Raw genomic sequence first — 115343 nt, 5'->3', positions numbered from 1 at the left:
CACCAAGATCAATGCCCTCGCGGATGCCCTGCGGGCCCGTGACCCCGAGTCGCACCTCCTTGAGGAGGTCGATCGGATGCTCGGCTGGATGGGCACCAAGCCAGACACGGCGACGACCCACGTGCCCTGCGGCGACTTCTTCGAGGTTCGCGATGCCGCCCTGCGCGCCCATGCGAGCCAGGTGCCGCCCGACAGCTCGTTCTTCTTCTGGACGCTCGAGCTCCAGATGGAGGCATGGCCCTTCGAAGACTACGAGCTCGTGCAGTCACGCGTGCCGACCACGACCCCGGAGGACGACCTGTTCGCCGGCATCAGCGACACTGGCGAACCCGCCAGCAGTGAGGAGGCGAGCGCATGAGTGCACTCGTTATCGAGTCCACCACCATGCTCTTCGCGATCCTGCGGGCTGCCGAGGATGCGGAGTTCGACCCCAACACGGTCACGCCGGGTGTCATCGGCTTCATCGCGACGTTCCTGGTGGCCGCCGCGGTCGTGTTCATTGCGATCGACATGAACCGGCGGGTGCGCCGCACCCGCTACCGCACCGAGATCCGCGAGAAGCTCGCCGCCGAGCAGGCCGAGCAGGCCGAGCAGGCCGAGCAGGCCGAGCAGGCCGAGCAGAAGCCCGACCCCTCCGCCTGAGCTGGCCAGCCGCTAGGCGAACGGCGGGTTGATTGCGACGAGCAGGATGCCCGTCCAGTGGCAGAGGAACGCGATGAGCGTCAAGGTGTGGAAGATCTCGTGGAAGCCGAAGACCCCGGGCACGGGGTTCGGCTTCTTCATGCCGTAGACGACCGCGCCCACCGTATAGCAGAGCCCGCCCACGATGATGAGGGTCATCATGGCGGGATCAGCGCGGAAGAAATCGCCCATGAACATCACGGCGGCCCAGCCGAGCAGCAGGTACAGAGGCACGTAGAGCCACCGCGGGGCGTTGAGCCAGAACATTCTGAAGCCGATGCCCAGGATGGCACCGCCCCACACGAGCGAGAGCAGCAGCCACGCCTTCTCCTCCGGCAGCGCGAGCACCGTGATGGGCGTGTAGGAACCGGCGATGAGCAGGAAGATGTTGGCGTGGTCGAGTCGCTTGAGGATGCGCTTGGCGCGGTCGCTCCAGTTGAAGCGGTGGTAGAGCGCCGAGATGCCGAAGAGCAGCATCGAAGAGGCGATGAAGACCGCCGACGACACCTTCGCGGCAGTACCGTGTGCCACGACGATGAGCACGGCCCCGAGCACGATCGTGAGCGGGAAGGTCCCCGCGTGGATCCATCCCCGCCAGGTCGGCTTGGCCTCGACCTCCGCACCGTGCCGTTCCCGCTCGTCGTCGAGGAGGGGGACGTTGGGCAGGTCGGTACCGGGTTCATTGGCGGTGCTCGACCCGGTTCCGCGAGAGTCGGGGCTGGTCATGACCGGATTCTATGGGTTGGCTGGGAGAACGATCCTGAAAGGAAACCGAGTCTCATCGGCGCGGTGGGCTAGCGTATACCCGTGCGAAAACGGGAAGTCCCCCTGGGACGCGGCATCCTCTATGGGCTGTACCAGAACCGCATCCGGCGCTGGCTCGCCACGCAGGAGCTGCCGAAGCATGTGGCAATGATCCTTGACGGCAACCGCCGCTGGGCGCGGCAGCGCTCGCTTGGGGCCGTGGCGCACGGGCATCGGGCGGGCGCGGCGAAGTTTCGCGAGTTCCTCGTGTGGTGTGACGACCTCGGCATCAAGCACGCGACGCTCTACCTGCTGTCGACCGACAACCTCGTCGGTCGCAAGGAGGAGGAGTTGCACGGGCTGTTCGAGATCATCGCTGACCTCGCAGAAGACCTCTCGCACTATCGTGACTGGCGGGTGCAGCACGTCGGTTCACCCGAAGGCCTTCCCGAGCCGCTCGTGCACGCGCTGAAGGCGGCTGAGGCGCGCACGGAGGGCAAGAAGGGCCTCCACATCAACCTGGCCGTCGGCTACGGCGGCCGTCGCGAGATCGCCGACGCCATGCGCAGCATCGTGCAGGAACACGACAGCAAGGGCGGCACGCTCGACGCCCTGGCAGACATCCTCACGCCGGAGCTCATCGGCAACCACCTGTACACGGGCGGGCAGCCCGACCCAGACCTCGTCATCCGCACCTCGGGCGAGCAACGGCTCAGCGACTTCATGCTGTGGCAGAGCGCCCACAGCGAGTTCTATTTCGTCGAGGCGCTGGGGCCAGACCTCCGAGAGGTCGACTTCCTGCGCGCCCTGCGCGATTACGCGACGCGCAACCGGAGGTTCGGGTCGTGATCCGTCGCCGCACGCCCCCCGCCGCTCCGCTCGCCGAATACGTCACCGACTTCGCGGAGGATCCCGGCTACCTCAACTTCGCCTACCTCGGGCCCGCGGGCGAGCCCGTCATCGCCGAGGAACGCATGGTCGCCGAGCTCACGAGCCGGGCCCGGTTCGGCACCCTCGACTCGGCCGAGCAGCATGACGAGCGAATGCGCGACGCCGTCGCGATGGCCACGGGCTTCGAGAGCGACCAGGTGGTGTTCCAGCCCGACACGAGCACGGGGCTCATGCACACCATGTTCGGGCTGGAGGGCATCGTCGCACTCTCTCCCGCCGAATACCCGAGCACCCTCTTCGCGATCGCAAGAGCCCAGCGCGCCCTCGGTCGACTGCAGCCGCTCTGGGTCGAGCCCGAGTATGGCCGAGTGACCCCTGGTACCTTCCGCGAGCTACCGGAGGAGGTCACAGCCGTCCTCGTGAGCGCGGTCGACTTCCGCACCGGCTATCGCATCGACCTCGAGGGCATCCGCCAGGTCATCGGCGACCGCCTTCTCATTGTCGACGCGGTGCAGGCCTTCGGCGCTGTCGATGCGCCATGGGAAGTTGCGGATGTCATTGTGTCCGGTGGGCAGAAGTGGCTGCGTGCCGGTCGCGGCACGGGCTTCCTCGTCATGAGCGACCGGGCCCTCGAACGGATCGAGCCCGTGCTCTCCGGCTGGCTCGGCGAGCCGGCCGACTTCCTCGAAACGGGTGGGACGGGAGGGGAGACGGATGTCCCAGAGGCTCCGCGTGCGGCGTCGTCGTTCGCGCTCTCTCGCCCTCGGCCCGCCGCCCAGGCGCGTCTCGCGACCGCACTCGAGCGGCTCGATGTCGTCGGCATCGACCAGGCTGAGGCTGGGCTCCGTGAACGGGTCGACCAGGTGCTCGCCGTCATCGACGAGTACGGCCTGCCCGTTATCTCGCCCCGCGCGGCGGACGAGCGCGCCGGCATCGTCGTCGTGGAACCCGATGCGGCACACGTCACCCCGCTCGCGGCGGCCCTGCACAACCATGCCGTCTCCGCGACGGTGCGCAGCAGCAGCATCCGATTCAGCCCGCACGTGTCGACGAGCGACGAGACCCTGTCGCTGCTTCGGATGGCGTTCGCCGAGTTCGCAGCGGGCGTTTCCGCCTGATGCGGCTGTTCACGCGTCCGTAACCTTCGGCCGCGTGTCGCTCACCCCGCAGCGCCTGCGCGGACGTAGCGTCAGAGTCATCAGGTATGGCGCCTGATCGAGACGGCCACGCAAGTTCGTTTCGAGTTCGCCCGACCAGAGCGGGCACGGCCGTTTCGTTGAGAAACCGAGCGCCTAGCGCTCGGGAATGGAGCGAATGTGGCCCAGTCAAAGGCAGAGCAGTCGAATCCGATCCAGGCGCCGGCGGCCTCGCCGTCTGTCACCGTGCAGCAGGCGGAGCGCACCTACGTGCTCGATACCTCGGTGCTGCTCTCGGATCCCCGCGCGGTCTTCCGCTTCGCGGAGCACGCTGTCGTCCTCCCCGTCGTGGTCATCTCGGAGCTCGAGGCCAAGCGTCACGACCCCGAGATCGGGTACTTCGCGCGCCAGGCGCTTCGTAACCTCGACGAGCTGCGCGTCAAGCACGAGCGACTCGACTTTCCCATCGCGGTCGGCAATGGGGGCTCGCTCCGTGTCGAGCTCAATCACTCGAGCATGGAGGCACTGCCCTCCGGCTTGAAACTGGGCGACAACGACTCGCGCATCCTCGCCGTCGCCATGAACCTCGCGGCGGAGGGCCTCGCCGTCACGGTCGTGTCGAAGGACCTCCCGATGCGCGTCAAGGCGGCCTCCATCGGCCTCGCTGCCGAGGAGTACCGCGCCGAGATGGCGGTGGACTCCGGATGGTCGGGCATGGCCGAGCTCGACCTCTCAAGCGAGCAAATGGCGACACTCTACGACCAGGAACAGCTCTCGACCCGTGCCGCGGGCGACCTCGCGATCAACACGGGGCTCGTCATCCACTCCGACCGGGGCTCCGCCCTCGGGCGTGTGACCGCACGCGGTGAGGTGCGTCTCGTGCGGGGTGACCGCGAGGTGTTCGGCCTCCACGGCCGCTCGGCTGAACAGCGGTTCGCGATCGACCTGCTGCTCGACCCCGAGGTCGGCATCGTCTCGCTTGGAGGCAGCGCGGGCACGGGCAAGTCGGCGCTCGCCCTGTGCGCCGGCCTCGAGGCCGTGCTCGAGAAGCAGCAGCACCGCAAGATCATGGTGTTCCGCCCGCTCTACGCGGTCGGCGGCCAGGAACTCGGCTACCTGCCGGGCGACGCGGCCGAGAAGATGAACCCCTGGGCGCAGGCGGTCTTCGACACGCTCGGTTCCGTCGTCTCGCAGAATGTGCTTGACGAGGTCATCGACCGGGGCTTGCTGGAGGTGCTGCCGCTCACGCACATCCGGGGCCGCTCGCTCCACGACGCCTTCGTGATCGTCGACGAGGCGCAGTCGCTCGAGCGCAACGTGCTCCTCACGGTCCTCAGCCGCATCGGGCAGAACTCGCGCGTCGTGCTCACGCATGATGTCGCCCAGCGCGACAATCTGCGCGTCGGTCGGCACGACGGGGTGGCATCCGTCATCGAGGCGCTCAAGGGGCACGCCCTCTTCGGGCACATCACCCTCACGCGGTCGGAGCGCAGCGCAATCGCGGCCCTCGTCACCGACATGCTGGAGTCCAACGAGCTCTCCTGATCGACGGATGGCCGGGGTGGCCGAGCCGACGCCGCCCCGGCACGACGTAGAGTCGTCATGTGAGTTTTCTGGTCTTCGCGGCGGCGCTCCTCGCGGTCTTCTTCCTGTGGGGACTCATCTCACCGCGCACCCAGTGGCGCGTGCTCGGGTCATGGCTCCGCAGGAACCCAGACGCGAGCGAGCCGGGCGCGACCGCCTACGCGTTCCACCGCATCCTCTCCGGCCTCGGCGTCGGCACGTTCCTGACTATCGCCGTCGTCGCGGTCATGAGCTTCATCGACTCGCTGCCCGCCCCCGAACCGCCCAAGACGGCCCTACAGCAGATGTGGGGCACCGCGCCGTCGCCCGTCGTCGTCGACCGCGTCGTGCAGTCGGCGGATGTCGCGAACCCGAGTTTCGCCTCGCAACCGATCCTCGGCTACCAGCCCTTCGACAACACGAGGCACCAGCCCCGCTACCTCGTCTATCTCGACACCTACGACGTCCCCGGCGCGAGCGAGGCCCTGATCGGGCGCGAGCCGACGGGCGATTTCGCGGCGCTCGACAGCGCCGAACTCGTGCTCAATGTGCGGGTCAAGCCGCAGTGTGCCCCCGTCGAGGCCGTCGTCATCGAGACGGCGGAGGTCGTGCAGGTCTCGATCTCCTCGGCCATCGCGTCGCCCGTCGGTGGGGATGCTGTCAGCCACGATTTCTGCGCCGGCGGTTCCACGGTCGGGCCGTCGCTGCTGATTCCGATCGACCTCACCGAGCCGCTCGGCGAGCGGGTGGTACAGACGCTCGACGGCACTGAGGTGCGTCGCGTGCCCGTCATCGAACCTCGCTGACGCGCGCGGTTCGAGGCACGCGCCTTCGGGGTGCTGCCGGGCACACTGCCCCTGACGAGACAACGCGGGCCGGCCAGTGGCCGACCCGCGTTGATCGCGTGCTGGGTGTTGCGACTATGCCGTCGGCGGCACCGTCATCGCGAGCACGTCGAGCGCCTTGTCGAGCTGCTCCTCCGTGAGTTCCCCGCGCTCGAGGTAGCCGAGCTCAACGACGGCCTCGCGCACCGTGATGCCCTTGGCAACGGAGTGCTTCGCGATCTTCGCGGCGTTCTCGTAGCCGATGAACTTGTTGAGCGGGGTGACGATCGAGGGCGACATGCCCGCGAGCGCCGAGGTGCGCTCGAGGTTCGCCTCAAGGCCCTTGATGGTCTTGTCCGCGAGCACGCGTGATGCATTCGCGAGCAGGCGCACCGACTCGAGCAGCGCCGTGCCCATGACCGGGATGGCGACGTTGAGCTCGAAGGACCCGGATGCTCCCGCCCACGCAACAGTCGCGTCGTTGCCGATGACGCGCGCGGCGACCATGAGCACGGCCTCCGGCACGACAGGGTTGACCTTGCCGGGCATGATCGAGGAGCCGGGCTGCAGGTCGGGGATGTGCAGCTCGCCGAGGCCCGTGTTGGGGCCAGAGCCCATCCAGCGCAGGTCGTTGTTGATCTTGGTCAGCGAGACCGCGATCGTGCGGAGGGCACCGGATGCCTCGACGAGGCCGTCGCGGTTGGCCTGCGCCTCGAAGTGGTCCTTCGCCTCGACGATCGGCAGGCCCGTCTCGGCTGCGAGGAGCGCGATGACCTTCTGGGGGAAGCCGGCGGGCGTGTTGATGCCCGTGCCGACAGCCGTGCCACCGAGCGGCACCTCTGCAACGCGGGGAAGCGCGGCCTGGACGCGCTCGATGCCGAGGCGGATCTGGCGCGCGTAGCCGCCGAACTCCTGGCCGAGCGTCACGGGCGTGGCATCCATGAGGTGCGTGCGGCCGGCCTTGACGGCGGTCTTCCACAGCTCGGCCTTCTCCTCGAGCGCGACCGCGAGGTAGTCGAGCGCGGGCACCAGGTCCTCGATGAGGGCCTGCGTCACGGCGACGTGCACCGAGGTCGGGAAGACGTCGTTCGACGACTGCGAGGCATTGACGTGGTCGTTGGGGTGCACGTCGGCGCCGAGGTGGCGCGTTGCGAGGGTCGCGAGCACCTCGTTCATGTTCATGTTCGACGAGGTACCGGAGCCGGTCTGGTAGGTGTCGACGGGGAAGTGCTCGTCGTGCTGGCCAGTGATGACCTCGTCGGCTGCGGCGACGATCGCGTCTGCGATGCCGGCGTCGAGCACGCCGAGCTCCTTGTTGGCGACGGCCGCGGACTTCTTGATGCGCGCGAGGGCGGCGATCTGCGCCGACTCGAGGCCCTTGCCCGAGATCGGAAAGTTCTCGACGGCGCGCTGGGTCTGGGCGCGGTAGAGGGCGTTGACGGGCACGCGCACCTCGCCCATCGTGTCGTGCTCGATGCGGAACTCAGGCTCTGATGTCACGGCGCTGTCATCTCTTTCTGTTCAGGTGGTGGGAGTGCGGCGGAGCTGCCGCGGAGGCATGGCTGAGGAACTCAGACCTGACCGACCATGACGTCGGGCACGGCAGTTCCCTCGGCGAGGCGGTAGTTCGCGCCCACGACAGCCAGCGTACCGGCGGCGACAGCGTCACTGATGAGCTCCGATGATTCGAGCAACTGTCGCACGGTGTCGCGCAGGTGTTCGCGGCCGACCTCGGTCGCATCGGGGCGCGTGCCGGCTTCGACGCTGCGGCGCACCCGCAGCACGGCGGGGGTGATGCGCTCGACGAGGTGGTGAATGTGGGGCGGCAGCATGGGTGCGCGCGTCTCCTGCGAGTCGATCGCAGCGCGGACGGCACCGCACTCGTCGTGGCCAAGCACGACGATGAGCGGAACGTGCAGCATTGCGACGGCGTACTCGAGCGTGCCGATCACGGAGTCGGAGATGATCTGGCCCGCGTTGCGCACGACGAAGAGGTCGCCGAGTCCCTTGTCGAAGATGATCTCGGCGGCGAGGCGCGAGTCACTGCATCCGAAGAGCGCGACGCTCGGCTTCTGTGCCCCCACGAGCTCGTGCCTTCGGTCGACATCCTGGCGCGGATGCCGCGGCGTGCCGGCGACGAAGCGTTCGTTGCCGCGCACCATCTCCTGCCAGGCTTCAGCGGGAGTCTTGAGTGGCGCATCCGTCATTGGGTCTCCTCTGTGCTGTCGGACGAAGTCGTGCTGTCGGACGAAGTCGTGCTGTCGGACGAAATCGTGCTGTCGGATGTCATGGACGCGGTGACGGCCGCGGCCAGTTCCGCGAACTCCTCGTCGCTCGCCGTGCCGTGGAGCACGATCGTGCTCGTGCCGACGACGGTCGCCATGGCGTAGGCGAAGTTGCCGATGTCATCGCCGTCTCGCCGGTCGTAGATGTCCCAGTCCTGTCCGGCGATCGTCGCGGTTCCCGTCGCGAAGCCGCCCTCAAGCGTCGCGGCGAGCCAGGTTGGGTTCGCATCGATGCCCTGCGTGACGGCCGCGAAATCCGCCTCGGGAGTCACGAAGCCGATGTACCAGCGGGAGATGCCGTCAGCGCCCTTCGAGACACGAGCGGCATTGGCGACCCAGTCGCTGCCCAGCTCGGGGTTGGCGACGACCTCACCGAGGTCTGCCTGCACTTGGGACGCGATCTCGGAGTAGTCGACGGGATCGGCGGGAGGCGGGGCGGGACGCACGACGATCATGACGGTGACGAGCACGAGGGCGAGCGATGCGAAGAGGGCGACGAGCAGGTTGATGCTCGTCTTGCTCTCCCGATATCGCTGTGACGATGCGGCCTTGCGAGCCGCCGTCTCCTCGGGAGTCTCTGGGCGGCCCAACTCGGCAACGATGGGCGCCTGCGGGCCGGAGGACTCGCCGCCGCTGTTGCGTGCCACGGGCTATTCCGCCGTCGCGCGGGCGGCGTCCAGCCGGGCGCGTGCGCCGATGAGCCATTCCTCGCACCGTGCCGCGAGCGCTTCGCCACGCTCCCAGAGGGCGAGCGACTGCTCGAGGGTCGAGGACCCCTGCTCCAGTTCGGCGACGACACGCACGAGTTCGTCGCGCGCCTGCTCATAGCTGAGCTCGGAGACGTCGGGGGAGGGGTTCTCTGTCACGACACAATCCTACCGTTCGGCACCTGTTGCCCCGGCCTGCGTGGTTTCGGCCGTGAGCGACCCCGAGGAGAGGGTGAGGAGGAGGGAGGTTCCGGGGGGAGCATCCGCGGCATCCCGAAGCACCGCGCCGTCGGGCAGTTGCGCGATCGCGTAGCCGCGCTCGAGCGTGGCCTTGGGGGAGAGCGCGCGCAGCTGCGAGCGGAGCTCGCCGACCGAGGCGCGGGAGCGCTCGATGCGCAGTTCGAGGAGCTCATGCGCCCGACCCGTCCAACGCGAGAGCTCGTCGGCCCTCGTGTCGACGATCCAAGAGGGGGAGGCGAGCACGGGCCGGCTGCGGAACTGCTCGAGGCGATCCGCCTCGGTCGACAGGAGAGAGGTGAGTCGCATCCCGATGCGCGCTCGGGCCTGCTGCACGCGACTGATCTCCTCCGCGACATCCGGCACCACTCGCTTGGCGGCATCCGTCGGCGTCGATGCCCGGAGGTCGGCGACATCATCAAGCAGGGGCCTGTCGTTCTCGTGGCCGATCGCGCTCACGATGGGGGTCGTCGCGGCCGCCGCGGTGCGCACGAGTTGCTCGTCGCTGAAGACGAGGAGGTTCTGGAAGTCGCCGCCGCCGCGGGCGACGATGATGACGTCGACCTCCGGGTCGGCGTCGAGTCGACGGATGGCGGCGATCACCTCGTTCACGGCCCGCTCGCCCTGCACGGCTGCGTGCGCGACGCGGAACTCCACGGCCGGCCACCGCAGCTGGGCATTGCGCAGCACGTCCTTCTCGGCATCCGAATCCTTGCCCGTGACGAGGCCGACCGTGCCGGGGAGGAACGGCAGGGGCTTCTTGCGTGCCGGGTCGAAGAGTCCTTCGGCGCGGAGTGCCTGCCGGAGTCGTTCCAGGCGCTCGAGGAGGTCGCCGAGGCCCACGTGACGCATGTCGAGCACCTGCATCGTGAGGGTGCCGCCTTTGACCCAGTAGTTGGGCTTGACCAGCGCGACGACGTGGTCGCCCTGCTTGAGGTCGGCCGGGATCTTCGCCTTCACGGATGACCACACGGCGAAGCTCACGGTCGCGTCGGCCTCGAGGTCCTTGAGCTTGCCGTACACATTGCCGCCGGAGATGCCCCACTGCGTGATCTCGCCCTCGACCCACACGGCGCCGAGCCGCTCGATCCAGCCGCGGATCTTGCTCGAGAGCACGCTCACGGGCCACGGGGAGTCCACGGTCGGGAGGGCGTCGCTCGTCATGCCATCAGGCTACGGGACACCCCCGACCTCACGGGTCGCGCTGCCCAGCGTTCGGGCAGGCAGCCCGGCCTAGACTGGGCGTGTGAGCACGATCAGCAACGGAAGCCTGGCGAGTCTCGCGGCCCCTGTCATCCCCGAGCGCCGCGAGCGTCTGCGCGATGAGCCCGTCGTCGGCCAGAAGAGGGTCATCCTCGCCGCGCCGCGCGGCTACTGTGCCGGGGTCGACCGAGCCGTCGTGGCGGTCGAGAAGGCGCTCGAGAACTTCGGTGCTCCCGTCTACGTGCGCAAGCAGATCGTCCACAACGTGCACGTCGTCTCGACCCTCGAGAAGCAGGGTGCGATCTTCGTCGACGAGGTCGACCAGGTGCCCACCGGCTCACACCTCGTCTTCAGCGCCCACGGCGTCTCACCCGCCGTTGTCAAGGGCGCCGCTGACCGCGGCCTGCAGGCGATCGATGCCACCTGCCCGCTCGTCACCAAGGTGCATCGCGAGGCGACCCGCTTCTCCCGCGATGACTTCCACATCCTCCTCATCGGCCACGCGGGCCACGAGGAGGTCGAGGGCACGATGGGTCACGCTCCCGAGCGCACGACCCTCGTCAACAGCCCCGCCGAGGTCGCGACGGTGGAGGTGCCAGACACTGACAAGCTCGTGTGGCTCTCGCAGACCACGCTGAGCGTCGACGAGACGATGGAGACCGTGCGCCTCCTCCGCGAGCGCTTCCCCCACCTGCAGGACCCGCCGAGCGACGACATCTGTTACGCCACGCAGAACCGTCAGGTCGCGGTGCGCAAGGTCGCTGCGGATGCTGACCTCGTCATCGTCGTCGGCTCGGCCAACAGCTCCAACAGTGTGCGCCTCGTCGAGGTCGCGCTCGAGTACGGCGCCAAGGCCGCCTACCGCGTGGACTACGCGAGCGAGATCCGCCAGGAATGGCTCGACGGCGTCGAGACGGTCGGCGTGACCTCCGGGGCATCCGTGCCCGAGGTGCTCGTGCAGCAGGTGCTGATCGACCTCGCCGACGCCGGCTACCGCGAGGTCGAGCAGGTCGTCACCGCCGAGGAGGACCTCATGTTCTCCCTTCCCAAGGAACTCCGCCGCGACGCCAGCGGCCAACCCGACTCCCGCGGCCTTGGCGGCCGCCGCAAGCTCGACTGGCAGATGCAGTGACGGCAGCGGCAGATCGCCCGCGCCCCGAGTACGGCGAGTACGCGACGCCGGAGCAGGTCGCGAAGGCCCGGGGCATGACGCTCGAGGAGTACGAGCGCCACCTTGCCTCCCTGACGCGCCCGCGCGTGGAAGAACAGGCGACGGATGCCACGGCTCCCGCCGCAACAGCGCCCGCAGTCGAGCGCCCGGCAGCGCCAGCACCCGCAGCCTCCGACAAGGGCGCCGGCAACCGCATGGCGACCACCATGCTCCTCGTGTTCGGACTCGCCTGCACGCTCCTGAGCATCCCGAGCCTGCTCGGCCTCGGCGATGGGCTGGCGACGGCATTCGGGGCCCAGGGGCTCGACGCATACACCTCGTTCACTGCTGCCCGCGCTTTCGGCATCATCGCGATCATCGCCCAGTTGCTGCTGTGGGTGCTCACCCTGTGGCTCTCGGTCGCGGCGGTGCGCCGCGGCAGGGCATCGTGGTGGATCCCGCTCGTCGCTGGCGTGCTTGCGGTGCTTCTCGTCAGCGCGCTCTGGCTCGCCGCCATCATCGTAGACCCCGCATTCATGCGTTACGTCGAGAGCGTGTCGCTGCAGGCGTGACGCGCGTGGCCCTGCGTGCGCAGGGAGCTTCGCCCCGCGTTTAGGGACGTTGCCGGTCATCGAATGGGCGCATAGCCTCACCTCATGCCCCTCCGTGTACCGCCGCGTTCCATCGCGGCGGGCATCCGTCTGCAGGCAGCCACACGCGCGAGCTGGGTGCTCGCGGCGGTCGTGCTCGTCGAGCACGGGGTCGTGACGGCCGAGTACTTCCTGCGGGAGGGCAGCCCCGAGCTCATGCTCACGCCCTTCCTCGCCATCGTCTGCGCGGGCGCCATGCTCGCGGTGCTCGCGCTGTGGCCGGGGTGGCTGACGGCTACGGCCTACCTCGCGGTCGGCTCGGCCGCGATCGTCGGCTACGTGCTCGAGATGGAGCGGCTCGAGATCGATCCCAGCCGGATCGTGCTCGTGGGCACGATAGGCACGGCGATCGCCCTCACGGGAGCGGCAGCGGGCGGCGCGCTCGGCGGCGCCGTGTGGAGTCTCGCGGGAACACTCCTCGCCCAGGTCGCAGTCATCGGCGCCCAGCTGCGTGTCGGCATGCCCATCGAGCCCGACACATACGCGCTTCTGATCGGTCTCCTGTACTTCTCCACCTACCTCCTCATGTGGTTCAGCGATCGCACGCAGCAGCAGCTCGTCGACACCGAACCGATCGCCGCCGAGGTGGAGCGCGAGGAATATGAACGGCAGCGCGAGCGCCGCGCCGCCGTCGTCGTGCACGAGACCGTGCTGCGTGACCTCGCGCTGATCGCGCACGGGCCGCTCTCCCTCACGGACTACGACCGGGCGCGGCTGCGACGCGACCTCGACGAGATCCGCGCCTGGCGCTCGCCCATCGATGCGGATGCCCCCGAGCAGCTGCCAGAGAGCGACTTCTACGGGATCATCCGCGAGTTCCAGTGGAGTGGGCTCTCGGTCGACGTGGGCGGGAACAGCTACATGATCGATTCCCTCGCGCCCGACGACCGCGAAGCGCTCCTCGGCGCCATGCGGGCCGCGCTCGACAACGCGCTCCAGCACTCCGGTCGCGCGACGGCGGAGGTGTTCATCGACCACGGCACCGACCGCCTCACGGTCATGGTCGTCGACGACGGCCACGGCTTCGACCCGGAGTTGATCGCAGACGATCGCCTGGGCATCCGCATGGCGATCGTCAGGCGAATCGAGGACCAGGGCGGCAGCGTCACGCTGTGGTCGTCTCCCGGCGCCGGCACCTCGGTCGTGATCTCACTGCCGGTGACCGAGACGATGGGGGCATTCTCGTGACCTTCACCTCCACGCTCAGGACGTCGCCGCAGAAGGCAGACCCCCTCACCTGGATCCTCGCCTTCAACCTTCCGCTCATCGCCGTGCTGGCGACGGCCGCTGGCGGCTTCCTGGTCGCGATCATGATCGCGCCGCAGGGCGTCTCGCCGTTCGCGACCCTCCTCGCGACAACCCTGTCGGTGCTTGGATGTCTCGTGGTGCAGCGGGCCGCGCAGCCGCACCGCCCTCTCGTGCGCCCCGGGCAGGCGGCCCTGCCCATGGCGCTCGGCGTGGCGAGCATGCTGGTCTCGGCGTTCGGCCACCGCGGTAGCAGCGTTCCGCTCGGCGAGTGGACCGGCCCGCTCGGCCTCGCGACCGTCATGTTGGCGCTCGTGCCCTACCTGCCCGGTCTCGTGGTCGGCGGCCTCGGGCTCATCGGCGCGGTCATCGCGGGGCTCGCGTCGCGCTGGGCCTTCGACACGTCTGAGATTGGGGAGTGGAGCGCCTTCATCGCGGGGTCGAGCCTGCCCTTCCACGTCGGCGTCGCCGGTGCCGCCTTCTCCGGGCTCGTCGTCGCGGCCGTCACCCGGTGGCGCGCACTTCCCTACGACCGTGAAGAGACCGCAGAGCGGCCCTCGTCCTTCGTGAGTCGCCTGCAGCAGCACGGCACCCCCGTCGCGATCGGTGACGACGTGCTCGCCCTCCTGCAACGGGTCGCCGACGGCGCCCGCGTCAGCGCCAAGGAACGAGCGGATGCCGCATCCCTCGCCGCCGGCATCCGTGCCGACCTCGTCGAGGTCGTGAACCGAAGCTGGCTCGAGACGATCCCCCAGCACGAGCGCCTCTCGGTCGAGGACCCGGATGGCGCGGCGAACCGCATGACGCGCTCGCAACGCTCCGCCATCCACACCCTCATCTCGGCGGCGCTCGAGTCGCCCGTGCTCGCGGGCGAGGCGCTCAGGATCGAGCTGCGCTCACTCGACGACGGCACGACCGCGGTCGCGTTCAGCATGAACATCACGCTGCCCGAGGGGCGCCGGGTCATGATGCTTGCGCCCTATTTCATCTCGCTCAAGGCATCCGTCGACGACCTCGAATGGGCCGTGGGGGAGCAGTTGCGAATGCGATTCAAGCTACCCCCGGCCGACGAGTACGGAGACTGAGAGGGCCCCGCAGATCGCTCCGCGGGGCCCATGCTCAGGGGTTCGGCGCTGAAGAAGCGAGCGCCGCCGAACCTCAGGACTGCGACTTGCCGGCCGAGCCCAGCTGCGTGGCACCCTCGACGACGCGGGCGGCCATGGCCGACTCGGCCTTCTTGCCCCACGAGCGCGGGTCGTAGACCTTCTTGTTGCCCACCTCGCCGTCGACCTTCAGAAAGCCGTCGTAGTTCTTCAGCACCGTGTCGGCGACCGAGCGGCTGAAGGCATACTGCGTGTCGGTGTCGATGTTCATCTTGATGACGCCGTTCGCCACCGCCGTCGCGATCTCCTGCTCCGTCGAACCCGAGCCGCCGTGGAAGACGAGGTCGAGCGGGAGAGCGTCCTTGCCGTACTTCGCGCTCAGGCCATCCTGGATCTCGCGCAGCAGTTCCGGCTTGAGCTTGACGTTGCCGGGCTTGTAGACGCCATGCACGTTGCCAAAGGTGAGGGCGGCCATGTAGCGGCCCTGCTCGCCGAAGCCGAGCGCCTCGACCGTCGCGATCGCGTCGTCGAGCGTCGTGTAGAGGTGCTCGTTGATGTCGTGGCTGACACCGTCTTCCTCGCCGCCGACGACACCAATCTCGACCTCGAGGATCGAGTTGATGTTCTTCATGCGGGGGAGCAGCTGCTTCGCGATCTCCAGGTTCTCATCGAGCGGAACGGCCGAGCCATCCCACATGTGCGACTGGAAGATCGGCTCGCCGCCACCCTTGACCGACTCCTCGCTCGCCTCGATGAGCGGCATGACGAAGCCGTCGAGTGCATCCTTCGGGCAGTGGTCGGTGTGGAGAGCGACCGTGATGGGGTAGTTCTTGGCGACCTCGCGCGTGAAGGCCGCGAAAGCGAGCGCTCCGGATGCCCGTGCCTTGACGCTCTGGCCGGCCCAGTAGTCAGCGCCACCCGTCGACACCTGGATGATGCCATCCGAGCCCGCCTCGGTGAGGCCCTGCAGCACGGCGTTGACCGTCTGCGACGACGAGACGTTGAAGGCCGGGTAGGCGAAGCCGCCCTTCTTGGCCCGGTCGAGCATCTCGGCGTACTGGTCGGGGGTGGCGATGGGCATAGCTTCTCCTTCACGACAACGGGATGTCTCGGCCTGCGTTCTCGCAAGGACTGGCCGAACCGCTCAAAGTCTAGCCAGCATCCCCCTCCCGGGGGAGTGCGCCGTTGCACGAGGTGCGACGCTGCTGCTCGCGGTCGGGAGGGCGGAGAGTGCTCGGTAGGATGACTCTGGCCTTTCAGCCCCTCCATTGGAGCCCGCCGAGCGAAGGATCACCGGTGACCACCGACTCTGACAGCATGATCGCCCACCCCGACCGCAACCTGGCCATGGAGTTGGTGCGGGCCACAGAGGCGGCAGCCATCCGGGCCTACCCCTGGATCGGCCGCGGCGACAAGCTTGGCGCCGACGGCGCGGCGGTCGACGCGATGCGCAAGTTCCTCGGCACGGTCGACTTCGAGGGCACCGTCGTGATCGGTGAGGGCGAGAAGGACGAGGCGCCCATGCTCTTCAACGGCGAGGTCGTCGGCAACGGCAACGGCCCCGCGTGCGACATCGCGGTCGACCCGATCGATGGCACCTCGCTGACCGCTGCCGGGCGCCAGAACGCGATCTCGATGATCGCCGTCTCCGACCGGGGCACGATGCTGGACGCCTCATCCGTCTTCTACATGGAGAAGATCGTCACGGGTGCCGCAGGCATCGGAGTTGTGGACATCCGCAAGCCCATGGGCGAGAACGTGCGGGCGCTCGCGAAGGCGCTCGGCAAAGACGTGGGATCCCTTCGCGTCGCGGTGCTCGACCGGCCGCGCCACGCTGAACTGATCGACGAGATCCGGGCCGCTGGCGCCGGCACCCGCCTCATGCTGGATGGGGATGTCGCTGGCGGCATCAACGCGGCCCGCTACGAGAGCCGCATCGACATGTGTGTGGGCATTGGTGGCAGCCCCGAGGGTGTCGCAACCGCGGCCGCCATCAAGGCGCTGGGCGGCTTCATCCAGGGCCGACTTGCTCCCACCACCGATGAGGAACGCCAGCGGGGCATCGACGCTGGCCTCAAGTTCGACTACGTCTATGAGGCCGACGAGCTTGTCCGCGGCGACAACACCTTCTTCGTCGCGACAGGTGTCACGAATGGTGAACTGGTGTCGGGCGTGCAGCGCAAGGGCCCGATCATCCGCACGGAGAGTGTCGTGCTGCGTGCCCGCTCCGGCACGATTCGCCGCGTGGTGGCGGACCACCTCGTCTCGAAGTGGCTCGACGACTGAGCTGACGCGGTGGCGGCGCGCGCTGCGCCCGCTGTGTGCGATTGGCCCGCTGCGCCTGGTGTGCCTGCTGCGCCTGCTGCGACGGGTGTCCTCCGCGCCAGCTGTGCCTGGTCTCTCGGGGCGCTACAGTTTTCGCCTCGCGCTACAGCTTTTTCTGTAGCGCTGAGCCAAACGGTGTAGCGCTCGCGGATTTCGTCTGATGGGCGGTCGGAGACCTCGGCGAACGCTCGTGACACTGTCGGTCCCGAGCGCGCCGCGGTTCCTGCACAGGTCGCCCGCACCGAGCTGTCCACGGCTGGCGGGCACGTCGTCTTGTTGCTTGGTGCACTCAGCGACCATCACTGGGTGAACGCTTGCACACCGGACTTCGTGCGCCGCAGTACTGTCATCGATCTCGGTTCCACGGATCGTCGGCTGCGCCGCGCAGTGTCTGATGGTGATCTCGTCCGGGTTGTGCCTGGGATATTCGTTTCGCGAGGCGTCTGGGCCCAGGTCGACGGTATGGGGCAGCACCGTCTGCGAGTGCTGGCGACCGCGGAACGAATCGGCGCGGACGCTGTCTTCTCGCATCGGGCTGCTGCCGCGGTCTGGGGCATCCGGATGCTGTCGCTGTGGCCCCACACGGTCGACGTGACAATCGAACGCTCGACGGGTGGGCGCTCTTCGGGAAGGATTCGGCGACACGGCCGCAATGTCGCGGATGTCGAGGTCGTGGAGCATCAGGGGATGCTCCTCACCTCGTCCGCGCAGACGGTGGTGGATCTTGCTCGGCAACTCAGGTTCGCGGATGCGGTGGCGTGCATCGACTCGGCATTGCACCGGAGGCGCGAGCACGGCCGCCTCACGACCAAAGACGAGGTGCAGGAGAGGGTGGCCGTAACCGAAGGGTCGAGGGGCTGGCGGAGGGCGTTCGCTGCCGCGGAGTTCGCGACGGATCGTTCTGATTCTGTTGAGGAGTCACATAGCCGCGTACAGATCACGCGCTTGGGTTCCCGGAGCCGGTGCTTCAGCAGTCGTTCTGGGACCATGAGGGCCAGATCGGGAAGTGGACTTCGCGTGGCCGGAGTTCTCCCGTGTGGGCGAATTCGATGGTGCGAGCAAGTACTTGGATCCGGCTCTGCGAAATGGTCGGACGGAGGCGCAGGTGGTGCTGGATGAGAAGCGGCGCGAGAACAGGATCCGTCGACAGGTTCGAGCGTTCAGCCGCTGGGAGGCGCGTGACCTGTATCCACCGACGGGGTTGCACCGCATCCTGTCGGAGGCGGGTCTACCGTCGGGGCGACCACGTCGCCTTGGCTAACTCACCCAGCGCTGTGCGCCCGGTCAGATGCGGCGGTCAGCCGGCTCCGGGGTCTCGAACTCGCTGTCGAATTCGCTCAGATCGAGCCTCCCGTCGCTGTGTCCGTTGTCGGCCGCGGCGTCGACCGCACCCCGGACATCGATTTCGTTCGTCGTGAGTTCGTTTGCGGAGTGGCCTTCGGCAGGCGCGTCGAGTTCGCCGGCCGTGAGCTTCTGTGGCGCGCTGTGGATGGCCTGCGGTTCGGCGACGAGGTCGAGCTTGGTCTCGTCGATACCGGGGAACTGGCGCGCGGTGACGAGCACCCGGGTTTCGAGCGAGCTCGCGAACTTGTTGTAGCTGTCGACGGTTCGCTCGATCGCCTTGCGCATTGATTCGGCGTGCCCTGCGAGGGTGCCGAGACGCTGATAGAGGGTGTTGCCGAGGTCGAACAGCTTCTTGGCCTCATCGGAGACGGCCTGCTGCTGCCAGGTGAAGGCGACCGTCTTGAGTACCGCCCACAGGTTGACGGGGGAGGCGAGGGCGACGCGCTTGCCGAAGGCGTACTCCAGCAGGGCCGGGTCGGCCTCGAGTGCGGAGGAGAGCAGCGATTCGCTCGGGATGAAGGCGATCACGAACTCGGGGCTCGCGTCGAGGCCCTCCCAGTAGGTCTTCTTGGCGAGCGCGTCGACGTGTGAGCGCACCGCCTTGACGTGCTGCTCGATGAGCTTCGTGCGGCGGGCAGCCTCTTCGCCGATGGCGGAGAGAGGGATCTGGCTCGCCTCGATGTAGTGCTCGAGGGGCACCTTGGAGTCGATCGCGATGGACTTGTTGCCTGGCAGGCGCACGACCATGTCGGGACGCCCGGCACCGGCATCCGTCGACACACTGTGCTGCGTGGTGAAGTCGACGTACTGGGTCAGCCCGGCCGATTCGACGATGCGCTGCAGCTGAGTCTCGCCCCACACGCCACGCGTGCTGTTGGAGCGGAGCGCGGATGCCAGCTGTTCGGTCGTGACGCGGAGTTGCTCATCAGACATCTGGGCCTGCTTGAGCTGCTCTGCGATCGAGCCGTACTGCGTGCTGCGTTCGCGTTCGAGCTCCGTGACCTTGGCCTGCATCGTGCGAAGGCTCTCCTGCACGGGGGTCAGCGCCTGCAGGACCTTGCTCTCGGCGCGCTCGCGCTCCGCCTGTGCCTGTGCCTCGCTGCGCTGGCGCTCGATCATCTCGCGGTGCTGTGATTGCAGCGTGGACACCTGTTCGGCGTGCTGCGCCCGCATCGTGGCCATCTGCTCGCGCAGCGCATCCGCTGTCGCCTGCACGCCCGCGAGTTGGCTCGAGAGTCGCGCCTGCACGGCCTGCTCCTGCGCGCGCAGTTCACCCAGGGCGAGCTGGTGTCGTGCCTCCATGACCTTCGGGTCTTCGCCGGACGTCTGCCCGGCGCCGCGCCCGCGCATGACCAGCACGCCGACCACCGCGCCGAGGGCGACGCCGACGATGAGGCCGATGAGCAGTGCGAGAGGGTCCATGAAAAAAGTCTGTCAGGGGCCTCCGACATTGCTGGGACGAACCGCCCGTAGCCGTGCCACCATTGTGGTCATGAGCATCTTCTCCGACGACGTGGTGCAGGCAATCACGAGCTACATGAACTCGAGCCAGCCCGATACGACGCTGCTCATCGCGCAGGTGCACGGCAACTCGCCCACCGCGGAGTCGGCCATCATGGCCACCTTCGATGAGCACCGCGCCGTGTTCACGGTGACAACGCCCGACGGTGTCGACGATGTCGAGGTGCCGTGGTCGCGACCCCTGAAGTTCCGCGACGAGGTGAGGGCGGAGTTGTTCCGCCTGTTCGAGACAGCGGTGACGGGGGAGTAGTTCCTAGTCGAGCACTAGCCCTAGCCGAGCACCATGGGGGCGTGGTCGTCGACGACCACCCCGAAGCTCTTAATGCGGGTGCCGGCGATCGTGGCGAGGTGGCTGACATCGGATGCCTCGTGCCGCTCGGCCGCGTGGATCATGATGGCCGCGCACGCCTCGGCATCCGCGAGTGCGTCGTGGTGGCGGAAGTCCTCGAAGCCCGCCGCCATCGCCGCGACCGGCAGTCGGTAGGAGTCGAGGTGGTAGGTCTTGCGGGCGACCTGGAGGCTGCACAGGTAGTCAAAGGTCGGGGTCGTGACGAAGGTCGCCTCGCACGCGGCCTTGATGACGCCCATGTCGAAGCCGGCGTTGTGGGCGACGAGGTGGTCGCCGTCGGCGAACTCGACGAGGTCGGGGAGCTGTTCGGCCCATCCCAGCGCTTCGGCGCAGTCTGAGGCGACGATGCCGTGGATGCGGGTGTTCCATTCGAGGAAGGCGTCGTATCCGAGCGGTGGCTTGATGTACCAGGAGGCCTTGTCGACGACGCGGCCGTCGCGCACCTTCACGAGTCCGACAGAGCAGGCGCTCGCGCTCGATGAGTTGGCGGTCTCGAAGTCGATGGCGGTGAAATCCAGTGGCACGTTCCGATCGTCTCACGGGCCTCCGACGCTGGCGTTCACGGCAGGCCGCGCACTAGGGTTGCGAGAAATCGTCAGGGGAGGTCGTATGCGACGAGGCATCACTGCTGCGCTGCTTGCGCTCGCGGCATCCGGAGTGCTCGTCGGCTGCTCGACCGGGCCCGCGCTCTTCGAAGAGGCCCGCGACGCGAGCGACACGCTCCCAACGAATGTCGAAGCGGAGGGATACGACCTCGACACAGTGCGGCTGCTGGGGGAGCGGGACGGCGTCTCGTACTTTGCGGCCCGCTCGACCGCGAACTCGCGCGAGGTCTGCATCATCGCGCACAGTGTCGAAGAGTGGGTTGGTGGCTGCATGCAGGAGGACGGCCTCGGTGAGCTCTACAGTGCAGGCCTAGGCGGCATGAGGTTCGTGCCCGATGGTGCGCCTGAGCGCGAGGGCTGGGATCGGCTCCACCCGAATCTCGACGTGCGGCCCTGACAGCCGCCCACGGTAGCCTTGACTCCCGTGGCTCTCACTATCGCAATCGTCGGACTCCCCAACGTGGGCAAGTCGACCCTCTTCAATGCCCTGACCAAGAACTCGGTGCTCGCCGCGAACTACCCCTTCGCAACGATCGAGCCGAACGAGGGCATCGTGCAGCTGCCCGACGACCGCCTCGCGAAGCTCGCCGAGGTGTTTGGCAGCGAGCGCATCCTGCCCGCACCAGTGACCTTTGTCGACATCGCCGGCATCGTCAAGGGTGCCAGCGAGGGCGAGGGGCTCGGCAACAAGTTCCTCGCGAACATCCGTGAGGCGGATGCCATAGCCCAGGTCGTGCGCGCCTTCAGCGACTCCGACGTGGTGCACGTCGATGGTGCGGTGAACCCGGCGAGCGACATGGAGACCATCAACACCGAGCTGATCCTCGCGGACATGCAGACGCTCGAGAAGGCGATCGAGCGCTACACGAAAGAGGTCAAGACCAAGCGCACCGAGCCCATCGTGCTCGAGACGGCGCAGGCTGCGCTCGCGTGGCTGAACGAGGGCAAGCCGCTCTCGTCGAATGAGAAGCTCGACCTCACGCCGATCCGCGAACTGGGGCTGCTGACATCCAAGCCCTTCATCTACGTGTTCAATGTCGACGAGGGCATCCTGGGTGACAAGGCGAAGCTCGACGAGTTGGCTGCGCTGGTGGCGCCCGCGAAGGCGGTCTTCCTCGACGCCAAGCTCGAGTCCGAGCTCATCGAGCTGGACGAAGCGGATGCCGCAGAACTCCTCGCCAGCACGGGCCAGGAGGAGTCCGGCCTCGACCAGCTGGCCCGCATCGGCTTCGACACGCTCGGACTCCAGACCTACCTCACGGCTGGTCCGAAGGAGACCCGCGCCTGGACAATTCCCAAGGGCGCCAAGGCACCCCAGGCGGCCGGTGTCATCCACTCGGACTTCGAGAAGGGCTTCATCAAGGCGGAGGTCATCTCCTTCGACGACCTCATGGAGTGCGGCTCCGTCGCCGAGGCTCGCGCGAAGGGCAAGGCGCGCATGGAGGGCAAGGACTACGTCATGCAGGACGGCGACGTGGTGGAGTTCCGCTTCAACGTGTAGCTCACGGCGCTGCGGTCTCAACTGCGACGGCTGTTGCGTCGAGGGAGGGGGCTACGCTGCGAGGTCGCAGGCCCACCGCGATGAGGTAGATCGCGAACCAGATCTCGAACGCAAAGATGGGCACAGCGCACAGTCCGGCGAGCGTTCCGCCCTGCGGGATCAGGTCGAACAGCTGTGCTGAGTTGCTCGCCAGCACCAGTGCGCCGCCAGCGATGCCGAGCGCGGCGAGCGCGCGGGGAACGACACGGGCCTCGAGCAGCAGCCACCCCAGCACGACCGTGTTCACGCTGATGACGAGGCCCTGACCGACGAGGAACGCGGCGGTGTGGAGTGCCGCGAAGGACGTCGCGATGGGTGCGGGTGCGGTCATCCAGAGCAGCGCGAGCATCGGAAGGGTGCCCGCGGCGATGACGGATGCTTCCAGCGCGCGCAGTCCGGCGAAGGTTGCCGCGCGCGCCGGCCCGACGGAGCGCAGCAGCAGCCAGAGGAGGATGCCGGTGCCGAGGCAACCGCTGGCGAGCACCAGCTCGAGGGCGACCCCCAGCGCAAGTTCATTTGCGGCGAACGCTGCGACTGCCGCGATCGAGGTGACGTGCGTGACGAGATACAGGATGCCAGCGGTGCGAGCGTAGGTGCGGAAGCGGCGGGTCATGGAGATCCTCAGGTCGATGGTATACGCCGTAAACCGACGCGTTCACACCATAGGTATACGCTGTAGACGTGTCAAGTCCCGGGATCCGTCGACCGCTCGATCGTGAGCGGGTGCTGCATGCCGCGGCCGCGCTGGCGGACGAGGTCGGTCTCGAGGCCACCAGCATGCGGCGGGTGGCGGACGCGCTCGGGGTCACCGCGATGGCGCTGTACAAGCACGTCGCGAACCGCGAGGAGCTTATCGACGGGATGCTCGACAGGCTCGTGGCGAGCATCGCCGTCCCCGCTGACGGACTTCCCTGGCAGCAAGCGCTGCGTGCTCGCATCCGCTCGGCCCGTGCGGTCATGGATGCGCATCCGTGGGCGCAAGCCGCGATCGAGACGCGGGCGGCGGCGAGTCCCACAGTGCTGGCCTACATGGACTCCCTCATGGCGATCATGTTCGACGGCGGCCTGTCGGCAGACCTCGTGCATCACGCGATGCACGCGCTGAGCACACGGATGTGGGGAATCACTCGGGACGTGCTGCCCACCCCTGCCATCCCGGCGGATCCGGATCTGCGCGCGCGGGCCATGACGGAGTTCGCGGCTGCCTATCCGGCGATCGTGAGGATGGCGACGAGCACCCCACACGCGGGTGCGGGGTGCGACGACGACGCCGAGTTCGCCTTCGCGCTGGATCTTCTGATCGACGGGTTCGCGAGATTGCATGAAGAGGGATGGAGCTCCGTCCGCTGACGACGGTCTGCGAAGGGGTTATCTCGGCATCGCTCGGTCGGGATAATGGCCGAGCTACCGCGCCGCGCAGCGGACCTCCGGGGAGTTCAAGCGTCTGAGCTGGCAGGGTCAGTGAGCGCGGCGGCATAGTTGCGCATCGAGCGCTGGTAGCGGGGCAACGTGTCGATCTGCGCTTCGATGGCGACCCGGAGAGCTTCGTCCTTGCGGCCGACGCTGTGGAGGGCCAAGGCCAACACGACCCGCGGAGCGGACCCCGTCGACTCATGCGTGGGGGCCGCACTCAGGATGGCGATCGCCTCGTCGAGGCGTCCGAGGTTCCGCAGCGTCGATCCGTACTGCACCGCAAGTTGGGCGTGCCGAGCTTCGTCGAGACCGAGTTCGAGCGCTCGCTCGTACTCCGCGCCGGCTTCTGCTTCAAATCCCATCGAGTCGTACATGCCCGCGAGTTCGAACGCCGCGCGGCCATCAGCCGCCGGGCATGCGTCGGTCAACTCCCGCATGGCCGCGACCCCGTCCTCGCTGTCGAGCGAGTCGAACCGGTTCCAGAGTTCTGCCACGGATGCTTCCCACCGGTCGATCTCTGAGGTCATGCGACCCAGTGTGTCAGGCAGCGATCCTGATCGTTGGAGCGGACGGCCGGGACGAAGCATCCGGACACCAGGGTGCGCTCCGGCCATACGCCGGTTAAACTGCCTGCGGTGGCACGCCACCGAAGCGCTTCCACGTGACGGATCACGTGAATCATCGCGGAGAGGCCTGAGCAACTCAGGACATGTCCGGATGGGGTGCGGCGCACACGCGCCGACTTCATTGCACCGATGCCTGGCATCGGCCCGCGAAAGGACAAGACATGTCATCGAAGGATGAGAAGAACCTCGCGCAGGTGCTCGACAAGATCGCGAGTATGGACGAGCCGAGGCGTTCGGTCGTGCAACGGGTGCACGACATCATCGTGGCCGCGGCCCCCGAGCTCAAGCCGCGGATCTGGTACGGGATGCCCGCGTACGCCGCGTCCGCGAGCACGCCCGCACTCGTGACGTTGCGCAACGACGAACGCCTGAATCTCGCGCTGACCGAGAAGGCGCCGTTCCGGGCGGCAGGCGGAGCCGAGGGCGGCTTGATGCCGGCGGCGTGGTACTTCGAGGCCGTTGACGAGGCGACCGAGAAGCGCATAGCGGAGATCATCCGCTCCGTGCTCGACTAGACGACGGCGGGTTCAGCGCTGTGCGGAGCGCCGCTCGAGGAGCTCTGACACCGTGACGAAGCGGTAGCCCTCAGCCAGGAGGCGGTCGATGACCTCACCGATCGCCTCCTGCGAGGCGGTCCGACCGAACCACGGGTGCAGCAGGATGATCGAACCCGGCCTGGTCGTCGCGACGATGCCGTCCACGATGTCCGCGCTGCTTTGTTCGGCTCCCGAAAAGTCCTCGGTCGAGACATCCCAGGTGACGGTGAGTCGGTCATGCCGGGCCAGGTAAAGGGGCAGGGTCAGCAGCTTGTTGCCGAAGGGCGGGCGGAAGGTGACGGGGCCCTTGTAGCCGGCGGCGCGGATCGCGCTGTCTGTGGACTCGACCTCGTCTGCCACGGTGTCGAACGTCACGAACGTCATCGAGCGGTGACTCCAGGTGTGGTTGCCGATCTCGTGACCGTCCGCGATGATCCGTTGCACGGCATCCGGATTCGCTACGATCTCCCGGCCGTTGAGGTAGAAGGTGGCGAGCACGCCGCGTTCCGCGAGTGCGTCGAGCACGGCAGCGGCATCCGCCTCAGTGGGCCCGTCGTCGAAGGTCAGCGCCACGACTCGGTCGTTGGTATCCACGCGGTGCACGAGTTCGCCAGCGAGCTGCGTCGTGCGAGACGGGATGAGGCGGTACGTCGCGTAGCCGACGCCGAGCACCGCTACGACGAGTGTCGAGAACGTCACGGCGAGTATTCGCCATTTCCGTCGGGACATGCTCATGGTCGTATGAGGGCTGCGGGGATACTGGAGGCCACTCCGGCATTCTGGCTGTTCATCGCCGTGATGCGATAGCTCTTTCCGCGATCCGACCGAACTGGACTCGAGAAGTCGGGCCGAGGCATCCGGTATCGACGAGGGTGGAGGGCGAAGGGAGCGACCATGATCGGAATCCTCAACCGGATCGTCGACGAGATCGAGCAGCACCTCGGCGACGAACTCGACGTCGACGCGCTCGCCGTATCGATGGGCACGACGGGCTACCACGCGCGCCGCATGTTCTCGTCGCTGGCGGGGCTGCCGGTGTCGGAGTATGTGCGGCGTCGGCGCATGACCGTCGCGGCCGCTGACGTGCTCGGCGACGAGGATCTGCTCACGATCGCCGTGCGCTACGGGTACGGCTCCGTCGAGGCATTCGGCCGGGCGTTCCGTGCCGTGCACGGCGTGAGCCACGGTGATGTCCGGCGCGCCGGCGGTCCCCTTCGCAGCCAACCGCAACTCAGGTTCCGCCTGACCGTCGAAGGGAACAGCCCAATGGATGCCCGCATCGCCGAGCGACCAAACTTCCGCCTGATCGGCCACGCCGTGCGTGTGCCGCTGATCTACGAGGGTGTCAACCCGCACATCCAGGAGCACATCGCGTCGCTGCCGGCATCCGAACATGAACGACTCAAGCAGCTGAGCGGTACCGAGCCGTCCGGACTGCTGCAGGTCAGCGCCGACATCGACCCCGACTACGCCGAGGGCAGCGAACTGACGTACCTGCACGGCGTCGCGATCGATGCTGATGCTCACGTTCCCGAGGGCCTCGATGTGATCGAGGCGGATGCCGGCATGTGGGTCGTGTTCCGCACCGCAGGTCCGCATCCCGCGGCGCTTCAGGAGGCCTATGCGGCGTCGGCGACCGAGTGGTTCCCGTCGAACCCGTGGAGGCTGCGCCCCGGTCCGTCGATCGTCTCGGTGCTCGATCGTGCCCCGGATTTCAGCACTGCGACGTGCGAACTGTGGTTCCCCATCGAGCGCGAAGCGTCGCCGTTGGTGTGAGCCTCGCGGCACGGATGACTGGATTCCGGGCAGATGACTGTGCCGCGGCGCGATCATTTGCCCGAAGAGCAGTCATTCGAGGGGATCCTGGGTCTGCGACTCCCCACCAGTCTCCTCACGAAGCCGTGGCTCGACGCGGTGCTCCGGCCGCACGCCAGCCTTGTCGGCGTAGAACGCGCGGATGCGGTCCATGTCGTTCGAGACACTCCCCGTCAACTCGATGGTCGGTCCAAGGCCCGACGTCTTCGTGGTGCGGTCGACGAAGCCGAGCGTGACGGGCATCTCGGCCTCGCGCGCGATGCGGTAGAAGCCCGACTTCCAGTGGGTGTGGCCCGTGCGGGTGCCGTCGGGGGTGACGACGAGCCCGAAGACCTCCCCGGCCCGGATGCGCTCCACGACCTCGGAGACGACGGCGCTGGGTGCATCCCGGTCGACCGGAATGCCGCCGAGGCCCCGCATGATTGGCCCGGCCAATCCGCGGAAGAGACTCTTCTTGCCCAACCAGCGGAAGTGCATGTCGAGACGCCACGCGATCGCGAGCATGAAGACGAAGTCCCAGTTGGAGGTGTGGGGTGCGCCGATCAGCACGGTGGGGCGCTCGGGTGCGGGTTCGGACGCGAGGCGCCACCCGCTGACCGCCCAGAATGCACGCGCGGCGAGGCGACGGAGGAACATGGATTCAGATTATTGGAGCGCAAGGTCCCGCTGGACGCCGGGAACGCGCGCCCCTAGCGTGAGCACATGGCCGCAGCACAAAAGAAGTCAGAGTTCATCGACGGGTACCTGATCAAGTACCACGCCAACGGGATCACGCGCTGGTCGAAGGGCAAGGTCGAAGACGGCAAGCCCGTCGGGTACTGGGAGTGGTACCGCCTGGACGGCACCCTCAAGCGCTCCGGCCATTTCGACGCGGGCGAGGCGGTCGGCGAGTGGATCACCTACGACCAGGAGGGCAAGCCCTACAAGGTGACCGCCCGGGGTGGCGCCTAGTTCATCATCGCGAAGATGACGATGGGTGCGATCACCCACACGATGAAGACCGCGGGAAGGCCGAGCAACGCGATACGCCACGCCCGGCGGCGCTTGATGAGCCGCACGACCGTCCAGGCGATCGTCGCGATCGCGACGACGAACGGCGACACGAGCGACCAGAGCCAGAAGAACTCGAACAGCCAGATGGCGCAGCCGGTGCTGCATCCGTCGGCCGACATCGCGAGGAAGAGCCCCGCGAAGCTCAACGGGACGGCGAGGCCCACCGCCAACACGAGAAGCAGGATGCTGCCGAGCACGTCGGCAAGGCGCGATGCGTTTCCCGGCGGGGTGGCCTGGGCGTCGTCATTGACAGTCATGTGGTGCTCCTTGGATGGGCGGGCGGTCGATGTCAGAAGACGAGCACGAAGCGTTCGATGGCATCCCGGAGCACGCCGGCGAAGCCGGTCTCCGCCTCCATCCGGTCGCGGTCGGCCATGACCTCGAGGGGGTGGTCGGTGATGATGCCGTCGACCCCGTCGCGAAGCTGGGCGCGCGCGACGTCGAGCTTGTTGACGGTCCAGGTGAAGACACCGAGCCCCTGGGTGCGGGCATCGGCAATCAGTTCGGGTGACAGTGTCGCGCTCTCGACGACGATGAAGTCAGCGGATGTCTGCGGGGCCCGCGCCGTCGCGAATGCGATCGTGAGGCCGACCGTGAGTGTCGGTCGCAGCCGCTTGAGGGTCTCGACGCTGGCGGGGTCGAGCGAGTGGTACAGGTGGTCTCCGAGCACTCCCAGGTGTTCTAACTCCGCCACGAGCCGTTCAACGTGATCGGGCGTCTCGGCACCGCTCAGCTTGATCTCGACGAGCAGCTTCTGGCCCAGTTCGTCGGCGCGCGTGACGTATTCCTCGAGCGAGGGGATGCGGTCGGTTCGGCCCTTGATGTCGTGCACCTCGATCGCGGTCGCTTCGTCGAAGGTGAGGTCCTTCACCGCGACGTCCATGTCTGCCAGTCGGCCGAGGGTGCTGTCGTGCATGACGATGAACCCTCCGTCCTTCGTCTGCATGACATCCATCTCGATCGCCTCGATGCCGACGGCGTGCGCCGCATCCAATGACGAGATGGTGTTCTCGACGCCCCCGGGGGTGAAGCCGCGGTGCGCGAGCACGAAAGCCGACGGTGCCCGGTCGACGGCCTGCAGCACCGGCACGTTGACGGCCGAGAGTGCCGCAACGACAACGACAGCAGCTGCCGCGACGCCGAGCTGCGCTCCACGTCGACGAGGGCGCGCGCGTCGCTCGACGTAGGGGCGCAGTGGTGGTGCCTCGAGCCGCGCGGAGTCGAGCAGCTCGCACATCGCGCCGATGACGACGACCCCCATGGCGCTCACGACCACGATGCCGACGAGCTCGGCGATGGCGAGGCTGATGCCGGCGACCACCGGTGAGGCGGGCGGCCACACGGCATCCGCGATGGCGGTCGGCGCGAGGACGATCGCGGATGTCGCGAGCAGGATGGCCAGGCCGCTCACGGCGACGAGGGTTGCGAGCGCCCATACGGAGGCTCGCCGCCCGCGGGTGAGGCGCCAGCTCCAGCGCATCGCGCCGGCACCGGTGACCTCGGCGGCCGTGAAGAGGGGAATGGTCAACGCGAACCGGGTCGCGAGGAACACCATCGCCAGCACGAAGGCGGCGTACCCTGCGAGGCCCGCCGGCGACTTGACGATCTCGTCGGTGATGAACGAGGGGATCGCGACCCCTTGGCTGAGTGCCGACAGGAAGCCGCCCCCGGCGAGGGGTGCGAACACGAAGAAGTAGAAGAAGAGGGGCAGGGAGCTCAGCCGGAAGAGCCGGCGCAGTGTCGAGAGCGTCTCGGTGAGGAGTGCTGCGGGCGCCACGCCGCTCCCGGCCCGCACCTGGCGCACCGCGACCGTGATGACGATGACCTGCAGCGCGATGCCGAGCCATGCGATCGCGAGCGTGGCGAGGATGCCCCACAGCGACAGGGGAGTACCGAGGAGCGCCGCGATCCCATCCGCGCTGAGGACGGTGACGCCCGCCGCGGCGATCGCCTCCTGGAACACCCAGCCCACGAGCGGCGCGACGAGGAGGGCGACGAGGAGTTGACTTCCCGCGTAAACGGCGAGCAGGGCAGCGCCGCCGGCACCCAGGGTGGCGAATCCGGCGAGCAGCAACCGGCGCGCTTGGCCGATGAACCCCTGCCGTCCGAACTCAGTGCGCGCGGGCGCGGTGGCGTTCAAGGGTGTGGCCTCCGGGGGGTGTGGTCCAGGCGTGCGTTCGCGCACTCGAACCAGAATATGGACTGGAGTCCAACTTTGCTCGCGGTATCGCCGCCCCACTTAGGGTGTATGCCGGGTTAGCGGGGCATGCGCCCCAGGAACTGCCATGAGTCGAGGGCGGGCCGCTTCGACTCCAGCATGCGGGCCTTGAACGATTCCTCGATGCTGCCGACGTAGAGCCAGCCCATGAGCAGCTCGTCATCGCTGAGTCCGTGGGCGGCTCGCACCTCGGGCGCGTTGGCCAGCATCCCGGTGCGCCACATGACGCCCCAACCGGCGCTCCACAGGGCGAGTTCGAGCAGGTGGGCGGCCCCGGCGGCGGTCGCATGCTGCTCCCAGACGGGAACGGCCGGATGCTCCTTGGGGCTCGCGACGACGGCGATCAGCAACTCAGCTCGGAACGGCTTGCTGTTGATCTCGCCCGGCGCGCGCGTCTCGCCCGCTGCGGCATCCAGCGCCTCAGCCAATCGCATCCGGTCGTCACCGCGGAGTGTGATGAGTCGCCACGGCCGCAGTGCCTTATGGTCGGCCACGGGCGTCACCGCCGTGAGGAGTTCCGCGAGTTCGGCGTCCGTTGGGGTCTCGGGCCCCACCTTGGAGATCGAGCGGCGTGCCGCCATGACCGAGAGCACCGGGTCTGAGTGAGACGTCATATGGGCCATTCTCTCCTCCTAAGGTGAGGCGATGCTCACTGGCGAGGCATCCTGCCCGCGCATACCGTGCAGGGGTGAGCAAGATCGAGGGCCTCTACTCCGCGCTCCTGCGGCGCAATCAGGAGGCCGAGGCGGAACTCCCCGCCGAGGTGCGCCGCAATGTCGCCCCCAACGGGCTCCGACTCGTGCTGGCGAACGCGCTGCAGTCCTCCGGCGACCAGGTCGTCAACGCCTCGACCGTGCTGCCCTGGCTGTTCTCGGCGCTGGGCGTGCCGAGCGCCCTGGTCGGTGTGCTCGTGCCGATCCGCGAGTCCGGGTCGATGCTGCCGCAGGCCTTCCTCACCCCCATTGTGCTGCGCGCGCGCCGGCGCAAGTGGGTCTTCGTGGCGGGGGCGCTCGTGCAGGCGCTCTCGGTCGCGGCGATCGCCTTGACCGCGGCGCTGGGAGAGGGGCTCGGGGCCGGCATCGCAATCATCGTGGCGCTCGCCGTGTTTTCGCTCGGGCGCTGCCTGTGCTCAATCTCGTCCAAGGATGTGCAGGGGCGCACCGTGCCCAAGGGGGAGCGCGGCCAGATCAACGGGGTCGCGACCGCCGCCGCGGGGCTCGTCGCGATCACCCTGGGCGTTGCCATCCGAGTGATCGGCGGGGAGGAGCTCGCTCCCGGGCAGCTCGCCTGGCTGCTCGCGGGCGGGGCGGCACTGTGGGTGCTCGTTGCGGTCGTCTATGCGGGCATCCGGGAACCAGCGGATGATCCACAGCAGACGAGCGAGAAGCGGCGTCAGGATGCGCACTGGTTCGGCCAGATGGTGCGACTCCTTCGCGATGACCGGCCGTTCCGCAGCTTCGTGCTCGTGCGGAGCCTCCTGCTGGTCTCGGCCCTGAGCCCGCCGTTCATCGTGTCGCTCTCGATCGAGTCGGGGTCGAACACCCTCGCGGGGCTTGGCGGCTTCATCATCGCCTCAGGCCTCGCGGCGCTGCTCGGCGGGCGCCTGTTCGGGCGTCTCGCCGACCGCTCGAGCAAGCGCCTCATGAGCGTGGGGGCGGGGATCGCGTCGGCCGTGATCGTGCTGACCGTCGTCGTCGCAGCCCTGCCGGGCTTCACAGGCGAGGGCTGGCTCGGCACGCTCGTCTTCATCGGCAGCTATTTCGTGCTCACGATGATGCATACGGGCGTGCGGGTCGGGCGCAAGACCTACATCGTCGACATGGCTGAGGGCGACAAGCGCACGGCCTACGTCGCCGTCTCCAACACGGCGATGGGCGTCATCCTCCTCGCCGTGGGTGGCATCAGTTCGCTCCTGGCGGCGGCGCACATCTTCTGGGCACTCCTCTTCCTCGCGGCGATGGGACTCGTCGGGGTCTTCGCGGGGGCACGCTTGCCGGAGGTGTCGAGGCGCAGCGCCGGATGACGCGGACTCAGTCCTCGAAGGGGGCCCCGCGTCGCAGCATCCCGCCGATCCCCACTCCCGTGACGAGCAGCCCTGTGCCCACCAGGATCAACCCGGGAAGGGTCGACGGCATCATCGGCACGAACACGCTGTCGCTGGTGGGTATGTAGGCGAACCAGCCGAACGAGGCAGGCGGTTGCTGTGCGAGGCCGATCGCCGCGCCCGTGACGAGCGCGAGCAATCCGAGGAGGAACGTCCACTGGGTGTGTCGATGCCGAAAGAGCAGGGAGGCGACGACGAGCACCGCGAGCGCGCCGACGACGGCGAGCACGATCCCCGCATCGAATCCCGAGCTGTCGGAACAGGCGAAGTCGCCCGCGCAGGACAGCGGCAGTGAGCTGGGCAGCAGTCGAGTGGACACGCGTCATAGTACGCATGCCCCGATGCGCGGGGTCAAGGCAGTCGCTGCCCAGCCAGGATTGCTACTCTGGCCGCTGGGTGCCCAACCGCGCCCCCGGACGAGGGATCAGTACCCGGAACGCGACAAGACTGGCCACGGGAGAAAACGTGTACTGGTTGGTTCTCATCATCTCCGGCATGCTCGAAGCGGTCTGGGCGACTGCACTCGGCCGCTCGGAGGGCTTCACGAAGCTCTGGCCGAGCATCATCTTCGGGGTCACGCTCATCCTCAGCATGGGTGGCCTCGCCTTCGCGCTGCGCGAGATCCCGGTCGGCACGGGCTACGCCGTGTGGGTGGGCATCGGCGCATCACTGACGGTCGTGTGGGCGATGCTCTCGGGGACCGAACCCGTGTCACTCCTCAAGGTGCTTCTCATCATGGGGCTCGTCGGGTGCATCGTGGGCCTGAAGCTCGTGAGCGACGTCGAGGTGCACTGAGCCGAGGTGCACTGAGCCGAGGTGCGCTGACTGCACTGAGCCGAGGCCCGATCGCTCAGAGCGCTCGCCGCATGACGATCCGCGGGAACCCGCCGGCGACCGCCTCTGTGTCGGCGACCTTCGTGAAGCCAGCCTGCTCGAACCACCGCCGCGTGCCTACGAACGCCATGGTCGCATCCATTCGCTTCTCGCCGTTCTCGGCCGGGTAAGCCTCGACGGCGGGCGCCCCGGACGCCCGGGCGTAGTCGACTGCGCCCTCGATGAGTGTCTGCGTGACCCCCTGCTTGCGATAGCCGGGACGCACGCGGATGCACCAGAGGGTCCATACCGGCAGGTCGTCAACATGGGGGATCTTGCGCGAGTTGGCGAAGGGATGCAGCTCGGAGCGCGGTGCGATGCCCGCCCACCCTGCGACCTCCCCGTCGCGGTAGGCGAGCACCCCGGGCGCCTGGTCGCGGGAACAGAGCTCTCGCACCTTCTCGGCGCGCTCAGGCCCGACGAGCGAGCGGTTCTCCTTGGAACTGAGCCGCCACGAGAGGCACCAGCAGACGGATGCGTCGGGCCGCTTCGGCCCGAGCACGAGCGCGACGTCGTCGAAGTCATGGGCGGGCCTGACGACAATGCTCATCAGAGCCCCGCGGTCAGGGCAGCTCGCAGTGAAGGGCTCATCTCGGGCACGTCGTCGACCTCGACCGCGAGTGCTTGGATCGCTCGACTGTAGTAGTTGCGCGCTGCGGCAGCGAGCGCGATGTCGACGATCTCCCGGTCGGTGAAGCCCAGCTCGCGCAACCGCAGGCTGTCGGCATCCGTCATGCTCGACGCGTCTCGACTGACCTTCTCCGCGAACTCCATCATTGCCACTTCGGCGTCGCTCAGGTCGGCGTCGCGGTAGTCGGTTGCGATGCGTTCGAGTTGCTCCTCGCCGAAGACCCCGAGCGATTTCCGACCATGGGCGAGGCGGCAGTGCTGTGACCTCGCGCCGTACGCTGCGGCGAGTGTGACGAGTTCGTAGCGGCGGAAGCCCATCGGCTTGGCTATCGCCGTGATGAGCTGCTCCCAGGCAGCATATGCCTCGGGATTCATTGCCATGACACGGGTGTGGGATGCCACGAAGCCTTGGTGCGCGATGTCGGCGGCATAAAGCTCAGCGGTGTAGCCGGCCGCCTGGTCGTCGGTAGGCGTCTCAATGATCGACATTCTCGTCTCCTGGGTGGGGTGCGCTTAATGCTGTCACTCGGGCGTCCGCCTGGGAAGGCCAGGCCTCAGCAAGCGGTGCTACCGTCCGCCGCATGACTCTCGTGCGCATCCTCACCTCGAAGGCACGTCCCACTTCGCTTCCGCGCACGATCGCGCGCATCGCGCTGGGTGCCGCGCTCGCCTTTGCCGGCACGACGCACCTCACGGTCGCGCGCGAGGAGTTCCAGGCCCAGGTGCCCGAGTGGGTTCCCCTGGATGACGACCTGGTCGTGCTGGGCTCCGGCGTCGTGGAGATCGGGCTGGGTGCCGCGCTCATCGCGCTTCCGCGTCGGCGAGTACCCGTCGGCCTCGCGGTGGCCGCCTTCTTCATCGCGATCTTCCCGGGCAACATCTCGCAGTATGTGACGGGAACGGATGCCTTCGGCCTCGACACAGACAGGGCCCGCTTCGTGCGCCTCTTCTTCCAGCCGGTGCTCGTGGCATGGGCGTTGTGGTCGACGGGCGCGCTGAAGGGCCTGCGTCAGCACCGGCGCTCCAAAGTGTCTTGATGGGCTGATGTCCGCAGGATCGAGGCGAGCAGCACGAGCTCGAATGCGGGCGCGACGGCACGCGTCTCAGGCCCGCAGACAACGAGGCGTGACATCGGGCGGGGTAGGCTCGATCTGCCCAGGTCGCCCGCTGCTGAGAGTCCTCCCACACTGTGAAATGGTTCCGTCGCCGTAGCCGCCGTTCGCGTGCGCGAGCGGCGCCCTTCGACGCTTCCATGCTGACTCCGCGCGAGCCGCTCACTTTCCAAGCGGCGGTGGCGGAAGGCATCATGCTGGCCGAATACGCCGCGCGCCTGAGGCTCCGAAACGCCATCATCATCGGCGCGGTGGGGGAGTCAGCGGACTACGAGCCACGGCGCTACCTCGCTGAGGCGAGGGCCGTCATCGGCTCCCTCGCCGCTGAGTCGGATGCCGCCGCAGACCGGCTGGCAAGGGAGGTCGAGGAGGCGGAGTCGCTCGCGGGCAGGGCCGGGCACGCCCACGACTACCGCGCGGGCGACGTCAAGAACCTCACGCGCCGGGAGGCGGTCTCGCGCGCCCTGGCGAAGCGGCTGCGCGAGTTCCGGGAGGACGACGAATACATGCTCGCGTTGATCGAGCGCTCCCGCGACGAGGCGTGGCGAGACGTCTCCCGGGCGCTCGAGGATGCCCTCGTGCAACCGGAGGTCGACGACGACCCGGCCTACGAAGCGGAGAAGGAGCAGCGGATGCGCGAACTCATCGACGTCGACCTCGCCCGCCTGATCAAGGAACGTGAGACGGCGCAGCTCCGCTCGGAGCTCGCCGACGACTGGGGCTTCTAGGCGGTCTCTACCACAGCACCCGGTGGCTGAGGAGGCGGCTCGCTGAACTTTTCTTCACTTTTGGCGCCGCCTCCCCTACACTCTTGCCTACGTGCCCCTAATGGGGGCCTCTCGGCTCGGCTCCAGCGTTACCCGAAGGCGCCGCTCCCATCAGCAATGGAGTTGTTGTGAACACCCGTGACCCGTACGATGGCGCGCGCCGTCGACACCGCGCACCTGCCCCCCGCACCCCCCGCAACCTGCTCAGCCCGATCGCGGCCGCCGCAGCCGTGCTCATCCTTGTGACGGGTGCGGGCGTCGCGATCTCGCAGGGCGGGCTCGCGAGCATCTTCGCGGCCAATGCCTCTGGAGGACTCGGCTGCACTGATCCGGTCGAACTCGTGGTCGTCACCGACACCTCAATCCACGGGGCGATGACGAACGTCGCGAAGGACTTCGACGCCAACTCCGAGGTGTGCGTCTCGACCGAGGTGCGCGCCCAGAGTTCGGGCGACACCGCGGCGCTCCTCGCCTCCAACGCCCTGGCCGATGCGGATGCCTGGGTGCCGGATTCCTCGCTATGGATTGCCCGGATGAACTCAACTGCCGAAGCGCTCGGTCGCACCAAGCCCGTCGTCGAGCCCCGGGCATCCGTCGCCAGCTCGCCCGTCGTGCTCGCGGCGCCTGCCGCCCGTTCTGCCGAGTTCGCTGCAGACCAGGTCGGCTGGAGCACGCTCCTCGCGGGCCTCGTGGGAGGGGTCGTGCCCGACCCCGAGTCGTCGTCTGCGAGCCTCGCTGCCCTCGCCTCCATGACTGCGGTGGCGCCCGCCGATGACCCGCGACGTCTGCCCTCGACCATGATCGAGCTGGGCAAGACGATCCCCAACTCCAAGGAGGAGGCCGTGGCATCTGCGCTCGAGGCGCCCGCGCCGACGGTCGTCGTCATGTCGGAGCGCGACGTCGTTGCGCACAATGAGGCGAATGCGGATGCCCCCGTCATCGCCCTCTATCCCAACGACGGAACCTCCGCGCTCGACTACCCCTTCGTTGATCTCACGGGCAACAAGCCGGCGTCGAACGAGCGCGACTCGCTTCTCGCCGCGTTCGAGGAGGCGGCGCGACTCGGCGGGGCCTTCTACATGGCGGAGGGGTTCCGGGATCACGCTGGTGCAGGCGAGCTCAAGGCGACCGGCGTGCTGCCGATCTCGACCTCCGTCCCTCCCGCTGCTGTCGCGGAGCAGCAGGTCGCCGCACTCACGCAGTGGAGTTCGCTGACGCGGCGTTCACGGATGCTCGTGGCGGTTGACGTGTCGGGCTCGATGCTCGAACCGGCTGGCAACGGACTGCGCCGTATCGACGTCTACCAGCGGGCTGCCGGAGGCTCGCTCGGCCGCTATGGCGGTGAGGCGCACATGGGCGTGTGGGTCTTCTCGACGAACCGGGCCGGCGATCAGGACTGGGAGGAGCTTGTGCCCGTCGGGGCGCTGGGCAATGCCGACCACAGGGCCCAGATCGCCAACGTGACGGCGACTCTTCCGCAGTACATCCGTGGCGATACGGGGCTCTACGACACGATCCTCGCCGGCGTGAAGCATATGAAGGAGGGCTTCGTGCCGGGCATGGTGAACTCGATGGTCATCATCACCGATGGTCGCAACGATGACAGCAACTCGATCACGCTCGAGGCACTCCTGGCGGAACTCACCGCGATGCATGACCCGCTCAAGCCGGTGCCGGTCATCCTGATCGGCTTCGGTCCCGACACCGAGATAGAGCCCATGCAGCAGATCGCGGCGGTCACGGGTGGCGGGGCGTTCTCGGCATACGAGCCGAACGACCTCGACAAGGTGTTCGTCGATGCCTTTACGCAGAGGACTTGCCGTCCGACCTGCTAGCGAGGGCCCCGCGGCAGGCCTTGCATTGCTATGCTGGCCCGCACAACCGAATACTGCCGCTCAGGCGATGCGGGAGAGCTCCGAACCACAGGGTTTGGGCACCGAAGGAGCAATCCTCTCCGAAATCTCTCAGGTATGCGTACCGCATCGAACAGGCAACTCTGAAAAGTGAATCGCGGAGCGATTCAGGTTGAGTAGGCGCGAAGCGCCGTATCGACACCAACTCCGCAATTCCACCCAAGGTGAAAGCCGACCGACCGGTCGACGAAGCTCTCAGGTCCCATGACAGAGGGAGAGTTCCCAGCGTCGTCGACGCCTAGCCATTGGAGAACTCGTATGGGCCTGCCCAGCAGTGACAGCAGTATTCCGAACGACCGTGCTGCGGATGCGTCCGCGCGGCCCGGACGCCTGAGCCCCCTCCACGACGTCCACGTTGCCGCCGGTGCGAGCTTCACCGACTTTGCTGGCTGGCAGATGCCCGTGCGCTACGCGAGCGAGCTCGAGGAGCACCGCGCGGTGCGCGAGGCGGCTGGGCTCTTCGACCTCTCCCACATGGCGGAGATCCTCGTGACGGGGCCCCAGGCGGGGGCCGCCCTCGACTTCGCGCTGTCGAATGTTGTCTCCACGATCGAGGTCGGCCAGGCGCGCTACAGCCTGCTGCTCAATTCGGAGGGTGGCGTCGTCGATGACGTCATCGTCTACCGAACGCACGAGGATCGCTACGGCGTCGTTGCCAATGCGGGCAACCGCTTCGAAGCTGCTGGCGCCCTCTCGGTGCGCGCGGCCGGGTACGATGCGACCGTCGTCGACGAGAGCGACGCCCTCGCGCTCATCGCGGTGCAGGGCCCAGCATCCGAGGCGATCATGCTCGCGCTTGAGAGCCTCGAGCTGCCCGTGCCGGTCGAGATGATGGGCAACTACCGTTGCGCGACCGGATCGTGGCGCGGCGAGGAGGTCATGGTCGCCCGCACGGGCTACACGGGTGAGGACGGCTTCGAGATCTATATCCTCGCTCCCTTCGCGACGGATCTCTGGAATGCGCTGATCGACGCTGGTGCACCGCACAGACTCGTGCCGGCCGGCCTCGCCAGCCGCGACACCCTCCGGCTCGAGGCAGGCATGCCGCTCTACGGCCATGAACTTGGTCTCGGTATCCGACCGGCGCAGGTTGGACTCGGTCGCACGGTCCGGCTTGAGGGCAAGGGCGACTTCGTCGGCCGTTCGGCGTCCGAGGAGGCGCTCGCAGCGGATGCCCGACTGCTCGTCGGCCTCGTCTCCGAGGGGCGGCGCGCCGGCCGGGCGGGCTACGCCGTCTTCGCGTCCGAGGAGGGCGGGGAGCCGGTCGGCGAGGTCACGAGCGGTGCGCTGAGCCCCACCCTCGGGCGCCCAATCGCAATGGCCTTCGTCGCCCCGCACCTCACCGAGCCGGGCACCGAACTCTTCATCGACGTGCGGGGCCGCCGCATGCCGGCATCCGTCACCCCTCTTCCCTTCTACAAGCGCACCACCCAGAGAAAGGTCGCCTCATGAGCGAGCAGGCAGCACTCAAGTACACGCCGGAGCACGAGTGGGTGCGCATCGACGGTGACCAGCTGACGGTGGGAATCACCGCCTTCGCTGCCGACAAGCTTGGCGAGGTCGTTTTCGTTGACGTGCCGGAGGCTGGCACCGAGGTCGAGAAGGGCCGCGTCGTCGCCGAGGTCGAGTCGACCAAGTCGGTCGGCGAGGTGTACGCGCCCGTCGACGGCACGATCGTCCAGGCGAACACGGCGGTTGCCGACAGCCCTGAGCTCATCAACGACGCCCCCGAGGGCGACGGCTGGCTGTTCACCATGCGGGTCGCCTCGCCAGAGGCGCTCGAGGCGGCCGGCTTCATCGACGCCGAGGCCTACGCGGCACTCACGCAGGCGTAGCCCGTGAGCGACAGCTTCGGCGCGTTCAGCGCGCGGCACATCGGCACAGGCACGGCGGAACAGGAGCGGATGCTCGGCGCCGTCGGCTACGACACGCTCGACGCGCTCGTCACGGCGGCGGTGCCAGCCGGCATCCGCGTGGGTGACACCGGTCGCTCGACCATCCCGCCTGCCGCGACGGAGGCCGAGGCGCTCTCTGAGCTGCGCACGATCGCGAGGCACAATCGTGTGCGGCGTTCGATGATCGGGCTCGGGTACTACGACACCTTCACGCCAGCCGTCATCAAGCGCAACGTGCTCGAGAACCCCAGTTGGTACACGGCCTACACGCCGTACCAGCCCGAGATCTCGCAGGGCCGGCTCGAGGCGCTCATCAACTTCCAGACGATGGTCTGTGACCTGACGGGCATGGAGACGGCGAACGCGTCGATGCTCGACGAGGGCACGGCGGTCGTTGAGGCGATGCTGCTCGCGCGGCGCGCCTCGAAGTCGACGTCGAACGTGTTCCTGGTCGATTCGGATGCGCTTCCGCAGACGAAGGCGCTGCTCGTGAACCGCGCGGAGGCTGTCGGCATCGAGCTGGTGTTCCGCGGGTTGAGTAGCGCGGTTCGCTCGGAGGCGATCGCGCCGACCGAGCCTGCGAGGGAGGTGGACCTACCCCCCGACTACTTCGGCGTCTTCGTGCAGTACCCGGGCGCCTCCGGCCGCGTGTGGAACCCCTCCACGATCTTCGCTGAGGCCAAGGCGAAGGGCGCGATCGCGGTCGCCGCCGCCGACCTGCTCGCCCTCGCACTCCTCGAGAGCCCCGGTCAGTTGGGTGCCGACGTCACGGTCGGCACGACACAGCGCTTCGGCGTCCCCATGGGCTTCGGCGGACCGCACGCCGGCTACATGGCCGTGCGCAAGGGGCTCGAACGGCAGCTGCCCGGCAGGCTCGTCGGTGTCTCGAAGGATGCGGACGGGCATCCGGCCTACCGCCTCACCCTGCAGGCTCGCGAGCAGCATATCCGCCGTGAGAAGGCCACGTCGAACATCTGCACAGCGCAGGTGCTGCTCGCCGTCATGGCGTCGATGTACGCCGTGTACCACGGACCCGACGGACTCCGCAGTATCGCCCGACGGGTCGCCGCCCACGCCTCCGTGCTCGCAGACGCCCTCCACGCGCTCGGCACAGAGCTCGTGCATGACCGCTTCTTCGACACCCTCCAGCTCCGGGTGCCGGGCGGCGCCGCAGCGACGGTCAAGGCGGCACGCGAGAGCGATGTGCTGCTCTGGCAGGTCGACGACGACACGGTGCAGCTCTCGGTCGACGAGACCACCACGATGCGCGACGTCGACGCTGTCGTTCGCGCATTCGGCGGCTCGGGCCGCATCGACCTCGACTGGTCGAAGCACCGTTCCCGCCTCTCGGGGGAGTGCCTGCGGCAGTCGACGTTCATGACGCATCCGGTCTTCAACACGCACCGCTCTGAGACGAGCATGATGCGGTACCTCAAGTACCTGGCCGACAAGGACTACGCGCTCGACCGCGGCATGATCCCGCTCGGTTCCTGCACCATGAAGCTCAATGCGGCGACCGAGATGGAGCCCATCACCTGGCCGCAGTTCGCGGGTCTCCACCCCTTCGCGCCGCTCGACGACGTCAAGGGGTACCTCGTGCTGACGGGGCACCTCGAGTCGTGGCTCGCCGAGGTGACGGGGTACGACACCGTCTCGCTACAGCCGAACGCGGGCAGCCAGGGCGAGCTGGCCGGCCTCCTGGCGATCCGCGGCTACCACCGCGCCAACGGTGACCTCGAGCGCACCGTCTGCCTCATCCCGTCGAGCGCGCATGGCACGAACGCCGCGAGCGCGGTGCTCGCGGGCATGAGGGTGGTCGTCGTCGCGTGCGACGAGCTCGGCAACGTCGACCTCGACGACCTGCACGCGAAGGTCGAGGAGCACCGCGAGCAGTTGGCGGCGCTCATGGTCACCTACCCTTCGACGCACGGGGTCTACGAGCACGAGATCCGGGCAATCACGGATGCCGTGCACGAGGCGGGAGGTCAGGTCTACGTCGACGGCGCCAACCTCAACGCGCTGCTCGGCTACGCGCGCTTCGGCGACTTCGGCGGCGATGTCTCGCACCTGAACCTGCACAAGACCTTCTGCATCCCGCACGGCGGGGGCGGGCCCGGCGTCGGACCCGTGGCGGCCAAGGCGCACCTCGCACCGTTCCTGCCCGGGCATCCGATGGCGCAGTCGGCGCACCATCCGGCCTACGACCTCGCGACCGACCTCGTCGGTGAGTACGTGCACGGCGGCGGGCCAATCAGCGCGGCGCCCTACGGAAGCCCGAGCATCCTGCCCATCAGCTGGGCCTACGTGCGGATGATGGGTATGGAGGGCCTCACGCGGGCGACCGGCGCGGCCGTGCTCGCGGCCAACTATGTGGCCGCGCGGCTGCGGGAGCATTTCCCCGTGCTCTACGCGGGCGACAACGGGCTCGTCGCCCACGAGTGCATCCTCGACCTGCGCCCGCTCACGGCCGCGACTGGGGTGACGGTCGACGACGTCGCGAAGCGTCTCATCGACTACGGCTTCCACGCGCCCACCATGAGCTTTCCCGTGCCGGGAACGCTCATGGTCGAGCCGACCGAGAGCGAAGACCTCGCCGAGATCGACCGCTTCATCGATGCCATGATCGCGATCAAGGCCGAAGCGGATGCCGTCGGTCGCGGCGAGTGGCCGGTCGACGACAACCCGCTCCGGGGAGCGCCACACTCGGCAGAGTCGGCGCTCGTAGGGGAGTGGACGCACCCGTATTCTCGCGAGCAGGCTGTCTACCCCGCCGCATCCGCCCTCTCGGGCGCGGACCGCGTGCGGGCCATCCACGGCAAGTACTGGCCCCCCGTGCGGCGCATCGATAACGCCTTCGGTGACCGCAATCTCGTCTGCGCGTGCCCGCCCCCGGAAGCCTTCGCCTAGAACCCACTCCTCGGTGAGATCGGGCGAATGCACCTTCCGGGCGCCCGGGAGTATGCATCCGCCCGATCTCACGGCCGTACGGCGCTGTGAGATCGGGCAGATGCAGCCTTCGTGCGCTAGTGCGAGGTCGCCTTCTCGGCCCCGTGGCCCGTGAGCGAGCGCACCTCCATCTCGGCGGCGACCGCGGGGTCTTCCCGGCGGCTGCTCGTGACGGTGCCGAGCCAGCCAAGGATGAACCCGAGCGGGATTGAGATGATGCCGGGGTTGTTCAGCGGGAACCAGGAGAAGTCCACGCCGGGGATCATCGACGTCTCGCTGCCGGAGACGACACCGGAGAACGCGATGAGGATGACCGCCGACCCGAGACCGCCGTACATGCTCCACAGCGCGCCCCGGGTGCTGAACTTGCGCCAGAAAAGCGAGTAGATGATGGTCGGGAGGTTTGCCGACGCCGCAACGGCGAAGGCCAGGGCCACGAGGAAGGCGATGTTCTGACCCTGCACGCCGATGCCGCCGACGATCGCGAGGATGCCGATCGCGACGACCGTGATGCGCGCGACCTTGACCTCCGTGCCCGGGCCGGGCTTGCCCTTCTTGATGACGCTTGCGTAGACGTCGTGGGAGAACGATGCGGCGGCAGTGATGGTCAGTCCTGCGACGACTGCCAGGATCGTAGCGAACGCAACGGCCGAGATGAAGCCCAGCAGCAGCGGGCCGCCGAGCTCGAACGCCAGGAGCGGCGCAGCGGAATTCACCCCGCCGGGGGCCTCGAGGATGCGCTCGCCGCCGATGAGTGCTCCGGCTCCATAGCCGAGCACGAGCGTGAAGAGGTAGAACGCGCCGATGAGCCAGATGGCCCACACGACCGACCGGCGGGCCTCTCGTGCCGTCGGCACGGTGTAGAAGCGCATGAGCACGTGGGGCAGGCCCGCAGTTCCGAGCACGAGCGCGAGCGCGAGTGACACGAAGTCGAGGCGGGTGAGGTCGCTGATGCCGTACTGCTTTCCGGGGCTCAATACGTCTTCGCCGCCGACGGATGCCGCAGCGCCCAGGAGCTCGGAGAGGTTGAAGCCGTACAGCGCGAGCACCCACACCGTCATGACGAAGGCGCCAGCGATGAGCAGCACCGCCTTGATGATCTGCACCCACGTGGTGCCCTTCATACCCCCGACGAGCACGTAGAGGATCATGAGCGCACCCACGACGGCGACGACGACGGACTGGCCGAGCTTGTCGTCGATGCCGAGGAGCAGCGAGACGAGCCCGCCTGCACCGGCCATCTGCGCGAGCAGGTAGAAGAAGCACACCGCGAGTGTCGTGGTGGCCGCCGCGAGGCGCACGGGCCGCTGCTTGAGCCGGAACGAGAGCACGTCGGCCATCGTGAACTTGCCCGTGTTGCGCATGAGCTCGGCGACGAGCAGAAGCGCGACGAGCCAGGCAACGAGGAACCCGATCGAGTAGAGGAAGCCGTCGTAGCCGTTGACGGCGATGGCCCCACAGATGCCGAGGAAGGATGCCGCGGAGAGGTAGTCGCCCGCGATCGCGGTGCCGTTCTGGGGTCCGGTGAAGGAACGCCCCGCCGCGTAGTAATCGGCTGCGGTCTTGTTGTTGCGACTGGCCCTCAGCACGATCACGAGGGTGACCAGCACGAAGGCGCCGAAGATAGAGATGTTGAGGATGGGGTCGCCGATCTCGGTCGACTCCAAGGCGGCGCGAATGATGTCGGTGCGGTTCATGGTGCAACTCCTTCACGGGCTTCGAGGTCGGCACGGATCTCTGCCGCGAGAGGGTCGAGCTGCCGGTTCGCGAATGACACGTACCAGGTCGTGATGGCGAAGGTGGAGACGAACTGGCCGAGGCCGAGGAGGAGACCGATGTTGATGTTGCCCCACACCTTGGTCGACATGAAGTCGGGCGCGTAGGAGGCGAGAAGGACGTAAGCGAAGTACCAGACGAGGAAGGCGATGGTGAGTGGCCACACGAAGGAGCGGTGACGCTTCTTCAGTCGTGTGAACGGTTCCGAGGCCTCGACCTCTGCGAAATCGGTTGGCGGTGCACTGCGAGCGTCATTACTCATGCGATTCCCTTGCCTTGTCGAGGCGTGATACGCCGGACGGGAAGCACGCGGCATTGCGTGCTGCGGGGACACTCAAACATGGCCCGCAAACGAGTGTCAAGAGACTGGTGAGATGGGTCTACCCGTGGTATGTCGCCTTCGCCAACATATCCACCGGCGTTTCTACGAGCCCGCGCGAGCGGATGTCACGGGGCCAGCAGGGCGGGGAATGTCGCCGCCGCCCAGGGGTACCCGACGAAGACGGCCGCGTCGATGAGGAAGTGCGCAATCACGAGGGGGAGCAGTCGGCCGGTGCGGTGATAGAGCCATGCGAAGAGCACGCCCATTGCCAGGTTGCCCACGAAGGCGCCGAAGCCCTGGTACAGGTGGTAACAGGCGCGCAGGAGGGCGCTCGCGACGATGAAGGCCCATGGCCCCCATCCGATCCGTTTGAGCCGGTCGCGCAGGTAGCCGACCGCGATGACCTCCTCCACGATGCCGGCGCGCGCGGCGGAGAGCAGCAGCACGGGCACGGTCCACCAGTGCTCGTCGAGGGCGGTCGGCACGACCGTCACGGTGATGCCGAGTTCGCGGCCAAGGAGGTAGAGCCCGAGCCCCGGGATGCCGATGACGAGTGCGAGCGCGACGGCGTGGAGCGTGTCGCGGGCGGGGTGCTGGAGGTCGAGACCCAGCGCGCCGAGGTGCGGGCGTGCCGCGTTCCACAGCAGGTAGCAGACGAGGGCCACGGGCATGAGGTCGAAGAAGACCCCCATGACCTGATAGATGAGGTCGAACACGGGCCGCGAACTCAGCGAGGTGTTGAGCGTGGCGGTCTGTTGCGAGAGTGTCTCCTCCCGCGTCAGCCGGTTGATGATGGCGACGATGGAGTAGAGGGCGGATGCCCCGAGCGACAGCCCGAGCACGATCGCGACCTCGACGGCGAGTCGTCGGGGAGACAGCTGCTCATTCGCGCGCCCATTGGTGGGTGTCGACAATCGCTTGCTCCTTCTCAAGGTGGTTACTTGGGGCCCAACCTGCGCGCGGAAAGCGCTGCGGTTCGGCCGTGAGCGCTCTTATCGAGCGGATAGCGCCTCACGCGCAAGAAAAGTGCGCACGATGAGGATTTCCCGCGTAACCATTGCGGTTGTGTAAATTATCTGGATCCTCAGCGGCTTTTCATGCTCAGGGCACCTATCGTGGCAAACTACACCGTCTGCCCCCTTAAACGTGGGCAGGTGAAAGTGGCTCTAATCCACACGCACCGCTTGCGGTTTCGCCGTCCGGCGAAGCCGCGGCATCCGGGGCCCGAGTCCGTTCTGGATCGGGCGTCGACTCACTTGCACAGGAGGAAAATTGAAGATGCGACGCATTGGCCTTGGGGCCGCAGCGATCGTCGCCGCGAGCGCCCTGGTGCTCACCGGCTGCGCCGGAGGTGATGGGGGCAACGAAGGCAACAACGCCGGCGGTGTCATCACCACGAACGGCAGCGAACCGCAGAACCCGCTGGTCCCGACCAACACCAACGAGACTGGTGGCGGCAAGATCCTTGACGCGATCTTCGCGGGACTCGTGTACTACGACGGCGAGGGTGCAGCGCACAACGACGTCGCGGAGTCGATCGAGACCGAGGACTCGCAGACCTACACGATCACGATTCGCGAGGGCCTCGAGTTCACCAATGGTGAGCCCGTCAACGCAGACTCGTTCATCGACGCGTGGAACTATGGCGCACTGCTCAGCAACGAGCAGCTCTCCAGCTACTTCTTCGAGGACATCGAGGGCTTCAGCTGGGACGAGGACAGCGAGCTCACCGGCCTCGAGAAGGTCAGCGAGACGGAGTTCACCGTCACGCTGAAGCAGCCCCTCTCGGACTTCCCGCTGCGACTCGGCTACTCGGCCTACTACCCGCTTCCCGCCTCGGCCTTCGAGGACATGGACGCGTTCGGCGAGAACCCCGTCGGCAACGGCCCTTACATGCTCGACGGCGAGGGTGCCTGGAAGCACGACGAGCGCATCACGCTCGCCGTGAACCCCGACTACGACGGCCCGCGCGAGCCGCAGAACGACGGTCTTGAGATCGTCTTCTACGCTTCGCAGGATGCTGCTTACGCAGACCTCCAGGGTGGCAACCTCGACGTGCTCGACGCGATCCCGGACGCTGCCTTCGGCACGTACCAGGACGACCTCGGCGACCGCTGGGTCAACCAGCCCGCCGCGATCTTCCAGTCCTTCACGATCCCGGAGCGCCTCGCGCACTGGAGTGGCGAAGAGGGCAACCTCCGTCGCCAGGCTCTCTCGATGGCAATCAACCGCGACGAGATCACCGAGGTGATCTTCCAGGGCACCCGTACCCCTGCCTCCGACTTCACCTCCCCGGTGATCGACGGCTGGACCGAGGAGCTCGAGGGCGCAGAGGTGCTCGAGTACAACCCCGAGGAGGCACAGCGTCTCTGGGCTGAGGCCGACGCCATCAGCCCCTTCACGGGTTCCTTCCAGATCGCGTACAACGCGGATGGTGGACACCAGTCGTGGGTTGACGCGGTTGCGAACAGCGTCAAGAACACGCTGGGCATCGACGCCTCCGGGCAGCCGTACCCCACGTTCGCTGAGGCTCGCACGCTCATCACCGAGCGTCAGATCCAGACGGCGTTCCGCACCGGCTGGCAGGCCGACTACCCGGGTCTGTACAACTTCCTCGGGCCGCTCTACGCGACCAACGCTGGCTCGAACGACGGCGACTACACGAACCCCGAGTTCGACGCGCTGCTCGCAGAGGGCGCCACGTCGACCGAGATCGAGGAGGGCACCGCGCTCTTCCAGCAGGCCCAGGAGATTCTTCTCCAGGACCTTCCGGTCATCCCGCTGTGGTACTCGAACGTGACCGGCGGCTGGGGCGAGGACGTTGAGAACGTCACCTTCGGCTGGAACTCGGTTCCGCTCTACCACGAGATCACCAAGGGCTGATCTCGGTTTCGGACGGGGGCGGCGACACGGTCGCCGCCCCCGTCTCCCCGTGTGAATCACTATGGCTCGTTATCTTCTCTGGCGCGTGCTTCAGGCCATTCCGGTCCTGATTGGCACGACCTTCCTCATCTACTTCATGGTGTTCGCCATGCCCGGCGACCCGATCCTCGCCCTGTTCGGCGACAAGACGCCGAACCCTGCGCTGCTGGCCCGCCTGCGCGCTGAGTACCACCTCGATGAGCCGTTCATCGTGCAGTACTGGTACTACTTCACTGGCATCTTCCAGGGCGATTTCGGCACGTCGTTCACCGGCGAACCCACGACCGAGATCCTCGCCCGAACGTTCCCCGTCACGGTTCGCCTGGCAGTGCTGGCGATGCTGTTCCAGAGCATCGCGGGCATTCTCGTCGGCCTCATCTCGGGCCTGCGCAAGGGCAAGCTCTTCGATGCAAGCGCCCTGGCGGTGAGTCTCGTGCTCATCTCGCTGCCGATCTTCGTCGTCGCCTTCGTGGCCCAGTACGTGTTCGGCATCCAGCTCGGATGGGCCCGCACAACGGTGGGCGCCGGTGCGCCCTGGGCCGATCTCGTGCTTCCCGCACTCGTGCTCGCGAGCGTGAGCTTCGCCCAAATTGTGCGACTCACGCGCGCCTCGGTGATCGAGACGCAGGGGCTCGACTTCGTGCGCACGGCCTATGCCAAAGGCCTGAGTCGTCGCCGCGTCATTCCGGTGCACATCCTCCGCAACTCGCTCATCCCCGTCGTCACCTATCTCGGCACCGACTTCGGCGTGCTGCTCGTGGGCGCGACCGTGACGGAGGGCATCTTCAACGTGCCCGGCGTCGGTCGCACGCTCTACCAGGCAATCCTGCGAGGCGAGGGCCCGACGGTCGTCTCCTTCGTGACCGTCATGGTGCTCATCTATCTCGTCGTCAACCTGGTGATCGACCTGCTCTACGCCGTTCTCGATCCGAGGATCCGCTATGTCAAGTAACACTCCGGGCGGCAAGCCCAACCACTACGTCGCTCCCCTGGAGGAGACGCCACTCGTCGAAATCGACAGTGTCAAGGTTCGCGCCGACGAGAAGCCCAGCAACCTGTGGCGAGACGCGTGGCGTGACCTTCGTGGTCGCCCCCTGTTCTGGCTCTCCAGCGCGCTGATCCTGTTGGTCGCGATCGTCGCCCTCTTCCCGGGCCTCTTCACGCAGGTGGACCCCAACAGCGGGTGCCTGCTGGCCAATAGCAACGGCGGTCCGACCGCGGGACACCCCCTTGGCTTCACGAAGCAGGGCTGCGACATTTACTCGCGGATCATCCACGGCACGTCGACCTCGGTGGCTGTCGGCTTCATCGTCATCGTGATCACAACGGTGCTGGGGCTTGTGGCCGGCGCCGTCAGCGGGTTCTACGGCGGCTGGCTTGACGCCGTCATTTCCCGCGTGGGCGACATCTTCTTCTCGATCCCCTACATCCTCGCGGCCGTCGTCGTCATGTCGGTGTTGAGCGCCTACCGCAGCGTGTGGGTCATTTCGCTTGCGATCGGATTGTTCGCGTGGCCGGTTGTTGCGCGTGTGCTCAGATCGGAGATCCTGCGCGTCAAGGCTTCGGACTTCGTCATGGCGGCCGAGGCGCTCGGGGTCTCGAGGCTCAAGATCCTCGTGCGACACGTGCTGCCGAACTCGATCGCGCCCGTCATCGTGATCACAACGATCTCGCTCGCAGCAGCGATCGTCGCGGAGGCGACGCTCTCATTCCTCGGCGTTGGCCTGCCCACCACGACCATGTCCTGGGGCAACGACATCAGCGCCGCGCAGGTGGACCTGCGCACGGCACCGCAGACGTTGATTCTCCCGTCCATCGCCCTCTCGATCACCGTCTTCGCCTTCATCACGCTTGGTGAGGTCCTCCGTGACGCACTTGACCCGAAGGCGAGGGCCCAGCGTTGACGAATACAGCAATGAATGCGACGCAGATGAACCGTATGTCGAATGCCACCGGCCCGCTGCTCGATATCCGCGACCTGCACGTCGGATTCCAGACGCAGGACGGGCTCGTGCCCGCCGTGCGTGGTGTCAACTTCACGATCAACCACGGCGAGACTGTCGCGATCGTGGGCGAGTCCGGTTCGGGCAAGTCCACGACAGCGCACGCCATCATCAACCTTCTTCCTGGTTCCGGCCGGGTGACGCAGGGCGAGGTGCTCTTCGACGGTCGTGACCTCACGAAGTTCAAGCGCGCCGAGATGGAGGACGTGCGCGGCAAGCTCATCGGCCTCGTGCCGCAGGACCCAATGTCGAACCTCAACCCTGTGTGGTCGATCGGCTTCCAGGTCGAGGAGGCCATCAGGGCCAACGGCATTGCGAGGGGCCGCAAGGAGGTCAAGGAGCACGCCATCCGGGTGCTCAAGGAGGCGGGACTCGACGACGCGGAAACGCGGCTCAAGCAGTTCCCGCACCAGTTCTCCGGCGGCATGCGCCAGCGTGTGCTCATCGGAATCGGCCTCTCGTCGACGCCCAAGCTCCTGATCGCCGACGAGCCGACATCCGCTCTCGACGTCACGGTGCAGAAGCGCATCCTCGACCACCTCGCGACGCTCACGCGCGACTCAGGCACGGCCATGCTCTTCATCACGCACGATCTCGGCCTCGCCGCCGACCGTGCCGAGAAGCTCATCGTCATGTACAAGGGTCGCATCGTGGAATCTGGCCCCTCGCGGGAGATCCTGCAGGACCCGCAGCACCCCTACACCCAGCGCCTCGTCGCGGCGGCTCCCAGCCTTGCTTCACGGCGAATCCAGATCTCTGGCGGTCACCTCGAATCGATCCAGCACGAGGTGCCGAAGGGGTCGGAGGAGATCGACCTCATCGCCGCAGGCGAGGCTCGCACGCACAGCGTTGCCACCACGGCGGAGCCGGCCATCGTGGTCGACCAGCTGACGAAGGTCTTCAAGATCCGCGGCGGCAAGGCCGGTTCGCGCGAGATCACCGCCGTCGACAACGTCTCCTTCTCGATCCCCCGCGGCACGACCATGGCGCTCGTGGGGGAGTCAGGCTCTGGCAAGTCGACGGTCGCCCGCATGCTGCTGAAGCTCGAGACCGTGACATCCGGCTCGATTCGCATCGGCGGCACCGACATCGCGAAGCTCAACCGTCGCGAGCTCTTCTCCCTGCGCGGCAAGATGCAGCCGGTCTTCCAGGACCCCTACGGTTCGCTCGACCCGCTGCGCAGCATCGCGGCGACGATCGCCGAGCCGCTCGTGACCCACGATGTCGGCACGGCGGCAGAGCGCAAGGCTCGGGTGCGCGAGCTGCTCGAGCAGGTCTCGCTGCCGGAGACGCTCATGGGGCGCTATCCCAACGAGCTCTCGGGAGGCCAACGGCAGCGGGTCGCGATCGCGCGGGCGCTCGCGCTCAAGCCCGAGATCGTCATCCTTGATGAGGCGGTCTCGGCGCTCGACGTGCTCGTGCAGGCGCAGATCCTCAACCTGCTCGCCGAACTGCAGTCCGAGCTCGGGCTCACCTACCTCTTCATCACGCACGACCTCGCGGTTGTGCGTGTGATCGCCGATACGGTCGCGGTCATGTCGAAGGGGCGCATCGTCGAGTCCGCGACGACCGATGAGGTCTTCGGCAACCCGCGCGAGGCCTACACTCGCGAGCTGCTCAACGCGATCCCCGGCGCAGACCTCACGCTCGGCGCCTGACGCGACCATCGCGCCCTGGCGGCTCCCACTGGGCCGTCAGGGTGCGATCGGTAGCATTGTCGACGGTCTGAAGGGGGTCTGGTGCTCAATCGTTCCGTCGCGGCATCCGGCGCTGTCGTGGTTTCGGCCCTCCTCGTGGTCGGTCTCTCCGCGTGCACGAGCGACTCCCGCGTCGCCGAGGGCACGAGCGTGACGGTTGCGCTTGACGCGCCCTTCACGTCGTACAACCCCAACACGGGGCACGGCAGCGCCAACGGCAGCAATGCGAGCGTGGTCGCGGCGACCAACTCCGCTTTCGCGTCGTGGGATGCCGCGGGGCGGCTCATCTTCGACGAGTCATTCGGCACGGTCGAGAGGGTCGCTGACGACCCGCTTGAGGTGCGCTACACGATCGCCGATGGCGTGGAATGGTCGGATGGCGCCGAGGTCGACGCAGCCGACCTGCTGCTCTCCTGGGCGGCGAACTCGCGCGCGCTCAATGACGACGACCTCGACCCAGACAAGTACGTCGATCCCGAGACGGGGCTCTTCACCGAGGACTTCCCCGACGACGCCGTGTACTTCGATGGCTTCACGGCCAACGGGCTGCACCTGGCGACGCGACTCCCGGAGGTCGGAGACGATGATCGCTCCATCACGCTCCGTTTCGATGAGCCCGTCGCCGACTGGGCCGCGATCTTCACGGTCGGCCTGCCCGCCCACGTCGTGGGGAGGCTCGCACTCGACCTCGATGACGAGGCATCCGACGAGGATGCCAAGGCTGCGGTGGTGGACGCCATCGCCACGCGGGACTCGGCGGCACTCGCCGCCCTCTCCCGCGCCTGGAACAGCGGCTTCGCGGTCGAGGCCGGCGACGTCGACCCGGCGCTGCTCGTGGGCACGGGGCCGTACATGATCACGGCACTCGCTGCCGAAGTGCTGACACTGACGGCGAACCCGCGCTATCGGGGCGAGCACCGCCCTCGGTTCGAGACGATCCAGGTGCGCCACATCTCCGATCCGCTCGAGGCGCTCAGCGCGTTCGAGGCCGGCGAGGTCGACGTGCTCTCACCCCAGGTGTCGGCCGACGTCATGGCGGCGCTCGACGACCTCGAGGTCGAGCCGAAGGTCACGCGGGCCGGCGTCTGGGACGTGCTCCAGCTGCGCTTCGACGACAGCGCCAACGCCGCCATCGAGAACTCCGAGGTCAGGCGCGCCCTCCTCGCGAGCGTTCCCCGTGACGAGCTCATCGAAGCCGCCGGGGCGACAGGGGCGGATGCCGCGGCACGCGATTCCTTCACGATGATGCCGGGGGCGCACGGCTACGACGACTCGGTTGAGGCAAGCGAGGGCGAACGCATCGAAGAGAATGCGCGCTCGGCGAAGCGGGCCCTCGCATCCGCCATCGCTGACGGTGACGTGAAGGCCGATGCGACCGTCTGCGTGCTCTTCGACCCGGCGAACCCGCGTCGTGTGGCCCAGTTCTCTGAAATCCGGGATGCCGCGGCATCCGTCGGCATCACCGTCACCGACTGCTCGAGTCCCGACTGGCGCAACCTGCTCGGCACGCCGGGCGCATGGGATGCGGCGCTCTACGGACTGCGCGACCGCACGCTCTCGACGCAGTCGGCGACCGCCATGTTCGGCAGTGATTCTCCGCTCAACCACGGCCGTTTTGCGAGCGACGAGGTCGACGAGCTGCTCACTGACCTCGAGCGCGAGGACGACGAGGATGCGCGGGCCGCCCTGCGCGCAGCGCTGGACGCCGTCCTGTGGCAGGAGGGGTGGGGCCTGCCGATCGCGCAGCTCCCCGTCGTCACGGTCGTCGCGCACGAGGTCGCGGGCGTCTCGCCATCGCCGTATGCCCCGACGGTGTTGCACGACGCCTGGCGCTGGCGCCCCGCAGACGACGCTGCACAGGGCTAGTTGCGCGGGGGAGTACACTTGCCGTGTAGGGCAGCGGTGACTCCACCCCCCTTCTTTCTTTCCCACATTCTTTGAGGACACTACTTCTATGGCAATTGCCACCCGTTCTGACCTGCGCAACGTGGCGATCGTCGCCCACGTCGACCACGGCAAGACCACCCTCGTCGACGCGATGCTTCGCCAGACCAACTCCTTCGACGCGCACGCCGACGTCGAGGAGCGCGCAATGGACTCGAACGAGCTGGAGCGTGAGAAGGGCATCACGATCCTCGCCAAGAACACGGCGATCAGCTACAACGGCGAGCACGCGGGCGGCACCCCCATCACGATCAACGTGATCGACACCCCCGGCCACGCCGACTTCGGCGGCGAGGTCGAGCGCGGCCTCAGCATGGTCGACGGCGTTGTGCTGCTCGTCGACTCCAGTGAGGGTCCCCTCCCGCAGACCCGCTTCGTGCTCCGCAAGGCGCTCGAGGCCAAGCTTCCGGTCATCCTGCTCGTCAACAAGACCGACCGCCCGGATGCGCGCATCGACGAGGTCGTCGGCGAGAGCCAGGACCTCCTGCTCGGCCTTGCGAGCGACATTGCGGAGGACCAGCCCGACCTCGACCTCGACGCGATCCTCGACGTGCCCGTCGTCTACGCCTCTGGCCGTGCCGGCGCCGCGAGCCGCAACAAGCCGGAGAACGGCTCCCTGCCCGACAACGACAACCTCGAGCCGCTTTTCGCGGCGATCCTCGAGCACATTCCCGCGCCGAGCTACGACGACGAGCACCCGCTGCAGGCCTGGGTCACGAACCTCGACTCCTCACCGTTCCTCGGTCGTCTCGCCCTGCTCCGCGTCTTCAACGGCACCCTCAAGAAGGGCCAGACGGTCGCCTGGGCCCGCCACGACGGCACCGTCACGAGCGCCCGCATCACGGAGCTGCTCAAGACGCGCGCGCTCGACCGTTACCCCGCTGAGAGCGCGGGTCCCGGCGACATCGTCGCGGTCGCGGGCTTCGACGACATCACGATCGGTGAGACGCTCGCCGACCCCGATGATGTGCGCCCCCTGCCGACCATCACGGTCGACGACCCCGCCATCTCGATGACGATCGGCACCAACACCTCGCCCCTCATTGGCAAGGTCAAGGGCCACAAGCTCACGGCTCGCATGGTCAAGGACCGGCTTGACAAGGAGCTCATCGGCAACGTCTCGATCAAGGTGCTCGACATCGGTCGCCCCGACGCCTGGGAGGTGCAGGGCCGCGGCGAGCTCGCCCTGTCGATCCTCGTAGAGCAGATGCGCCGTGAGGGCTTCGAGCTCACCGTGGGGAAGCCGCAGGTGGTCACCAAGAAGATCGACGGCAAGCTGCACGAGCCTTTTGAGCACCTGACGATCGATGTGCCCGAGGAGTACCTCGGCGCCATCACGCAGCTGCTCGCGTCCCGCAAGGGGCGCATGGAGAACATGACGAACCACGGCACCGGTTGGGTGCGCATGGAGTTCATCGTGCCGTCGCGAGGCCTCATCGGCTTCCGCTCCGAGTTCATGACGACGACCCGTGGCACGGGCATCGCCAACGCGATCGCCCACGGCTACGGCGAGTGGGCCGGCTCGATCGTGACGCGCAACAACGGCTCGATCGTTGCCGACCGTGCGGGCGTCGCGACCCCGTTCGCCATGATCAACCTGCAGGAGCGCATGACCTTCTTCGTGCAGCCCACGCAGGAGGTCTACGAGGGCATGATCGTGGGCGAGAACTCCCGCAATGAAGACATGGATGTCAACATCACGAAGGAGAAGAAGCTCACCAACATGCGGCAGTCGACAGCCGACAACTTCGAGTCGATGACGCCTCCGCGCCAGCTGACGCTCGAGGAGAGCCTCGAGTTCTGCCGTGAGGACGAGTGCGTCGAGGTCACCCCCGAGGTCATCCGCATCCGCAAGGTCGAGCTCGACTCGATCGCGCGTGGCCGCGCCACGGCCCGTGCCAAGAAGCAGGACGCCTAAGCGGCACCCCCAGTTCGGGGAAAAGGCGCGCCTGGTATACCGGGCGCGCCTTTCTGCATCTAGTGTGGCGATGCGGGGGAACCATCGACTCGGTCGCCTCACGGTGTCCGCAATCTGCTTCCTCGGCGATTCCGATGACCCGAAGAGGAAGCACAGCTCTATGAACACTCTGCACAACAAACTAGGCCGGGCAGCAGCCGTGGCCCTGAGCGCGGCGGTCGTCGGTATTGTCGGCCTCGTCGGCGTAGCGCCAGCATCCGCGGCTCCCGAAGACCGGTATGCGCTGAGCGGTTCGGTGGTCACTGTGGACGCCGAGGAGCAGGTTGTGCCACTCGAGGGTGTCAGGGCCTCGGTGAGGTTCACCGAGCCGGGCGAGACTCCCAGCCACTATTCCGTCACCACTGGCGTCGACGGCGCATTCGTCTTCGCACGCGATGAGGCGCTGTCCTTCCCTGTCGGTGACTACGAGGTAGTCTTCGCCCTTGAGGGTTATGAGACCGTGACCGTCCCGTTCAGCATTGTCGACTCCGACGTGACGTTGCCCGCCGTCACCATGGCTGCGGCGCCCCAGGTTCCTGCCCCGCCGACGCTTGAGCCCGTTCCGCTCGGCACGGTCACGATTTCCGGCACGCCGGTGGTCGGAAACGTGCTGACCGCAGAGACCTCCGGCTGGCCTGCGGGCACACAGCTCAGCTACCAGTGGGGGTTCAACGCTGGAGAGCGCGGCGGCGACATTCCGGGTGCGAACTCATCCACCTACACCGTGACGAACGCGGTCATCAACTTCCAGGTCGTTGTCATCGTCACGGCCAAGCTCACCGGCTACGACGACAACTGGACCAATGCGTTCCTTGAGACGCCCGTGAGCGCCCCCAAGAAGGCTCCGGCCCCCGCGCCCTCCGACCTGGCGGCATACCTCGCGGCCAACGGCTCGACACCGCAGCCCGCCGCATCCGTTGGCCTGCCAGCGGCCGGCCTCAACGCGGGCGCGACCCACACCGCGAACGTCGTGTGGAACGCGCAGGACTCGTGGGTCGACGTCTACGCCTTCTCGAGCCCGCTCTTCGTCGGCACCTTCCCGGTTGTCAACGGCGTGGTGCAGGTGACCCTCACCCCGTCGCTCCTGGCGCAGCTCGCGGTGGGGAGCCACACTCTCGTGATGACCGGACAGAACTCCGGCACGGTCGCAAGCGTCGCGTTCGTCGTGGGGCTGCCCGTCACGGGTGCCGAGACGGCGGCACCCCTCGCGGCCGGCTCTGTGCTCCTGCTGCTCGGTGCCGCCCTCATGGTCGTGCGGCGTCGGATGCTTGCCAGCGCGTGACTGACAGCTCCGCCGCGCGGGAGACCGCGCGGCGGAGCCTAGTCTGTAGGGGTGAAGTCCTCAGGCCTGCCGCACGAGGGCGTGCTGTTCGTGCACGCCCACCCCGACGACGAGACGATCTCGACGGGCGGGTCAATAGCGACGCTCGCGCAGCAGGGTGTGGAAGTCTCGGTCCTGACCTGCACGCGAGGCGAGCGGGGCGAGGTCATCCCGCCGGAACTCGTGCACCTCGAGGGTGACGGGCCGGCCCTCGCCGCCCACCGTGAGGGCGAGCTTGCCGACGCCCTGCGCGCGCTCGGCGTTCCGCGCCACCTCTACCTCGGCGCCGCGGGCGCGCGGGCGGAAGGCCTTCCCGAGCGCCGCTACGAGGACTCCGGCATGGTCGAGGGCCCCGATGGCCTGCCCCACCTGGTGCCCGATGCGAGCCCCGGATGCCTCTGCCTCGCCGACTTCGAAGAGGTCGTCGCCGACATGGTCGCCGCGATCAACTCCACGGGGGCCACCTCTGTCGTGAGCTATGACGAGCGCGGCGGCTACGGGCATCCGGATCACGTGCTCGCGCACCGTGCCACCCGTGAGGCCGCGGGCAGGGCCGGGGTCGGGTTCCTCGAGGTGGTCGAAGACAGCGCGCAGCTCGAACGCTGGGTGAGCGACCCCGAAGCGCACGATGCCCCCGACGATGTCATGCTCCTCGACGTGACGCCCGTGCTCGATGCGAAGGTCGATGCACTCCGGGCGCACGCCACGCAGGTGACCGTGATCGAGCGCGAGGGTGAGCCGGTGAGCTTCGCGCTCTCGAACGGCCGCGTTCGGCCCGTCGCGACCATGGAGGGCCTCCGGTTGGTCGACGCCGCGGCAGGCGCGCCCGAGTCCGGCGACCCCGAACCGGAGACCCGCACGAGCCGCGTCGCCTCCTCGCTCGTCTCCCTCATCATCGGCCTGCTCATCGGGGTGCTGCTCACGATTAACCACCAGCACCGCGTGACGCTGGGCGAGGTCACGATCCCGATCGGCCTCATCGTCAGCCTCCTCGTCGTTGGTGCGCTGCTCGTCGGCATGCGGCTCGTCTTCGAGAGCCGGCTCATCGCCCTCAGCACGGCGGTCGGCGTCGCGGGCGCAACGGCCCTGCTCTCGCAGCAGGGACCGGGCGGCTCGGTGCTTGTGCCCGGCAACGTGGAGGGCTTCGTCTGGGCCTACGCGCCCCTGCTGATCTCCGTCGTCGTACTCGCGTGGCCGAAGCTTCCCACGCGGGGCGGGGATAGGATGGGAGTTCAGCCCAGACAGGAGGGATCGTCGCTGTGACGTATGTCATCGCTCTACCGTGCGTCGATGTCAAGGACCGCGCGTGCGTCGACGAATGCCCCGTCGACTGCATCTACGAGGGCGACCGGATGCTCTACATCCACCCCGACGAGTGCGTCGACTGCGGTGCCTGCGAGCCCGTGTGCCCTGTCGAGGCGATCTACTACGAAGACGACACCCCCGAGCAGTGGGCGGACTACTACAAGGCCAACGTCGAGTTCTTCGACGACATCGGCTCCCCGGGCGGCGCGGCGAAGGTCGGCGTGATCCAGAAGGACCACCCGATCGTGGCGGCACTGCCCCCGCAGTCGCCGGCCTGAGCCCAGCGAAGACACGCACCCCGAGATCCGGATGCTTTGGAGAATCTCCCCAAGCATCCGGATTTTCCTTTAGACAGTTCAACGGTGCCTCGAAGTGCACTCTAGGCTGTAGGTGTGAACGACGCTGCCATCACCAACGCCGAGAAGGCCACGCTCCACTATCCCGGAGGCTCCGCCGAATTCCCCATCCTCGCCAGTGTCGAGGGTGCTCACAGCATCGATATCTCGACGCTGACCAAGCAGACGGGATACACGACCCTTGATCAAGGCTTCGTGAACACTGCCTCCACGAAGAGCGCCATCACCTACATCGATGGCGATGCGGGCATCCTGCGCTACCGGGGCTACGCGATCGAGGATGTTGCGAAGAACTCCACCTACCTCGAGGTCGCATGGTTGCTCATGTACGGCAACCTCCCGACCGCTTCTGAAATCGAGGAGTTCGAAGAGAAGGTTCGTCGCCACACGCTCCTCCACGAAGACCTCAAGCGCTTCTTTGATGCCCTCCCGCACAACGCGCACCCCATGTCGGTGCTCTCCTCGGCCGTTTCCGCGCTGTCGACGTACTACGAGGACTCGCTCGACGTGCACGACCCGGAGCAGGTCGAGATCTCGACCATCCGCCTCCTCGCCAAGCTGCCGACGATCGCTGCCTACGCGCACAAGAAGGCGATCGGGCAGGCATTCCTGTATCCCGACAACTCCCTGAGCTTCGTCGAGAACTTCCTCAAGATGAACTTCGGCAACATGGCCGAGGACTACGAGGTCAACCCCGTGCTTGCGACGGCGCTCGAGCGCCTCCTGATCCTGCACGAGGACCACGAGCAGAACGCCTCGACGTCGACCGTGCGTCTCGTCGGTTCCACCGAGGCGAATCTCTTCGCCTCCGTCTCCGCCGGCATCAACGCGCTCTACGGCCCCCTCCATGGCGGTGCCAACGAGGCCGTGCTCACGATGCTCAACCAGATCAAGGACTCCGGCCAGAGCGTCGAGAAGTTCGTCGAGCGGGTCAAGAACAAAGAAGACGGCATCCGTCTCATGGGCTTCGGCCACCGCGTCTACAAGAACTTCGACCCGCGGGCGCGCCTCGTCAAGGAGAGCGCCCACGAGGTGCTGGAAGCCCTCGGCATCAAGGATGACCTGCTCGACATCGCGATGGAGCTCGAGGGCGTCGCGCTCGCCGATGACTACTTCATCGAGCGCAAGCTCTACCCCAACGTCGACTTCTACACGGGCGTCATCTACAAGGCCATGGGCTTCCCCACGCGGATGTTCACGGTGCTGTTCGCGATCGGCCGCCTGCCTGGCTGGATCGCCCACTGGCGCGAGGCGAACAACGACCCCAAGACCAAGATCGGTCGCCCGCAGCAGCTCTACGTGGGCGAGCCGGCCCGCGAGTGGCCGACCGAGCGCTGAGTTCGCACCACGAAGAAACGCCCCGACATCGTCGGGGCGTTTCTTCGTGGTTCTCGGCTAGGCGTGCAGCGCCGCGTTGAGCTCGATGCCCTTGCCGGTGCGTGCGAGCACCTCGACGGCGCCCGAGACGGAGTTGCGGCGGAAGAGCAGGTTCGGCACGCCGCTGAGCTCGGCCGCCTTCGCCGTGCGCTCGCCCGAGTCGTCGATGACGGTCACCTTGGTGCCTGCCGTGACGTAGAGCCCGGCCTCGACGACGCAGTCGTCGCCGATGGAGATGCCGATGCCCGAGTTCGCGCCCAGAAGGGCCCGCTGGCCGACCGTGATGCGTTCCGTGCCGCCGCCACTCAGCGTGCCCATGATGGAGGCGCCACCGCCGATGTCGGTACCGTCGCCGACGATGACGCCCTGCGAGATGCGTCCCTCGACCATGGAGGCGCCGAGCGTGCCGGCGTTGAAGTTGACGAAACCCTCGTGCATGACGGTCGTGCCGGGGGAGAGGTGGGCTCCGAGGCGCACCCGGTCGGCATCCGCGATGCGCACGCCGGCGGGCGTGACGTAGTCGACGAGGCGCGGGAACTTGTCGATGCTGTGCGCGACGATGCCGTGGCGCTGCAGGGAGGGACGCAGGCGGGTGAAGTCATTGAGCTGCACGGGCCCCGCGTTGGTCCATGCGACGTTGGGCAGCTTGCCGAAGATGCCGTCGAGGTTGACGCTGTTGGGCGCGACCAACAGGTGGCTCAGCAGGTGCAGGCGGAGGTAGGCGTCGGGCGTCGACGTGGGCGCCTCGTCGAGGTCAATCTCGACCGTCACGAACTCGAGGCGCACGTTGCGACGCTCATCGGCACGCGCGAGCTCCTCGAACTCGGTGGGCGCGATGTGGGGGTCGACATGAGCGGGACGGATGCCGAGTTCGGGGGTGGGAAACCACGTGTCGAGCACGGTGCCGTCGGCCGAGATGGTGGCGAGGCCGTAGCCCCAGGCAGGTGAAGTCATGCCCTCCAGAGTATCGGCGATTAGGCTGGGGCCATGTCGACCAGCAGCCTGACCACTCCCGCGCTCGACCTCTCCGCGACCTCGGTCGAGATCACCAGGAGGCTCTGCGACATCCCCTCGGTGTCGGGTGACGAGGCCGCCGTCGCCGATGCCATCGTCGCCGCCCTGGCCCCCTGCACGCACCTTGAGGTCATCCGCGATGGCGATGCCGTCATCGCGCGCACGCAGCTGGGTCGCGACCGCCGGGTCGTGATCGCCGGGCACATCGACACCGTGCCGATCAACAACAACGTGCCGACACGTTTCGAGACGATCGATGGCGTCGAGTACCTGTGGGGCCGTGGCACGGTCGACATGAAGGCGGGGGTCGCGGTGCAGCTCAAGCTCGCCGCCGAGCTCACCGAGCCGCCTGTCGACATCACGTGGATCTGGTATGACCACGAAGAGGTCTCCGACGACATGAACGGCCTGAACCGCCTCGCCCGCACGCGTCCGGAACTCCTCAAGGGCGACTTCGCGATCCTCGGCGAGCCGACCCGTTCCGAGGTCGAGGGCGGATGCAACGGCAACATGCGCGTCGAGGTGCGCACTTTCGGGCTCCGCGCCCATTCGGCCCGGCCCTGGGTCGGAGACAACGCCATCCACGCGGCGACCCCCATCCTCCAGCGCCTCGTGGAGTACAAGGCGCGCGAGATCGAGGTCGAGGGACTCGTCTATCGCGAGGGCCTGAGCGCCGTCGGCATCTCGGGCGGCATCGCGGGCAACGTCATCCCCGACGAGTGCATGGTGCACGTCAACTACCGCTTCGCCCCGAGCCGTTCGGCAGACGAGGCAGAGGCGCACCTGCGCGAGGTGTTCCACGGCTTCGACGTCACCGTCGTGGACCGCGCCGAGGGGGCGCGCCCCGGGCTCGACTCGCCCCTGTCGCGCGAGTTCCTGGCGGCAGTGGGCGCCACGGCGCATCCGAAGTACGGCTGGACGGATGTCGCGCGCTTCTCCGCGCTTGGTGTACCTGCCGTGAACTACGGGCCGGGCGACCCCCTCAAGGCGCACGCCGATGATGAGCGGGTTCCCGTGCAGCAGATCGTCGACTGTGAGGCCGGGCTGCGCCGCTGGTTGTCGGGCGAGTAGGGCTCCCCTCGCCCCGCCGTTTTCACTTATGACGCCCCCGTACGGAATAATGGAGAGACATCCACGAAAGGGGACCCAATGGCGGCCATGAAACCGAGGACCGGAGACGGACCAATGGAGGCTGTTAAGGAGGGTCGTCTCATCATCGTGCGCGTGCCCCTCGAGGGCGGCGGGCGCCTCGTCGTCTCGGTCAACGACGCGGAAGCAAAAGAACTCCACGACGCCCTCGCCGGCGTCGTCAGCGCCTAACGGCACCGCGCCAACACTGCACCTCGCGCCGAGAGGCGACGACCCCGAGCGTCAGTCTCGCAATCGGGTCAGCTGCAGCAGTCCGTCTCCCGCTGGAGACAGGGCACTCAGCACTGCCGTCGAGTCGGCCGTCTCCATGATGAGGGCGCGGAAACCGGCCGTCGTGTCGTCCCGCTTGGTCGGGTCGGCAACCTTGTCGCGCCAGAGGGCGTGAGGCACGAGGACGGTGCCGCCCGGGCGCACGAGCCGCAGGCCGTGCTCGACGTACTCGATAACGGATGCGGCATCCGCATCGACCAGCACGACGTCGTAGGACTGTTCGTTCATGCGGGGAAGCACGTCGCGGGCGCGGCCTGTGATTAGGCGCGCGCGGCTGCTCGGCGTGCCCGCCGCGACAAAGGCCTTGCGGGCGGCCTGCTGGTAGTCCGATTCGATGTCGATGGAGGTGAGGGTCGCATCCGGGGCGCCGCGCAGCAGCCAGAGGCCGCTCACCCCGAGTCCCGTGCCGATCTCGATCATGTTCCTGGCACCGGATGCTGCCGCGATGAGGGACACCTGCGCGCCCACCGCCGGTGCGATTGGTTCGACACCCAGCTCGAGGGAATGCTGGCGGGCCTGCGCGATCTCGTTGGGCTCAGTAATGAGTTCCTCGACGAAACGCCAGTTGGAATCTTTGTCAGACACGTGGGGGCTCCCTGCCCCGGGTTGCGAAGTGGGGCTCCTCCAAGGATACGGCTCCGCCTCGGCCGATCACGTTAGTCTGAACGAGTGTTTGGGCTCACGTTCGAGAAGCTGCTCCTCATCGGGCTGATCGCCGTGTTCGTGCTCGGCCCCGAGCGCCTGCCCGAGTACTCCGCCAAGCTTGCGCGCCTCGTGCGTTCCCTGCGCGACATGGCGAACGGCGCCAAGGACCGCCTGCGCGAGGAGATGGGGCCCGAGTTCGACGACGTGGACTGGCAGAAACTCGATCCGCGGCAGTATGACCCGCGCCGCATCATCCGTGAGGCCCTCATCGAGGAGCCCGAGCCGGTCGTCAAGCCGCCGACGCGCGCGCGCCCGGTCGAGTCCGCCGCCGCTCGGCGCGCCCAGCTCGCGGAATCAGGCGAAGCCGTCCCCTTCGACTCCGAGGCCACCTAGCGCTTTCCGTATTCAGGAGTGTCTGTTCGGGCCGGTCGGCAGGGTCAGCGACTCCTGAGTTGGGAAAGCGCCCTTTCCGTATTCAGGAGTGTCTGTTCGGGCCGGTCGGCAGGGTCAGCGACTCCTGAGTTGGGAGAGCTGGAGTCAGCGGAGGCGGAGCGTGCGCAGTGCCACGAGAAGCGTCACCATGACGCCAACGAGCGGCGTGAACTCCTCAGCCGTGCGCGGCAGCGACATGATGCCCGTGTTGGCCGATACCGTGCGCTGCTCGACGAAACGAAGCAGCCCCTCCGGCCCGTTGCGGCGGCCCAGCCCCGACTCCTTTGCGCCGCCCATGGGCGCGTCGATCGCGGAGAAGGCCGCGCGGTAGCCCTCGTTGATGTTGACGCTGCCGCTCTCGAGTGCGCTGGCCACGCGACGGGCACGACGGATGCTTCCACTCAGGATCGACGCATTGAGGCCGTAGCTCGTGTCATTCGCCGCGACGATCGCCTCCTCCTCGCTGTCGACGATGCTGATGCTCACGAGGGGACCGAAGGTCTCGTTGCTGTGGCACTCCATCTCGGGCGTGACATCCGTCAGCACGGTCGGGGCGTAGAAGAGCGGGCCGAGGTGCGGCAGGGCCCGCCCGCCGGTGAGGAGGGTCGCGCCCTTCGCGAGTGCGTCGTCGACGTGGCGCTGCACGGTCTCGAGCTGTGACGGCAACGTCAGGGAACCGGCATCCGTCGTGTAGTCGTAGGCGGGCCCGATGCTGAGGGCCTCGACGCGGCGCACGAAGGCGTCGATGAAGTCGTCGGCGATGGCACTGTGCACGATGATGCGCTCGATCGAGACACACAGCTGCCCCATCGACGAGAAGCAGGCATACGCGGCGTCTGCAGCGGCCTTCTCGGGGTTGATGTCATCGAGCACGAGGAGCGGGTTCTTGCCGCCCAACTCGAGTGAGACGCCCACGAGCCGTTCGGCGGCGCGCTTCGCGACCGTGCGCCCCGTCGCGGTCGACCCCGTGAAGCACACGTAGTCTGCGACATCCGTCACGGCCGTGCCGATCTCGGCACCCGGGCCCGTGACGACCTGCCAGAGTTCGGCTGGCACACCCGCGTCGATGAAGGCGCGGCGCGAGGCGAGCACGCTGAGGGCACCCTGGTTGTCGGCCTTCTGCACGACGCCGTTGCCTGCGGCAAGGGCGGGGATGACGTCCATGATCGAGAGGCTGAGCGGGAAGTTCCACGGCGTGATGACGCCCACGACACCCTTCGGCCGCACGTCGACGCGCGTCGTGATGACGACGGGAATGGCCGAACGACGCGACTCCGGTCGCAGCACACGCTGCGCCGTCAGGGCGTAGTAGCGCGTGACGTTGGCGGCCTGGAAGACCTCCTCGAAGGCCTGGCCGCGGGTCTTGCCCGTCTCGCTCTGCACCGCGTCGAGGAGGAGCTGGCGCCGCTCGAGCAGCAGGTCGTGCGCCTTCAGGAGCACCCGTCGGCGGTGCGCGAAGCCCGCGTGTTGCCAGGCGAGCTGCGCGAGCCGGGCCCGCTCGGCCGCGTCGCGCACGTCGTCGACCGTGCTGAGGGGAAGCGCGTGCAGCACCTCCCCTGTGAAGGGCGCCATGACGTCGGCGGTGCCGCCCGATGTTGCCGTGAGGTCGGGGACGAGGTCGGCGATGACCTCCGGGGTGAGCTGTGAGCCTGCCATTCCGCCATCCTAGGCGGGGGTGGGTTGAGTGGGCCCGCCAGGCCGTATCGAAACCCTGGGGGACGGTGTCGATACGCGCACTTCTCACCCCGCTGGCGAGACCCCGAGGCTTCGGCCGGCGAGCCCGCGACCGCGGCGGGCGAGCTGCTCGGCCAGGTGCGAGATGGCGGATGCCGCGGCATCCGTCGGCATCGACAGCACGACCGGGCGGCCCTCATCGCCGCCCTCACGCAGGGGAACACTCAGCGGGATGCGGGCGAGCACGGGCACCTCGAGGCGTCGGGACAGCTCGTCGCCGCCGCCAGAGCCGAAGAGCTCGAGGATGCTGCCGTCGGGCTGCACGAGGCCCGCCATGTTCTCGACGATGCCGATGACGTGTTGGCCCGTCTGCCGGGCGGCGATGCCGCTGCGCTCCGCGACCTCCGCGGCGGCCGCCTGGGGAGTCGTGACGACGAGCACCTCGGCGTGGGGAAGGAGCTGGCCGACCGAGATCGCGACGTCGCCCGTGCCCGGCGGCAGGTCGAGCAGGAGCACGTCGAGGTCGCCGAAGTAGACGTCGGTCAGGAACTGCTGGATGGTGCGGTGCAGCATGGGCCCCCGCCACGAGACGGCTGCCTGCCCCTCGACGAACATGCCGATGGAGATGACCTTCACGCCGTGCGAAACGGGGGGCAGGATCATCTCGCCCACGCGGGTCGGTTTCGCGTCGGGGATGCCGAGGATCGCGGGAATGGAGAAGCCGAATACGTCAGCGTCGACGAGTCCCACGCTCAGGCCGCGCGCCGCGAGGGCGACCGCGAGGTTCGCCGTGACGGTCGACTTGCCCACGCCACCCTTGCCGCTCGTGACCGCGATGACGCGCGTGAGGCTCTCGCGCGTGAACGGCATCGTGCGGGTGCGGCCACCCTGCAGGCGCTCGGTGAGGGCACGGCGCTCCTCGGGGGTCATGACCGTGATCGTGAGGTCGAGCTCGTCGATGCCCGCCGTCGCGACCGCCTCGCGTACGTCGCGTTCGATGCGGTCGGCCGCGGGGCATCCGACGATCGTCAGCTTGATGGTGACGGATGCCCTGGCGTCGTCGACGTGCACGTCGCCCACCATGTCGAGCTCCGTGATGGGGCGCCGGATCTCTGGGTCGATCACCCGGGCGAGGGCGGCGCGGACGGCCGCCTCAGTCATTCCGGGGTTCGCTCTTCTCGCGGTCGAGCTCGTCGAGCATGGAGCGCAGTTCGGCGCGGATGAAGTCCTTGGTCGCGACATCCTTCATCGCAAGGCGAAGGGCCACGACCTCGCGTGCGAGGTACTCGGTGTCGTTGAGGTTGCGCTCGGCGCGCTGGCGGTCCTGCTCGATCTGCACGCGGTCGCGGTCGTCCTGACGATTCTGTGCAAGCAGGATCATGGGCGCCGCGTAGCTCGCCTGCAGCGACAGGATGAGCGTGAGCAGCGTGTAGTTGAGCGCGCGGGGGTCGAACTGCAGTTCCTCGGGCGCGAGCGTGTTGTAGGTGATCCAGACGGCGCAGAACACCGTCATGCCGACGAGGAACCAGGGGGTTCCCATCGAACGGGCGAACGCCTCGGAGAAGCGCCCCATGCGGTCCTGGCCGCGCCCGAAGCGGGGCAGCCGGGACTGCTTCAGGTTCTTCGGCTCATGGAGGTCGCCGTCATCGTGCCTTGCCATTCGGGCGCCTCCTTCCTGGGGGAGCGGCGGTCGTGATCACGGGCTGGGGTCGGGTGTCGAGGGTGGGCGGCGAGAAATCGTCGTCCTCATCGTGACTTCGCCAGTCATCGGGCAGCAGGTAGTCGAGCACGTCGTCGATCGTGACGATGCCGACGAGCCGGTGGGTGTCGTCGACGATGGGCACCGAGACGAGGTCATAGCTCGCGAGGATGCGCGCGACCTCCGCCGCGGAGGCGTCGACGTGCACGGGCTCGAGCTTCTGGTCGATGAGCGTGCCGAGGCGCTCGCCGGGTGGGTAGCGGAGCATCCGCTGGAAATGCACCATGCCGAGGAAGCGCCCCGTTGGGGTCTCGTAGGGCGGCAGGGTCACGCAGATCGCGGCGCCGAGTGCTGGCGCGAGTTCGTGACGGCGGATGAGGGCGAGGCCCTCTGCGACAGTCGCTTCAGACGAGACGATGATGGGGTCGGTTGTCATGAGACCACCGGCCGTGTCGGGCTCGTAGTTGAGCAGCATGCGCACATCGTCGGCGCCATCGGGCTGCATGAGGTCGAGCAGCACTTCACTGCGCTCCTCGCTGAGTTGCGCGATGAGGTCGGCCGCGTCATCTGGCTGCATCTGGTCGAGCACGTCGGCAGCGCGGCGATCCTCGAGCTTGTCGAGGATCTCGACCTGGCGCTCCTCGGGCATCTCCTCGAGCACGTCGGCCAGGCGGTCGTCGCTCAGCTCACCCGCGACCTCCAGCATCCGCTGTTCTGGCAGGTCGAGCAGGGCACTCGCAAGGTCGGCGGGGAGCATGTCCTCGTAGGTTGCGAGCAGATGCGTCGCCGACTGCGCCTCGCCGTCGTCGGTGTTCTCGCGCACCTCGTCCCACGATGCGAAGTGCGTGGGGCCCTTGGCGAAGGGCGAGGCGCTCGTCTTGGGCAGGCGCAGGAAGAGTTCGCTGACCTGCCACTCGCCGGGCCCGGTCTCCTCGATCGCGACATCCTCGATCGTGGCCGTGCCGCGGCCGTTCACGAGGGTGACGCGGCGGCCCAGCATCTCGGCGATGACCCGCACCTCGCCACCACGCTGCTCGAAGCGGCGCAGGTTGATCAGCCCGGTCGTGATGATCTGCCCCGAGCTGATGCTGGTGATGCGACCGACCGAGAGAAACACTCGTCGGCGTCCGGGAACTTCTACGATGAAACCGACGACGCGGGGGGACTGGGTGGCCCGGTAGACGACGAGCACATCGCGCACGCGGCCGACCTTGTCACCCGCGGGGTCGAAGACTGAGCACCCGGTCAGGCGCGCAACGAAGACTCGTGTGGGGCTCACGGCTTAACCCTAGCCGCCGCGTGGAAGAATGAGCCTGTGACCAGCCCATCCCCGTTCTCGCGTCGCGACGCCCTGACGCCGAGTCTTCCCCGTGGCGAGATCCTCGGCACCTACGAGACCTACCCGGAGGCGCAGGGGGTTGTCGATCGGCTCGCAAAACGCGAGTTCCCGGTTAAGCAGCTCGCGATCGTGGGCAACGACCTCAAGACCGTCGAGCGGGTCACCGGCAAGCTGACCTACGGCCGCGCCGCGGGTGCCGGAGCGGCGAGCGGCGCATGGTTTGGCCTCTTCTTCGGCCTCATCATGTTCCTCTTCTCCGACAACCCCGGAGCGATCGCCTTCGTGGGCGCGGCGCTCCTCATCGGTGCCGGCTTCGGCATGATCTTCGGCATCGTCTCCTACGCCATGAACCGCAGCCGACGCGACTTCACCTCGACGCACCAGGTCCTCGCGTCGAACTACCAGATCGTGGTCGACCCCTCGCTCGCCCTCCGCGCGCAGGAACTGCTCGCGCAGCCCGAACCGCAGGAGTAGCTCGGGGAGCCCGCGATCAGTCGGCCGCGCGACGCATCCACTGCTCGACGTCGTCTGCCGTGCGCGGGATGCCGACGCTGAGGTTCTCAGCTCCATCCGCCGTCACGAGGATGTCGTCTTCGATGCGCACGCCGATGCCGCGGTATTCCTCTGGCACTGTGAGGTCGTCGGGCTGGAAGTAGAGCCCGGGCTCGATCGTGAAGACCATGCCCTCCTCAAGCACACCGTCGAGGTAGAGCTCGCGACGGGCTTTCGCGCAGTCGTGCACGTCCATCCCCAGGTGATGGCTCGTGCCGTGCACCATGTAGCGGCGGTGGTACTGCTTGTCGGCCTCGAGTGACTCCTTGGCGCTGACGGGGAGCAGGCCCCACTCGGCCGTCTTCTCCGCGATGACGCGCATGGCCTCAGCGTGAATCTCCCTGAACCGGATGCCAGGGCGCACGATCGCGAAGGCGGCATCCGCTGCTTCGAGCACGGCGTCGTAGACGCGACGCTGCACGGGCGTGAAGGTGCCGCTGACGGGCAGCGTGCGGGTGATATCTGCCGTGTAGTAACTCTCGAGTTCGATGCCAGCGTCGAGGAGGATGAGGTCACCCTCGCGCACGGCACCATCGTTGCGCGTCCAGTGCAGGATGCAGGCGTGCGGGCCGCTCGCGGCGATCGTGTCGTAGCCGACCGTGTTGCCGTCGGCGCGGGCGCGCCGGTTGAAGGTGCCCTCGACGAGGCGCTCGCCCCGGGGATGGGCGACGATCTCGCCGCGGTCGGCGATGACGTCGTCGAAGCCGCGGGCGGTCGCGGCGACGGCGAGGCGCATTTGCTGCACCTCCCAGGCATCCTTCACGAGCCGCAGTTCTGAGAGGTCGCGCGCGAGGGCGTCATCCGCCTCTCGCCACGACTCGTCCTCGGGGGAGAGGGTCGTGCGGGTCTCGTCGACGCGACGCGTGACGGCGCCGTCGGCATCCCGAACGACGAGGGTGGATGCGTCACTCGTCGCGACGACGGCGTCGAACTCGGCGAGGTGCTCCGTCGCAATCGCGAGGTCAGCGGAGACCTGACGCAGCGAGGGGCGCGGCCCGATCCAGAACTCGCCGATCTCGGGGTTCGCGTAGAACTCGTCGGAGTCACGCCCCGCGCGCTCACGGAAATAGAGGGTTGCCTCGTGGGTCTCGCCCGTCGGTTCGAGCACGAGCACGGCGCCGGGCTCGCTGTCGGCGCCCCAGCCGGTGAGGTGCGCGAAGGCGGAGTGGGCGCGGTAGGGGTAGTCGGTGTCGTTGGAGCGCACCTTGGCTGCGCCGGCCGGAATGATGAGTCGCCGTCCTTGGTGCAGCGTCGAGATCGCTGCCCGGCGGCGGGCCGCGTGCTCGGCGACCTCGCGGGCACTGGGCGTGGTCCCCTCGCGCTCCGCCCACTGCGACGTGACGTAGTCGGTGAAGGTGGAGGAACTCGGCGTCGTCGAACGGTTGGCCGTTGCTCGCGGCGCTGTGCCCTCGGGGGTCACGTCGGGCGTTGCGGTGCTCGTCGTCTCGGTGCCGGTTGTGTCGGTCGTCTCAGTGGCGTGCGCGTCCATCCAGCCATTCTCCCACTGGGGGAGGGAAAGCGGGCTGGGAGATGCGGCCCAGAGGCCAGCCTGCTTAGGCGACGGCGCGGTAGGTCTTCCGAGTGCGCGCGGGCTGGCGGTGCGCGTTGCGCGGAACGAGGGGCCCGAATAGTGAGGAGATCGGAGCCATCGCGAGCGAGACGTGGTCTTCGGACTCGACGGGGTAGGGCGCGACGGCGGTCTGGCGCTGCGGGAGAACTGCTGGGGTGACGATCGTGTCGTGCATGCCTGTTCCTTCGCTGGTTGGCATCAGGCTGGCGTGCCCGACGGTGTATTTGGGATGCGTGTGGACGAGAGAGTCCATTCTGCAGAACGCCCATTCTGTAGAACGGGTACTCTGTAGAACGCATTCTCTATATAAATACAGAACGCTCCCTCTCGCAAGTCGGATATCAAATCGTGACCTCGAGAACGGACGCGGATGCCGTCGCTCAGGCGGCAGGGCTGAGCACGGCGACGACCGGCCTGTGGTCGCTGCCCGTGGCATCCCGGTCGTCGATCACCCTGAAGCCATCGACGTGCCATGCGTCAGTCGCCATGACGTGGTCGATGGGCGCGCCGAGCGGCGCGGGAACCGAGGTCGGCCAGGTGCCGACCGCTCCGGCACCGGCCAGCGCTGCGGCATCCGTGCAGTCGCCGAGCCGTGCCCCAGCGGCGCGGGGGTCGGCCTGTGCGCCGGGTTCCCGAGAGCCGAGCCCGGAGAAGTGGTCGATCGTCGAGTTGAAGTCACCGGCCATGATGACGTCGTCACCAGAGCACAGTTCCGCCAGGAGTTCGAGGTCGCTGCGCCAGTTGTCCATCTGGCCCTGGACGGGGGCGACCGCGTGCACCGCGACGAGGGTCGGGCCCTCGCCGTCGACGGGCGTCGCCACGAGCGTCGGGAGGACGGAGGTCGTGCGGGCATCCGCTTCGAAGCGGTACTCGCCCAGGCTGACGCTCACGAGCATCGAGGTCGAACGGGCGGGGGAGATTCGGTCGTAGGCGCTCGTGAGCACCCACATCGGCTGGCCCGCCTCGCGCATGAGCAGGGCGGCCTCGATCGCCTCCTCCTCCCGCGTCTCGGGCAGCACGACGACATCAGCCTCGACCTCGAGGGCGAGGGATGCGACATTCGCTGCCTCCGTCGCGGGCCCGAGAGTGTTCCAAGCCATGACGGTCACGGCGTCGGCGGCGCGCTGCGCGGGGTCGATCGAGTCGCCGGGCCCGAAGCCGCGAGTACCGAGCACGGCTCCGCTGACGGCGGAAAATGCGAGGAGGAGCACCGTGAGCGACGCTGCCAGCGGGCGGAAGCCGCGGATGAAGAGTGCGAGCAGGAGCAGCACGACGACGAGCGCGAGGGCGACGGCGATCGCGAGCCCCCGCAACGACACGAGCTGCACGACCCCGCCGAGACGCTGCGCCCCGAACAGTTGTGGCCAAGCCATGACCAGCAGGAGTACGGCCGTCCCTCCGATCACGAGGGCGGCGATGAGTCGACGGAACATGGCCATGCAACACTACTTGGCCCACGCGAATAGAGTGGCGGCATGGCCCGCGTCATCGACCTGCACACGCACAGCAGCGTCTCGGACGGCACAGACACCCCAACGATGCTCGTCGAGGCGGCGATCGAGGCAGGCCTCGACGCGATCGCCATCACCGACCACGACTCCACCGCCGGGTGGGAGGAGGCGCGGCTGGCGGCAGCCGGCACCTCGCTCACCGTCATCCCCGGCATGGAACTCAGCACGCGCCTCGAATGGCGCTCAGTGCACGTGCTCGCCTACCTCTTCGACCCGACGGATGCCGCGATCGTCGCGGAGACGGCTCGCATCCGCGCGTCCCGGCTCACCCGCGCCGAGAGCATCGTGCACAGACTCTCGGTCGACTACAGCCTCAGCTGGGACGACGTGCTCGAGCACACGCAGCAGGGCGCGACCGTCGGACGGCCCCACATCGCCGATGCTCTCGTCGCGAAGGGGCATGCGGCGACCCGCAGCGAAGCATTCGAGTCGATCCTGCACCCACGGCACGGCTACACGAGGCCGCACTACGCGCCCGACCCTGTCACGGCCGTGCGGCTCATCCGGGCTGCAGGGGGTGTGCCAGTGCTCGCCCACCCGGCAACCGAAGGTCGGGATGCCGTCGTCGACGAGGACACCCTCGCACGCCTGGTCGAGGCGGGCCTGCTCGGGCTCGAGGTGGGGCACCGCGAGAACACCGAGTCAGGAAAGCGGATGCTGCGGCGCCTCGCCGAACGCTACGAGCTCGTCATGACCGGCTCGAGTGACTACCACGGCTTTGGCAAGCCGAACCGCCTCGCAGAGTTCACGACCCAGGAGGCCGTGCTCGAGCGGATCATTGCGCAAGGCACCGGCTCGGCGCCGTTCCTCCCCTAGCGGCTCAGGCGGTGGGCGGCGTGCTGCCCGCGCCCGTGCTGGGGCGGCGGGTGCGGCGACGCCGACGACGCGGCTCGCCGCCATCGTGCGTGCCCGCGCCCTCGGGCTTCGCGGCACCCTCGGCCTCGCTGCGGCCTTGTTGGCGACGGCGACCGTCTGCGGCGCCACGCTCGCGCACAGGCCGTCCGGAGCCACTGCGGCTGGAGCCTGAGGCGCCCGAGGCACCGGTGCGCGGTTCGCGCGCCCGCACGGGACCAGCGCTCGCGAGACGACCCTTGGTGCCCTCGGGGATGTCGAGGTCGCTGAAGAGGTGCGGCGAGGAGGAGTAGGTCTCGACGGGCTCATCGATGCCCATCTCGAGCGCGCGGTTGATGAGCGCCCACTTGTGCAGGTCGTCCCAGTCCACGAAGGTGACCGCGATACCGGTCTTGCCTGCGCGGCCCGTGCGGCCCGCACGGTGCAGGTAAGTGTCGTGGTCGTCGGGCACCGTGTGGTTGATGACGTGCGTGACGTCATTGACGTCGATGCCGCGTGCCGCGACATCCGTTGCGATCAGGATGTCCTTCTTGCCGGCCTTGAACGCGGCCATGGCGCGCTCACGCTGGTCCTGGTTGAGGTCGCCATGCACGGCGGCGGCGTTGAAGCCGCGCTCGTTGAGCTCCTCGACGAGCTTCGCGGCGGCACGCTTGGTGCGCGTGAAGATGACGGTCTTGCCGCGGCCCTCCGCCTGCAGGATGCGCGCGATCACTTCGTCCTTGTCGAGGCTGTGGGCGCGGTAGACGACGTGCTTGATATTCGCCTGCGTGAGACCCTCGTCAGGGTCGGTCGCGCGGATGTGGATCGGCTTGTTCATGAAGCGACGCGCGAGGGCCACGATGGGGCCGGGCATCGTCGCGGAGAAAAGCATCGTGTGACGTGTGGGGTTGGTCTGCGAGAACAGCTTCTCGATGTCGGAGAGGAAGCCGAGGTCGAGCATCTTGTCGGCCTCGTCGAGCACCATGACCTTGACGTCCTTGAGCGAGAGCATGCGCTGGCTCGCGAGGTCGAGCAGGCGACCGGGGGTGCCCACGACGACCTGTGCGCCCGCCTTCAGCTGCTCGATCTGGCCCTCGTAGGCCTTGCCGCCGTAGATCGCGGCAACCTGCGTGGAGCGGTTGGATGCGGCAAGCGTCAGGTCTTCCGCGACCTGCACGCAGAGCTCGCGGGTTGGCACGACGACGAGCGCCTTGACGCCGGGCTCGGGATTGGTGCCGAGCGACTGCAGGAGGGGGAGGCCGAAGCCGAGGGTCTTGCCCGTGCCTGTCTTCGCCTGGCCGATGATGTCCTGGCCGCCGAGACCCATGGGAATCGTCTGGGTCTGGATGGGGAAGGGCGAAGTGATGCCCTTCGACGCGAGCGCGTCGACCATGTCCTGCTCGATGCCGAGGTCAGCGAAGGTCTGCTCTGCGACGGGAGCCGCCGTTGCGTCGATCTCGATTGAATCCGTGTCGGGGTTGATCTGTTCTGAAGTCACGATGAGTGTGCCCTGTTCCGAAGCGTGCGTACGCCCGCTCTTGACCTGGGGCGTAAGGAGCCTCCACCAGAAGCGGGAGGCATTGCCACCCAGTTTAGGGGATGCGCGTCTGATAAGCCCCTCGACGCTAGTCTTTATGCGTGATGTCCCTCTTCGGCCGCCGACCCCGCCCGGTTCACGCGCCCAAGCTCAGGCAGCGGCGCTCGTCGTCTGACCAGGCCGTCAACAGGGTCAGTCTTGCCGAGCTCACCCCCGACCTGCCGCGGTATCTGGGCCAGGCGGCGTCGCTGCAGCTGTCGAACTTCGAGGTCGTTTCCGGCGCCATCGCGCACTCGCCCACGACGCGCGACAAGGTCGCGCTCACGCGGGTCGCCCGCGTGTCGCTCTCGAAGCTTGAGGGTCTCCTCGCGGAGATCGAACGAGGCGGAGACCGTCCGGAAGAGCTCATGGAGTACTTCGCCGCCCCTGTCGAATCATTCCGTGAGCGCACGCGCAGCAGCGACTGGCACGAGACCGTCGTGACGAGCTACATCACCGCCAGCATGCTGACCGACTTCTTCCTGGCGCTCGCCGACGGCCTGCCTCCCGCTCCTCGCGAGCGCATCCAGGCGGTGCTCTCCAACGACCCCAGCCAGATCATCGTCGAGCAGCTGCGCAACGCGATCGACGCTGAGCCCGTGCTCGCGTCGCGCCTGGCGCTGTGGGGCCGGCGTCTTGTTGGCGATACCCTGCTCGTCGCGCGGTCATCCCTCGCCGTGCCCGGCCGGGTTGCGCCAGACGAGGCACGGCTCGAGCCCGTCTTCACGGAACTCATCGCGGCACACACGCGCCGCATGGACGCGCTCGGGCTCACTGCCTGAGCCTTCGCGCCCTACCCGGCGCACGCCTCCCGGGGCAGACTGGGGGAATGACCACCCCCACGATCACTCTGAACGACGGGCGCGACATCCCCGCCCTCGGCCTCGGCACCTACAAGCTCACGGGCGACGATGGCATCGCCGCCATGACCGCCGCCGTCGCATCGGGCTACCGGATGCTCGACACGGCGCTCAATTACGGCAACGAGCGCGAGGTGGGCGAGGCGGTGCGTGCGGCCGCAGGGCTCGAGCAGCCCGTCTCGCGGGACGAGCTCTTCGTCACGACCAAGCTGCCCGGGCGTCACCACGGCTTCGACGAGGCGATCGCGAGCCTCGAGGAGTCGCTCGGCAACCTCGGGCTCGACTATGTCGACCTCTACCTGATCCACTGGCCGCTGCCGAAGGTGGATCGCTACGTCGATGCATGGCGCGGCTTCATCGAGCTTCGCGAGCGCGGCCTCGCTCGTTCGATCGGGGTGAGTAACTTCACGCCGCAGCACCTCACGCGACTCATCGAGGAGACCGGGGTGACGCCCGCCGTCAACCAGGTGGAGTTGCATCCGCGCTTCTCGCAGGAACCACTTCGCCACTTCCACAGGGAGCATGGCATCGTCACGCAGAGCTGGAGTCCGCTCGGCTCCCGGCACGCGGACTTCGCGACCGAGCCCGCCATCGTGGAGATTGCTGAGGCGCTCGGCGTGACCCCGACGCAGGTTGTGCTGCGCTGGCACGTGCAACTCGGTGCCATCCCACTGCCGAAGTCGGGGGATGCCGAGCGACAGCGCGAGAATCTCGACGTCTTCGGCTTCGAACTCGACGACGAGCAGGTCGCCGCGATCAGCGCCCTGGAGGCCGGCCGACTCTGGGATGGCGACCCTGACACACACGAGGAGTTCTAGGGGCAGGCTCAGCCTCCTCCCGGCGCGTGGGCGGCGCGCTCACAGACGTCGTCCACCATGATTGACGGATGCTGCGGCGCCATCCAATCCTGAGCCTCGCGACCTTCGGCTACCTCGCCGTCGTCGCGTGGATCACGCTGGGGCCGCAACCGCTCGACGACGAAGGGCGCGGCCTGCTGCTGCGCGTCATCCGGTGGCTGCAGCGGCATGAGGCGACCGACTGGGTCTCCTACAGCGGCGTCGAATTCACGGCGAACGTGCTCATGTTCGTGCCCCTCGGGCTCATGTTCGTGTTGCTGCTCGGTCGGCGGCTCTGGTGGGTCGCCATCGTCCTCGCCGTCGCGCTCACGGTCGGCATCGAGGCGATCCAGGTCACGCTTCCCGAGCGGGTCGCCGACCCGCGCGACCTGGCCTCCAACTCCCTCGGCGCCGTCATCGGCGTCTTCTTCGCGCTCGTAATCACGTGGCCGAAAGCCGTCGCCATCCGAAGGAATGCTCGCGCGCTCCACGCGTGAACGCTCCGCGTCCGCCGCTGCTCGAGCGTTCAGTTGGCAAGGACGGCAACGGATGCCTCGCGCACGCCCGTGATATTCGTCACGGTTGCGTAGCCCGCTCGCAGGAGTGCCGCATCGGAGCCCTCCTCCTGGTCGGCCGGAGTGTCGGAGACCTCGAGGCGCACGTCGTCGTCGCCCCCGACCGCGGTGAGCGTCTGCACGATACCGAAGGCGGCGAGGGGGCCCTCCCGCAGCTCGGTCTTCGTGTCGACATTCGGCACATTGAGGTTGAAGACCGTGCCCGGTTGCTGCGCGAGCAGGAGCGGCACGAGGTGGGAGACGTGGGGCGCGGCAGCATCCCACAGGCAGGCATCCGGATCCATGCCGACGTCAAGCGAAACGGCAAGGCCTCGCGCGCCGTTAACCCCCGCCGTGAGGGCCGCGCCCACCGTGCCGGAGTGGAGGATCGCGTGCCCGACGTTTGCGCCGCGATTGACGCCCGAGAAGACGATGTCGGGCACGAAGCCGAAGGCGCCGTGGGCGGCGATGAGTGAGATGAGAGCAGGCGCGGCGTCGACAGCGAAGACGGGGATGTCGAAGCCCTCCAGCTCGTGCCGGGAGTACGGCACGCGCCCGTCGGCATTCGCGCCCAGGATCGACGCGCTGCTGCCGCTCGACTGCTCGGAGGGGCCCGCGATGACGACGTCGAGCCCCGACTCGATCGCCATGCGGGCAAGCCTGTGCAGGCCGGGGGAATCGATTCCGTCGTCGTTCGTGATGAGTGCCGTTGTCATTGCGGTCTTCACTCCTCCTTGGCCCGTGCGGCCAGGTCTCCCGGTGTCGTGGTGGTCGCGGTATCCGTCGTCGGCTCCTGGGTGGCCCGTACCTCAGCGAGGGTGCGCAGCTTCTCGATCGCCTCGGCGTCTCCCGTGCCCAGCCCGTGGCGGGTCACGTTGAGGGCCCCCGCCGCGGCGCCGAGGCGCACGGCATCAAGGAGCGACTCGCCACGCGCGATGGCCGCCGTCACGCCGGCCGTGAGGGAATCGCCCGCGCCGCGCGTATCGGCCGCCTCGAACTCGGGCATGTGCACCTCGTGGAATGTGCCGTCCTGGAGCACGAGGATCGGCTCGGGGGAGCGGCTGACGATGACGGAGCGGGCACCCCCCTGCGCCATGGCGCGCATTCCCGCCATGATGCTGTCGTCGTCGGCCTTGCTCGCGCGCCCATCAGCGACCAATTCCTCATCGCTCACCTTGACGACCTCGACACCCCCCTCCAGGGCCGCCGAGAGTCGCTCGCCGGCGAGGTCGACGATGACCGTGCAGCCGGCGGCACCGAGGTCTGCGGCCAGCCGCCGGTAGACCTCTGCGGGGAGCGTCTCATCGCCGGCCGGGCCGCTCAGGATGACGGCGTCAGCGCCGAGCGCCTCGCGGAGCGTGAGGGTGTACAGCTCGTCGAGGGTGTGCCTGTCGAGGGGGGAGCCGTCGATCTCGACGACCGATTCGCGCTCGCCGCCACGCCGGTCGTGCACATAGCCGCCCCCATTGCCGTCGACCTCGACGGCCTCGACCGTGAATCCCTCATCCGATAGGAGAGGGCCGAGCACGGTGCCGCTCTCGCCGATGAGGGCGCAGCACATGGTGACATCGACGCCCATGCGCCGCAGCATCCGCCCCTGCCAGACGCCCTGGCCGCCCGCGTGCAGGTGCAACTCGTCGCCAGCGCCATGGTTCTCGACCGTGACAGTGAGGAGAGGGGATGGGGCAAAGATCACCACGCGGCTCATGGCCGCGACGCTAGGACCGCTCCCTTGAAGGTGGCTGGATGCGCAGCGAGGGCTTCGAGAGTGGTGGCGCGCCTAGCCCTTGGCGAGCTCTTGGAAGAGCTGCTCGTCGGCCGCGATGCGGCGCTTCGGGAGCACAAGGCCGACGATGAGCGCGGCGATGGGCCCCGCCGCAATCGAGGCGACCCAGATCCAGCCGCCGTCGAATGGCCAGCCGAGCCACGTCAGTGCGCTCCAGACGACTGCCGATACCGCTGTGCCGACCGCACCGAGGAGTGCGGCGCCGCGAAGCTCGCGGCGTGGCAGGGCGAAGTGCACCGCGAGCGACAGGATGAGTCCGCCGAGAACGGCGAACAGCATCTCCATGTTCACGCTACGAAACCCACCCGGCGGGGGTTCTCGGCACCGATCTCGAGGTAACCGAGCGAAGCGACCGGCACGACGTAGAGGCTGTCCTTGTCGTCCTTCAGGCTGAAGTACTTCGCGTCGGTGTCGAGGGCCTGCGCCACGACTGCCTGGATGTCCGCCGCGGACTGGCTCGACTCGAAGCTGATCTCGCGGGCGCTGTTGATGATGCCGATTCGAATTTCCACGTGCCCAGAGTACGACATGGCGCCCCGCGACGAGTCGGCGTTCGTCCACGGCGCAATGGGGTCGTCGTGTCGGTGGCCGCCGCTAGCGTTGAGGCATGCGAGATGAGGTGCGCGACGGGGTCGACGACGCTGCGCCCACCCCACCCGACGTCCCGACGCTGGACGACGCGCAGCGAGCCGTCCTCGCGCTGCCGCCCGGCGTCTCCGCCGCAGTCGTCGGTGCACCGGGCACGGGCAAGACCACGGCCATGGTCGAACTGGCTGCCCACCGCATCCTCGACCTCGGCTGGGACCCGGCCGAGGTGCTCGTGCTGACCTCGAGCCGAGTGTCGGCGACCCGCCTGCGCGACCGGCTGGCGCTGCGCATCGCGCGTCCCACGACGGGGCCGCTTGCCCGCACCGTGAACTCCCTCGCCTTCGACATCGTGGGGGCGGCAGCGCGCGCCGATGGCAGGCCGCGACCCACACTCATCACCGGTGGTGAGCAGGATGCCGACCTCGCCGGGTTGCTTGAGGGCCATATCGAGGATGGCGGAGGCCCTCGCTGGCCGGAGCAGCTCAGCCCCGACGTCCGTCGCACTCGTGGGTTTCGCACGGAGCTTCGCGAACTGCTCATGAGGAGCACGGAACACGGCGTCTCGCCAGCCCAATTGAGAACCCTTGGCCTCGAGCGAGACCGCCCAGAGTGGGTCGCTGCCGGCGAGCTCATGGCCGAATACCATGACGTGCTCGGCCTGCAGCGGCCTCACCAGCTCGACTCGACGGAGCTCGTTGAGCGCGCCGTGAGCGAGCTGCGGCGCGGCCGGCCGGGCGACATCGCGGCGCCCCTTCGCCTCGTGCTCGTCGACGATGCGCAGGAGGCGACCCGTTCTACCTTGAGCGTGCTCGCCGCACTCGCTGAGCGAGGCGCAGCGGTCATCGCGTTCGGCAATCCAGACACGGCCGCCAACGCGTTCCGAGGGGGCGAGGCGGATGCCCTCGGCCGGCTCTCCCAGGTGCTGGGCGTCGAGACGCGGCTGCTCGAACTCGGCACGGTGCATCGGCAGGGTGCGCTCCTCACCCGCTTCGTGTCGTCCATCACGGCCCACATTGGCACCGCTGGCCTCACTGCCCAGCGCGGGGCCGTGACCGCCGAGCCCTACGAGGGTTCGATAGCGCTCGTGGAGGCCCCCACACCATCGCGCGAGCGCTCCGCGATCGCGCGGAGGTTGCGCGAGCGGCACCTCATGCACGGCGTCGCCTGGTCTGACATGGCCGTCATCGTGCGCAGTGGTGCCCAGGTGCCGGCGATTGCCCGGGCGCTTTCGCTCGCGGAGGTACCCACGCGCACGACGCTCGCCGCGCGCCCGCTCCGCAATGATGGCGCGGCGCGAAGTCTCCTGGGCGTCGTCGACATCGGCATGGGAAGGACGCCGCTCACGGCGGCGGCCGCAGCAGACCTGCTACTCGGACCGTTCGGGCAGCTCGACCGCCTCGACCTTCGTCGGCTCCGGCTCGCGCTGCGCGCGGAGGAGATCACGGGCGGCGGCGACCGCGGCGCGGATGCACTGGTCGTGGAGGCACTCGAGGGACCGGGGCGGTTCGCCACGATCGATCACCGTTCGGCCCGCCGGGCCGAGCGTTTGGCAGCGACTCTGGCCGCCGTGCGGCAGGCGCACGACGACGACGCCTCGATCGAGGAACTGCTGTGGCTCGCCTGGGAGCGCAGCGGCCTGCACCGGCGCTGGTACGACGACGCGATGGGGAGCGGCATCGTCGCCGACGAGGCGCACCGCAACCTTGACGGCATCGTGGCTCTGTTCTCGGCCGCCAAGCGTTTCGTCGAGCGGGACCCCGGCGCGCCCGCGCGGGTGTTCCTCGACGACGTGCTCGACGCCGACGTTCCCGAAGACACGCTCTCACCGCAGGCACGGGGTGAAGCAGTGCTCGTCACCACACCCTCGGGAGTCGTGGGGCTTGAATTCGACACGGTGGCCCTCGCGGGCGTGCAGGAGGGCGTGTGGCCGAACCTTCGCATCCGTGGCACGCTGCTCGGGGCCCAGGACCTCGCGCGAGCGGCAGCCGGCGACACCGCGACGCTCGATGAACGCCGCCTCGTGCGCGATGATGAACTCCGCATGTTCGCGCTCGCCGCGTCCCGCTGCCGTCGCGAGATCATCGTGAGTTCCGTCGCGAACGACGACGAGGCACCGAGCGTGTTCTTCTCCCTCGTGCCGGATGACGCCGCGAGACTCGACGCCACCTCGCCAATCCCGCTGTCGCTCCGCGGGCTCACGGGCCGCCTGCGGCACGAGCTGTCGCGCAGGGACGGCTCTGTCACCTCGCGCGACGCAGCCGCCGCGGCCCTCGCGCACCTCGCCGACGAGTCGGTCCCCGGCGCGGACCCCGGAGACTGGCACGGTCTTCTCGCGGCGTCGACGACCGAGCCCGTCTTCGATGACGACGAGCAGGTTCCCGTCTCGCCCTCGCGTCTCAGCGCATTTGAGGAATCTCCACTCGACTGGTTCATCGACTCGCTCTCCGGCTCCGCTCCCAGCACCGCCATGAGCATCGGCACGATCGTGCACTGGGCAATGGAGACGAGCGAAGACACGAGCGTCGAAGGGGTGTGGCAGGCGATCGAGTCGAGGTGGAGCGAACTTGTCTTCGAGGCACCGTGGCTCGCAGAGAAGGAGCGCGCGGCCACCCGAGCGCTCGCGGCGGGGGTCGCCGAGTACCTCGGTGACTTCACGCGAGAGCGCAAGGAACTGATCGGCGCAGAGAGCCGCTTCGAGCTCGATGTCGACCGCGCCCGCGTGCGCGGCTCGATCGACCGGGTCGAACGCTCACCCGACGGAAGCGTCGTCATCGTCGACCTCAAGACAGGCAGGCCCGAGACGAAACAGAGCGTGCTTGACGCGCATCCGCAGCTCGCCGCCTACCAGCTCGCGTACGCGGAGGGACTCCTCGACGAGGTGCTCGCCCCGCACGGCGAGCACGCGCCCGGGGGAGCGAAGCTCCTCTTCGTGAAGGAGGGTGTCGGAGGCAAGTCCTACCGTGAGGGAATGCAGGCACCGCTCACGCCGGAGCACCTCCAGGAGTTCCGCGAGCGCATCGCGATCGCCGCTCGCGGCATGGCGGCAGCCGCGTTCCAGGGCAGCCGCGAGATCGATGACCGCCGACCGGGTGCCGCCGCGCGACGCCTGCACCGAGTGAGGGCGGTGACGAGTGACTGACTTGCTCATCGGCGATCGCGAAGCCCAGGATGCTGCTCGGCCGGTCGCGACCATCAGCGCCGACACGATCGCCGACACGCTCGGCCACCATCGGCCGACGCCTCAGCAACGCGCCGTGATCGAATCGCCACTCGGCCCGGCGCTCGTCGTCGCGGGAGCCGGCAGCGGCAAGACCGAGACCATGGCCGCACGCGTGCTCTGGCTCGTCGCGAACGGCCACGTCGCACCCGGGCAGATCCTCGGCCTCACGTTCACGCGCAAGGCAGCGGGAGAGCTCGGGGAGCGCATCCGCCAGCGCCTCGACGAACTCGACAGGCAGGGTCTCGTGCCGGGTGAGCGCGATCCCTTCGACTCCCCGAGCGTCGCGACCTACAATTCCTTCGCGAACACGATCTATCGCGACAACGCCCTGCTGCTCGGGCGGGAACCAGACGGAGACGTGCTCGGCGAGGCATCCGCGTGGCAGCTCGCGCGCAGGATCGTGACCCAGAGCAGCGACGAACGGCTCGGCAGGCTCGGCAAGGGCGTCGATGTCATCACGAAGGCGGTGCTCGAGGTCAGCCACGGTCTCGTCGAGAACATCGCTGAGCCCGATGCCGTCGCGGCTATGGCCAAGGAGTTCGCGGCACTCGAAGAGCTTCCGCTCGGCGGCCGAGGCGAGTTCCGTGATGTCATGAACCAGGTCGGAGCCGTCGGCGCACTCCCAGTGCTGATCGAGCTCGCGCAGCAGTTCCAGGCTGCGAAGGCGGCCCGGGGTTTCGTCGAGTACTCAGACCAGGTTGCCCTCGCGCTCGAGCTTGTGCGGGGTGTGCCCCGGATTCGCGAGGAACTCCGTGACCGTTACCGGGTCGTGCTGCTCGACGAATACCAAGACACGAGCGTCGTGCAGACCTGGCTGCTTGCCGAGCTCTTCGGCGACCACGCGGTCATGGCGGTCGGCGACCCGCACCAGTCGATCTACGGATGGCGCGGCGCGAGTTCGGCGAACCTCGAGGACTATGCGCGGCAGTTCGCCGGCCAGGAGGGTGGAGTCCAGCAGTACTCGCTCAGCACGAGCTGGCGCAACGGCACGCGAATCCTGGATGCCGCGAACGTCCTTGTCGATCCGCTCACCGCCGCGACGCGCGTGCAGGTCGAGCGACTCGCGCCCTCACCGGCCGCCTCCCACCACGCGGTCGAATCCGCCTTCGAGGAAGACCTCGCGGGCGAGGCCGACACCGTCGCCCGCTGGCTCGCGCAGCGCCTCAGGGAACCGGTCATGGAGGGCGGCACGTTCCGACAGGCGACCGCCGCCATGCTCTTCCGCACCCGTCGCACGCAGCGCGCCTTCGTCGAGGCGCTTCGCCAGCACGGCGTTCCCTTCCATGTGCTCGGCGTCGGCGGACTGATGGAGGAGCCCGAGGTGGCCGACCTCGTCTGCGCGCTCACCGTGCTGTCGGATCCATCCGCCGGGTCAGAACTCGTGCGACTGCTCGCCGGCCCTCGCTGGCGCATCGGCGCCCGCGACCTCCACGGGCTGCGACGCATCGCATCCGTGCTCAGCCGGCGCGACTTCGCCCAGCGCAGGCTCGACGACGACGTCGTGCAGCGGCTGAGGGACTCCGTCGCCGACGACGAGGGTGCATCGCTCGTCGAGGCGCTCGACTTCCTTGCGACGGCGAAGCCAGACCATTCGCTCATCACGGGCCTCAGCGAGGTCGGCGTCGAGCGGATGCGCGAGGCCGGAACCCTGCTCGCACGCCTGCGCAGCCGCGCCGCACTGGACCTCCTCGACCTCGTGACGATGTGCGAGCAGGAACTCATGATCGATGTCGAGGTCGCATCCAATCCCGACCGGGTGCTCGGCCGGGCCCCACTCGACGCCTTCTACGACGCGCTGGCCAACTATCTCGCCGTCGACGATGCACCGAGCCTCCGCAGCTTCCTCGCGTGGTTGCGCGAGGCCGAATGGCGCGACAACCTGGCTCCCCGCCCCGAGGAACCCGAGCCGGGTGTCGTGCAGCTCATGACCATCCACGGCTCGAAGGGACTCGAACGCGACATCATCGTCGTGCCCCGCATGGTTGAGGGCGAACTCCCGGCCACTCCTCTCGAGGGCACAGGTGCGTGGCTCGGCTTCGGCAGGCTTCCGTGGGAGTTCCGCGGCGATGCTGCCGAACTCCCCGCCTTGGAGTGGCGCGCGGCGACGACGCGCAAGGAGCTCGTCGAGACGATCAAGATCTTCAAATCCACCGTCGGCGAGCACCAGGAACGTGAGGAGAGACGCCTCGCCTACGTGGCCGTCACCCGCGCACGGCACCGGCTCCTGCTGACCGGATCATTCTGGTCTGGCCAGACGAAGGCTCGGCGCCCCAGCCGATACCTTCTCTCCCTCGCGGAAGCGGGCATCGTGGCGCCGCCGCCAGAGGTACCGCAGAACGACAGCGACCCCGGTACGACGGACCACCTCGTCTTCACCTGGCCGGAGGACCCCCTCGGAGGGCGCCGACGGATCGTCGAGGACGCCGCTGAGCGCGTACGCTCCGCGCGTGTCCAGCGCGCCGCAGGCGCAATCCTCGACGAGGGCAGGTGGCAGGTCGACCTCGAGCTGCTGCTTGAGGAGCGGCGCGCCCGCGGGCGCCGGGATGCCCGGGGCGAAACGCCCGTGCGCGTGCCAGCGTCGCGATTCAAGGATTACGTCACGGCTCCTGATGAGACCGCAGCCGAACTGCGGCGTCCCATGCCCGAGCGCCCCTACCGCGCCACGCGACTCGGCACCCTATTCCACGAATGGGTCGAGCACCGCTACGGCGTGCACGGGGCGCTCGAGGAGATCGATGCCTTCCCGAGCGAACTCGATATGGAGGAGGGCGCGGACGAGGTCACTCAGGGGGCACAGCTCGAGGTGCTCAAACGCACCTTCGAAGCATCCCGCTGGGCGGGCGTGATCCCCCTCGAGGTCGAACGGGAGATCCACCTCCCCCTCGCGGGCCGCATCGTCGTCTGCAAGATCGACGCGGTCTACGAGGCCGAGCCGAGTGCCGATGGCCAGGCACGCTACGAGGTCGTCGACTGGAAGACCGGAAAGGCGCCCCGCGACGACGGGGAGCTCGAAGACCGGCAACTGCAGCTCGCGCTCTACCGCCAGGCCTACGCCGAATGGAAAGGCATCGAGGCATCCCGCATCGACGCGGTGTTCTACTACGTCGCCGACGACGCGATCATCAGCCCGCGACGCATCTTCGAGAAGGCGGAACTCGAGCGACTCTGGCTGGAATCACAGGAGCGAGGCGAGGGCGATTGAGCGCCCGCCCGCTACGGCACGAGGCCGTACTACGACTGGGAGTCGCCGCGTCGCTCCCGCTCGTCGAGCATTGCTTCGACCTCGTCCACGGCCAGTACCGGCATGGTCTCGTGCGTGATCGTGGTGTCCATGTCGGTCTCGACACGATCCATGAGCGCGTGAAGCAATGCGACCGCGTCGTCGATGATCGCGGTGCTGCGTTCCTGCCTGCCGTGTAATAGCCACTTCGCCAGCTCGAGCTCCGAATACAGGCGAGCGCGCTGCGCGATCTGTCGATCGCTCGAGCCGCGCGCCACCTGATAGGCATCGAGCGCCGACTCCGCGACGGCAGGGTCGCGAGCGGCGAGCAGCCAGGCGAGATCGCGCGCCGGGTCGTCGACGGAGAGCGCGTGCCATCCGTTGACCCCAGACACCTCGTTGCCCGAGCGCAGGAACGAGTCTGCAGTCATGGCGCCATTGATGACGGTGGGCATGAACTGCCACAGCGCGGAATCCTCCGTGGCACGTTCCCACCGGCGCAGGAGGGCGACGGGAACGAGGTTGGTCGCGGCAGCCCGGTCCAGCACGCCGACGAGCGAGCGCAGGCACTCCTGGGGCGAGCGCACGGGGAGCCCGGAGTCGCCCACGAAACTGGTGGGGAGGGTGTGGATCGCGGCGATGGCCCGGCCGATCGACGTCGCGAGGCCCTCGCCAGCGGGGATCGCGTCGAGGCGCACCCGGTCGCCGTAGACGAACTCCGTCACGACCGCGCGTGTGGTGCCGACGGGGGTCTGGCCCGCGACGCGCGTCACCTCGAAGGGCAGGCGACCGCGCACTCCGACGCTCAGGGCGCGCAGGGCCGTGATGTCGGCCTGCTGCTCGAGCTCGGCTCGTTCGGAACGCGGAACGCGCACGATCCAGTGCCGTCCGTCGGTGCCGGTGACGACGGCAGAGTCGAAGTCGCTCTCCTCGCCCGCGTCGTAGCCGCCCACCTCCCTCGCGTCCAATCCTTCGACGGCGGCGGTGGCCAAGGCGGCTAAAGTGAGATGCGATCTGGCCATACAGACAGGCTAGGTCGATTCGGGCCGCCCCGGGCAGAACGCCACGCGAAAGGCGGATGCCCAACCGCGCCATTCAACGAGATTGGTTCCGCATGCCACAGCCGATGCCGGCGCGCCTCCCCGTCTGGCGCTCCGGGCTCGATCGCGACGTGCCGACCCGCCTGCGCCCTGACGCGATCCCGGCACTGCTTGCGGATCCCGCGACTCGCGCCATCGTCGTCCGCCGCGGTGCAGCCCTCGTAAAATCCGGCTCGCTCGCGCTGCTCGCGGCATCCGAGATTCCCACCGAGCTCATCGAGAGCGCCGACGCCCTCGTCTACCTTGGTCGCACGATCCAGCCGCAAGGCAGCCTCCCTGCCGGCACCGCCGTGCTCGCGATCGCGGTGCCGCCCCACGTCGAGCAGGTGCCACCCGCGCCCTCGACCGCGAGCTGGCAGAACCTCCGTTCGCTCGGAGCCTCGGCGACCCGGCTCGACGTCGAGCTGCTCACGCAGGCGGTCGCGCTGTTCAACTGGCACAGCTCGCACCGCTTCTCGCCGCGCACCGGCCAGCCGACTGAGGTCGTGCAGGCCGGCTGGGTGCGTCGCGGCGTCGATCCCGAGCATGACATCTATCCCCGCATCGACCCGTCGATCATCGTGGCGGTGCTGGATGATTCCGACCGCATCCTGCTCGGCTCGAACGCGCAGTGGGAGGCGAATCGCTTCTCGCTTCTCGCTGGCTTCGTCGAGCCGGGTGAGTCGCTCGAGGGCGCGGTCGAGCGGGAGGTGCTGGAGGAGAGCGGGCTCTGGGTCACTGACCTCGAGTACCTGGGCTCGCAGCCCTGGCCCTTTCCCGCCTCGCTCATGCTCGGGTTCACGGCACGGGTCGATGCCACGCGCGAATCCCGCCTGGCGCCGGACGGCGAAGAGATTCTCGAACTCCGATGGTTCAGCCGCGAGGAGCTGGCTGCGTCGCTCGACGACATCATCCTGCCAGGGCGCGTCTCGATCGCCCGCGCCATCATCGAGCACTGGTACGGCGGCGAGATCGTCGACGGCGCCGCGGTCGGAAGGGCCAGATGAACCAGCCACCAAGCGCGGATGCCCTGCTCGCGCACCTCGATGAGGAACAGCGCGAGGCGGCCCAGGCAACCCACGGCCCCGTCTGCATGCTCGCGGGCGCGGGCACCGGAAAGACGACCGCCATCACCCACCGGATCGCCTATGGCGTCGCATCCGGTGTCTACGCACCCAACCGTGTCATGGCGCTCACCTTCACGGCCAAGGCGGCGGGAGAGTTGCGCGCCCGCCTTGCTCGACTCGGGGCGGGGGGCGTCTCTGCCCGCACCTTCCACGCGGCCGCGCTCTCCCAGCTGGGCTACTTCTGGCCCCAGGTGATCGGCGGTGCCATGCCGCGCATCCTCGAGAGCAAGGGCCGGATGCTCGGCCAGGCGGCAGAGCGCCTGCGGCTTCGACTCGACACGGCGACCCTGCGCGACCTCGCTGCGGAGATCGAGTGGCGCAAGGTCTCGCGCCTGAGCCTCGCGGAGTACGCGGAGGCGGAGCGCACCCTCCCGCAGCAGCTGGACCTTGAGAAGATGCTCGCGCTGCACAAGGCCTACGAGGACCTGAAGGATGAGCGGCGCCAGCTCGACTTCGAAGACGTGCTCCTGGCGACGGCAGGCATGGTCGAGTCGGAGCCTCGGGTCGCCGAGCAGGTACGTGAGCAGTACCGCTTCTTCGTTGTCGATGAGTACCAGGACGTCTCGCCCCTGCAGCACTACCTGCTGCAACTCTGGCTCGGCGACCGCCGCGACCTGTGCGTCGTGGGCGACGCGAGCCAGACGATCTACTCCTTCGCTGGCGCATCCTCCCGCTTCCTGCTGCGCTTCCCGTCCGACTATCCGGATGCCACGGTCGTGAGGCTCGAGCGCAACTACCGTTCACTCGCCCCCATCATCGAGACCGCGAACCGCCTCATGCGCGATCGGCCGGGGGCACTGATGTTGCATCCGGCGCCGCTCGCGAAGGGCGTCGCTGCGGCGGCCGAGCCTCCCGCAGTCACTGCCTACGACAACGACATGGCGGAGGCGCGGGCGACGGCCCGGGCCATCGCCGCCGAGATCGCCGCGGGCACGCGTCCGCAGGACATCGCGGTGCTCTACCGGGTGAACTCGCAGGCGCTCGCGATCGACACCGCGCTCGCCGACGTCGGCGTGAGCACCCGGGTAACGGGCGCGACCCGCTTCTTCGAACTCCCGGAGGTCAAGCAGGCGGTCATGATGCTGAAGGGTGCGGCGGTCGGCGGCACCCCGGAGCCGCTCTTCAAGACCGTCAGCGACGTCCTGCGCTCGCTCGGCTGGACCCAGGACGAGCCCGAGGGCAGGGGCGCTGTGCGCGACCGCTGGGAGTCGCTCAACACGATCATGGCGCTCGCCGAGGAGGCGGGGAGGGGGGCCACGCTGCGATCCTTCGTCGACGAGCTCAGCCATCGCGCCGCGACCCAGAACGAGCCGACCCAGCGCGCCGTCACGCTGGCGACGATCCACGCGGCGAAGGGGCTCGAGTGGGCAGGTGTCTACCTCATCGGCCTCAGCGAGGGGCTGCTGCCGATCAGCTACGCCAAGGATGACGAGGCGATCGAGGAGGAGCGCCGCCTGCTCTATGTGGGTGTCACGCGAGCACGGGAGCGCCTGCACCTGTCGTGGTCGCGGGGGCAGCAGAGGGCCGGCGACCGCCGGGCGAGTCGCTTCCTGGGGGAACTGCGCAGCCGCACTCCGGATGCATCTGCCAGGCGGTCGTAGTCCGAAGCCCGTTCGCGGCATCCACGGTCACCGAGTTCACGCCGCGTGAAGCTCCCGTGTCGAGCCGCCGTTCCACGAGCCTCATGACCTGGCTTACGAGTTCTCCCGCGAAGAGGGGAGTGTCGACCGCGGCCGCGCGCCCCCACAGCTGCGCCGCCATGGCGGGCCACGCGGCGTCCTCGTCACGGCGGTGCAGTTCGAGGCATTGCAGGCACGCGCTCTGGCCGGGTTCGATGAGCGGGCCGAGGCGAGCCGAGCTGTCTCCGAGCAGCACGGGCAGGTGCGGCACGTCGAGGCTCAGCCAGCGAGCCCGGTCGGTCGGGTCAACGACGAAATGGGCCACGATGATGGCGAGGTCTGGCCGGTCGTGCTCGCTGGCATCCCGCAGCAGCATCCCGCGCTCCTCCAGCACATAGCGGATGCGGTCGGCAGTGGGGCCGACGCCCGTCACGACGACGTCGCGCGCTCGCATCGTGGCGCCCGTCTCGGCGGCGGGCACGAGGGCGGGGGCGACCCGTCGAAGCAGCGCCGCTGCGTCATCGCGCGTCGCGCCGGCGGTCTCGGCGAGGAGGGCGAGCGCGGCGTCCGTCGTGCCGCCGACGAGTGCCGCGAGCATCCGCTCCTCGGCATTCGTGACGGAATCGAGCACGACGACGGCCCTATCGACGCCGATTTGCAGGCTGTCGGGGGACCGCCACACGAGGGGGAGTCGGGGGTCGAGTCTCAGGGGCACATCGCGATGATGAGGCAACCGCGGGAGGGGTGGACAGAGTTTTCCACAGGGGTGTGCGGCTCAGTCTTCGCGCGGGCGGTCGCCGCTGTCGTCTCCAAGCAGGTCCTCGATCGCGCGGTCGATGTCGTCGAGCTGGGGCTCCGTATCGGTGAGCCGTGCGACGAGGGCGTCGGGGTTGTCGATGTCGTCCGAGGTTGGCAACAGGTCGGGGTGTGACCACAGCGAGTCGCGCTTCTCGGCACCCACCGCATCCGTCACCCGCTGCCACATGGCGGCGGCTTCGCGCAGGCGTCGCGGTCGCAGCTCGAGGCCGACGAGCGTGGCGAAGGCCGACTCGGCCGGGCCGCCCGCCGCACGACGACGGCGCACCATCTCGGCGATCGCGCCGCTCGATGGCAGGCGCGTCGTGGCCTGCGCGGTGACGACGTCGACCCAGCCCTCGATGAGGGCGAGGAGGGTCTCGAGCTTGGCGAGTGCCGCGACCTGGGCATCGGACTTCGGCGGAATGAGGGCCCCGCTCGCGAGGGCCTCGCGCAGTTGCTCGGGGTTTGAGGGGTCGAGGTCGGCGGCGAGGTCCTGCAGCGGCTCCGTGTCGATGTGGATGCCCCGCGCGTACTCCGTGATGGAGGTCATGAGCTGGAGTCGGAGCCACTTGGCGTGGCGGAAGAGGCGCGCGTGCGCGAGCTCCCGCACCGAGAGGTAGAGCTGCACCTGGTCGGCCGCGATGTCGAGTCCCTCACCGAATGCCGCCACGTTCTGCGCCACGATCGCCGCCTGGTGTTCGGACGACGAGGCGGATCCGCCCAGCAGCGGGATGCCGATGTCGCCACCCGAGACGACCTCTGTCGAGAGCTGCCCCACGACATGGCCGAGTTGCATCGCGAAGAGGGTGCCGCCCACGTTGCGCATGAGCTTGCCGGCGTTGGCCAGCATGCCGGAGAGTTCTTCGGGCGCCTGCTCGCGCAGCACCTCGGTGAGCGCATCCGCGATGCTCGTTGCGACGGGCTCGGCGAGCTGGATCCAGACCGGCATGGTCGACTCGACCCACGCCTCGCGGCTGAGGATGTGGGGTGCCGCGGTGAGTTCCGCGATCGACGTGACCTCACCGAGCCAGAGTGCGGCGACGCCGAGCACCTGCTGCAGCGCCTCGCGGTCGGCGGGGGTCACGGATGTGCTCGTGGATGCCGAGATTGCCTTCGCCTGGTCGAGCGCGAGATCCCAGTTGACGCCGTCGCCACTGTGGCGCAGTGCGCCCTGCAGCTGGTTGATCATCTGGGCGATCAGGGCGGGGTCGTCGGGGAGGCCGGCGGCGCCTGCGAGACGGCTCGGGTCGATCTCCCCGTTGCCGGAGAGCAGCTCCCTGAGCATGTCGCGGAGTTCGTCGCCCGGGTCGCGCTGGGAATCGTCAGCCATGCCGACTACGCTAGCCGCTGCATGCCCCGGGCTCCCTGTGTTTTGCCCCGAGGCGCTTGTCTCACCTGTGCGCCCGTGGCGAACAGACCACGAAAGGACCACGGTGTCGCTCTTCCCCTCGCCCGCTGAGCGGGAGCACGGCAACGGTGCGCCGCGGGGACGGTTCGGGTGGTGGCTCCTCGTCGTCGCCCTTGTCGCGGCCATCGTGCTCTCCTTCGTGCCGACGCCGTATGTGATTCAGGAGCCGGGGCCCGTCTACGACACCCTTGGCACGGTCGAGATCGACGGCGATGAGACCGAACTGATCGATATTGACGCCCAGACCTATGAGACGAGCGGATCGCTCGACCTGCTCACGGTCAGCGTCGTCGGCAGTCGTGCGACGCCCACGGGATGGTTCTCCGTCATCAGCGCGTGGTTCGACCGCAGCCGTTCGGTCGTGCCGCTCGATGCGGTCTACCCCGAGAACACGAGCTTCGAGGAGGCCGAGGAGGCCAACCGCGTCGAGATGGAGAACTCGCAGCGTGAGGCGGTCGCGGCGGCCCTTCGCGAGCTCGGCTACGAGGTCGAGGGCACCCTCACGATCGCGAGCGTCGCCGAGGGCTATCCCGCAGAGGGGCTGATCGAGCCGGGCGACATCATCGTCGCGGTCGATGGGACGGCCTACTCGGATGTCTCGACCCTGAGATCGGCCTTCGCCGCCCATGGCACGCAGAGCCCGGCTACGGTCACCGTGCTTCGCGACGGCGAGCAGTTCGACGTCGAGGTCACCCCCGTCATGTCGGAGGGCGAGGAACCGATCCCCGTCGTCGGCGTGGGTGTGCAGGTCGACTACGACCTCCCCGTCGATGTGGAGATCACGCTTGACAGCGTCGGCGGTCCATCCGCCGGCCTCATGTTCGCCCTCGGCATCATCGACAAGTTGACGCCGGGCGAGCAGACGGGCGGCGAGCACATCGCGGGCACGGGAACCATCACGGCAGACGGTCGGGTGGGAGCCATCGGCGGCGTGCGCCAGAAGATGTTCGGCGCTGCGCGCGCGGGCGCGGAGTGGATGTTCGTGCCCGAGCGCAACTGCGCCGAGACGATCGGCCATGAGCCGGAGAACCTGCGGGTGATCGCGGTGGAGACACTCTCGGATGCCGTCTCCGCGCTCGACGCGATCGGCGCGGGCGACGCCGAGTCGCTGCCCTCCTGTGGATGAGGGCGCACGGCGACCACCATGGTTGTCAGGTTAAGATAGGCCGTACCCCGCCCGAGCACCGAGTGCAGCACCGAGCCAGGAGTACCGCTTGACTTCCGCAACTTCACAGACCCCCGCGACGCGACGGCGAGGAACACTCGTCATCACGGCGGTGATCATCGCCGCGGTAGTGCTCCTCTTCTTCATCTTCGCGGGGCTCTACACCGACTGGCTCTGGTTCCAGCAGCTCGGCTTCGAGTCGGTGCTCATCACGCAGTGGCTCGCATCCGCCGTCATGTTCCTCATCGGGTTCTTCGGAATGGCGCTGCCCGTCTGGCTCAGCATCGAGATCGCCTTCCGCCGGCGCCCCGTGTACGCCAAGCTCAATGCGCAGCTCGACCGCTACCAGGAGGTCATTGAGCCGCTGCGTCGACTCGCGACCTTCGGCATCCCGATCGTCTTCGGCTTCTTCGCGGGCATCGCTTCGGCGACCCGCTGGGAGCAGGCGCTCATGTGGCTCAACCGCACGCCCACGGGCGAGACCGACCCGCAGTTCGGCCTCGACATCTCCTTCTACCTCTTCGAGCTGCCCTTCTACCAGGGAATCGTGACATTCGCGTCGGCGGTCGTCATCATCTCCGCCCTGGCAGCACTGGCGACGAGCTACCTCTACGGTGCGATCCGGGTCAGCGGCCGCGAGGTGCGCATCTCGAAGACGGCGCGCATCCAGCTCGCAATCACCGGCGCCGTCTACCTGCTGCTGCAGGCGGTCTCGTTCTGGCTCGACCAGTACGCGACGCTCTCCGAGACGAGCAGCGGGCTGCTGTACGGTGCCTCCTACACCGACGTCAACGCCGTGATCCCCGGTAAGGCGATCATCGCGGGCGTCGCAGCCTTCGTCGCAATCCTCTTCATCGTGACGGCGGTCATCGGGCGCTGGCGTCTGCCGATCATCGGCACCGCGCTCCTCATCGTCGTCTCGATCCTCGTGGGCAGCGTCTACCCGTGGATCGTGCAGCGCTTCCAGGTCGAGCCGAGCGTGCGTTCGCTGGAGGCTGAGTACCTGGAACGCAACATCGAGGCCACCCGCGCCGCCTACGGCGTGAGCGAGGTCGTCGAAACGCCGTACTCAGCGACGACGGATGCCGAGCCGGGCCAGCTCCGCGGCGACGCGGAGACGACGGCGAGCATCCGAATCCTCGACCCCGCGCTCGTGTCGGACTCGTTCCGCCAGCTCGAGCAGATCCGCCAGTACTACTCCTTCGCCGACCACCTCGATGTCGACCGCTACGAGGTCGACGGCGAGGTGCAGGACACGGTCATCGCGGTGCGCGAGGTCAACGCGGCCAACACGGGTGGCAGCAACAGCCGCTACAACGAGACCTTCGTCTACACGCACGGTTTCGGCGTCGTCGCGGCGGCCGGCAACCAGCGCACGCCAGACGGCATGCCTGAATTCATCCAGTCGGGCATCCCGAGCACGGGCGTGCTCGGTGAGTACGAGCCGCGCATTTACTTCGGTGAGGAATCGCCCCTCTACTCGATCGTCGGTGCCCCAGAGGGCGCTCCCGAGATCGAGCTCGACTACCCGGCCGGTGGCGAAAACAGCGACCGCAACGCCACGACGACCTACCAGGGCGACGGCGGGCCGAAGCTCGACAACATCTTCAAGCAGCTCGTCTACGCCATCAAGTTCCAGTCGGAGCAGATCGTGCTGTCGGATGCCGTCAACGAGGAATCGCAGATCCTCTACGACCGCGACCCCCGCCAGCGGGTGCAGAAGGTTGCCCCCTACCTGACGCTCGACAGCGAGGCCTACCCGGCAGTCGTTGACGAGAAGGTCGTCTGGATCGTCGATGGCTACACGACGAGCGCCGAGTACCCCTACTCCGACGTGCAGGCGCTCAGCGAGGCGATCGTCGACACCTACACGGAGGAGCCGCTCGTCGCGCTCGACCAGATCAACTACATCCGTAACTCGGTCAAGGCGACGGTTGACGCCTACTCGGGTGAGGTCACGCTCTACGCGTGGGACGAAGAGGACCCCGTCCTCGCGACCTGGCAGAAGATCTTCCCGGCCACGCTCAAGCCGGTCAGCGAAATGAGCGAGGACCTGCTGTCGCACGTGCGCTACCCGGCCGACCTCTTCAAGGTGCAGCGTGCCATCCTGGGCACCTACCACGTGACCGACGCGAACTCGTTCTACTCGGGTGACGATGCGTGGGTGACGCCGCCGGAGCCGACCGCGAGCGCCGCGGCCGCGAAGGCCCAGCCGCCGTACTACCTGTCGATGCAGCTTCCCGGAATGGAAGAACCTGCCTTCAGCCTCTACAGCACCTACATCCCGCGCTCCTCGGGTGAGGGAACCCGAAACGTCTTGACCGGCTACCTTGCGGTCAACGCGGATGCGGGTGAGAACTACGGTGAGTTCACGCTGCTCACGCTGCCGAAGGATGACACGGTTCCCGGCCCGGGCCAGGTGCAGAACAACTTCAACGCCGACCCGGTCGTGTCGAGGGACCTCAACATCCTCAACCAGGGCTCGACGACGGTGCGCCGAGGCAACCTGCTGACCCTGCCTGTTGGCGGGGGCCTGCTCTACGTGCAGCCGATCTACGTGCAGTCCACGGGTGAGACCAGCTTCCCGGTCCTCCAGAAGGTGCTTGTCTCCTTCGGTGAGGAGATTGCCTTCGAAGACAGCCTGGATGCCGCGCTCGATGCGATCTTCGGTGGCGACTCCGGTGCCAACGCGGGTGACGAGGGTGTGCCATCGACGCCCCTCGACCCGACCGAGCCGATCGACCCGGCGGAGCCCGCTGACCCGGGTGCTCCGACGACGCCGAGCGAGCCGGGCACGCCGGACTTCGAAGCGGCACTCGCTGACGCGCAGGAGGCCCTGCAGGAGCGTGAGGCAGCCTACGCGGCGAACGACCTCGTGGCGGCGGCCGAGGCCGACGAGAAGCTGCAGGACGCGCTCGAGCGCCTGTTCACGGCATCCCAGTGACCCAGTGACGGGCCCGGGGAAACCCGGGCCCGTTCGGGGCACCTCGAGGCATGTGTTAGGCTTGATTCTTGTAGCGCGGGGTGGAGCAGTTCGGTAGCTCGCTGGGCTCATAACCCAGAGGTCGTAGGTTCAAATCCTGCCCCCGCAACCAAGGCTCATCAGAGCGAGAAGGCCCGGAGCCAATGGTTCCGGGCCTTTTGCGTTGCAGGGCGCGAGGTCGGGTAGCGTGGCCGACATGACCCTCCGCACCGCCACCTCAGACGCGGCCGTCGCTGTTGCAGTCGCGCAGTTCGCTCCGGGCGACGACAAGGAGCAGAACCTCGCCGCCATCCGCGACCTGGCCGCGACGGCTGCGGCCCGCGGGGCCCAGCTCATCGTGTTCCCCGAGTACTCGTCGTTCTTCCTGCCGAGCCTTGATGAGAAGGTCGTCGAGGCCGCTGAGCCGCTCGACGGGCCATTTGGAACCGCCCTCGCCGCCCTCGCCAAGGTACTGGGCGTCCACATCGTCGCCGGCATGGTCGAGGAGACGATGGGAGGGGAGCGCGTCTACAACACTGCCCTCGCCGTCGACCCGGGCGGGCAGCGGGTCGCGGCGTACCGCAAGCTCCACCTCTATGACGCCTTCGGGCAGCGAGAATCGGAGTGGGTGGCTCCCGGCCCCATCGGCGACCCTGAGACCTTCGTCGTCGGCGACATCACGGTGGCGTTGCAGACCTGCTACGACCTGCGCTTTCCGGAGGTCACCCGCCGACTCGCAGATGCCGGTGCTGAGCTTGTCGCGTGCCCCAGCGAGTGGGTGCGCGGCCCACTCAAGGAACACCACTGGCGCACCCTCATCACCGCGCGGGCGCTCGAGAACACGATCTACATCGCCGCGGCCGACCACGCTCCGCCCATCGGCGTCGGCAACAGCATGATCGTCGACCCCATGGGTGTTGAGGTCGCGACGATCGGGGAGACGAGCGATATCGCCCTCACATGGGTGACACGCGATCGCATCAGGCAGGTGCGACGCGTGAATCCGGCGCTCGAACTGCGCAGATTCGGGGTACACGAACGCTAGTCCTGCGTCGTATCGAGCCCATAGACTTGCCACGCAGCACTCGTGGGGGGAGCAGGAATGACAGAGCCGTATCGCGTCGTCGTGGTCGAGGATGACCCAGACGTCGCCTTCTACATCAAGACGATTCTGACGAAGCAGGGATGCATCGTCCAGACGTTCACCGATCCGTCATTCGCCCAGCAGGCCATGCGCCTGTACGAGCCCGACGTCGTCATCACCGATATCGAGATGCCGGGCATCACGGGCATCCAGGTCATCGACCTCGTGCGCGAGGTGCGGCCGGGCACGCCCGTCGTCGTCATGACCGCCCACGTTTCGGTCGATTACGCGGTCGAGGCCCTGCGCGCGAACGCCAACGAGTTCCTCACGAAGCCCATCTCGTCGAGCGAACTCATCGCGGTCGTCGCGCGCCTCGCAGAGGAGTTCCGCGCGGCAAAGGCGAGCATCCCAGACCCCGAGGTGGTGCTGGCGATCGGCGCGCACCCGGATGACGTGGAGATCGGCGTGGGCGGCATCCTGCTCTCCCACCGCGCTGCGGGCGATGAGGTGCACATCCTGACACTGTCGCGAGGTGGCCGCAGCGGCCACGTGAGCGAGCGGCAGGCAGAGGCGTTCATGGCGGCCGAGATGCTCGGCGCACGCCTGCACCTGGAAGACCTGCCCGAGACCGAGATCGGCGAGAACGAGCCGACGCTCGGCGTCATCGAACGGCTTGTCAGCGACATCCGCCCCACCGTCGTCTACGTGCACAGCGAGAACGACATGCACCAGGACCACCGTGCCGTCAACAAGGCAGCGCTGCTGGCGACGCGTGCCGTGCGCAGCGTCTCCTGCTACCAGAGCGCCTCGGCGACAGTCGATTTCAGGCCAAACCGTTTCGTGAACATCGACGGCTGGCTCGAGCAGAAGGTGCAGCTCGTGCACGCCCACCGCTCGCAGGTCGCCGTGAGCCGCTACCATGCGGCCGATTTCCTCGAGGCGACCGCGCGCTACTGGGCTCGCTTCGGCGAGGGCGCAACCTGCGAGCCGCTCGAGATCGTGCGTGACTCGGGAGACCTCTCGACAGGATCGGCCGACATATCCCAGGCGCTGAAAGTCGGCCAGCAGGGCGCCACGCGCCAGCTGGCGCAGTGAGCGGCGCGCGCACGACCCGCAGGATGCGCCTGCGCGGTACGCGTGCGGAACACGAGGAATACACCGCCATCATCTGGCAGAAGCCCTTCTGGGCGCCGGACTGGCTCGACCGCATGATCGGCCATCGCTGGGACACCCCGCTGCTGCGCCAGATCCCGCTCTCGGTGACCTTCCTCGGCATCACGGGCGCCCTCCTCGCCTCGGGGGAGATCGCGGCGGCCGACGGGGGCGCGCTCGTTGCGTCGTTCGTCGCGCTTACCATCGCGATCGCAGTGTCGGTGCTGTACACGGTTCGCCAGCTGCCATACCCGGAGATCATCCCGCTCATCTCGATTGTCGCCGTCGCCCTCGGGCGAGTGGCACTCGGGCCAGCCGTGTCGTTACTCCTGGTCGTCTGCATGATCTGGTTCGGCCTGGCATCCAGGCTGACCTGGACCTTCGTCGGCACGGCGGCCGCCCTCGGAGCCGTGCTCCTGCCGCTGGTCTGGCCGGGCGCAAACGAGGCCTTCACGATTCTTTCCCTGCTGGAGATCGTCGTCACGCCGATCGTCTGCTGCTATGTCGCTGCCGTGCTGCACGGGGTCGTCGCCGACAACGGTCGAAGGCTGCGTGCGAATGCCCAACTCGTCGCCGAGCGAGAGCAGGCGCTCGCCGACGCCGTCGGACTCGTCGACAAGCTCCGCGAGAACGAGGCGCAACTCGAGTCGGCCGGCCACCTCTTCCGCAGCGTGCTCGACTCCGTCACGCGCCAATCGGTGATCGGCACCGACCTCACGGGACTCATCGACGTGTGGAACACGGGAGCCGAGTCGATGCTGGGGCTCTCGGCCGACGACGTGATCGGCAAGCGTTACATCCACGAGTTCCACCGAGAGGACGAACTCGAGGCACGCGCCGAGGAGCTCGGCTACCCGGCCGGCGCGACCGTACTCAACCCGGGCTTCTCCGCCCTCGTGGAGGTCGCCAGGCTCGGCGGCTCAGAGGACCGTGACTGGACCTACCTCAAGAGCAACGGCGACGCCCTCGCCGCGCACGTCGCCGTCACGCCGCGAATCGACGAGAACGGTCGCACGGTCGGCTACATCTTCGTCGGCACCGACGTGAGCGACGTCAAGGAGCTTGCGAAGCTCCAGGATGAGTTCGTCGGGCTCGTCTCGCACGAACTGCGCACCCCGGTCAGCTCGATCCTCGGCTACCTCGAGCTCATGCGGGACGCGACCGACCCCCTCACGGAGGAGCAGTTGCAGTATCTGGGGGTCGCCGAGCGCAACGCCCACCGCCTGCTCCGACTGGTCGGCGACCTGCTCTTCACGGCGCAAGTCGCGGCCCACAAGTTCCCGATCGAGGAGGCGGATGTCGACGTGAACGCCGTCGTGGAGGCATCCGTCGAGTCGGCGAGGCCAGCCTCACACGCCGCCAATGTGCTGCTGATCTGCAACACCCCGGCGACGCGGCCGATCGTCGACGGCGATGCGACCCGCATCGCGCAGGCGTGCGACAACCTGCTGTCGAACGCGATCAAGTTCACGCCGAGGGGCGGGACGGTCACCGTGTCGGTTGAGCCTCTCGGCTCCGTCGTGCGCATCACCGTGCGCGACACCGGCATGGGAATCCCGCCCGACGAGATCGCGATGCTGTCGACGCGCTTCTTCCGCGCCTCGACCGCAACGCGCGCCGCCGTGCAGGGCGTCGGCCTGGGTCTGTCGATCACGAAGGCGATCGTCACGGCCCACGGTGGCACGCTCTCGGCCGAGAGCGAGGTGGGGGCGGGCACCGCCTTCGCGTTCACGCTGCCCCTGCACCGACTCGACGACTAGGAGCGCAGCGCCAGGAGCCGCTCGGATGCCTCGGCGATCACCTCATCGCGCTTGCAGAAGGCAAAGCGCACGAGGGTGGCAACGGAGTGCCGCTGCTCGGGATGCACGAACGCCGTCAGTGGCACTGCGGCGACCCCAGCACGCTCCGGCAGCGAGCGGCAGAAATCGTGCGCGTCCGTCGCACCGAGCGCCGCGGCATCCGCGACGATGAAATAGCCCGCAGCAGGCAGCTGCACGGTGAAGCCCGCCGCCGTGAGGCCCCTCGCCAGCGCGTCGCGGCGTCGCCTGAGGGTCGCGGATGCCTCGGCGAAGAAGGCGTCATCGAGCTCGAGCCCCGCAGCGATCGCCGGCTGGAAGGGTGCCGCGTTGCTGTAGGTGAGGAACTGCTTCACGGCGAGGATCGCTTGGAGGAGTCGCGCGGGAGCTGTGAGCCATCCGACCTTCCAGCCGGTCGCGTTGAAGGTCTTGCCTCCGCTCGAGATCGACACGGTGCGTTCGGCGGCCCCGGGGAGTGTCGCAATCGGCACATGGGGCGCGCCGAAGACGAGGTGCTCATAGACCTCGTCGGTCATGATGATGGCGTCGTGACGGTGCGCAAGCTCCACGACGACTTCGAGCGTCTCCCGGCTGAACACGCTGCCCGTGGGGTTGTGGGGGTCGTTGATGAGGATGATGCGGGTGCGGTCGTTGACGGCGGCCCGCAGCTCGTCGTGGTCGGGCTGGAAGTGCGGCCCGCGAAGGGGCACCGTGCGGTGCTCCGCGCGCGCGAGCCCGATCATGGCGCCGTAGGAGTCGTAGAAAGGGGAGAAGGTGACGACCTCGTCGCCCGGCTCCGTCAGGGCCAGGATCGTCGCGGCGATGGCCTCGGTCGCCCCCGCCGTGACCATGACCTCGGTGTCGGGGTCGACTTCGAGGCCGTAGAAGCGGCGCTGGTGCTGCGCGATCGCCTCCCGCAGCACGGGCTGGCCGATGCCGGGCGGGTACTGGTTGATGCCGTCGCTGATGGCCTGCCGCGCGGCCTCGAGCACTTCGGCTGGCCCGTCTTCGTCGGGGAAGCCCTGGCCGAGGTTGAGGGCACCGTTCCGCGAGGCGAGGGCGGTCATCTCCGCAAAGATGGTCTGGCTGAGTGTGCCGTCTGCGCCCAGCAGCATGGCGGATTCGGCCGCCCGCGTCCATGATCCATGCACCGTCATCGTCGACCACCTCTCGTCGCTGACAGGCTAGCGTGGGCACCGGTGCGGGAATCCCAGCGGATGCTCGTCGTTGAGTAAAGCGTCGGCCCCCTCCAAGCGCATCCAAAGCAAGCACAAAGGTTCTGGGGGGAGGCTTGCACCACCGAAAGGAGCCCCCCATGACTGAGCAGCCCGAACGCCCCGAGGACCCAACGCCTCCCGACAACCGCGCGGGCGAGACACACCCCGCCACGGCCGCCGACGGGACGGGCACACCCCCGCCGGCCGCTGATGGGACCGGCGCACCCGCGCCGGCGGCGCAGGGTGCCGCATCGCCGCAGGGCGCTTCGTCTCCGCAGGATCCTGCACCCCAACAGGGTGCCGCCTTTGACGCGGGCGCGACCGCATCGCCGCAGGCCGACGCCTCGCCGCGGCCGGAACCGCGCCGCGCGGGCGTCGGCATGGTCGCTGTCGCGGCGATCGCCGCCCTTGTGGGCGGAGGTGTGGGGGCGGGCGTCTATGCCGGGGTCACGGGCGGAGAGAACAATGAGCAGGGCGTCGTGGGCACGAACCTCATGATCAACGATGTCGAGAACGCGACCATCATCAGTGCCGTCGCGGCGGCCGTCGCACCCTCGGTCGTGACGCTTGCTGTCAATGGTGGTCAGGCGTCCGGCAGCGGCTCTGGCGTCGTGCTGACCGAGGACGGCTACATCCTCACCAACGCCCACGTCGCGACCCTCAGCGGAGCGACGGCGGACCCGACCATCCGCGTGCAGTCCTATGACGGCAGGCTCTTCGACGCGACGCTGGTCGGCAGCGACCCCATCGCAGACCTCGCGGTCGTCAAGGTCGATGCGGATGTCAAGTTCCAGCCGGCCGAGTTCGCCAACTCCGATGAACTCAACGTTGGCGATACGACGATCGCAATCGGCGCGCCCCTCGGGCTCAGCAACACCGTCACGAGCGGTGTTGTGAGTGCCCTCAACCGCAGCATCACGGTCGCGTCGTCAGAGGCGCCGGAGTCAGAGGAGGCACCCGACGAACCGCAGCCCGACGCACCGGACGGCTGGGGTCCCTTCGACTTCTGGGAGTTCGACAACGCTCCCGACCGTGGCTCGGCTCCCGCCTCGTCGACGATCGCCCTCCCGGTGATCCAGACGGATGCCGCAATCAACCCCGGCAACTCGGGCGGCCCGCTCCTCGACGAGGACGGCAAGGTCATCGGCATCAACGTGGCGATCGCCAGCACGGGCAACACGGGCTCGTCGACCGCGGGAAGCATCGGCGTGGGCTTCGCGATCCCGTCGAACCTGGCCCAGCGCGTGGCATCCGAACTCATCGAGAACGGCACGGCGAGCCACGGACTCCTGGGTGCGACTGTGGCGGATGTCACTGACGACAGTGCGATCGACAGCGACGTGGTCGGTGCCTCCATTCAGGAGGTGACGCCGGATGGCGCTGCCGAGAAGGCAGGTCTCCGGCCGGGCGACGTGGTCGTCGAGTTCGAGGGTCTTCCCATCACGGGCAAGACCGACCTGACGGCCCAGGTGCGGGTGCTTCCGGGCGGCACTGAGGCGGAGCTCGTCTACCTTCGCGACGGTGAACGCAACACTGCCACTGTGACGCTCGGCGAACTCGGCTGACGGGTTCCCGCACCGGCCTGCTGGTAGGCTCGGCCCAGCCTGGGGCGTTTGTGCCGCAGGCTGTGCCGAGCCCTGCGCTTGCCCATGGTGAGCCTGACGAGAGAGCTGCGACGACTGGAAAGCAAGCCACGAGAGTCCGCTGAACACCCTGGCGTCTCCTATGTCATGCCGGTGCTCAATGAGGTCGAGCACATCGAGGCAGCCGTGCTCAGCCTGACCGGACAGGACTACTCGGGCGAGAGCGAGATCGTGCTCGCGCTGGGCCCGAGCGTCGACGGCACAAACCGCGTGATCGAGCAGCTCGCGGCGGAAGATCCGCGCATCCGGAGCATCCCGAACGAACTGGGAAGCACGCCGGGCGGACTCAACGCAGCCATCCGCGCCTCGAGCCATCCGATCGTCGTGCGCGTCGATGCCCACTCCGTGCTCCCCAAGGACTACACCCGCATCGCGGTAGAGACTCTCCTGCGCACGGGAGCCGACAACGTCGGCGGCATCATGAAGGCGGAGGGCATCACGCCCTTCGAGCGCGCCGTCGCCCACGCCTACGGCTCACGCGCAGGCCTTGGCGGAACGCCCCACCATGTCGGAGGTGAGGAGGGTCCGGCCGACACCGCCTACCTCGGCACCTTCCAGCGCCACCGCCTGCTCGAGGTCGGACTCTTCGACGAGGGCATCAAGCGCGGCCAGGACTGGGAACTCAATCGCCGCCTGCGCGCGACGGGCGGGACCGTGTGGTTCACCCCAGCACTCCAGGTCGTCTACCGGCCGCGGTCGAGCCTCGTGAAGCTGCTGCGGCAGTTCGTCGCGACGGGCATCTGGCGTGGCGAGCTCGCGCGTCGCTTTCCCAAGGAGAACGGGCTGCGCTACTTCGTACCGCCCGTCGCCGTGATCGGCATCCTGCTCGGCCTCGTGCTCGGCGTGATCGGTGCGCTCACCGGCTCCTGGCTCGTCGCGGCATTCACCGTGCCCGCTCTCTACGCGCTCTTCGTGCTGGCCGCTGCGGTGCCCGTGTTGCGAAGCGAGGGTGCGCGCTCGGCTGCCTGGTACCTCATCGTGCTGCCGGTCATCCACTTCGGGTGGGGCACGGGATTCGTGCTCGGCTTCCTCAAGCTGAGCCGCAACATCACCGCACAGGTGGGAAGGTGACATGACGTCCGACGCACCACGGGGCCGTCCCCGGTCGATCGCCGAACTCCGTGCCGTGGCACAGCCACCCGAGGTGCGCCTGCGCGCGAACGCGGAGCACTGGACGGCATCCCTCTACCTGCGCAACCTCTCGCCATACCTGACCTGGATGCTGCTGCGCACGTCGATCTCCGCGAACGGCGTCACCGGCATCATGATCCTCGTCGGATGGGGCACGGCGCTCTCCCTCCTCATCCCCGGCATTTGGGGTGCCGTGCTCGCGCTCGCGATGGGGCAGCTGCAGATGCTCGTCGACTGCTGCGACGGTGAGGTCGCGCGATGGCGGGGCACGAGCTCGCCCGCGGGTGTGTTCCTCGACAAGGTCGGGCACTACACGACCGAGGGGCTCATCCCCATCGTCCTGGGCATCCGTGCCGCCGGTTACCCCTTCGACGCGCCGGAGGACTTCTTCTGGACGACGCTCGGTTTGCTGCTCGCCGTCTTCATCATCCTCAACAAGGCGCTCAACGACATGGTGCACGTTGCCCGCGCCAACGCCGGCCTGCCGAAACTCGCGGACCGCAAGGAGGAGTCGGAGCCGCGCCCGGGCCTCGTGGCGACCCTGCGTCGTGTCGCGCGCTTCGTGCCCTTCCACCGCCTGTACCACTCGGTTGAGTTGACCATCCTCGCCTTCGCCGCGGCGATCGTGGGACTCTTCATCGGCCCAGAGCTCGCCGACCGGGCACTGCTCGTGGCGCTCGTGCCCCTCGCCGCCCTCGCGCTGGTGGGTCACTTCGTCGCGATCATGGCGTCGAGGCGCGTGCGGGCGTGACCACCCTCCCCACGGTCGGCGTCGTCGTGCTGACGCAGGGCAAGCGCCCTGCCGACCTCGCACGTGGGCTCGCGAGCATCCTTGCCCAGCAGGGTGTGAGCCTCGACGTCGTCGTCGTCGGCAACGGCTGGCAGCCGACGGGACTCCCCGAGGGCGTGCGAGGCGTGGGCCTCAGCGAGAACCTCGGCATTCCCGCGGGGCGCAACCGCGGGGTCGACCAGGTCTCGGGGGAGTGGCTCTTCTTCCTCGACGACGACGCGAGTGTGCCGTCGCCGCGCTTCGTCGCCGACGCGATCGACCTCATGGCGAAGCATCCGGATATCGGTCTCGTGCAGCCACGCGTCGTTGACCCCAGCGGCGTCACGAACCCCCGACGCTGGGTGCCCCGGATCCGCAAGGGAGAAGCGGATGCCTCAAGCAACGTCTTCTCGGTGTGGGAGGGTGCCCTCGTCATGCCGCGCAGGGTCTTCGACGCGACGGGCGGCTGGGCCGAGCCCTTCTTCTACGCGCACGAGGGAATCGAGCTGGCGTGGCGGGTCTGGGACCAGGGACTTCGGGTCTGGTACGCGGGGGAGCTCGTCGCCCATCACCCGGCAATCGAGCCGACACGGCACTCCTACTACTACCGGCTCAACGCCCGAAATCGCGTCTGGCTTGCGAAGCGCAACCTCCCGTGGCTCATCGCGCCGCTCTACGTGGGGTCGTGGACGGGCATCCAGGTGCTGCGCTGGGCTCGCAACCCCGCGGCCCTGCGCGCCTGGTTCGGCGGCTGGTGGGCCGGGTGGCGAGAACCCGCCGGTGGGCGCAGGCGCATCAAGTGGGTAACGGTGTGGCGTATGGCCCGCGCCGGCAGGCCGCCCTTGGTTTAATGGCGTGATGCCCCTGATCCATGACCTGACGACCGCGCAGCGACTGGTCAGGAACTTGCTCCGAGCCCGCCGCACCCGCAACGAGCTGGCCGGCCGCCTGCGCACGGTCCAGAAGCCCGCGCCCCAGAGCATCCAGATCGCCGTCTACTTTGCGGATGCCGCGGTGAACATGTACCAGGTGCGCCAGTGGTACGCGCCCCTCGCCGAACTCGCGAAGCGCTGGCCGGTTGCGATCATCGCCCGCACGCCCAGCACGATGCTGCGCCTCCTCGACGAATCGCCCGTGCCTGTCGTGTACGCACGCAAGGTCGCCGACCTCGAGCAGTTCGTCGCCGATCAGGAACTCCGTATCGTCTTCTACGTCAACCAGAACTCGCGCAACTTCCAGATGTTCCGCTACGGCCGCATGTGGCACGTGTTCATCAACCACGGCGAGTCCGACAAGATGTACATGACGACGAACCAGTTCAAGGCGTATGACTACAGCCTCATCGCGGGCGCGGCGGCCCACGACCGTTTGAGCCGCAAGCTTTGGGACTTCGATGTCGACCGTCGCACGATCCAGATCGGGCGACCGCAGGCCGATCACATGCAGGGCGAACTGCCCTACATGCCAGACGAGCGCACGGTCGTGCTGTACTCGCCCACCTGGGAAGGCGACCGCGCCGCAGCGGCGTATGGGTCGGTGGCCTCGCACGGCGTCGCCCTGACGCGGGCCCTGCTCGGCGACGCGCGCTTCCGGCTCATCTATCGCCCGCATCCGCGCACGGGCGTGCTCGACCCCGCGACCAAGTCGGCGCACGAGCAGATCGTCGCCGCGATTGCCGCGGCAAACGCGGCGGACTCGCGCGCGCAGCACATCTACGACGATGGCCCGACGCTCGGCTGGCAGCTGGCGAGCGCGGATGTCGCGATCACCGACATCTCGGCCATGATCTACGACCGGCTCGCGACCGGCAAGCCGCTCATTGTGACGAGGCCGGCATCCCCCCAGGCGGATGTCGACGAGGAGGGCTACCTCGGTGCGGCCGAATGGCTCTCGGCGGGGCAGGCGACGGATGTCGTCTCGCACGTCGACCGCGTAAGGGACGACGAGAAGGCGCTTGCGACGCTGCGATTCTGGGTCAAGCGGCACTTCGGCGACACGACGCCGGGCGCCGCGACCGCGCGCTTCCACGCGGCCGTCGAGCAGCTCATGGGGGAGTGGGACCGGCACGCCGAGATCCACCGCGACGACCGCATCGACAGCGAGGTCGACCCCTTCACGGGTGACGACGACGAAGAGACCGCGCCCGTCGGGGAGTGACGCAGGGCACCGGCCCGCTCAGCGCTCAGGAGTGTCGAGCGGCTCGGCCGCGTCGAGCTCGATGGAGCCGCCCGGCTCGGCCGAAGCAGCGGGATCTCCGGGACCACCGGGCCCGGCGCTCTCGTGGCTCGGCGCGGCAGGGAGCTGACGGCGGAGTGGCACGAGCGTGGGCGAGACCTTCGGCACCCGCTTGATGAGCGGTGTACGAGGCGGCTTCAACTGCTCAAGGTTTGGCGGGAAGGTGGCGGGCGCCGGCCCGAAGGCGTCGCGGGAGGCTGCAACGATCTTGCGTCCGAGCAGGTGACTCGCGGTGCCACCGACAACCGCACCGACACCGAAGGGCAGCAGGCGGCCGAGGGCGTTCGTGGAGGTGTTGCGGACGAAGCGGGCGAGGAAGGCGCGCTTGACCCGGTCGGCGATCGGCCCGGTGAAGGCCTGGGGCACGGAGCGGCCGATGATGTCGCCCCAGAAGGCGGTGCGCGGCACGCCCCTGCCGGTCGCCTGCGCCGCGAGGCTGCGCACGAGCTCTGCGCCCGGGGTGCCGAGCATCATGGCCATGACGATCGTGCGGGCGCGGTCGGGGTCGGTCACGGCGATCCCGTGGATCTCAGTCACCGACTGGGCGAAGAGGGCGCTCACCTCGAGGAAGACGCCCGTCTCGACCCCCGTCAGTGCGAGGCTCGCACCGGTTCCGATCCCGGGCACGATGGCGGCGGCACCGACGCCCGCACCACCCGAGGTGACGACTGCGAGGTAGTGCTTCTCGAGGACGCGGATGATCTGCTCGGGGGAGGCATCCGGATGCTTCCTCCGCACGTTCCGCACATGCGCGAGCACGGCGGGCCGCTGCGTGGTGAGCAGCCGGTCGAAGCCGCGGACAGCCATCGTCGGCGCCGCGTCCTGCATCGGTGTTGTTTGGGTCTGGTCGGTCACTGCAGCCCCCTTCTGGCCCGGGCGTCCAATTGTAGGAGCGTGAGTCTGGAGGAGTGCCGCGTGCGCGCGCGAGCGGAAAGTGCTGTCAGCCCGCAACCATGCCGTCGGTCTCCCGGCCGGCCATGAACTGGGACTGGTACAGCTCGTAGTAGGCCCCGCGGCGCTCGAGCAGCCTCTCGTGGTTGCCCTGCTCCACGATGCGGCCGTCCTGCATCACAAGAATCGTGTGGGCGTCGCGGATGGTCGAGAGCCGGTGTGCGATCACGAAGGAGGTGCGTTCCGTGCGGAGGGCCGCCATGGCCTGCTGCACGAGGAGTTCGGTGCGGGTGTCGACCGAGGAGGTCGCCTCGTCGAGGATGAGCAGGGCGGGGTTGGCGAGGAACGCGCGCGCAATCGTGATGAGCTGCCGCTCACCGGCAGAGACGCTGCCACCGTCGGCGTCGAGCACGGTGTCGTAGCCCTCGGGCAGCTGGCGCACGAAACGGTCGACCATCGTGGCCTCGGCCGCCGCAATGACCTCGTCGTCTGTGGCATCCAGTCGGCCGTAGCGGATGTTCTCGCGGATCGTGCCCTCGAAGAGGAATGCGTCCTGCAGCACCATGCCGACCTGCGAGCGAAGTTCTGCGCGCGAGAGCTTGGTGATGTCGACCCCGTCGAGCAGGATTCGCCCCGCGCTGAGCTCGTAGAAGCGCATGACGAGGTTCACGAGCGTCGTCTTGCCCGCACCGGTCGGTCCGACGATCGCGACCGTCTGCCCGGGTTCGGCGGAGAACGACAGGTCTTCGATGAGCGGCTTCTCGGGCGAGTACGAGAACGTGACGCCCTCGAACTCGACGTGCCCGTCGGGGCGGGCGGGCAGCCGCTCCTCGGGTGTCTCGGTCTCCTGCTCCTCGGCGTCGAGCAGTTCGAAGGTGCGCTCGGCCGAGGCGACGCCGGACTGCAGCATGTTCGCCATTCCCGCCATCTCGCTGAGGGGCTGCGAGAACTCGCGCGAGTACTGGATGAAGGCGGTCGCGTCGCCGAGCGTGAGATTGCCGGTCGCGACCCGCAGCCCGCCGACGACCGCGATGAGCACATACGACAGGTACGACACGAAGGTCATGGCCGGCATGATCATGCCTGAGACGAACTGCGCTCCGGATGCTGCGCGGTAGAGGTCGTCGTTGCGCCGGTCGAACTCCTCGAGCATTTCGCGGTCGCGGCCGAACACGCGCACGATCTCCTGGCCCGAGAAGGTCTCCTCGATGTGCCCGTTGAGGTGGCCTGTGTTCTTCCATTGGGCAGCGAAGAGCTTCTGGGAACGCACACCGATGACGCCCGCGATGATGGCGGAGAGCGGCAGCGCGATGAGGGCGATGAGGGCGAGTTGCCACGAGACGACGAACATCATCGCGCCGATTCCGATGACCGTGAGCCCCGACTGCACGAGTTGCGAGAATGCCTGCTGCAGTGCTGCCTGGATGTTGTCGACGTCGTTCGTGACGCGCGACATGAGATCACCGCGCTGGCGGGTGTCGAAGTAGCGCAACGGCAGGCGGTTGAGCTTCTCCTCGATGTTCTGCCGCAGCCGGTAGACGACCCGCATGACGAGCTTGTTGAGGATGTAGCCCTGCGCCCACATGAGCACGGATGCCACGGTGTACATGCCGAGCACGAGCACGATGAGCCGCGCCAGCTCGTCGAACTGGACGCCCTGGCCCGGCACCACCTCGGTGCCAGAGAGCATGTCGGCGAACTGCTCATTCCCGCTCGAACGTGCCTGTTCGATGACGGTCTCGAGCGGCACGCCCTCGGGGAGCTGCGATCCGAGCACCCCGTTGAAGATGACATCCATCGCCTGGCCGAGCACCTTCGGCGCGAGCACCGTCAGCACCACTGATGCCACGACCAGCGCCACGACGACCGCCATGCCGGCCCGTTCCGGACGTAGTAGCCCGAGGAGCCGTTTCGCGGAGGGCCAGAAGTGCTGCGCCTTCCGCGCCGGCGTTTCGCCGAACATGTCGCCGTCGGCCTCGCCGGGGGTGAAGTCGGTGCCGTCGATGACGGCGTCGACCGTGGTCGGCTCGGATGCCGCATCCTTCGATGCGGGCGCGGAGCGCCTCTCCCGGCGTGCCATCACGCCACCTCCGCGCTCAGCTGCGACTCGATGATCTCCTGATACGTCGGGTCTGTCTCGAGCAGCCGTTCGTGCGTGCCGCGGGCGACGATGCGGCCGGCGTCGAGCACGATGATCTGGTCGGCCTCGCGGATCGTGGAGATGCGCTGGGCGACGATGATGACGGTCGCGTCGCTGATGGCGTCGCCGAGGGCGGCGCGCAGGCGGGCGTCCGTCGTGACGTCGAGCGCCGAGAAGGAGTCATCGAAGAGGTAGACGGCCGGTTTCGCGACGAGCGCCCGCGCGATGCTGAGTCGCTGGCGCTGTCCACCCGAGACGCTCGTTCCGCCCTGGGCAACGTGCTCGTTGAGCCCTTCGGGCATCGCGCGCACGAAGTCCTCCGCCTGCGCGATGCGCAGCGCCTCCCAGAGCTCTTCGTCCGTTGCATCCGCGTTGCCGAAGCGCAGGTTCGAGGCAATCGTGCCTGAGAACAGGTAGGGCTTCTGCGGCACGAGGGCGACGACGCTCGCCAACTGGGCTCGCGTGAGCTCCGACACGGGCACGCCGTCGATCGTCACGGACCCCTGCTGCGGGTCGTAGAGGCGGGGGATGAGGTGCACGAGCGAGGTCTTGCCCGAGCCCGTCGAGCCCACGATCGCGGTCGTCTGCCCGGGCGCCGCCTCGAAGCTCAGCCCGTCGAGCACCGGCCGCTCGGCGCCCGGGTAGCCGAATGTCACAGCCCGGAACTCGACGCGTCCATCGCGTGGCGTCGCGTGTGCCTCCCCCTGCGGCAGGGACTGGCTGCTCTCGGTCTCCAGCACCTCGTCGATGCGTTCGGCGCACACGACCGCGCGAGGCACCATCATGACCATGAAGACGCCCATCATGACGGCGATGAGGATCTGCAGCAGGTACTGCAGGAAGGCCGTCAGCGAGCCGACCTCCATCTCACCCGCATCCACGCGCTGCCCACCGAACCACAGCACGGCCGCCGTCGCGAAGTGCAGGATCATCATGATCGCCGGGAACATGAGCACGAAGAGGTTGCCGACCTTGACCGACACCCGCGTGAGGGCCTCGTTCGCACGCTGGTAACGCTCAGCCTCGAAGGGCTCGCGCACGAAGGCCCGCACGACCCGGATGCCGATGATCTGCTCGCGGAGCACCCCGTTGATGCCGTCGATGCGGTCCTGCATCTGCCGAAAGAGTGGCATCAGGAGGAAGACGAGGATGCCCACGACCAGGAACAGCACGGGCACCGACACCCACACGAGCCACGACAGCCCCGCGTCTTCACGCAACGCCATGATGATGCCGCCGACGCACATGATGGGCGTCGACACCATGAAGTTGAGCGTCATGAGCACGAGCATCTGCACCTGTTGCACGTCGTTCGTGCCGCGCGTGATGAGCGTGGCAGTGCCGAAGCGTCCCAGCTCGAGGGCGCTCAGCGAATCGACCTTGCGATAGATCGCACGACGGATGTCGCGTCCGACCGCCATCGACGTGCGGGCGCCGAAGTACACGGCCGTGATGGCCGTCGCGACCTGCACGAGGCACACGCCCAGCATGGTCACCCCGGTCGACCAGATGAAGTCGAGATCCCCCTGCGCGATGCCGCGGTCGATGATGCTCGCGTTGAGGCTCGGCAGGTACAGCGCCGCGATGGTGGAGATGAGTTGCAGCACGAAGACCGCGATGACCCATCGCGTGTACGGCTTGATCGTGCGCAGCACGAGGGAGAGGAGTGCCAAGAGGGGAGTCCTTGCGAGATGCCGGCAGGCGGAGCCGGACCGCCAACATTACCGAAGCGACCGCCCCGAGACCAGCGTTTTCTTGCTGCGGTCGGCGCTCAGGCGTTGTAGTCGGCGTTGTAGCGCTGCAACACCTCGGCGATCGGGGCATCCATCACGAGCCTGCCCTTGTCGAGGTAGAGCCCGCGGGTGCAGAAGCGCTTGAGGTCGCGTTCATTGTGCGAGACGAAGAAGAGGGTGCGGCCGCCCTCGAGCAGTTCCTCGATGCGACGGTAGCATTTCTCACGGAAGGCCTTGTCTCCCACTGCGAGCACCTCGTCGACGAGGAGGATCGGTTCCTCGAGGCGCGTGACGACCGCGAAGGCGATGCGCACCCGCATGCCGCTTGAGAGGTGCTTGTAAGGGGTGTCGAGAAAGTCGCCGATCTCGGCGAAGTCGATGATCTCGTCGAAGCGTTCCTCGATCTCGGCCCGCGACATCCCGTGCAGTCCGGCGGTGAGGAAGACGTTGTCGCGCACCGTGAGGTCGTCGACGAAACCGCCCGTGATCTCGATCAGGGGAGCGACCCCGCCATGCACGGCCACCCGCCCCTCGTCGGGCAGGATGACCTCGGCGACGAGCTTGAGCAGGGTCGACTTGCCCTGGCCGTTGCGCCCGACGACGCCGATCGCCTCGCCAGCGGTGACCGAGAAGTCGACGCCGCGCAGCGCCCAGAACTCGTCGGGCCGGTTGCGGCGCTTGCGCCCCGCGAAGAGGTCCTTGAAGCTACGGCGGGCCCGCCGGTTGCGCTTGAAACGGATGCCCGCCTCGCGCACCTCGATCACGACGGGCGCATCCGCCCTGGGCGATGGGGACGCTGCCATCAGATCTCCTTCAGCACGGCGCGCTCGGAGCGACGGAACACGAGCAACCCGATCACGAGGAAGACGACGCTCATGGCCGCGCCGATGCCGATCGTGTCCCACGCGAGCTGGTCGGGGAAGAAGGCGCCGCGGTAGAGCGAGAAGATTCCCGCGAGCGGATTGAAGGATGCCCAGAACTGCAGGTCCTTTGGGAGGTCGGTCACGCCGTAGATGATGGGCGAAGCGTAGAAGAGGAACCGGAGGGCAAGTTTCGTGGCCCGCTCCAGGTCGCGGAAGAACACGACAAGCGGCGCGACGATGAGCCCGATGCCCATGACGAGCATCCCCTGGAGCAGCACGGCGAGGGGAAAGAACACGACCTGCCAGTGCAGCTCAGCGCTCGTGCCGATCGCGAAGATCGCCAGCACGGGGACGCTCGCGATGAACTCGATGCCCTTCGACAACACGATGCGGTTGACCCAGATCGTGCGGGGGAGCTTCGTGGAGCGCACCAGCTTCGCCTCGCGGATGAACGCGCGCGTGCTGTCAGAGATCGCGCCGTTGAACCACATCCAGGGCAGGAGGGCGACGAGCAGGAAGACGATGTAGGGCTTTTCGCCCACCGACCGGTCGAAGACCTGCGTGAAGACGAACCAGTAGATGGATGCCATCACGAGCGGGTCGAGGATCGACCACACGTATCCGAGTGCCGACGTCGAGTACCGCACGCGCAGGTCCCGCACCGTCAGGAGCCACAGCGAACGCCGGTAACGCTCAAACGGCGACCATTGGGGTCGCGGGGAGTGGCTTACGGGCACCCGGCTATCGTATTGGGTCGCGCCCGTGCGCCTCGTGCATCCAGCCTCGACGGCGTGGGTCAGCGGAAGAGGAGGTTCGCGCGCTCAAGGTCTTCCGCGAAGTCGACCTCGACGGCGTAGAGGTCCGAGATGTCGAGCGGCTCGACCTTGAGGCCGTCCTGCTCGATCGCAAGCTCGATGCCGCGCTCGAAGTAGTCCTGGTCGCCGACGCGCGCGAGCTGGCGCAGGAGCACCGCCTTGTCATCGCGCGAGATGTAGTTGATGCCGACGGCCTCGCCGAGCCCGCCCTTGACGGTCTTCGAGAGCTCGCGGATGTAGCCGTGCATGTCGGTCGTGTACTTGACCTCCTCGTCGGAGACCTTTGCCGTATTGACGGTCACGAACGACTGGTCGCGGGCGACCAGCTTGGCCGCGCGCTCGAGGGCCTCGGGGTCGAAGACGACGTCACCGTTCATCCACAGCACGCCGCCGGACGTCGAGGCGCGGAGGGCGCGCATGAGGCTCTTCGAAGTGTTCGTGACGTCGTACTGCTCGTTGTAGACGAAGGATGCCTCAGGGAACGCCTCGATGATGTGCTCGAGCTTGTAGCCGACGACAATGCTCACCTTGGCGTTGCGGCCGAATGCCTGGTGGATGTTGTCGAACTGCTGCTGCATGATCGTGCGTCCATCACTCAGCTCGGTCAGCGACTTGGGCAGGCTGCGGCCGAGCCGGCTGCCCATTCCAGCGGCGAGGATGACGATCTGGGTGCTCACGAGTTGCTCCTTATTGAAGAGTGCAGTCTAGGGGCCGCGCCTTGGGGAAGCCCTGACAGGACGCTGATCGCTCGCCGAGTAACGGCGGGATCTTCACGTGCCGTTTACGGTGCAGCAGAAAATGGGACACCTCGTTGTGCTGGTCTCTACGGTAGCGAGAAGTGTGCCTACAAGGAGGGGTTCCCAGCGCACTGTCGTCAATTCGTGACCCAAACGCGACCTGGCCCTCCTGTGATGGCCTACAGGTTGGTACGGTTGACCGGTGACAAAGGACCCTGCAGCCGAGACGACGCCCTTCTCGATCGAGCAGGCCCTTACGCGGTTCGACCAACTCATCGAGCGGCTCGGCACGACGCAGCGTCCCGCCGAGGTCGAGCCAAAGGAGTCGATCGCCGTGGAGGTCGAGCCAGGCGTGCCAGATGCGATCGACGAGGTCGTCGAGACTGCTGACGTCGAGGCGCCGGAGGTGCCATCCGCTGTCCCCGCCGCGACGCCGCAGGCCAGCGTGCCGGACCCCTACGCGGATGCCCCCGTCGTGCTTGAGGTATCCGGCCTCGTCAAGCGATTCGGTTCCACGGTCGCAGTCGACGGCGTCGACCTCGAGGTGCGCGCCGGGCAGATCTTTGGCATCGTCGGCCCGAATGGCGCGGGCAAGACGACGACCCTGTCGATCGTCACCGGCGTCCTGCGTCCCGACCAGGGCAACGTGCTCGTCGGCGGCCGGGATGTCTGGGTCGAGCCGGCGGCGGCGAAGCGCGACATGGGCATCCTGCCCGACCGCCTGCTGCTCTTCGACCGTCTCACGGGGCGCCAGCTCCTCTACTACTCGGGCATGCTGCGCGGCCTCGACCGGGCGACCGTGCTCTCGCGCACGGAGGAACTCATCAGGGCCTTCGACCTCGAAGATTCCCAGGATCGCCTCGTGACCGACTATTCGGCGGGCATGACGCGCAAGGTGGCGCTCGCCGCAGCGCTCATCCACTCGCCGCGCCTGCTCATCCTCGACGAACCCTTCGAGTCGGTCGACGCCGTCTCGGTCGCGACCGTGCTCGACATCCTGCGGCGCTATGCGGATGCGGGCGGCACGGTCGTGCTCTCGAGCCACAGCATGGACCTCGTCGAAAGCGTGTGTGACTCGATCGCGGTCGTCGCGGAGGGGCGGGTGCTCACGAGCGGAACGACGGCGAGCGTGCGCGGCGACGCCACCCTGGAGGAACGCTTCGTCAGGCTCATCGGCGAACTGCAGCCGGGGGAGGACATGGAGTGGTTGCGCTCTTTCTCCGTCTGAGGCTCACGCAACTGGCGCACGCCCTGCGGCGCAGGCCAGAGCAACTCTTCGGCCTCGCACTCCTGCTCGGCCTCGGCATTGCCCTCACCGGTTACGTCACTGAATCGTTCCTCGACCCGAACGTCTTTCCCACACGGGATGCCGCGACGGCCGGCGTCATCGTCGGCTCGCTCGTGACTCTCGGCTTCTTCGTCGTTCCCGTGGTCGCCTCATCCGATGACGTGGCAGATCCCCGTGTGTTCGGCCCCCTCGGAGTCGAGCCCCTCGTGGTCGCGCGCGGGCTTGCGCTGAGCGCACTACTCAGCGTCCCCTCCGTCCTGCTCATCGTCACGGCCGGTGCGTACTTCGTTGCATGGTCGCAGCATCCCGGGGTCGGCCTCGTGGCCTTCCTTGCCTCCGTGCTCATCGTCGTGACGGGCGTGCTCGGCGCTCGGCTCATGCGTTCATTCGCTGCGCTCGTGTTCTCGACTCGCAGGCTGCGTGAACTCGCGGGCATTCTCGGTGTCTTCGCCCTCCTGGCGTGCTTGCCCTTCGTGCTGGCACTCCTGCTCGGCATGAGGGAGGCGTCGATCGTCGAGCGACTCGGCGGGGCCGCTGCCGGGCTCGGGGCCTCGCCGCTCGGCCAGGCCTGGGCCGCGCCCACCCTCGCCGCAGCAGGCGACATGGGTGGGGCGTGGCTGAAGCTCGCGCTCGCCGCGCTCTTCGTGGCAGCGCTGTGGCTGCTCTGGCATGCGCTCGTGATCGTCATGCTCCGTTCTCAGGCATCCGCCGAACTGTCGGCCGAGTGGGGCGGCAGGGGGCTCGGCTGGTTCGACCTGCTTCCCAGGAGCGAAGCGGGCGTCATCGCGGCGCGCAGCCTCAGCTACTGGGCGCGGGACGGCCGCTACAAGCTTGCCCTCGCGGTCATCCCCGTCGTCTCGCTCATCGTCGTCATTCCCTTCCTCGTCGTCGGCGTGTGGTGGCAGAACCTCGCGCTCGTACCGCTTCCGGTCGCCTGCCTGTTCCTCGGCTGGTTGCTGCACAACGACCTCGCCTACGACAGTTCCGCGCTCTGGCTCCATGTCGCCTCCAACGTGAGCGGATGGGCCGACCGGGTCGGCCGGGCCCTGCCGGTGTTGGGCCTAGGACTCGGCGTCATCGCGGTGCTCGCGCCCATCTCGGTGCTGCTCTACGGTGACTGGACCGTCTTTCCGTCCATGATCGGTGTCTGCCTGGCCCTGCTGCTCGGCGGCGTCGGCATCTCGAGCGTCACGTCCGTGCGGATGCCCTACGCCGCGGTGAGGCCGGGCAGCAGCCCCTTCGCGCAGCCGCAGTCCTCCGGTAGCGCAGCGGGACAGGCGGTCTCGTTCTTCCTCATCGTGCTGTGTGCCCTGCCCGCCCTCGGTCTTGCCGCACTGCAACTCGCCGAGGGAGGCAGCTGGGGCATGCTGTCGCTCGCGGC

Annotated in this window: 105 protein-coding genes, 1 tRNA gene and 2 riboswitches (2 of these 108 only partly in view); of the genes, 61 read left to right on the top strand and 45 right to left on the bottom strand. The window is 68.0% G+C overall.

The window, feature by feature from the left end; all coding sequences use genetic code 11:
- Together mca and FVA74_RS10390 are read left to right on the top strand one after the other, a co-directional pair.
- Positions 1–358 carry the final stretch of a mycothiol conjugate amidase Mca gene (mca, locus tag FVA74_RS10395; protein WP_147722195.1) on the top strand. It extends 539 nt beyond the left edge of the window, so 358 of the gene's 897 nt are visible here — the last part of the coding sequence; its start codon lies beyond the left edge, outside the window; the stop codon is at positions 356–358.
- Positions 355–642, top strand: coding sequence for a hypothetical protein (locus FVA74_RS10390; protein ID WP_147722193.1), 288 nt, complete (start codon positions 355–357; stop codon positions 640–642). Before mca ends, FVA74_RS10390 begins: the two co-directional genes overlap by 4 nt.
- Before the next feature lie 12 nt (positions 643–654).
- Here the strand turns inward: FVA74_RS10390 and FVA74_RS10385 are convergent, their stop codons facing one another.
- Positions 655–1407 carry a hemolysin III family protein gene (locus tag FVA74_RS10385; protein WP_147722191.1) on the bottom strand — a complete coding sequence of 251 codons (753 nt, stop codon included), beginning with the start codon at positions 1405–1407 and terminating at the stop codon, positions 655–657.
- A gap of 81 nt (positions 1408–1488) precedes the next feature.
- On the opposite strand from FVA74_RS10385, the gene FVA74_RS10380 reads away from it, so the two are divergent.
- The 4 genes from FVA74_RS10380 to FVA74_RS10365 all read left to right on the top strand — a co-directional run bounded on the left by FVA74_RS10380 (position 1489) and on the right by FVA74_RS10365 (position 5821).
- Positions 1489–2274: an isoprenyl transferase gene (locus FVA74_RS10380; RefSeq protein ID WP_147722189.1), complete on the top strand. Its 786-nt coding sequence runs from the start codon at positions 1489–1491 to the stop codon at positions 2272–2274.
- Positions 2271–3434 carry an aminotransferase class V-fold PLP-dependent enzyme gene (locus FVA74_RS10375; protein WP_240792214.1) on the top strand — a complete coding sequence of 388 codons (1164 nt, stop codon included), beginning with the start codon at positions 2271–2273 and terminating at the stop codon, positions 3432–3434. The genes FVA74_RS10380 and FVA74_RS10375 overlap by 4 nt, the downstream gene beginning before the upstream one ends.
- A 231-nt stretch (positions 3435–3665) precedes the next feature.
- Entirely contained in the window at positions 3666–4997 is a 1332-nt protein-coding gene (locus tag FVA74_RS10370; protein ID WP_240792362.1) for a PhoH family protein, read from the top strand.
- Positions 4998–5056: 59 nt separating this feature from the next.
- A complete protein-coding gene (locus FVA74_RS10365) occupies positions 5057–5821 on the top strand; it encodes a hypothetical protein (RefSeq protein ID WP_147722187.1) in 765 nt (254 codons plus the stop codon).
- A 114-nt stretch (positions 5822–5935) separates the two neighbouring features.
- Here the strand turns inward: FVA74_RS10365 and FVA74_RS10360 are convergent, their stop codons facing one another.
- The 5 genes from FVA74_RS10360 to xseA form a co-directional block, all read right to left on the bottom strand.
- Positions 5936–7339 (bottom strand): aspartate ammonia-lyase, encoded by a 1404-nt coding sequence (locus FVA74_RS10360; RefSeq protein WP_147722185.1) that lies wholly within the window; start codon positions 7337–7339, stop codon positions 5936–5938.
- A gap of 71 nt (positions 7340–7410) precedes the next feature.
- Positions 7411–8046, bottom strand: a complete 636-nt coding sequence (locus FVA74_RS10355) for a carbonic anhydrase (RefSeq protein ID WP_147722183.1) — start codon at positions 8044–8046, stop codon at positions 7411–7413.
- On the bottom strand, positions 8043–8771 hold the full coding sequence (locus FVA74_RS10350; RefSeq protein ID WP_147722181.1) for a DUF4245 domain-containing protein: 729 nt from the start codon (positions 8769–8771) through the stop codon (positions 8043–8045). The genes FVA74_RS10355 and FVA74_RS10350 overlap by 4 nt, the downstream gene beginning before the upstream one ends.
- A gap of 3 nt (positions 8772–8774) precedes the next feature.
- Positions 8775–8990, bottom strand: a complete 216-nt coding sequence (locus tag FVA74_RS10345) for an exodeoxyribonuclease VII small subunit (protein ID WP_147722179.1) — start codon at positions 8988–8990, stop codon at positions 8775–8777.
- A gap of 9 nt (positions 8991–8999) precedes the next feature.
- Positions 9000–10232, bottom strand: a complete 1233-nt coding sequence (xseA, locus tag FVA74_RS10340) for an exodeoxyribonuclease VII large subunit (RefSeq protein ID WP_147722177.1) — start codon at positions 10230–10232, stop codon at positions 9000–9002.
- A gap of 82 nt (positions 10233–10314) precedes the next feature.
- Between xseA and FVA74_RS10335 the strand changes: the two genes are divergently transcribed.
- The 4 genes from FVA74_RS10335 (at position 10315) to FVA74_RS10320 (ending at position 14401) form a co-directional block, all read left to right on the top strand.
- Complete coding sequence (locus tag FVA74_RS10335; RefSeq protein ID WP_147722175.1) at positions 10315–11403, top strand: 4-hydroxy-3-methylbut-2-enyl diphosphate reductase; 1089 nt, start codon at positions 10315–10317, stop codon at positions 11401–11403.
- A complete protein-coding gene (locus FVA74_RS10330; protein ID WP_147722172.1) occupies positions 11400–11993 on the top strand; it encodes a DUF6264 family protein in 594 nt (197 codons plus the stop codon). Before FVA74_RS10335 ends, FVA74_RS10330 begins: the two co-directional genes overlap by 4 nt.
- A gap of 84 nt (positions 11994–12077) precedes the next feature.
- On the top strand, positions 12078–13259 hold the full coding sequence (locus tag FVA74_RS10325; protein WP_147722169.1) for a sensor histidine kinase: 1182 nt from the start codon (positions 12078–12080) through the stop codon (positions 13257–13259).
- Positions 13256–14401: a hypothetical protein gene (locus FVA74_RS10320; protein WP_147722167.1), complete on the top strand. Its 1146-nt coding sequence runs from the start codon at positions 13256–13258 to the stop codon at positions 14399–14401. Before FVA74_RS10325 ends, FVA74_RS10320 begins: the two co-directional genes overlap by 4 nt.
- A gap of 73 nt (positions 14402–14474) precedes the next feature.
- Here FVA74_RS10320 and fbaA read toward each other — a convergent pair whose 3' ends face one another.
- On the bottom strand, positions 14475–15500 hold the full coding sequence (gene fbaA / locus FVA74_RS10315; protein WP_147722165.1) for a class II fructose-bisphosphate aldolase: 1026 nt from the start codon (positions 15498–15500) through the stop codon (positions 14475–14477).
- Positions 15501–15736: 236 nt separating this feature from the next.
- Here fbaA and glpX point away from each other — a divergent pair, with 236 nt between their 5' ends.
- Entirely contained in the window at positions 15737–16705 is a 969-nt protein-coding gene (glpX, locus tag FVA74_RS10310; RefSeq protein WP_147723182.1) for a class II fructose-bisphosphatase, read from the top strand.
- 1323 nt (positions 16706–18028) lie between these two features.
- Here glpX and rmuC read toward each other — a convergent pair.
- A complete protein-coding gene (gene rmuC, locus FVA74_RS10305; RefSeq protein WP_147722163.1) occupies positions 18029–19510 on the bottom strand; it encodes a DNA recombination protein RmuC in 1482 nt (493 codons plus the stop codon).
- Positions 19511–19580: 70 nt separating this feature from the next.
- Between rmuC and FVA74_RS10300 the strand changes: the two genes are divergently transcribed.
- Positions 19581–19859 (top strand): DUF2470 domain-containing protein, encoded by a 279-nt coding sequence (locus FVA74_RS10300; protein ID WP_168220109.1) that lies wholly within the window; start codon positions 19581–19583, stop codon positions 19857–19859.
- A 20-nt stretch (positions 19860–19879) separates the two neighbouring features.
- Here FVA74_RS10300 and FVA74_RS10295 read toward each other — a convergent pair whose 3' ends face one another.
- Complete coding sequence (locus tag FVA74_RS10295; protein WP_147722159.1) at positions 19880–20482, bottom strand: exonuclease domain-containing protein; 603 nt, start codon at positions 20480–20482, stop codon at positions 19880–19882.
- Between the two features lie 85 nt (positions 20483–20567).
- Between FVA74_RS10295 and FVA74_RS10290 the strand changes: the two genes are divergently transcribed.
- Positions 20568–20960, top strand: coding sequence for a hypothetical protein (locus FVA74_RS10290; RefSeq protein WP_147722157.1), 393 nt, complete (start codon positions 20568–20570; stop codon positions 20958–20960).
- Between the two features lie 27 nt (positions 20961–20987).
- Complete coding sequence (gene ychF / locus FVA74_RS10285; RefSeq protein WP_147722155.1) at positions 20988–22064, top strand: redox-regulated ATPase YchF; 1077 nt, start codon at positions 20988–20990, stop codon at positions 22062–22064.
- Position 22065: 1 nt separating this feature from the next.
- Here ychF and FVA74_RS10280 read toward each other — a convergent pair whose 3' ends face one another.
- Entirely contained in the window at positions 22066–22716 is a 651-nt protein-coding gene (locus tag FVA74_RS10280) for a DUF4386 domain-containing protein (RefSeq protein WP_147722153.1), read from the bottom strand.
- 68 nt (positions 22717–22784) lie between these two features.
- Here FVA74_RS10280 and FVA74_RS10275 point away from each other — a divergent pair, with 68 nt between their 5' ends.
- Positions 22785–23453 carry a TetR/AcrR family transcriptional regulator gene (locus FVA74_RS10275; RefSeq protein WP_240792213.1) on the top strand — a complete coding sequence of 223 codons (669 nt, stop codon included), beginning with the start codon at positions 22785–22787 and terminating at the stop codon, positions 23451–23453.
- Positions 23454–23539: 86 nt separating this feature from the next.
- Here FVA74_RS10275 and FVA74_RS10270 read toward each other — a convergent pair whose 3' ends face one another.
- Positions 23540–24043, bottom strand: coding sequence for a tetratricopeptide repeat protein (locus FVA74_RS10270; protein WP_147722151.1), 504 nt, complete (start codon positions 24041–24043; stop codon positions 23540–23542).
- 260 nt (positions 24044–24303) lie between these two features.
- Here FVA74_RS10270 and FVA74_RS10265 point away from each other — a divergent pair, with 260 nt between their 5' ends.
- Positions 24304–24657, top strand: coding sequence for a DUF1801 domain-containing protein (locus FVA74_RS10265; protein WP_147722149.1), 354 nt, complete (start codon positions 24304–24306; stop codon positions 24655–24657).
- 12 nt (positions 24658–24669) lie between these two features.
- Here FVA74_RS10265 and FVA74_RS10260 read toward each other — a convergent pair whose 3' ends face one another.
- Positions 24670–25377, bottom strand: a complete 708-nt coding sequence (locus FVA74_RS10260; RefSeq protein ID WP_240792212.1) for a polysaccharide deacetylase family protein — start codon at positions 25375–25377, stop codon at positions 24670–24672.
- A 195-nt stretch (positions 25378–25572) separates the two neighbouring features.
- On the opposite strand from FVA74_RS10260, the gene FVA74_RS10255 reads away from it, so the two are divergent.
- Positions 25573–26454 (top strand): AraC family transcriptional regulator, encoded by an 882-nt coding sequence (locus tag FVA74_RS10255; protein WP_147722145.1) that lies wholly within the window; start codon positions 25573–25575, stop codon positions 26452–26454.
- 72 nt (positions 26455–26526) lie between these two features.
- On the opposite strand, the gene FVA74_RS10250 is transcribed toward FVA74_RS10255, so the two are convergent.
- Positions 26527–27129 carry a 1-acyl-sn-glycerol-3-phosphate acyltransferase gene (locus FVA74_RS10250; RefSeq protein ID WP_147722143.1) on the bottom strand — a complete coding sequence of 201 codons (603 nt, stop codon included), beginning with the start codon at positions 27127–27129 and terminating at the stop codon, positions 26527–26529.
- 66 nt (positions 27130–27195) lie between these two features.
- Here FVA74_RS10250 and FVA74_RS10245 point away from each other — a divergent pair, with 66 nt between their 5' ends.
- Positions 27196–27444, top strand: coding sequence for a toxin-antitoxin system YwqK family antitoxin (locus FVA74_RS10245; protein ID WP_147722141.1), 249 nt, complete (start codon positions 27196–27198; stop codon positions 27442–27444).
- On the opposite strand, the gene FVA74_RS10240 is transcribed toward FVA74_RS10245, so the two are convergent.
- The 3 genes from FVA74_RS10240 to FVA74_RS10230 form a co-directional block, all read right to left on the bottom strand.
- Positions 27441–27803: a hypothetical protein gene (locus FVA74_RS10240; protein WP_147722139.1), complete on the bottom strand. Its 363-nt coding sequence runs from the start codon at positions 27801–27803 to the stop codon at positions 27441–27443. The genes FVA74_RS10245 and FVA74_RS10240 overlap by 4 nt on opposite strands.
- A 32-nt stretch (positions 27804–27835) precedes the next feature.
- Entirely contained in the window at positions 27836–29686 is a 1851-nt protein-coding gene (locus FVA74_RS10235; protein WP_168220108.1) for a glycerophosphoryl diester phosphodiesterase membrane domain-containing protein, read from the bottom strand.
- Between the two features lie 116 nt (positions 29687–29802).
- On the bottom strand, positions 29803–30378 hold the full coding sequence (locus FVA74_RS10230; RefSeq protein WP_147722135.1) for a nitroreductase family protein: 576 nt from the start codon (positions 30376–30378) through the stop codon (positions 29803–29805).
- 74 nt (positions 30379–30452) lie between these two features.
- Between FVA74_RS10230 and FVA74_RS10225 the strand changes: the two genes are divergently transcribed.
- Positions 30453–31787: an MFS transporter gene (locus tag FVA74_RS10225; protein ID WP_147722133.1), complete on the top strand. Its 1335-nt coding sequence runs from the start codon at positions 30453–30455 to the stop codon at positions 31785–31787.
- A 7-nt stretch (positions 31788–31794) separates the two neighbouring features.
- Here the strand turns inward: FVA74_RS10225 and FVA74_RS10220 are convergent, their stop codons facing one another.
- Positions 31795–32187: a hypothetical protein gene (locus tag FVA74_RS10220; RefSeq protein WP_147722131.1), complete on the bottom strand. Its 393-nt coding sequence runs from the start codon at positions 32185–32187 to the stop codon at positions 31795–31797.
- 72 nt (positions 32188–32259) lie between these two features.
- Positions 32260–32324, top strand: a riboswitch (guanidine-III (ykkC-III) riboswitch).
- 9 nt (positions 32325–32333) lie between these two features.
- Between FVA74_RS10220 and FVA74_RS10215 the strand changes: the two genes are divergently transcribed.
- Positions 32334–32663: a multidrug efflux SMR transporter gene (locus FVA74_RS10215; RefSeq protein WP_187266475.1), complete on the top strand. Its 330-nt coding sequence runs from the start codon at positions 32334–32336 to the stop codon at positions 32661–32663.
- 55 nt (positions 32664–32718) lie between these two features.
- On the opposite strand, the gene FVA74_RS10210 is transcribed toward FVA74_RS10215, so the two are convergent.
- Together FVA74_RS10210 and FVA74_RS10205 are read right to left on the bottom strand one after the other, a co-directional pair.
- Complete coding sequence (locus FVA74_RS10210) at positions 32719–33291, bottom strand: GNAT family N-acetyltransferase (RefSeq protein WP_147722128.1); 573 nt, start codon at positions 33289–33291, stop codon at positions 32719–32721.
- A complete protein-coding gene (locus FVA74_RS10205) occupies positions 33291–33860 on the bottom strand; it encodes a carboxymuconolactone decarboxylase family protein (protein WP_147722127.1) in 570 nt (189 codons plus the stop codon). The genes FVA74_RS10210 and FVA74_RS10205 overlap by 1 nt, the downstream gene beginning before the upstream one ends.
- 92 nt (positions 33861–33952) lie before the next feature.
- On the opposite strand from FVA74_RS10205, the gene FVA74_RS10200 reads away from it, so the two are divergent.
- The 6 genes from FVA74_RS10200 (at position 33953) to gcvP (ending at position 41965) form a co-directional block, all read left to right on the top strand.
- On the top strand, positions 33953–34408 hold the full coding sequence (locus FVA74_RS10200) for a hypothetical protein (RefSeq protein ID WP_147722125.1): 456 nt from the start codon (positions 33953–33955) through the stop codon (positions 34406–34408).
- A gap of 215 nt (positions 34409–34623) precedes the next feature.
- The gene (locus tag FVA74_RS10195) at positions 34624–35211 is read left to right on the top strand and encodes a hypothetical protein (RefSeq protein WP_147722123.1); all 588 of its coding nucleotides are present in this window, start codon (positions 34624–34626) and stop codon (positions 35209–35211) included.
- A gap of 167 nt (positions 35212–35378) precedes the next feature.
- Positions 35379–37085, top strand: a complete 1707-nt coding sequence (locus FVA74_RS10190) for a substrate-binding domain-containing protein (RefSeq protein ID WP_147722121.1) — start codon at positions 35379–35381, stop codon at positions 37083–37085.
- A gap of 60 nt (positions 37086–37145) precedes the next feature.
- A riboswitch (glycine riboswitch) is annotated at positions 37146–37240 on the top strand.
- A 181-nt stretch (positions 37241–37421) separates the two neighbouring features.
- A complete protein-coding gene (gene gcvT, locus FVA74_RS10185; RefSeq protein ID WP_147722119.1) occupies positions 37422–38615 on the top strand; it encodes a glycine cleavage system aminomethyltransferase GcvT in 1194 nt (397 codons plus the stop codon).
- Entirely contained in the window at positions 38612–38998 is a 387-nt protein-coding gene (gene gcvH, locus FVA74_RS10180) for a glycine cleavage system protein GcvH (RefSeq protein WP_147722117.1), read from the top strand. Before gcvT ends, gcvH begins: the two co-directional genes overlap by 4 nt.
- A gap of 69 nt (positions 38999–39067) precedes the next feature.
- Positions 39068–41965, top strand: a complete 2898-nt coding sequence (gcvP, locus tag FVA74_RS10175; protein ID WP_222705962.1) for an aminomethyl-transferring glycine dehydrogenase — start codon at positions 39068–39070, stop codon at positions 41963–41965.
- A 116-nt stretch (positions 41966–42081) separates the two neighbouring features.
- Here gcvP and FVA74_RS10170 read toward each other — a convergent pair whose 3' ends face one another.
- The 3 genes from FVA74_RS10170 to FVA74_RS10160 form a co-directional block, all read right to left on the bottom strand.
- A complete protein-coding gene (locus tag FVA74_RS10170) occupies positions 42082–43701 on the bottom strand; it encodes a cation acetate symporter (protein ID WP_147722113.1) in 1620 nt (539 codons plus the stop codon).
- Complete coding sequence (locus FVA74_RS10165; protein WP_147722111.1) at positions 43698–44042, bottom strand: DUF485 domain-containing protein; 345 nt, start codon at positions 44040–44042, stop codon at positions 43698–43700. Before FVA74_RS10165 ends, FVA74_RS10170 begins: the two co-directional genes overlap by 4 nt.
- 185 nt (positions 44043–44227) lie before the next feature.
- Positions 44228–45016, bottom strand: coding sequence for a CPBP family intramembrane glutamic endopeptidase (locus FVA74_RS10160; RefSeq protein ID WP_240792211.1), 789 nt, complete (start codon positions 45014–45016; stop codon positions 44228–44230).
- A 358-nt stretch (positions 45017–45374) separates the two neighbouring features.
- Here FVA74_RS10160 and FVA74_RS10155 point away from each other — a divergent pair, with 358 nt between their 5' ends.
- The 10 genes from FVA74_RS10155 (at position 45375) to FVA74_RS10110 (ending at position 58945) form a co-directional block, all read left to right on the top strand.
- Positions 45375–46985: an ABC transporter substrate-binding protein gene (locus FVA74_RS10155; RefSeq protein WP_370454498.1), complete on the top strand. Its 1611-nt coding sequence runs from the start codon at positions 45375–45377 to the stop codon at positions 46983–46985.
- Between the two features lie 61 nt (positions 46986–47046).
- Positions 47047–47976 (top strand): ABC transporter permease, encoded by a 930-nt coding sequence (locus FVA74_RS10150; protein WP_147722109.1) that lies wholly within the window; start codon positions 47047–47049, stop codon positions 47974–47976.
- A complete protein-coding gene (locus FVA74_RS10145; RefSeq protein ID WP_147722107.1) occupies positions 47966–48928 on the top strand; it encodes an ABC transporter permease in 963 nt (320 codons plus the stop codon). Before FVA74_RS10150 ends, FVA74_RS10145 begins: the two co-directional genes overlap by 11 nt.
- 35 nt (positions 48929–48963) lie before the next feature.
- Positions 48964–50685 carry an ABC transporter ATP-binding protein gene (locus tag FVA74_RS10140; protein ID WP_240792210.1) on the top strand — a complete coding sequence of 574 codons (1722 nt, stop codon included), beginning with the start codon at positions 48964–48966 and terminating at the stop codon, positions 50683–50685.
- 81 nt (positions 50686–50766) lie between these two features.
- The gene (locus FVA74_RS10135) at positions 50767–52590 is read left to right on the top strand and encodes an ABC transporter substrate-binding protein (protein WP_168220107.1); all 1824 of its coding nucleotides are present in this window, start codon (positions 50767–50769) and stop codon (positions 52588–52590) included.
- An 88-nt stretch (positions 52591–52678) separates the two neighbouring features.
- The gene (typA, locus tag FVA74_RS10130; protein ID WP_147722101.1) at positions 52679–54586 is read left to right on the top strand and encodes a translational GTPase TypA; all 1908 of its coding nucleotides are present in this window, start codon (positions 52679–52681) and stop codon (positions 54584–54586) included.
- Positions 54587–54746: 160 nt separating this feature from the next.
- Positions 54747–55907: an LPXTG cell wall anchor domain-containing protein gene (locus tag FVA74_RS10125; protein WP_168220106.1), complete on the top strand. Its 1161-nt coding sequence runs from the start codon at positions 54747–54749 to the stop codon at positions 55905–55907.
- 51 nt (positions 55908–55958) lie between these two features.
- Complete coding sequence (locus FVA74_RS10120) at positions 55959–57209, top strand: PIG-L family deacetylase (protein WP_147722098.1); 1251 nt, start codon at positions 55959–55961, stop codon at positions 57207–57209.
- A complete protein-coding gene (gene fdxA / locus FVA74_RS10115) occupies positions 57206–57529 on the top strand; it encodes a ferredoxin (protein WP_147722096.1) in 324 nt (107 codons plus the stop codon). Before FVA74_RS10120 ends, fdxA begins: the two co-directional genes overlap by 4 nt.
- A 114-nt stretch (positions 57530–57643) precedes the next feature.
- Positions 57644–58945 carry a citrate synthase gene (locus FVA74_RS10110; protein WP_147722094.1) on the top strand — a complete coding sequence of 434 codons (1302 nt, stop codon included), beginning with the start codon at positions 57644–57646 and terminating at the stop codon, positions 58943–58945.
- 57 nt (positions 58946–59002) lie between these two features.
- On the opposite strand, the gene dapD is transcribed toward FVA74_RS10110, so the two are convergent.
- The gene (dapD, locus tag FVA74_RS10105) at positions 59003–59938 is read right to left on the bottom strand and encodes a 2,3,4,5-tetrahydropyridine-2,6-dicarboxylate N-succinyltransferase (RefSeq protein WP_147722092.1); all 936 of its coding nucleotides are present in this window, start codon (positions 59936–59938) and stop codon (positions 59003–59005) included.
- Positions 59939–59971: 33 nt separating this feature from the next.
- Between dapD and dapE the strand changes: the two genes are divergently transcribed.
- Together dapE and FVA74_RS10095 are read left to right on the top strand one after the other, a co-directional pair.
- Entirely contained in the window at positions 59972–61069 is a 1098-nt protein-coding gene (gene dapE / locus FVA74_RS10100; protein ID WP_147722090.1) for a succinyl-diaminopimelate desuccinylase, read from the top strand.
- Between the two features lie 78 nt (positions 61070–61147).
- The gene (locus FVA74_RS10095; RefSeq protein ID WP_147722088.1) at positions 61148–61318 is read left to right on the top strand and encodes a DUF3117 domain-containing protein; all 171 of its coding nucleotides are present in this window, start codon (positions 61148–61150) and stop codon (positions 61316–61318) included.
- 51 nt (positions 61319–61369) lie between these two features.
- On the opposite strand, the gene FVA74_RS10090 is transcribed toward FVA74_RS10095, so the two are convergent.
- Positions 61370–62002: an O-methyltransferase gene (locus FVA74_RS10090; protein WP_147722086.1), complete on the bottom strand. Its 633-nt coding sequence runs from the start codon at positions 62000–62002 to the stop codon at positions 61370–61372.
- A gap of 84 nt (positions 62003–62086) precedes the next feature.
- Between FVA74_RS10090 and FVA74_RS10085 the strand changes: the two genes are divergently transcribed.
- A complete protein-coding gene (locus tag FVA74_RS10085) occupies positions 62087–62455 on the top strand; it encodes a sec-independent translocase (RefSeq protein ID WP_147722084.1) in 369 nt (122 codons plus the stop codon).
- A 144-nt stretch (positions 62456–62599) separates the two neighbouring features.
- Here the strand turns inward: FVA74_RS10085 and FVA74_RS10080 are convergent, their stop codons facing one another.
- From FVA74_RS10080 to FVA74_RS10065, 4 genes are all read right to left on the bottom strand, one after another.
- Positions 62600–64150, bottom strand: a complete 1551-nt coding sequence (locus FVA74_RS10080; RefSeq protein WP_147722082.1) for a succinic semialdehyde dehydrogenase — start codon at positions 64148–64150, stop codon at positions 62600–62602.
- A gap of 84 nt (positions 64151–64234) precedes the next feature.
- Positions 64235–65329, bottom strand: a complete 1095-nt coding sequence (locus tag FVA74_RS10075) for a P-loop NTPase (RefSeq protein WP_147722081.1) — start codon at positions 65327–65329, stop codon at positions 64235–64237.
- Positions 65322–65828, bottom strand: coding sequence for a DUF1003 domain-containing protein (locus tag FVA74_RS10070; RefSeq protein WP_147722079.1), 507 nt, complete (start codon positions 65826–65828; stop codon positions 65322–65324). Before FVA74_RS10070 ends, FVA74_RS10075 begins: the two co-directional genes overlap by 8 nt.
- Positions 65812–67146 carry a magnesium transporter MgtE N-terminal domain-containing protein gene (locus FVA74_RS10065; protein WP_147722077.1) on the bottom strand — a complete coding sequence of 445 codons (1335 nt, stop codon included), beginning with the start codon at positions 67144–67146 and terminating at the stop codon, positions 65812–65814. The genes FVA74_RS10070 and FVA74_RS10065 overlap by 17 nt, the downstream gene beginning before the upstream one ends.
- A 36-nt stretch (positions 67147–67182) precedes the next feature.
- Here FVA74_RS10065 and FVA74_RS10060 point away from each other — a divergent pair, with 36 nt between their 5' ends.
- Positions 67183–67680, top strand: coding sequence for a general stress protein (locus tag FVA74_RS10060; protein ID WP_240792209.1), 498 nt, complete (start codon positions 67183–67185; stop codon positions 67678–67680).
- A gap of 16 nt (positions 67681–67696) precedes the next feature.
- On the opposite strand, the gene FVA74_RS10055 is transcribed toward FVA74_RS10060, so the two are convergent.
- The 3 genes from FVA74_RS10055 to FVA74_RS10045 all read right to left on the bottom strand — a co-directional run bounded on the left by FVA74_RS10055 (position 67697) and on the right by FVA74_RS10045 (position 70767).
- Positions 67697–69247 carry an aminopeptidase P family protein gene (locus tag FVA74_RS10055; RefSeq protein ID WP_147722075.1) on the bottom strand — a complete coding sequence of 517 codons (1551 nt, stop codon included), beginning with the start codon at positions 69245–69247 and terminating at the stop codon, positions 67697–67699.
- 64 nt (positions 69248–69311) lie between these two features.
- Entirely contained in the window at positions 69312–69503 is a 192-nt protein-coding gene (locus FVA74_RS10050) for a hypothetical protein (RefSeq protein WP_147722073.1), read from the bottom strand.
- A 205-nt stretch (positions 69504–69708) separates the two neighbouring features.
- Entirely contained in the window at positions 69709–70767 is a 1059-nt protein-coding gene (locus tag FVA74_RS10045; protein ID WP_240792208.1) for an endonuclease/exonuclease/phosphatase family protein, read from the bottom strand.
- 36 nt (positions 70768–70803) lie between these two features.
- Here FVA74_RS10045 and FVA74_RS10040 point away from each other — a divergent pair, with 36 nt between their 5' ends.
- Entirely contained in the window at positions 70804–71655 is an 852-nt protein-coding gene (locus tag FVA74_RS10040; RefSeq protein WP_147722071.1) for a PHP domain-containing protein, read from the top strand.
- 4 nt (positions 71656–71659) lie between these two features.
- Here the strand turns inward: FVA74_RS10040 and FVA74_RS10035 are convergent, their stop codons facing one another.
- A complete protein-coding gene (locus tag FVA74_RS10035; protein ID WP_147723176.1) occupies positions 71660–73063 on the bottom strand; it encodes a DEAD/DEAH box helicase in 1404 nt (467 codons plus the stop codon).
- A 248-nt stretch (positions 73064–73311) separates the two neighbouring features.
- On the opposite strand from FVA74_RS10035, the gene FVA74_RS10030 reads away from it, so the two are divergent.
- From FVA74_RS10030 to FVA74_RS10020, 3 genes are all read left to right on the top strand, one after another.
- Positions 73312–74028 carry a ferritin-like fold-containing protein gene (locus tag FVA74_RS10030; RefSeq protein WP_240792359.1) on the top strand — a complete coding sequence of 239 codons (717 nt, stop codon included), beginning with the start codon at positions 73312–73314 and terminating at the stop codon, positions 74026–74028.
- Positions 74029–74075: 47 nt separating this feature from the next.
- Positions 74076–74924, top strand: coding sequence for an aldo/keto reductase (locus FVA74_RS10025; RefSeq protein ID WP_147722067.1), 849 nt, complete (start codon positions 74076–74078; stop codon positions 74922–74924).
- Between the two features lie 68 nt (positions 74925–74992).
- A complete protein-coding gene (locus FVA74_RS10020) occupies positions 74993–75439 on the top strand; it encodes a VanZ family protein (RefSeq protein ID WP_147722065.1) in 447 nt (148 codons plus the stop codon).
- Positions 75440–75468: 29 nt separating this feature from the next.
- On the opposite strand, the gene surE is transcribed toward FVA74_RS10020, so the two are convergent.
- The 4 genes from surE to FVA74_RS10000 all read right to left on the bottom strand — a co-directional run bounded on the left by surE (position 75469) and on the right by FVA74_RS10000 (position 77794).
- Positions 75469–76212, bottom strand: coding sequence for a 5'/3'-nucleotidase SurE (surE, locus tag FVA74_RS10015; RefSeq protein ID WP_147722063.1), 744 nt, complete (start codon positions 76210–76212; stop codon positions 75469–75471).
- An 8-nt stretch (positions 76213–76220) separates the two neighbouring features.
- Positions 76221–77204, bottom strand: a complete 984-nt coding sequence (locus FVA74_RS10010; RefSeq protein ID WP_147722061.1) for a 1-phosphofructokinase family hexose kinase — start codon at positions 77202–77204, stop codon at positions 76221–76223.
- A gap of 72 nt (positions 77205–77276) precedes the next feature.
- Positions 77277–77567: a hypothetical protein gene (locus tag FVA74_RS10005; protein ID WP_147722059.1), complete on the bottom strand. Its 291-nt coding sequence runs from the start codon at positions 77565–77567 to the stop codon at positions 77277–77279.
- A 2-nt stretch (positions 77568–77569) separates the two neighbouring features.
- On the bottom strand, positions 77570–77794 hold the full coding sequence (locus tag FVA74_RS10000) for a DUF3107 domain-containing protein (protein WP_147722057.1): 225 nt from the start codon (positions 77792–77794) through the stop codon (positions 77570–77572).
- Positions 77795–77889: 95 nt separating this feature from the next.
- On the opposite strand from FVA74_RS10000, the gene FVA74_RS09995 reads away from it, so the two are divergent.
- Positions 77890–81009, top strand: coding sequence for an ATP-dependent DNA helicase (locus tag FVA74_RS09995; RefSeq protein WP_147722055.1), 3120 nt, complete (start codon positions 77890–77892; stop codon positions 81007–81009).
- The gene (locus FVA74_RS09990; RefSeq protein ID WP_240792207.1) at positions 81002–84292 is read left to right on the top strand and encodes an ATP-dependent DNA helicase; all 3291 of its coding nucleotides are present in this window, start codon (positions 81002–81004) and stop codon (positions 84290–84292) included. The genes FVA74_RS09995 and FVA74_RS09990 overlap by 8 nt, the downstream gene beginning before the upstream one ends.
- A gap of 29 nt (positions 84293–84321) precedes the next feature.
- Here the strand turns inward: FVA74_RS09990 and FVA74_RS09985 are convergent, their stop codons facing one another.
- Positions 84322–85332: a phosphotransferase gene (locus FVA74_RS09985; RefSeq protein ID WP_240792206.1), complete on the bottom strand. Its 1011-nt coding sequence runs from the start codon at positions 85330–85332 to the stop codon at positions 84322–84324.
- A gap of 92 nt (positions 85333–85424) precedes the next feature.
- Between FVA74_RS09985 and nudC the strand changes: the two genes are divergently transcribed.
- Together nudC and FVA74_RS09975 are read left to right on the top strand one after the other, a co-directional pair.
- Positions 85425–86396: an NAD(+) diphosphatase gene (gene nudC, locus FVA74_RS09980; protein WP_147722053.1), complete on the top strand. Its 972-nt coding sequence runs from the start codon at positions 85425–85427 to the stop codon at positions 86394–86396.
- A complete protein-coding gene (locus FVA74_RS09975; RefSeq protein WP_147722051.1) occupies positions 86393–88117 on the top strand; it encodes an ATP-dependent helicase in 1725 nt (574 codons plus the stop codon). Before nudC ends, FVA74_RS09975 begins: the two co-directional genes overlap by 4 nt.
- A gap of 793 nt (positions 88118–88910) precedes the next feature.
- On the opposite strand, the gene FVA74_RS09970 is transcribed toward FVA74_RS09975, so the two are convergent.
- Positions 88911–90263 carry a zinc-dependent metalloprotease gene (locus FVA74_RS09970; RefSeq protein WP_147722049.1) on the bottom strand — a complete coding sequence of 451 codons (1353 nt, stop codon included), beginning with the start codon at positions 90261–90263 and terminating at the stop codon, positions 88911–88913.
- A 103-nt stretch (positions 90264–90366) separates the two neighbouring features.
- Here FVA74_RS09970 and FVA74_RS09965 point away from each other — a divergent pair, with 103 nt between their 5' ends.
- From FVA74_RS09965 to FVA74_RS09940, 6 genes are all read left to right on the top strand, one after another.
- The gene (locus FVA74_RS09965; protein ID WP_240792205.1) at positions 90367–91467 is read left to right on the top strand and encodes a PDZ domain-containing protein; all 1101 of its coding nucleotides are present in this window, start codon (positions 90367–90369) and stop codon (positions 91465–91467) included.
- 88 nt (positions 91468–91555) lie between these two features.
- Positions 91556–94450, top strand: a complete 2895-nt coding sequence (locus FVA74_RS09960; protein WP_240792204.1) for a UPF0182 family protein — start codon at positions 91556–91558, stop codon at positions 94448–94450.
- 74 nt (positions 94451–94524) lie between these two features.
- Positions 94525–94601 (top strand) — tRNA-Met (locus FVA74_RS09955).
- A gap of 84 nt (positions 94602–94685) precedes the next feature.
- Complete coding sequence (locus tag FVA74_RS09950; RefSeq protein WP_147722045.1) at positions 94686–95513, top strand: carbon-nitrogen hydrolase family protein; 828 nt, start codon at positions 94686–94688, stop codon at positions 95511–95513.
- A gap of 57 nt (positions 95514–95570) precedes the next feature.
- Positions 95571–96647 (top strand): response regulator, encoded by a 1077-nt coding sequence (locus FVA74_RS09945; protein ID WP_147722043.1) that lies wholly within the window; start codon positions 95571–95573, stop codon positions 96645–96647.
- On the top strand, positions 96644–98464 hold the full coding sequence (locus tag FVA74_RS09940) for an ATP-binding protein (RefSeq protein ID WP_147722041.1): 1821 nt from the start codon (positions 96644–96646) through the stop codon (positions 98462–98464). Before FVA74_RS09945 ends, FVA74_RS09940 begins: the two co-directional genes overlap by 4 nt.
- Here FVA74_RS09940 and FVA74_RS09935 read toward each other — a convergent pair.
- Positions 98461–99657, bottom strand: a complete 1197-nt coding sequence (locus FVA74_RS09935) for a pyridoxal phosphate-dependent aminotransferase (protein ID WP_147722039.1) — start codon at positions 99655–99657, stop codon at positions 98461–98463. The two genes, FVA74_RS09940 and FVA74_RS09935, sit on opposite strands and share 4 nt — an antisense overlap.
- 158 nt (positions 99658–99815) lie before the next feature.
- Between FVA74_RS09935 and FVA74_RS09930 the strand changes: the two genes are divergently transcribed.
- From FVA74_RS09930 to FVA74_RS09910, 5 genes are all read left to right on the top strand, one after another.
- Positions 99816–101282, top strand: a complete 1467-nt coding sequence (locus FVA74_RS09930; protein ID WP_147722037.1) for a S1C family serine protease — start codon at positions 99816–99818, stop codon at positions 101280–101282.
- A 165-nt stretch (positions 101283–101447) separates the two neighbouring features.
- The gene (locus FVA74_RS09925; RefSeq protein ID WP_240792203.1) at positions 101448–102431 is read left to right on the top strand and encodes a glycosyltransferase; all 984 of its coding nucleotides are present in this window, start codon (positions 101448–101450) and stop codon (positions 102429–102431) included.
- A 1-nt stretch (position 102432) separates the two neighbouring features.
- On the top strand, positions 102433–103242 hold the full coding sequence (locus FVA74_RS09920; RefSeq protein WP_147722033.1) for a CDP-alcohol phosphatidyltransferase family protein: 810 nt from the start codon (positions 102433–102435) through the stop codon (positions 103240–103242).
- On the top strand, positions 103239–104111 hold the full coding sequence (locus FVA74_RS09915) for a glycosyltransferase family 2 protein (protein ID WP_147722032.1): 873 nt from the start codon (positions 103239–103241) through the stop codon (positions 104109–104111). Before FVA74_RS09920 ends, FVA74_RS09915 begins: the two co-directional genes overlap by 4 nt.
- Positions 104112–104118: 7 nt before the next feature.
- Positions 104119–105417 carry a CDP-glycerol glycerophosphotransferase family protein gene (locus FVA74_RS09910; RefSeq protein WP_147722030.1) on the top strand — a complete coding sequence of 433 codons (1299 nt, stop codon included), beginning with the start codon at positions 104119–104121 and terminating at the stop codon, positions 105415–105417.
- 18 nt (positions 105418–105435) lie between these two features.
- On the opposite strand, the gene FVA74_RS09905 is transcribed toward FVA74_RS09910, so the two are convergent.
- From FVA74_RS09905 to FVA74_RS09880, 6 genes are all read right to left on the bottom strand, one after another.
- Complete coding sequence (locus tag FVA74_RS09905; RefSeq protein WP_147722028.1) at positions 105436–106350, bottom strand: hypothetical protein; 915 nt, start codon at positions 106348–106350, stop codon at positions 105436–105438.
- A gap of 85 nt (positions 106351–106435) precedes the next feature.
- On the bottom strand, positions 106436–108466 hold the full coding sequence (locus tag FVA74_RS09900) for an ABC transporter ATP-binding protein (protein WP_147722026.1): 2031 nt from the start codon (positions 108464–108466) through the stop codon (positions 106436–106438).
- Entirely contained in the window at positions 108466–110199 is a 1734-nt protein-coding gene (locus tag FVA74_RS09895; protein ID WP_147722024.1) for an ABC transporter ATP-binding protein, read from the bottom strand. Before FVA74_RS09895 ends, FVA74_RS09900 begins: the two co-directional genes overlap by 1 nt.
- Positions 110200–110297: 98 nt before the next feature.
- Complete coding sequence (locus tag FVA74_RS09890) at positions 110298–111062, bottom strand: ABC transporter ATP-binding protein (RefSeq protein WP_147722022.1); 765 nt, start codon at positions 111060–111062, stop codon at positions 110298–110300.
- Positions 111062–111859 carry an ABC transporter permease gene (locus tag FVA74_RS09885; protein ID WP_222705960.1) on the bottom strand — a complete coding sequence of 266 codons (798 nt, stop codon included), beginning with the start codon at positions 111857–111859 and terminating at the stop codon, positions 111062–111064. The genes FVA74_RS09890 and FVA74_RS09885 overlap by 1 nt, the downstream gene beginning before the upstream one ends.
- Before the next feature lie 59 nt (positions 111860–111918).
- Positions 111919–112614, bottom strand: a complete 696-nt coding sequence (locus tag FVA74_RS09880; RefSeq protein ID WP_147722020.1) for an NTP transferase domain-containing protein — start codon at positions 112612–112614, stop codon at positions 111919–111921.
- Between the two features lie 262 nt (positions 112615–112876).
- Between FVA74_RS09880 and FVA74_RS09875 the strand changes: the two genes are divergently transcribed.
- Both FVA74_RS09875 and FVA74_RS09870 read left to right on the top strand, forming a co-directional pair.
- Positions 112877–113902, top strand: coding sequence for an ABC transporter ATP-binding protein (locus FVA74_RS09875; RefSeq protein ID WP_240792202.1), 1026 nt, complete (start codon positions 112877–112879; stop codon positions 113900–113902).
- Positions 113878–115343, top strand: the 5' portion of a protein-coding gene (locus tag FVA74_RS09870; RefSeq protein ID WP_147722018.1) for a hypothetical protein. The gene runs 106 nt beyond the window's last position; the window shows 1466 of its 1572 coding nt (coding positions 1–1466); the start codon lies at positions 113878–113880; its stop codon lies off the right edge, out of view. Before FVA74_RS09875 ends, FVA74_RS09870 begins: the two co-directional genes overlap by 25 nt.

It is taken from the genome of Salinibacterium sp. dk2585, from assembly GCF_008001035.1.
Taxonomy (GTDB): Bacteria; Actinomycetota; Actinomycetes; order Actinomycetales; family Microbacteriaceae; genus Homoserinimonas.
This window is presented reverse-complemented; position numbering and strand designations above follow the sequence as displayed.

What these genes read in the sequence shown, in the direction of transcription:
- FVA74_RS09945 (WP_147722043.1), top strand. Translation starts at nt 95,571, where the DNA reads ATGACAGAGCCGTATCGCGTCGTCGTGGTCGAGGATGACCCAGACGTC.
- FVA74_RS10040 (WP_147722071.1), top strand. Translation starts at nt 70,804, where the DNA reads ATGGCCCGCGTCATCGACCTGCACACGCACAGCAGCGTCTCGGACGGC.
- gcvT (WP_147722119.1), top strand. Translation starts at nt 37,422, where the DNA reads ATGGGCCTGCCCAGCAGTGACAGCAGTATTCCGAACGACCGTGCTGCG.
- FVA74_RS10230 (WP_147722135.1), bottom strand. Translation starts at nt 30,378, where the DNA reads ATGACGTCTCACTCAGACCCGGTGCTCTCGGTCATGGCGGCACGCCGC.
- FVA74_RS10170 (WP_147722113.1), bottom strand. Translation starts at nt 43,701, where the DNA reads ATGAACCGCACCGACATCATTCGCGCCGCCTTGGAGTCGACCGAGATC.
- FVA74_RS10210 (WP_147722128.1), bottom strand. Translation starts at nt 33,291, where the DNA reads ATGAGCATTGTCGTCAGGCCCGCCCATGACTTCGACGACGTCGCGCTC.
- FVA74_RS10055 (WP_147722075.1), bottom strand. Translation starts at nt 69,247, where the DNA reads ATGGACGCGCACGCCACTGAGACGACCGACACAACCGGCACCGAGACG.
- FVA74_RS10325 (WP_147722169.1), top strand. Translation starts at nt 12,078, where the DNA reads ATGCCCCTCCGTGTACCGCCGCGTTCCATCGCGGCGGGCATCCGTCTG.
- FVA74_RS10265 (WP_147722149.1), top strand. Translation starts at nt 24,304, where the DNA reads ATGTCATCGAAGGATGAGAAGAACCTCGCGCAGGTGCTCGACAAGATC.
- nudC (WP_147722053.1), top strand. Translation starts at nt 85,425, where the DNA reads ATGCCACAGCCGATGCCGGCGCGCCTCCCCGTCTGGCGCTCCGGGCTC.
- xseA (WP_147722177.1), bottom strand. Translation starts at nt 10,232, where the DNA reads ATGACGAGCGACGCCCTCCCGACCGTGGACTCCCCGTGGCCCGTGAGC.
- FVA74_RS10165 (WP_147722111.1), bottom strand. Translation starts at nt 44,042, where the DNA reads ATGAGTAATGACGCTCGCAGTGCACCGCCAACCGATTTCGCAGAGGTC.
- FVA74_RS09970 (WP_147722049.1), bottom strand. Translation starts at nt 90,263, where the DNA reads ATGGCTGACGATTCCCAGCGCGACCCGGGCGACGAACTCCGCGACATG.
- FVA74_RS10045 (WP_240792208.1), bottom strand. Translation starts at nt 70,767, where the DNA reads ATGGCCATGTTCCGTCGACTCATCGCCGCCCTCGTGATCGGAGGGACG.
- FVA74_RS10145 (WP_147722107.1), top strand. Translation starts at nt 47,966, where the DNA reads ATGTCAAGTAACACTCCGGGCGGCAAGCCCAACCACTACGTCGCTCCC.
- typA (WP_147722101.1), top strand. Translation starts at nt 52,679, where the DNA reads ATGGCAATTGCCACCCGTTCTGACCTGCGCAACGTGGCGATCGTCGCC.
- FVA74_RS10050 (WP_147722073.1), bottom strand. Translation starts at nt 69,503, where the DNA reads ATGCACGACACGATCGTCACCCCAGCAGTTCTCCCGCAGCGCCAGACC.
- fbaA (WP_147722165.1), bottom strand. Translation starts at nt 15,500, where the DNA reads ATGCCCATCGCCACCCCCGACCAGTACGCCGAGATGCTCGACCGGGCC.
- FVA74_RS10125 (WP_168220106.1), top strand. Translation starts at nt 54,747, where the DNA reads ATGAACACTCTGCACAACAAACTAGGCCGGGCAGCAGCCGTGGCCCTG.
- FVA74_RS10080 (WP_147722082.1), bottom strand. Translation starts at nt 64,150, where the DNA reads ATGGCAGGCTCACAGCTCACCCCGGAGGTCATCGCCGACCTCGTCCCC.
- dapE (WP_147722090.1), top strand. Translation starts at nt 59,972, where the DNA reads ATGTCGACCAGCAGCCTGACCACTCCCGCGCTCGACCTCTCCGCGACC.
- FVA74_RS10150 (WP_147722109.1), top strand. Translation starts at nt 47,047, where the DNA reads ATGGCTCGTTATCTTCTCTGGCGCGTGCTTCAGGCCATTCCGGTCCTG.
- FVA74_RS09920 (WP_147722033.1), top strand. Translation starts at nt 102,433, where the DNA reads ATGACGTCCGACGCACCACGGGGCCGTCCCCGGTCGATCGCCGAACTC.
- FVA74_RS10300 (WP_168220109.1), top strand. Translation starts at nt 19,581, where the DNA reads ATGAGCATCTTCTCCGACGACGTGGTGCAGGCAATCACGAGCTACATG.
- FVA74_RS10020 (WP_147722065.1), top strand. Translation starts at nt 74,993, where the DNA reads ATGCTGCGGCGCCATCCAATCCTGAGCCTCGCGACCTTCGGCTACCTC.
- FVA74_RS10290 (WP_147722157.1), top strand. Translation starts at nt 20,568, where the DNA reads ATGCGACGAGGCATCACTGCTGCGCTGCTTGCGCTCGCGGCATCCGGA.
- FVA74_RS10270 (WP_147722151.1), bottom strand. Translation starts at nt 24,043, where the DNA reads ATGACCTCAGAGATCGACCGGTGGGAAGCATCCGTGGCAGAACTCTGG.
- FVA74_RS09925 (WP_240792203.1), top strand. Translation starts at nt 101,448, where the DNA reads ATGCCGGTGCTCAATGAGGTCGAGCACATCGAGGCAGCCGTGCTCAGC.
- surE (WP_147722063.1), bottom strand. Translation starts at nt 76,212, where the DNA reads ATGACAACGGCACTCATCACGAACGACGACGGAATCGATTCCCCCGGC.
- FVA74_RS10195 (WP_147722123.1), top strand. Translation starts at nt 34,624, where the DNA reads ATGCTGACTCCGCGCGAGCCGCTCACTTTCCAAGCGGCGGTGGCGGAA.
- FVA74_RS10025 (WP_147722067.1), top strand. Translation starts at nt 74,076, where the DNA reads ATGACCACCCCCACGATCACTCTGAACGACGGGCGCGACATCCCCGCC.
- FVA74_RS10005 (WP_147722059.1), bottom strand. Translation starts at nt 77,567, where the DNA reads ATGGAGATGCTGTTCGCCGTTCTCGGCGGACTCATCCTGTCGCTCGCG.
- FVA74_RS09995 (WP_147722055.1), top strand. Translation starts at nt 77,890, where the DNA reads ATGCGAGATGAGGTGCGCGACGGGGTCGACGACGCTGCGCCCACCCCA.
- FVA74_RS09975 (WP_147722051.1), top strand. Translation starts at nt 86,393, where the DNA reads ATGAACCAGCCACCAAGCGCGGATGCCCTGCTCGCGCACCTCGATGAG.
- glpX (WP_147723182.1), top strand. Translation starts at nt 15,737, where the DNA reads ATGATCGCCCACCCCGACCGCAACCTGGCCATGGAGTTGGTGCGGGCC.
- FVA74_RS09910 (WP_147722030.1), top strand. Translation starts at nt 104,119, where the DNA reads ATGCCCCTGATCCATGACCTGACGACCGCGCAGCGACTGGTCAGGAAC.
- FVA74_RS09985 (WP_240792206.1), bottom strand. Translation starts at nt 85,332, where the DNA reads ATGGCCAGATCGCATCTCACTTTAGCCGCCTTGGCCACCGCCGCCGTC.
- FVA74_RS10095 (WP_147722088.1), top strand. Translation starts at nt 61,148, where the DNA reads ATGGCGGCCATGAAACCGAGGACCGGAGACGGACCAATGGAGGCTGTT.
- FVA74_RS10140 (WP_240792210.1), top strand. Translation starts at nt 48,964, where the DNA reads ATGTCGAATGCCACCGGCCCGCTGCTCGATATCCGCGACCTGCACGTC.
- FVA74_RS10385 (WP_147722191.1), bottom strand. Translation starts at nt 1,407, where the DNA reads ATGACCAGCCCCGACTCTCGCGGAACCGGGTCGAGCACCGCCAATGAA.
- FVA74_RS10070 (WP_147722079.1), bottom strand. Translation starts at nt 65,828, where the DNA reads ATGGCAAGGCACGATGACGGCGACCTCCATGAGCCGAAGAACCTGAAG.
- gcvP (WP_222705962.1), top strand. Translation starts at nt 39,068, where the DNA reads ATGCTCGGCGCCGTCGGCTACGACACGCTCGACGCGCTCGTCACGGCG.
- FVA74_RS10205 (WP_147722127.1), bottom strand. Translation starts at nt 33,860, where the DNA reads ATGTCGATCATTGAGACGCCTACCGACGACCAGGCGGCCGGCTACACC.
- FVA74_RS09950 (WP_147722045.1), top strand. Translation starts at nt 94,686, where the DNA reads ATGACCCTCCGCACCGCCACCTCAGACGCGGCCGTCGCTGTTGCAGTC.
- FVA74_RS09900 (WP_147722026.1), bottom strand. Translation starts at nt 108,466, where the DNA reads ATGGCACGCCGGGAGAGGCGCTCCGCGCCCGCATCGAAGGATGCGGCA.
- FVA74_RS10200 (WP_147722125.1), top strand. Translation starts at nt 33,953, where the DNA reads ATGACTCTCGTGCGCATCCTCACCTCGAAGGCACGTCCCACTTCGCTT.
- FVA74_RS10255 (WP_147722145.1), top strand. Translation starts at nt 25,573, where the DNA reads ATGATCGGAATCCTCAACCGGATCGTCGACGAGATCGAGCAGCACCTC.
- FVA74_RS09935 (WP_147722039.1), bottom strand. Translation starts at nt 99,657, where the DNA reads ATGACGGTGCATGGATCATGGACGCGGGCGGCCGAATCCGCCATGCTG.
- FVA74_RS09890 (WP_147722022.1), bottom strand. Translation starts at nt 111,062, where the DNA reads ATGGCAGCGTCCCCATCGCCCAGGGCGGATGCGCCCGTCGTGATCGAG.
- FVA74_RS10240 (WP_147722139.1), bottom strand. Translation starts at nt 27,803, where the DNA reads ATGACTGTCAATGACGACGCCCAGGCCACCCCGCCGGGAAACGCATCG.
- rmuC (WP_147722163.1), bottom strand. Translation starts at nt 19,510, where the DNA reads ATGGACCCTCTCGCACTGCTCATCGGCCTCATCGTCGGCGTCGCCCTC.
- FVA74_RS10355 (WP_147722183.1), bottom strand. Translation starts at nt 8,046, where the DNA reads ATGACGGATGCGCCACTCAAGACTCCCGCTGAAGCCTGGCAGGAGATG.
- FVA74_RS10075 (WP_147722081.1), bottom strand. Translation starts at nt 65,329, where the DNA reads ATGACTGAGGCGGCCGTCCGCGCCGCCCTCGCCCGGGTGATCGACCCA.
- FVA74_RS10250 (WP_147722143.1), bottom strand. Translation starts at nt 27,129, where the DNA reads ATGTTCCTCCGTCGCCTCGCCGCGCGTGCATTCTGGGCGGTCAGCGGG.
- FVA74_RS10280 (WP_147722153.1), bottom strand. Translation starts at nt 22,716, where the DNA reads ATGACCCGCCGCTTCCGCACCTACGCTCGCACCGCTGGCATCCTGTAT.
- gcvH (WP_147722117.1), top strand. Translation starts at nt 38,612, where the DNA reads ATGAGCGAGCAGGCAGCACTCAAGTACACGCCGGAGCACGAGTGGGTG.
- FVA74_RS10390 (WP_147722193.1), top strand. Translation starts at nt 355, where the DNA reads ATGAGTGCACTCGTTATCGAGTCCACCACCATGCTCTTCGCGATCCTG.
- FVA74_RS10030 (WP_240792359.1), top strand. Translation starts at nt 73,312, where the DNA reads ATGTCCCTCTTCGGCCGCCGACCCCGCCCGGTTCACGCGCCCAAGCTC.
- FVA74_RS10245 (WP_147722141.1), top strand. Translation starts at nt 27,196, where the DNA reads ATGGCCGCAGCACAAAAGAAGTCAGAGTTCATCGACGGGTACCTGATC.
- dapD (WP_147722092.1), bottom strand. Translation starts at nt 59,938, where the DNA reads ATGACTTCACCTGCCTGGGGCTACGGCCTCGCCACCATCTCGGCCGAC.
- FVA74_RS10035 (WP_147723176.1), bottom strand. Translation starts at nt 73,063, where the DNA reads ATGGTCGACGCGCTCGCGTCGAAGGGCATCACTTCGCCCTTCCCCATC.
- FVA74_RS10010 (WP_147722061.1), bottom strand. Translation starts at nt 77,204, where the DNA reads ATGAGCCGCGTGGTGATCTTTGCCCCATCCCCTCTCCTCACTGTCACG.
- FVA74_RS09930 (WP_147722037.1), top strand. Translation starts at nt 99,816, where the DNA reads ATGACTGAGCAGCCCGAACGCCCCGAGGACCCAACGCCTCCCGACAAC.